The sequence below is a fragment of the Niallia sp. FSL R7-0648 genome (assembly GCF_038007005.1).
GTDB classification, from domain to species: Bacteria; Bacillota; Bacilli; order Bacillales; family Cytobacillaceae; genus Niallia; species Niallia circulans.
On sequence record NZ_JBBOWE010000001.1, the window covers coordinates 3,400,818 to 3,516,160 of the forward strand.

Genomic DNA, 115,343 nt, shown 5'->3' on the forward strand with positions numbered 1-115,343 from the left:
CTGATGATAGGCAACGAATCACTTTCGCTTCTGTTTCCTTGTTATTTGTAAAAAGGTAGAGTGCTAACGGTTTCTCCAGCTTCCGAATCGATTCCATTGCGTCCTCTAGTTTTGTATAGGTTAAAATAGGCAAAAGCGGTCCAAAGATTTCTTCTTGCATTGTTGCGGAATCCCACGTAGCATCCAGTAGCGTGGGTTCAATAAAACGTGTATCTCGATTGTTCTTCCCGCCAAAAAGGATGGTCTTCCGATCAGCTTCTAGCATTGCAATTAAGCGCTGAAAATGTCGATCACTCACAATTCGGCCAAAATCTTCTTTATCTTCAATCTCTTCTCCAAAATAGTTTCCTAGTGTCTTTTTCATTTCGACAATCAATGGTTCTTTAACTGACTCATGCACCATAATATAATCTGGTGCTACACATGTTTGTCCGGCATTTAACGTTTTTCCCCATATAATACGCTTGGCCGCTACATTTAAATTTGCAGTCTCATCGATAATTACTGGACTTTTCCCACCTAATTCGAGCGTTACTGGTGTTAAGTGCTGAGACGCTGCTTCCATCACAATCTTCCCTACCTTCGTACTGCCTGTAAAGAAAATATAGTCAAAATCAGCGTGTATCAATGCTTGATTTGTTTCTATTCCCCCTTCTATTGCACTAATATAGGCAGGATTAAAGGTATTATTTATCATGTCCGTTACAACAGCTGAAACTGTTGGCACAAGCTCCGAGGGCTTTAAGATCGCACAATTTCCTGCAGCGATGGCCCCAATTAAAGGCTCGATTAATAATTGAAAAGGATAGTTAAATGGACCGATAATAAGAACCGTTCCATATGGCTCATATACAGTTTTCCCCCTTGAAGGAAATAGACTCCATGTACTTTTTGCTTTTTGGGGCTTCATCCATCTCTTCAAGTGTTTCGTTGTATGACGAATACTCTGAAGCACAAAGCCAATTTCAGAGGCATATGATTCAAAAGGATGCTTTCCCAAGTCTTTCTGTAGTGCCTTTATAAGAAGAAGTTCTTTTTCTAAAATAACATTTTTTAATTTTTCCAGCTGCTCTATTCGAAAAGAAAGGGGCAATGTTGCTTGCGTCGAAAAGAATGAATTTGTTTGTTCTAATCTTTGATTTACTTCCATTTTTTATTTACGCTCCCTTAATGGGTATTATTTTAATGATGAGTGTATCAAGTAATTCTTCCTATAAGCAAGTTTAAAAAAACACAGTTGAAAAATAACAATAAGGATTTCGCATAAGAATGAGGTTTCTTACACGAAATCCTTGTTATAAACTTTTATGTAAAACATTTAAAATAGTTCTCAACTCTTCTAATGGAATTTGTCCTGGTGCAGATGCCTTATTTGCTGCAGCAAATGTAATTGCAGACCCAAATACTTCTCCTGCCATCCTGCTCACAGCTCCTTTTCCTCCCATTGACATCGTGACAATCGGTTGATTGGGGGCTTCTTCCTTCATCGTAACAGTCGCATCTAATAATGCTATAACATCCTTAACTGATTTTGGCATGACCGCAATTTTGGGAATATCAGCACCTAGCTGGCGCGCCATTTGTAGGCGCGAAACAATTTCCTCCTTAGATGGTGTTTTGTCAAAATCATGATTAGATACGACAACGGCAATTTGTTTAGAATGGGCCATATTTACAACTTCTTTAATGGCTTCCGTCTCCATGAATAACTCTATGTCTAGTAAATCAATCAGTCCTGTTTCTAACACACTTTTGTTTAACGAGAAATATTCTTGCTCCTCTATTTGTCTTTCGCCCCCCTCTTTTGCTGTACGAAATGTAAATAGTAAAGGCATATTGCCAATTATTTCTCTTACTTGCTGCAGCATTTCTATTACCCTTTTTTTATTATCTATTTCTGTGAAATAATCTGCACGCCATTCAAGGATATCTATCCTCAGCTCCTTTAATGCTGCTGCCTCTTCCCTTAGCTCTTCTTTTGTTCTACCAATAAGAGAAACACAAATTTTCGGGATTCCTTCTCCAATAATGACCTCTCTTACCTTTATGCTTTTACTCACCATTTTCCCCTCCAAGAGCTTACTTTTAAGCCAGATCCAATGAATCTATAATAGCATCAACTGTTTCCTCTACCTTGTTTCCATCGGTTGTGACTTTCAGATGGTGATTCCTATAAATTTCTTTTCTCGTATTAAATAACGCCTTTACTTCATCATCAGTCTTACCTTGCAGTACAGGTCTACTATCAATAATAAACGGGATTCTTTCCTTCCACGCCTTAAAGGACATATCGATATATATAACTATCCCATTTTCTAGACAAGCATTGCGAATATCTTCTTGCAGAAAAGCTCCTCCTCCAAGCGAAATCACTTTTTCCTTCTGTTCCGATAACGCCTTAATCAGCTCTTTTTCCTTTTTCCGAAAAAAGGCTTCTCCATAATGGCTAAAAATTTCTGGAATGGTCATGTTATACTCTTCTTCTATCTGATGATCAACGTCTACAAATTCACGTTGAAGTTTTTTCGCTAATTCTTTTCCAATCGTCGTTTTTCCGACTCCCATAAACCCTATTAAAAAAATACTTTTCTCTTTCACTGATCCATTCTGCAGCATGAAATGAAGCCCCCTATAACTATATCCGGCAAAATCTTTCTTTTCATTATAAGGGAAATTGAGTCTTTATCCTAGCAGATTATTGGAATAAATCTGTTTCTTCTCACATATAATGCAGTGGATAAAAGCTATCTTCTTTTGAAAAAACACGTTTTTCTCCCATCCTATATTCTCATTCATGCGCATACGTTCTCTATTAGTTATTTTTTCAATTTTCTAATCCTATCAAGTATTACGTAGTTTTAATGGTTAAATACATTTATAAATTACTATTTTAGAACTTATTTATAATTATTATAAAATTATATTGATTTTTTAATTATAGATGATATTATAATATACATATGCTAAAGAACTAAATTATGAGGTGATTTTTTATATGTCAAATAATCGATTAACGACTAGCTGGGGAGCACCAGTTGGGGACAACCAAAATTCTATTACTGCTGGCCATCGTGGACCAACATTAATCCAAGATGTACATTTACTTGAAAAATTAGCTCATTTTAATAGAGAACGTGTGCCTGAGCGAGTTGTTCATGCTAAAGGGGCTGGAGCTCATGGATATTTCGAAGTGACAAATGACTTAACGAAATATACAAAAGCTAACTTCTTATCTGAAGTAGGAAAAAGAACTCCAATGTTTATCCGTTTTTCAACCGTTGCAGGGGAGCTAGGTTCTGCAGATACTGTTCGTGATCCACGTGGATTTGCGGTGAAGTTTTATACAGAAGATGGAAATTATGATATCGTTGGTAATAATACACCTGTATTCTTTATTCGTGATGCCATTAAATTTCCTGATTTCATCCATACACAAAAAAGAGATCCAAAAACACATTTAAAAAACCCAACAGCTGTATGGGATTTCTGGTCTCATTCCCCTGAATCTTTACATCAAGTAACTATCCTGATGTCAGATCGTGGTATTCCAGCAACATTACGTCATATGCATGGTTTCGGAAGCCATACTTTTAAATGGGTAAATGAAGAGGGAGAAGGCGTTTGGGTTAAATATCATTTTAAAACAGAACAAGGGATTAAAAACCTGGATGTTAATTTAGCTGCTAAACTTGCTGGAGAGAATCCTGATTATCATACAGAAGATTTATTTAATGCAATAGAAAAAGGAGATTTTCCTGCTTGGACACTATACGTACAAATTATGCCATTAGAGGATGCCGATACGTATCGTTTTGATCCATTCGATGTAACAAAAGTATGGTCACAAAAAGATTATCCGTTAATCGAAGTTGGTCGTATGGTACTTGATCGCAACCCAGAAAACTACTTTGCAGAAGTGGAGCAAGCTACATTCTCTCCTGGAACATTAGTACCTGGTGTAGAAGTTTCACCAGATAAAATGCTACAAGGCCGTCTATTTGCTTACAGTGACGCACATCGCTACCGTGTAGGTGCAAACCATAATGCCCTTCCAATTAACCGTCCACGCAATGAAGTAAATAACTATCAACGTGATGGGCAAATGCGCTTTGATGGTAATGGCGGCGGTTCTGTTTATTATGAGCCAAATAGCTTTAGTGGTCCAAAAGAAACACCTGAAAACAAAACAACGCCATTTGCAGTATCTGGAGTAGCCGAAAGTGTAGCATATGATCATAATGATCACTACACACAAGCAGGAGATTTATACCGTCTAATGACCACAGAAGAACGCGAAAGATTAGTCGCAAACATTGTTGGCGCAATGAAACCTGTAGCATTAGAAGAAATCAAGCTTCGTCAAATCGGTCACTTCTACAAAGCAGATCCTGAATACGGCACAAAAGTTGCTGAAGGCTTAGGTCTAAGTGTTCCCGAAACAGTAAAATAATAATAATTGGCGAAAAACCCTCTTTTCTGAGGGTTTTTCTTTTCTATTTGGAGGAGGTTGTAATACTATAATATAAGGATTACAGCCTGTTGTTTGTTGGTACAGTACCCCTTTTAAGTGAAACTCAAACTAATTTTATGATAATTTGTAGTCACTTATTTTTAAGGGATTATTTTCATTGCGTCATTTGCCTAGATGCTTGCTGTTTTTAGCAAATTACTTGCGGGTTTCGGCATTTTTTTGCGGTTATTTATCTTTTCCTTGCGACTTTTCGCTTTTTACTTGCGACTCCGAACCTATTACATACGGCTCCCCCCCTTCGTACAATCCATGCATTTCATCTCAATTATTTGATAATCCCTCAAGAAAGCGCTACTCTTAGAATAGGAAAACTATATTCTAACGAGGTGAAAAGATGGAATTATCAATCAATTCAACAAAAAAACTAAGCAATGGCGTAGAAATTCCTTATTTAGGTTTTGGTGTTTTCTTAGTAAATGATCCAAAAGAATGTGAAGAAAGTGTCCTTGCAGCCATAAAAAATGGTTATCGCTCCATTGATACCGCTACAAGATATGAAAACGAAGAATTTGTAGGCACTGCGATAAAAGCTGCTGGTGTCCCTCGTGAAGAATTGTTTATCACTACAAAAGTGTGGGTAACAGATTTTGGTTATGAAGAAACAAAGAAGGCATTTCATGAATCTTTAAAGAAGCTTCAGTTAGATTATTTAGATCTTTATCTTATTCACTGGGCTGCACCTAGATTTGAAGAAACATGGAGAGCAATGGAAGATCTTTATGAAGAGGGGTTAATCCGCGCAATTGGTGTATGCAACTTCCAAATCCACCATTTAGAAAAATTAGCGGAAACAGCGAGAATCACTCCTATGCTAAATCAAGTTGAAACACATCCTCTTTTCCAACAGGTGGAACTAAGAAATTACTTAGCACAACATAATATTGCCCATGAAGCGTGGGCACCGCTTGGACAAGGTAAGAATGGATTATTCGATTTACCAGCTTTAACGGAGATTGCTAAAAAACACAATAAAACAGTTGCCCAAGTAATTCTAAGATGGCATTTAGAACGTGATACCATCATTATTCCTAAATCAGTTCATGAACATCGCATTATGGAAAATGCTGATTTATTTGGTTTTGCACTTGATTCAGAGGATATAAAAACCATTACTTCCCTCGATACAAACGAACGAAGCTTTGGGAATCCTGATGATATCGAACGGTTTAAAGCGATGCAGGAAGCTGCTTCAAAATAATGTTCCTATATTTAGTCTATTATTGAGTGGCAGGAGGCGTATAACCTCCTACCACTCCACCAAACACAATATAGTTCTGTGCATTTATCAGGAAAAGATTTTGCAGGAGCTTAAGATATATTAAAACAAACAATCAAATTATTAACCTCATATACTTATCCCTTCATGCCTGTTATGGATATTCCTTCAATTATATGACGCTGTGCAATAATATACACAATTAATACTGGAATAATAGATATAACTGTACCTGCCATCATTAACGACCAGTCAGCTGTATATAGCCCTTTAAAAGAATTTAATAATAAAGGTACAGTAAAGTTCTCAGGAGAATTCAGATATATCAAAGGATCAAGAAAGTTATTCCAAGATTGCATAAAAGTAAAGATACCAATGGCAGCTAAAGCAGGTCGAATTAATGGTAATATGATATTCCAATATATTCGAACATATCCTGCCCCGTCCATTATAGCTGCTTCTTCTAACTCTTTTGGAATCCCCATAACAAATTGTCTTAATAAAAATACTGCAAAAGCATTAAATAGTGCTCCTGGTACAATTAATGTTAAATGAGTATCTAACCAACCTAATTTATCCATTACCAAATATAAAGGAATCATTGTAACCTGCTTTGGTATCATCATCGTAGCCAGAAATAAAATAAAAAGAAGATTGGCACCTTTAAAATTAATTTTTGCAAAGGCATAAGCTGCCATTGAAGCAGTGAATAATGTAAAGCCCACGATAATAACAGTAATATAAAAGCTATTAAAGTACGCTAAATTAAAGGGCATTGCCTGTAAAGAATCAAGAAAATTACTCCAAACAAAAGGATCAGGAATCCATTTTGGCGGAATAACAAATATTTGGGACATATCCTTTAAGGAGCTAAGGATCGTCCAAACAAACGGGAAGATCATTACTAGTGCCCCAATTCCCAATATAAAATGCAGAACTAATTTTGGGATAAATGTTCGTCTCTTACGTGCTTTTTGGATGTCAAATTTAGTATCAGTATTTAATACATATTTATTCTCCATAAAACACCCACCTTTTTTGAAATTTAAATTGGATAAGTGTAAAGATTAAAATAATAACGAATAATATCATGGAAGCAGCGGCACTCTTTCCCATCGTAAAATCAACAAATGCCTGATCATAAATGTGGAAGACAATGGTATAACTTGCTTTTGCAGGTCCACCATTTGTCATAACAAATGCTTGGTCAAATACTTGGAAGGAAGAAATGATGGTCATGATTGTTACAAAAAAGGTAGTTGGTGTTAGTAATGGTAACGTTATGTGCCTAAATTTCTGAATAGCATTTGCCCCATCCATTTCTGCAGCTTCATAATAGCTCCTTGATATGCCTTGTAGTCCTGCCAAGAAAATTACCATGTTATATCCAAGCCCCCACCATATACTTAATAATGCAATGGAAGGTATTACCCACTTAGTATCAGTTAACCAATGAGGTCCAGTTATCCCAATATAGGATAACAATTCATTTAAAATACCGAAATCTCCATTTAGAATCCACATAAATATTACCCCTACAGAAACTGAACTTGTTACTACAGGCATAAAGAAAAAGACACGGTAGATTGCTTTACCTTTTACTTTATTAAGGGCAACAGCTAAAATTAGCGCTAACGCAATTCCAATAGGTACAACTAAAAACATATAATAGATTGTATTAACCATTGCCTTCCAAAAATCAGGGTTATTTATTTGATTAATATAATTAGATATTCCAATAAAGCTGCTACTCCCAAATCCACTCCAGTCTGTAAAGCTTAAATAAAAGGCATAGATTAATGGAACTAACGAAAAAAACAGCAACCCTAATAGCTGAGGACTAATAAAAAGAAAACCCCATAAATTCGCATTTTTTCTAGCCAACTGCCCCACACCCCTTTAGGAAAATATACCAAGAAGGTTTATCTTCTTGGTATATTCTCTCTTTTTAGAAAGATAGAATTATTTATCCACATACTGATTAATTATCTTAATTACCTTATCAATAGTAGTATCAGCGTCTTCTTTACCAAGGAACATTAAGTCAATTGTCTCCGATATTTCAGTCGTTAATCCTGCAAATTGGGCATCACGCGCAAAGTTAGAACCATGTGTAAAACCATTATTCCGCCCATCAAATAAATACTCCATATGTTTTTCACTACTACCTTCTAGTGCATTTTCATCTGCGGAAGGGAGAGATGGGAGTGCATTTCCGTCTTTTCCAGTTCTTGCTTCTTGCCCTTCTTTCCCAACATAATAAGACACAAATTTCATCGCTTCTTCCAAATGCTCACTTTTCTTATTTACTGACATATAGGCTACTGGTACACTTACCATTTCTTGTTTTTCTTTAGTGTTACTCGGAAAATAGATATAATCATAATCTAAACTAGGATTTTGATCGAATTGGGGAGTAAACCAGCGACCGCCTGCTACCATACCTACTTGATTAGACATAAACATGGCGTCAACCCCTTGACCTTGTGGTAGCGAACCTGCATATACTGCATTTCCATTGGAAACTAAATCATGTAAAAAATGAAAGGTTTCCTTCGCTTTCTCATTTTCTGGTAATACAAAATTACCTTCTTCATCAAAGATTCTTCCTCCATTTGACCAAATCCAGCTATACCAATGCCCCTGCCAGTTTTCCATAATTAATCCTTCTTTTCCTGATTCCTTAATCTTACTAGTAACCTCAATAAATGTATCCCAGTTCCAATTGCCCTCTTCATAATATTCTTGTGGCGTTTTTAGACCAGCCTCTTTAAAAATGGTCTTATTATAATAGATAACCATCGGGTTTGCATCTGGAGCAACTCCATAGGTAATTCCTTCTTGTCTTGCTGGACCAAATAATCCTTCAGGAAACTCCTTTAAGTTCACATAACTTGCTTCACTATTAAAAAAATCATCCAATGGTTGTACCACATCTGCCTCTATCATTTGCGGCATAGTTGGCTCATGTGCATAAAACACATCTGGTCCCTTACTTCCTTGTAAAGAAGTCATTAGCTTTTGATCATACTGATCACTTGAAACCGGAACTAGTTTCACCCTAATATTAGGGTTTTCATCCATAAACCCATCAATTGCTTTCTGATAAACTTTTAATTCTGCAGGGTTTCCCCATGCTTGCATCGTTAATTGAATTGTTTTTCCATTTCCTGAACTGGTTTTACCACTGGAAGTACTATTACTGCTGCAACCGATTACAATAAACATAACTAAAAGTATCCATATCCCACTTTTAATTGGATTACTAATTTTCATCTAGTTACCTCCCAACTTATAGTTATCTTTAACTAAACTATAACTCCTTTATCTGCTTACTAACTGGGCGTTCTTTTGCTTTATCTGCTTCCCCTGCATTTTTATTTGCAGCTTCCCTGTCTTTCTCCATTTCTTCAATTGTTTTTACTTTTAATCTTGCTGCTCCACGATATTCTTTTGTCGGTAGAAGGTTCCCAGATTTCAGTCTAATTTTCGCTTCTGCTATTGCTTCTGCATATTGAGGGAGCCATTCTGCTTGAGCAACTAATAATTCATCAACCATCTGCCATATTTCTTTCGGATTACAAACCGCACCAACAAGTGGATCCATCATCATCGCTTGACGTAATAATTGATCATCACCTCTCACTGCAGCTTCCACTGCCAATCGTTGTACAGAAATACTCACATTACATACTGCTGCACATCCGAGTGGTAATTCTCCAACTAGAGGCATATTAATACCATTTCTATCTACATAGCCTGGTGCTTCAATAATAGCGTCATCTGGAAGGTTTGAAATTACTCCATTGTTAACCATATTAAAGTGACCTCGATATACTCTCCCTGTTTCAAGCCCTTCTAAAATATAGGAACCATGCTCTTCACTCCTATTCTCTTGCTTATATTCAAGAGCAGGATCCTTTAACCAATTAGGAAAATCAGTTTTAAACCAAGTACGCCCTTCTGTACAAACCCTTAAATACCCTCCAGTTTCTCCGTTAATCCATGACCCTAAATCAATCCATTCCCTTATTTCTTCTGGTCTTTTTCGATACCATGGAACATACTCACTGAGATGCCCATTGGACTCTGTACTGTAATAACCGAATCTGCGTAGCATGTCAATCCTTACTTTTTCTGTTTGGCTGTATTCTGGATGATTTTCAAAAGCAGTCAATAATTTACTAGTTTGATCCTGTCCCTTATAGCCAACCTTGATATACCAAGTTTGATGATTAATACCAGCACAAATAATATCAAGGTCATTTTTGTCTTTTCCTAATACATTAGCGATTTGTCTATGCCCGCCTTGTACGCCATGACATAAGCCAATAGTTCGGATACCGCCATATTTGTTACAAGCCCATGTTATCATTGCCATCGGATTTGCATAGTTTAATAGAAGACAATCCTCTTCTGCCACCTCTTTAATATCTTTGCAAATTTCTAACATTTCAGCTATTCCTCGTTGACCATACATAATTCCACCAGCACTTAACGTATCACCAACGCATTGATCTATTCCGTATTTCAAAGGTATCTCAATATCTTTTTGAAATGCAGACAGTCCTCCAATACGAACCACATTAAAAATATACTTTGCACCCAACAACGCTTCTCTGCGATTAGTAGTAGAATGAATAGTGATTTTCAAACCATTTTCATTAATGTCACGTTGGCATAGTTGCGTTACCATAGCCAAATTATCTTGATTTATGTCAGTAAAAGATACTTCCATGTTTCTAAACTCTGGTACAGAGAGTAAATCTCTTAATAGACCTCTCGTAAACCCAATGCTTCCAGCGCCTATAAATGTAACTTTAAATGCCATTTTAACCCTCCTTTTCGTTATATTTATGTTACCATCGGAAAAATGTAAACGCTTTAAATAATCTCATCTCTTCTTTAGATTTTTGTGTACTATTCTAACCTGTTAAAATTTAGTCTATGATCCCCTTCTTTCTTAGGGCTGAAGGAGTTATACCAATGTGCTTTTTAAATACCTTGCTAAAATATTGACTACTATTCATCCCAATAAAACTAGCAACTTTCGTAATCGGTATATCTGTTTGTGTAATAAGCATTTTCGCTTTCTCTATTCTAATCTTGGTTAAGTATTCAATGATGGTACATCCCATTGACTCCTTAAAAATTCGATGGATATAATTAGGGTGAAGATGAGTAATCGCAGATAGATGCTCTATTCTTATATCATAATCATAATTCTCATGAAGATATTCAATTACCTTTTTTAAATATAGATTCGATAGCTGTGTGGATTCATTTTTAGCTTGAACTACATTTCTTGCAATAAGTAATAATAACTGGGTAAAAAGTATATGAACCATTAAATAATTGTCGCTTGTATCATTCATCTGACTGTCTAACTCCAACACTAGATTTCTTAATGAGTGAAAAACACCGTTTCTATCTTTCAAAAAATGATAGGCCTCTTTCATTACTAGTAATTCTTGTAATTCTTTGCTTTCTTCTGCAAGCTCATTAATAGGAGGAAATGTACGATTCATTTCAGTTAATGCAAATTCCAAATTCAACATTCTACAAGGCTTATTTTTTTCAACAATCAAACGGTGGGGTACTTCACTATCAATAAAAATAAATTGATGCTTTTTCATTTGAAAATCTTGCCTTTCTACCTCCACCCGGCATTCACCAGATATAACATACATAATTTCCATAGAAGAATGCGTATGATTGGCCATATAAAATCCATCCCACTCTTTGAAGTAATAAGCAGTAACCTTAGGATGGTAACCTTTACTGCTACTAATTTGATATAAACTACCTGAGTTTATCATTATGTATTCCTCCCTCATTATTTTTTAAATAAAGAAGACAGACAGTTACCTTTTGAAGCTGTTTTTCTATGCTTATTAATTCTTTTAAATTTAAATCGCTAATTATTTCTGGAAAATTTTAAATTTTCCCTTTATCCTTATTTTTATCCTAACTTAAAAAAGGGTTAGAAAATAGAAAAGGCGGATATTTTTCTGTAGCGAAAAAAGAAAAGGCGAATCGCAAGCTAATTGTGAATAAAAATGGGAAGAACCAAAAAAGGTATACTGAAACGAAGCTTTCAGAAGAGGAAACAGCTAAGATTTACCATCAATCTAAGATTGATGAGAAGCCAGTTTTTAGATTCACAAACGCTATAGGCTTTTGAGAAATCCAGAGTTAAAAATAAAACTGGTTTAAGCATTAATAATCGCTGTGGGAAAATATTCCATTAATTAGGTGAAATTTTGCTAAAATTCCTTAAAGCAAGTAAAAAAAGTGAAATCACACCCGGCGACTTCACTTTTTTTTACTTAAAGAGACTTGTGTTCCAACCTCTTTATTTTAATCAAATTTTATTGCTTCTTATTTGTTGAAGTCCACTGGTTATCTGTTGCTGTTTTATGCTGCTTTTTACTTGTAACTTCTGTATTAGCAGTTGCCCATTGGTTATTTACTTCAGACTTTTTCTGCTTCGCCATTATTCATTACCTCCCGCTAGAAATAATTACGTACTATTCTAGTATGAGATAAAGTGGCAAAGATTATGAAGCAAACAGAAAATTGTTTTGCTCTTATAGTTTTAAACGCTGCAAGCGAAGAGCATTTAGTACAACAGATACGGAACTAAAAGCCATTGCAGCACCAGCCAGCCATGGTGCAAGCAAACCAATTGCCGCAATTGGTATACCAAGCGTATTGTAGCCAAAAGCCCAGAATAAGTTTTGTTTAATATTTGTTATCGTTTTTCTACTGATTAAGATACTGTCTGCAATTGCTTGTAAATCTCCACGGATAAGTGTAATATCAGCTGCCTCCATGGCAATATCTGTTCCTGTTCCAATCGCCATCCCGATATCCGCTAATGCTAGTGCAGGAGCATCATTGATTCCATCTCCAACCATTGCCACTTTTTTTCCTTGTTGCTGTAGTTTTTTCACTGCTTCTGCTTTTCCATCTGGCAATACCTCTGCAATGATATGGTCAATTCCTGCTTGTCGTCCGATGGCTTCCGCTGTTTGCTGGTTATCTCCTGTAATCATCATGACATCAATGTTCATCTGTTTTAATCGTTTAATGGCATTTTTAGAAGTTTGTTTAATTGTATCGGCTACAGCCAGCAGTCCAGCATATTTGCCATTAACACTTACAAGCATCGCTGTTTTCCCTTGGGATTCCAGGTCTTTCATAATCGGAAGAATTTTCCCGACATTTATCCGGTAACGATCCATTAATCGTCGTGTTCCGACTAAGAGTTCACGGCCATCCACATTTGCACGAATTCCTAAACCTGGGATTGCTTCAAAGTCAGCAGTTTCTCGCAGAACAATCCCTCGCTCTGTAATTCCTTTGACTATCGCCTCTGCAAGAGGATGTTCGGATTTGCTTTCCGCCGCTCCCACTAAAGAAAGTAATTCTTCTTCTTGCCATTCCGTTACTATATCTGTTAAGATTGGCTTTCCATTTGTTACAGTTCCTGTCTTATCTAATAAAATCGTATCAATTTTATGGGTCATTTCTAGGTGTTCTCCACCTTTAAATAATATTCCATATTCTGCAGCTCTTCCTGATCCAGCCATAATAGATGTCGGTGTCGCAAGCCCTAATGCACAAGGACAAGCAATAACTAAAACAGCGATCAGCTTTTCGAGACTTTCCGCAAAATCACCAGGTGTAATGATAAAATACCAGAAAAGAAAAGTAATCAGCGCAAGACTCACAACAATGGGCACAAAAATACCAGAAATATGATCGGCCAAACGCTGAATGGGCGCTTTCGAACCTTGTGCTTCTTCGACCACTTTAATGATTTGTGCCAGTGCGGTTTCTTTGCCAACCTTTGTTGCTTTTATTTTTAAAAAGCCATTTTTATTTATGGTGGCCCCTATAACAGTGTCCCCAGCCTGTTTATCAACTGGAATGCTCTCCCCCGTTAACATGGATTCATCAATGGCAGACTGTCCTTCGATAATTTCTCCATCAACAGGAATTTTTTCACCTGGTTTTACAAGCAGTATCTCACCAGCCACAACTTCTTCAAGCGGTATTTCCATTTGTTCTCCGTGGCGAATAACAACCGCTGTTTTTGCTTGAAGCCCCATTAATTTTTTTATCGCCTCAGAGGATCTTCCTTTTGCTTTGGTTTCAAATAATTTACCTAATAGAATTAAGGTAATCAAGATTGCACTTGTTTCAAAATAAAGCCCTGCAGGGTGGCCAGAATGTCCCAATGCTTCAAAGGATAAATAAACGCTATAAAAATAGGCAGCGGAAGTTCCTAACGCAACTAGAACATCCATATTAGCGCTCTTATTTTTCAATGCTTTATATGCCCCTACATAAAACTGCTTCCCGACAAAAAATTGAATAGGAGTTGCCAATGCCATCTGAACCCATGGATTCATCAATAAATCTGGGACATATAGAAAAGAAGTAAAGGAAAAGTGGCCCACCATTGTCCATAAAAGAGGCAGTGATAAAATCATCGAGAAGATAAATTTGCGTTTTTGTCTCTTAAATTCTGCTTCTTTTTGATTGATGGATGCTTGTTTGGATTCTTTCTTCGTTGCCCCATAACCAAGCTTTGTTACTTTACTAATTAGTTCCTCAGGTACCACAGTTGCTGGATTATATTCTATCGTCGCATTTTCTAAAGCCAGATTAACGGTTGCTTTATTCACCCCAGCCATTTTATTAAGTCCTTTTTCAATTCTTGTTGCACATGCTGCGCAGGTCATTCCTGAGATGTCTAATTCAATTTTTTCCGTAACAATTCCATAACCTAACCCTTCCACTTTTTCTTTAATCTTGCTTGGAGAGAGTTCATCCACCCTATATTTAACTGTCGCTTGTTCCAGCGCCAAATTTACAGTAGCATTCTCTACACCTTGCATTTTATTTAATCCTTTTTCAATACGAGTTGCACAAGCAGCACAAGTCATTCCCGTAATTTCAAAGGTTTGTTCTTTTACTTGCTCTTTCCTTTTCATAACACTTTGTTCCGCCATATCACAAAACTCCTTATACCTATATAGGGTATATTTTATTGAAAATAAAAATGTGCAAAAAAACAGCACATTTCCTCTTTAAATTACTTCACATCATAACCTTGCTCATCAATTGTTTCCTTAATCATGTCTAGAGTTACTTCATTTGCATTGTATGAAACATCAACTAATCCTTCTTTTAAATGAACTTTGACAGCAGAAACTCCATTAAGCTCTCCTACGCTTCCTTCTACCGCTTTCACACAATGATTACAAGACATGCCCTCTACTGTTAATGTTACATTTTCCATTTAAAACACTCCTTATTTTTTCATTAATTTCTGAATAGTTGTTAAAACCTCGTCGACTACTTCCATGTCGCCTTCTTGGATACGTTCAACAACACAGTTTTTTAAATGTCCTTCTAATAAAATCTTTGCTACACTATTTAAAGCAGATTGAGTCGCAGAAATTTGTGTAATAACATCATCACAATACGTATCTTTTTCGATTAACCCTTTTATGCCTCTGATCTGGCCTTCAATCCGATTTAGCCTAGTAACTAAGTTTTGCTTTACTTTATCTGAATGATGACTTTTTCGGTCACTCGTTAAATGGCAATTATCTATTCCTTGTTCCTTCTTCTCCAATAAGTCTCCCCCCTTCTTCCATATTCCACCTTATATTTATATCATACCCCCGTATCGTATAAATGTAAACAATAAAGTATGACAAAATAGTGAAAAATACTCTTTTTCCCTAATATAACCAAATTATGATATATTATTGCTATGAAAAATATTAGGCATATTCCTCGTCAATCATTAAGAGATCAAGTATACGAACAGTTAAAATCAGCAATCATTCATCTTGAATTAACACCAGGGGAAAGAATTAACGATAAGGCACTGGCTGAACAATTTGGTGTAAGCAGAACCCCTGTACGAGAAGCAATCAAAAAATTGGAGGATGAAGGATTAATTGTAACTTCTCCAGGTTCAGAAACCATTGTCAGTCTAATAGAAGTAGACCAAGCAATGCATGCCTTAACAGTCGTTGCCGCGCTCCATGCATTAGCAGCTAAATTAGCTTCTATTACTTTGTCTTCTACCGATGTCGAAAAAATGAAGGCCATTAATAACGAATTTGGTGAAGCACTCAAATCTGAGGATAAGTATAAAGCAATTCAAAAAGATGACCAATTTCATGCCGTTATTTTAGAAGCATCTCAAAACCCAGAAATAGTTATCGCTCTAGAACGACTTCTCCCTAAAATTCGGCGTTTAGAATTATTAAAATTTAATACTATTGATGGGAAAAAGTCGATCAAACAGCATCACGAGATTATTACATGTATTGAAAAGGGAAACAAATCCCTGCTTCCAACCTTAATCGAGAATAATTGGCTAAGCTTGGTCGAATATTTAGCAGAAAAATGAAAGTAGGAGGGGAATTTTTTATTCCCCTCCTACTTTCATTTTTCCTTCTCTACCGTCACCATATTACTCATTAATTCTGGATAAATCTTAAATAGTAAGGAAAGTAATTGCTGCTCCTCTTCTTCCGTTAGATTTTTCGTCATCTCTTTATTTAATCTTTCTAGCACTTTTTGTATTTCTGGAAAAATGTTCAATGCTTTTGTAGTTGGATATAAATTATAGGCACGCCGATCGTTATCATCTGTATGCCTAACAATATATCCCACGCTTTCTAGATGTTTTACCGCTCTAGCTGTTGTTGCTTTATCAAATTTTAAAACAAAGGAAAGTTCGTCTTGATTAATTCCTGGTTTCGCAATAATTGTTTTCAAAAAAGCTTGCTGCCCACCATTTCCTAATTTATAAGGTTTTAATTCCTTGGAAAGGAATTTCTGATTCTGCCTGTGAATCATCGATACAATCCTTCCAATTGGTATATCGCTCATTATGTTCCTCCCCCCCTCGGATAGTTTCGCTTCGGAAAGCGAACACTAAAATCACTGATTGTAGCATACAAAATAATAGTTGCCTGCGCAACTAACTTATTTTAAAATAAAGCAATAATAGTTGCTCATGCAACTAAATAAATGAGGTGATTATTTGCATACTTCTGTAACTGAAAATAAAAACGAAGGTCATCAGCGCCGATGGCTCATTTTTATTGTTTTAAATATATTCACATTTATGGGGACGCTCGATGCGAGTATTGTCAATATTGCGCTTCCGACTATATCTAAACAATTAAGTCTTGCTTTTGCTAACTCTCAATGGATTGTGATTAGTTATTTACTAACCATTTGTACCGTTATCCTTTTTTTCGGAAAACTGGGAGACATATTTGGGAAAATCAAAGTTTTTAAATGGGGATCTGTTCTGTTTATTATTGGTTCTTTTCTTTGTGGCTTGAGTGGTTCGCTTGCTTTTTTAGTCTTTTCTCGAATTATCCAAGCAATTGGTTCAGCTATGACGATGGCAAATAGCCAAGGGATTGTGACAGAAATTTTTCCAGTTAAAGAAAGAGGAAAAGCCCTAGGACTTATTGGTACCTTTGTCTCTCTAGGAAGTATTACTGGACCAAGCTTAGGAGGAATTATTATTTCAAGTTTAGGATGGGAATACATATTCTGGATTAACCTCCCCATTGGCGTTATTGCTATATCACTAGCATGGAAGACCCTGCCTAAGGATATAACACTAACTAAGACAAAAATCGATGTAGCAGGAAGTTTATTATTCAGCATTGCGATTATTCTCCTTATCGGCGGCTTACTGCTTGGTCAGCAATATGGCTACAACAACTGGATGATTATTGCTTCTATCCTAATCGGTTTGATTACATTCATCAGTTTTGTCATGGTGGAATATCGAAGAGAAAGCCCAATGTTAGAGCTCTCGATTTTTAAAAATCCACTTTTTTCTATTAGTATTTTTTGTGCATTTATCGTTTTTATTGCGAACTTCTGCTTTAATATCCTATCACCATTTTACACACAGGACATTCTTGGGATGTCTGCATTACATTCAGGATATATTCTGATGCTCTTTCCGATTACGATGGCCATTGTGGCTCCAATAAGCGGCTCGTTATCGGACAAAATTAGCGGTCAGGCCATTACTTTTGCTGGATTATTAGTAATGATTGCTGCTCAAATTGGACTAACATTCCTTCATGAAGGAAGTTCTATAACTCACCTTGCCTTGTGGATTATTATGCTTGGTGCGAGTTCGGGTCTCTTCCAATCCCCTAACAATTCGCTAATTATGTCAACCGTAGAGCGAAAGCAGTTAGGAATAGCTGGAAGCATTAATTCACTTGTTCGAAACTTAGGAATGGTTGTTGGTATTTCTCTTGCTACAAGCATCTTATTCTCTGTGATGAGCATGAAAGCAGGATACCGAGTAACTGCCCTGATTCCTGGTAGACCTGATATTTTTCTAAGCGGTATGCATGTCGTATTTCTTGTATCCAGCAGCCTTTGTTTCATTGGTTTGCTTCTCACCGGCTGGAGATATGCTGCATCGCACAAAGCGGATGAAAAAAAAGTTCGAAACGCTTCTTAATCGATAACTTGTTAAGAAAGCTCCTTGATTTTCATCAAGGAGCTTTTTCATTAACTAGCTATTAATCAGAATCCATACCGGTATAAATTAAAATAGCTTCGCGTAAAAACGCTGTCGTCCCTACTTGCACCTTATCATAATATGCCGTAAATCGTTCATCAGCAATATACATATCAGCAAGTCCTGCATGTGCCTCTTTCTTGTATTCTGGCCAATTGAAGGTTAGCCATTGGCGATGTAAATCAGCAGCATTCTGAGCAGCTTTCCCAGCAGGATTACCTTCTTTTAGCGCTTCTTTAAGAGTGGAAAAAAGCTTATTTTCTATCTCTATCATATTGCGGTAATCCTCTTCAGACATATTCATTAGTTTCGCATTAGATTGGTCGATAATTTTTTCGCCATACTTTTCTCGCAGTTCTTTCCCATACTTTGCTTCATTATCAGAAATCAGCTTATTCTTAAAGCCCTCGAACTTTTCTTTATCAGACATTGTCATACTCCCTTCTAATGTTTTCATCGTTTTCTCAACATTTTCAATCAATTGTATTAACTGTTTATGCTTTGCCAGAAGTTTTTCGTGATGCTCCTTTAACGCTTCTTTGACGTCAAAAGAAGGAGAAGCCATCATTTTTTTTATTGTTTCTAATGGAACATCTAATTCGCGGTAAAAAAGAATTTGCTGTAACCTATCTACTTCATTTGGTCCATAAATCCGATATCCTGATGAATTGATTCTCGCCGGCTTGAGAAGATCAATTTCATCATAATAGCGTAATGTTCGTGTGCTTACTCCAGCTAACTTTCCTAATGACTGTACGGTATATTCCATCTTTTCATCTCCTGACTATTCCATCATAAAAGATTAACGTAACGTTAATGCAAATTGTTTTTTTCATACTTGAACAAAAAAGCAGTTATCACATCGAAGGATAACTACTTTTTTGATTAAAGACAATCAATCTCTCATTTAATTAGTTAAGGAAAAAGATTTCGTCATTCCACCTTGTTTGTATCCAATGATATAAAAACAGACTAAATGAATTTTCCCTATAGTGTTGAGCCACCAATTTATCTTTTTAAATTTACAGTTGTTACTTCAAATTTGTCATAGCGGTGACGGGAAAAGGAATACTCAAATGGAACGCCATTGTTTAAATATCCTACATGCTCTACTTCTAGAATTGGATCATTTAATTCACATTCCAGATGTTCATGGTCCAATTCTGTTGATTTACATGCTCTTATTTTTCGATGGGAACCAGCTATGGTTAACCCTAATGTTTTGGTAATATGCTCATAAACCGATCCATATAACACTGCATCATTTAATCCCGAAATAACTGTCGTTGGCATATAAGTAATTTCTAAAACATATGGTTCACTTTTTACAGATCTTAATCGGATTAAATAATATACAGGTGTTTTAATATCTATCGCTAAGTGGGCTGCAACCTCCTCGGAAGGAAAATGGACTTCAAATTTAATAATTTTGCTTTCAATCTTTTCGCCATCCAATAGCTTGGAAAGTCCAGTTATTTCATTTGTTAACACATTTACTCTGCTAGCATGCAAAGCGGATTGAACTATAAAGGTTCCATGCCCTCTTTTTCGATAGAGCAGCCCTTCCATCACTAGTTTGTCCAATGCTCTTTTCATTGTCATTCTACTGCAAGAAAACTCTTTAGATAATGATATTTCATCCGGTATTGGATGATCCAATGGGTAATAATTTTCTTTAATTCGACGTTTTACTTCGACTGCAATTGCTTCATACTTGTTCATACACGAGCCACCTTAATTAAGAAGAAATAATTCTAAATATGTTATTTGTTATTTTAATTATAAACATTTATCTTTAAAAGTCTATACTTTAAAAACCAACCCTTAGTATATCTATTTATAGTATAGTACATTTTCTTATAAATCGTATACTTTTTTAAAAACGCTTTCAAAAAAAATAACAAAGAGAGATAGCCATCTCTCATGCGACTATCCCTTGCTCTTTTTTATTTATTCTTATCGAATATTGGTTATTTCTTCGGAATTTCGCAGCCTTCATCTGTACAAATAGCACCTTCTGCATCAGTTCCTGAAAGATCTTGAAATTTAGGGGCTGGATGGTCTTCCTGCCACACTTGTTCAAGCACACGTTTGAAAGTCTCTGTAGGCTGCGCACCAGAAACAGAGTATTTTTGATTGATTACAAAGAATGGGACACCAGTTACGCCGATTTGGCTAGCAAGCGCTTCGTCTATTCGGACATCATTAGCAAAGCTTGTGGAATCAGCCAATACTTGTCTTAGTGCTTCCTCTTCCAACCCTACTGATTTCCCTATTTCCACCAAAGTATCTGGATCACTTATTAGTTTTCCTTCTGTAAAGTAGGCATGCAATAACTGCTCGGTTAGCTCTTTATCTTTTCCAACCGTTTTCGCATACTTTGTTAGTCGATGGGCATCAAATGTATTGGTAGGTTTCATATTATCAAAATCATATTTCAAGCCTGTGCTTGCAGCTTGACTTCCTACATTGTTATTAGCATTTTTTGCTTCTTCAATACTCATTCTGTATTTACCAGCAAGTACTTCATGAATACTTTTACCACTGTAAACTTCAGCATTTGGATCTAATTCAAAGCTCTTAAATTCTACTTCCACTTGATCTTTATAAGGAAATTGCTCTAAGGCAATCTCTAAACGGCGTTTTCCTATATAACAAAATGGACACACAAAGTCTGACCATACTTCAATTTTCATCATTTCACCTTCTTCATAATGATCCTATAATCCTATCACACCAACAGAAATATTACTTCTATTTTGCTTTAGGTAATGCTGCCCATCTCTTACTAATAGAAAAACCCCTGTTACAGGAGTCCTTCTGGTTATCTTGTTTATTTATATATTTTCACGCGATCCTCTAATGGTTTGAATTCTTTTTCTCCTGGTTCTGCTATTGGCTTGCCGAATGGCATTTGGGCAACAAGCTTCCAAGAAGAGGGTATCGACCATTCTCCTTGTACTGCCTCATCAATAAGTGGATTGTAGTGTTGTAAAGAAGCTCCGAATCCCACTTCCTCCAGAGCAGTCCAAATGACTAATTGATGCATGGCATTTGTTTGATTAGCCCAAACAGGAAAATTCTCAGCATATAGGGCAAATTGTTTTTGTAGTCCTTCTATCACTTCCTGATCTTCGAAGAACAAAATCGTTCCATATCCTGCTTTAAAAGAATTTATTTTTTCTTTTGTAGAAGAGAAATTCTCAGCAGGAACAATTTTTTCTAACTCACTTGCTGTCATATCCCATAGTTTATCATGCTGTTCCTGTAATAAAACCACTACTCTTGAACTTTGAGAATTAAAAGAAGAAGGCGTATGTAGCACAGCTTCATTTACTATTTCTTGGATTTTTTCATCCGACACAACAGCTTCTTTGCTTATACCATAATAGGAACGACGATTTTTTATTGCTTCTAAAAATGCACTCATTTTTTCCTCCAGTAAAAAATTTTTTCTTCTATAATATTACCCATTTGTCTTATTCTTAAAATGACTTCTAAAAAATTTTACAAGGCTTTATCTCTTCGATATTTCTCAAAAAAGAGAGTAATCTTTAAAAGGCTTACTCTCTGTACTGCATTATCCACGAATGGTTTTTAATGCAGTGCTCCAAGCGACTACTTGGTCAAGCATCGCATTCATATTTTCTAAATGTAGAGGTGCTGGTTTAAAGGTTGTAAAGTTCTCAAAATCTGTAAATAGTGAAAGGGTAGGATGAACGCGAACATCTGCAATATGTAATTCGCCCAGAATTCCTCTTAAGTGTTCTGCTGCACGTGCACCACCTGTGGATCCATAACTTACGATTCCTGCTGCTTTATTATTCCATGCTTCTCTTGCAGAATCTAATGCATTTTTTAATGCGCCAGAAATACTGTGATTATATTCCGCTACAACAAATACGAAGCCATCCAGGCTTGCTAACTTTTCATTCCATGCTGCAACATTCACTTGTCCTTCAGCTGCACCTAAAAATGGTAAGTTAAATTCGGCAATATCAACGATTTCATATTCGGCATCGCCACGCTTGTCAGCAATTTCCTTTACCCATGCCCCAACTTGTGGACTTACTCTTCCTTGACGAGTGCTGCCTAAGATAATTCCAATTTTCATCATCCAACCTCCAAATTTTTAAAATATTATTACATTTTTTATCCTAATACTGAGATTATTTAATTGCAAGCAAAAACACTTACTATTATTCAAAACGTTATTAAAAGTAACTAACTTGTACTTATGTTATTTAAGAGTTCTAACAAACGTCCTTGACTATTTCCCCCAAATTTGTAATTCCCTTTATAATCTTTTCTTCTGACATATAAGAATAATTTATTCGGCAATGATTTTTCTCTTGCTTATTAGGGAAAAAACTCTCTCCAGGAACATAGGCAACCTTAGCGATTGGTAAACTGTGTTCCTGCATGAGTATTTTTGTATCGATATGCTGTGGAAAAGTAAGCCATGTAAACAATCCTCCCTGTGGATTTGTATAGGTAATACTATTAGGAAAAGTATCGCGTAAGGTTTGGAACATTACTTCTTTTTTCTGTTTATACGTTTCACGAATATGGGCAATATGTTCATCTAAATCATACATGTCCATAAATCGGTTCACTGCATACATATTTAAGGTAGAATTTTGTGTATCGGAAGCCATTTTTAATAGGCTTAGTTTTTCTGCTAAATCACGATTAGCAATTAACCAACCTAGGCGGAGACCTGGACTAAGAATTTTTGAGAAGCTGCCAATATGAATCACTCTTCCCTCTGTATCAAAACTTTTAATCGCAGGCAAATCCTTCCCTTCATAACGTATTTCCCGATATGGACTATCCTCTACGATAACCACATTATATTTATTGGCTAAGCTTACTAGGGCCTTTCTTCTCTCTAAGCTCATTGTCACACCTGTAGGATTCTGAAATTCAGGAACCGTATAGATAAGCTTGGCATTGGGATGCTTCTGTAATGCCGCTTCAAGCTCGTCCATACGCATCCCATTTTCATCCATCGAAACACCTACATATTCCGGTTCATATGGGTTAAACGCAGCAAGTGCTCCTAGAAAAGTCGGATTCTCTGTAATTATGATATCTCCTCTATCGATAAATGCTTTAGCTGTAAGGTCTAAACCTTGCTGACCTCCTTGAATAATAAAAAGATTATCAACACTACAGCTTATCCCAATCGTTTTTACTCGACTTACAAGCTTTTCTCTTAATGACATTAGCCCCTCTGTCCCTGTGTATTGAAGCGCTAACTTTCCTTCTTCCTGCAAAACCTGATCATACACCTTCCTTAATTTTTCAATAGGAAAAATTTCCGGGTCTGGATATCCGCCCCCAAATGAAATAATAGCTGGATCTCCCCCTAATCTTAATAATTCGCGGATAGCTGATGGCTTTACTCTTTCTATTCGATTAGCAAATTTATATTTCATTTTGTCCTCCTTATGTCTATTCCCCTCTTTTTATTGTAGGCGGAATTTTCAGTATATTTATTCATTATATGGTAATGTATCAATCTTGGAAATATTATTTTTTAAGATATGAGTGGATAATGGCAAAATAAAAGCTATTCTCTTCCATAGAGAATAGCCCAGCTTGTCGACAAAAAGATATTGGAGAAGTAAAAATGCATTTTCATGCGTTGCTTGGAGTGGAGGGGGTGAGACTCCCTCGAGGAAAGTTGATATACCAACGTTTACAGCGTTATTTTTTTAGTCCAATATTTTTTTAGGAAAACTCTTTGAATCATATTTTAACTAACTATTCCATTAATTATAATATTTGGTAAGTAAGTGGACGCGACGCTAGAGCCAATAGGGATTTATTGACAAATATACACTATTAGATGCATCCGGTATCTCTACTCTTCTTATGAGGACGTACCCTCCCATGTCTCTTAGCGTCGCGCGCTTACATTCCTTCGTTTGGTCTCATCATAAGGCAGAGGCTGGCATCATGCTCCTGTATGGACTCTAAGTCGTAAGTCTCTCTAAAAGCCAGCTTTCCTGTCATCTTTTTGAATATAACCGTCTTATAGATTTTTATTTGGGTTGGAGGATAGAGAGATCTTGTCTCATTCGCTCCTTATCAAACAGTACTTCTTGCTGACAAAGTCCATGAAAAATCTTTAACATTTTATTACATAGAACGACTAATGCTTCTTTCTTCTTCAAAGGGTTTTCTTTTCTAGAGATATAATACTGATATAAATCATAAAAGGTTTCATTATTTCTAATCAAAGGCAAGACAGCACGATAGAGAAGGGCTCGCAGCTTTCTTCTCCCTCTTTTGGAGATTCGCTTTTGTCCAATCATCTTTCCAGAAGAGTTCTCTCGTAAGGTTAATCCCGCTAATTTAATAAGTTGGCGTGGATGTTTATAATGCTTGAGAGAACCCACTTCTGCTAGTAAATCTATAACGGTAGTTTCCCCAATGCCAGGGATTGATAATAAATAATGATATTCCGCTTGTTGCTCTGCTAGTGTCTTTAAACTTTCATTTACCTGTTCTAATTGCTTTGTCAGAAGTTCGTATTGAGTAATTAAAGAGTAAATTTCTATACGAGCCATATTGGAGCCTTCTGTTAATCCAATAGATTGTACCGCCACTCTCTTTAGTTGTGCTATTTTAGGTCTTGCTGGATACTTTAGTTTTTCCTTTTCCAAGTATAAAAGGACTAACTCCTCGATTTCTTTTTCCATTAAGTCTACTGGTAAAGGGGTATGTTTTAATATGGCACATGCATTCAGCCCTAAATCTTTAAATGCTACTTTAAATTCAGGAAAGTAACGATCCGTCCAGCGAATGATACGATTCTTCACTTTCGAAATGTCCTTTTTCAGATTCCACCGAATAGAGGAACCTTCTCTAAGCTCTGCTTCTATTCCTTCTATTTGACGAGGATCACTAAAGTATCCATTGGTTATTAGTTTAGCAATGACTCTCGCATCCTTCTTATCATTCTTCGTTTGTAAGTTATCATCCAACTCCTTGGAACGATTCACATGTAGAGGATTGACCATGACAAAACGAATATCATTTTGGGTAAGAAAAGCAGCTAAATTCATCCAATAGTGCCCAGTAGGCTCGAATCCAATCAATAAATCATCCTTTTGATGAATTGCCTTTAGATTTTGAAGCTTGAGATAAAATTGATGAAAACCATGATGAGACTGGTGGATAGAAAAAGAGGTACTTAACTCAACCCCTCGATCGTCCACCGCACATGCATAGTGTGTATTTTTAGCAATGTCAATTCCAATGATTAAAGTGGAAGTAGACACTTGATTTAAACGGTGATTACGGGTATTATTCATAATAGATTCTCCTTCTGACGCTGTGTTGATTGGTCTCAATATAAGCATCATAAAGGAGGATCTTTTTTTGTGCAATACCACAGAAACTAATCCCACAGGAATGCTCCTGTGGGATTAGCGAGACAGTCTGAGACCCTGCAGGCTGTAAGCCGAAGCGGCTCAGCGCGAGCCCCACGGAAAGCGAACCCCCGGAGCGGAAAGTAACGTCTAAATTCAAAGAGATTAATAAATATACTTTACTCAAACTTCTATTTCCAACATACAGGAGTTTGTCTACAGTCTGAGCTATTCTCTTCCATAGAGAATAGCCTTTTAAAGAAAAATTATATTTTGGTTGGAGTGATTTTTTTTATCCTTTTTTCCATCGTTACCGCTTTGACGGACAGCCCATTAGGATTAGGAGCTGTCTCTTCTTTTGTGATGACAAATCCTATTTTTTCGTATAATTGGATATTTTTTAGGACATTCGCTCTTACTTTACACACTACTTTCTGCTTGCCATTTTGGATGGCATATTCTTCTATCCAAGCTAGCAGTTTTTTAGCTATTCCTTTCCCTCTTGCTGACGGAATGACAGAAAGTCTGGAAAAATAGAGAGAATCATCTTGAAGCTGCAGACGAGAAGAACCAAGGGGAACATCATCTATCCAACATATGATTGCTTGCTCTGTTCCATTTTTAAGAGCATAAAGGAATTTGTCAGCTGGTTCCGTTAGTGCACTAGAAGGTACCTCGCTATAACGGTAATCTTCAAATGCTTCTAGCATTAGTCTATGAACAATCGGAGCATCTTCTTCTGTCACAAGCCTTATCCGCTCTTTTCGCTTCCTATCTATTAAGATACCCTTTAAGGAAGAAATACTGCCTGCAATAAATGTTGCCTTTACTTTGTTCAGCTCGTCATAGGACCCATAGCCGTAAGTAACACCGATTGAATCTATTCCTGCATTGTTCGCTCCAATAATATCATGTTCCCGATCTCCTATCATCACAAACTCTTCAGGCTTATACGCAGGATACAATTCTAATATGTATTGAATTATTTCTGTTTTCGATGATCTAGTGCCATCCAGATTACTTCCAATTATGTGGGTAAAGTACGTTTCTATTTGAAAATACTTCAAAATCTTTTCTGCGAATATAGTTGGTTTTGAAGTTGCCACAATCATAATACAGCCTTTTGCTCTTAAGCTTTCAAGTAATGGAATAATTTCAGGATATAGTTCATTTTCATACATTCCTAACTGCGTAAACCTCTCTCTATAATAGGAAATCGCTTGATCCGTTATTTCTTGATTATAACCATAATATTCCATAAATGATTCTTGTAGAGGTGGTCCAATAAATCTTTCTAGTTTACGTAAATCAGATTCTTTCTTTCCAAGCTTTTGTAGTGCATATTGAATAGATTTTGTTATTCCTTCTTTAGGATCTGAAATCGTACCATCTAAGTCAAATAATATTATTTGATAATTCCCCATTAAGACACCTCTTTTTCTATACTAAAAAACTCAAAATTCTCAATCTTCTCATCCTTTTTCCCTATTATAACGAATGGTTCCACTCGCCTCAATAGAAATTTTGCCATACAAAAAAATATGATTGTTTATTTTAATTCCTTCTTAACCACTATGAATAGTCAATTATTTGTTGTATAATAAAAGAAAGCTTCGGCAAACTTAATAATTATTATTCTAGTGCACTCAAATTCACTTATTAATAGGAGGAAGTAAAATGGTTTACTATGATAAATCGAAAACCGTTAAAAATATATTGATCCAAAAGATTGTTTGCAATAGCGGTCTCTCCTCTGAAATGCTACAAACTCTCTCTATTCCTGAATTAAAAGAAACATTAAACAAAGTTTACCCCAGCACACATCCACATAATGGCTGCGGTTCTCTTAAGTGGAAAAAAGTACGATAATTTCACATACAACAAAAAGGAGAGTGGGACATAACAAAATAATTATTGGAGAAAGACGAACAATCTCTAAATTAGTAGGGAAACCAATTCGTTCCATTACGCTACAGACACTCTATGCGCCAGTGAGCAAACTAAGCCTGTGGGGTCTTAGGGTTTGCTCTACTTCCCGCAGGAGTTGAGTGTCCTCCGCTCCATTTCACTCCGTTTTTAAAGATTATTTAGTTCTAGCATTTTTTTCAAAAGAAAATAAAACGGAGCAGACTGAATACACTGCGCTCGGAAAGCGCAGTGTATTCAGTCTGCGGCGATTACCACAAACCTTCTTTCTTAAAATAAATAAAAAACCCAAACAATTATACAATTTTTTTTAGTGTACACATATAATTGTTCGGGATTAAATTTAATTGAAATACTTATGTCTTAGTATGTTTTTATATGGAGAAATCTTCTGGAATAAATACTTTTAATTGATTGGGCTTTACGTAAACCTGGTCTTTTAAATGAATAGAAAGTGACCGATACATTTCTTTTGTAATTTCTGCTTCTAAAAATTCATCTGAATCCTCTCTCTTTAATTCTAAATGGACAATCGGACCGACTATATGAATATGATGAATCGAGGCTAAAATTGAATCATCTCCTTGTTCTTCTTTACTTATATGAATATCATGGGGACGAACATATCCTATTGCTTGCTTGTTATGTTCATGCTTCCATTCTGGAACAGAAAAACTACTCTTTCCTTGAATAAGCTTTCCAGCTTCAAGTCTGCCATAGAATAAGTTTACATTGCCGAGAAAGTCATATACAAACGGACTATTTGGGTGTTCATACACTTCTTCCGGTGAACCAATTTGCTCTATTTTCCCTTCATTCATAACAACTATTCGATCAGCGACGTCCAGTGCCTCTTCTTGGTCATGGGTAACAAACACACTTGTAATATGAAACTCATCATGTAGCCGCCTTAACCACCGTCTTAAGTCCTTTCTAACCTTTGCATCTAACGCACCGAACGGCTCATCCAGCAATAGCACCTTAGGCTCCACTGCCAATGCCCGTGCTAAGGCGACTCGTTGCTTTTGGCCTCCAGATAATTGGGAAGGATAGCGGTTTTTTAATTCTTCCAGTTTCACTAATTGTAATAATTCATTTACCTTTGATTCGATATCATGCTTTGCAGGTCGGTCTTTTTTTGGTCTTACCTTTAGTCCATAAGCAATATTGTCAAAAACAGTCATATGGCGAAAAAGAGCATAATGCTGAAAGACAAACCCAACATTTCTCTCCTTTGTGCTTATTTCCGTCATATTATTTTCTCCAAAGTAAATGACTCCTTGATCCGCGGTCTCCAATCCAGCAATAATTCTTAATAGAGAGGTTTTTCCGGATCCTGAAGGACCTAGTAAGGCAACTAATTCCCCAGAATTAATTTCTAAATGTATATCCTTTAATGCTTGGAAAGAACCAAATGCTTTGGAAACATCTTTTATTAAAATACTCATCCCTATTTCCTCCTCTCATATGACTAATTATTCATAAGCTGTTTTTTTGGTCTTCCACTCTAGTAAGCTTTTAATAATTAAAGTGATAATGGCTAATATAGACATAAGGGTTGCGACTGCGAATGCAGCGGCAAAACGATACTCCCCATACAAGATTTCTATATGCAGAGGCATGGTATTTGTCAATCCACGAATATGGCCTGAGACAACAGACACAGCTCCAAATTCTCCGATTGCTCTTGCATTACATAGAATAACTCCATATAATAATCCCCACTTTATATTCGGCAATGTTACATACCAAAACGTTTTCCAGCCTCCTGCCCCGAGTGTCAGTGATGCCTCTTCTTCTGAAGTTCCTTGTGCTTGCATTAAGGGAATTAATTCTCTTGCAACAAAAGGTAAGGTAACAAAAACAGTTGCAAGGACAATACCTGGAACAGCAAAGATAATTTTTATATTATGGGATAAAAGCCATTCCCCAAACAAACCATGGGTACTAAAAAGCAGCACGAATACCAATCCAGCTATTACTGGCGATACGGCGAAAGGTAGATCAATTAATGTAATGAATAGATTCTTTCCTTTAAAATGGAACTTTGATACAGCCCACGCTGCAGCAACTCCGAAAATCGCATTTAACGGTACTGCAATCACTGCTACCAATAAAGTAAGCTTTATTGCAGCTAAAGCATCAGATTCAGTAATTGCTGCAAGATATAGCTTAGCCCCTTGATCAAATGCTTGAATAAAAATAGTCGCTAAAGGTAGTAACAAAAACAAGGCCAAGAATAAAAGTGCAGCACTAATGAGTACCCAACGCAGCCATTTTGGCTCTGAAGTATTTGATGTAGTTTGAATTGGTGTGGATACTTGCTGTAATCGCACATTTCCTGCCATATTTCACTCCTCCTTTCTTAATTTGGCGTCATATTTCGATTTGTCCACCACTGTAATAGATTTATGCAGAAAAGCAAAATAAAGGAGATAAATAACATGACAGATGCAATCGCAGTGGCACCCGCATAGTCATACTGCTCCAGTTTCGTAATTATTAATAATGGCGTAATTTCTGTTTTCATCGGCATATTTCCCGCGATAAAAACAACAGAGCCATATTCTCCTAACGATCGTGCAAATGCCAGCGTAAATCCTGCAAGAATTGCCGGCAGCAGCTCTGGAATTATTACTTTAATAAATGTCTGGAGCCGTGATGCGCCAAGGCTTGCTGATGCCTCTTCTATCTCCTTATCTAAATTTTGCAAAACTGGCTGAACCATCCGAACGACAAAAGGCAATCCAATAAAGGTTAAGGCAATAGTTATCCCAATAGGCGTAAAGGCAACCTTAAACCCAAGGAGACTGCCTATCCATCCATTTGGAGCATAAAGTGTTGTCAGTGCAATCCCTGCCACAGCAGTTGGAAGTGCAAAAGGCAAATCAACTAATCCATCCACCATTCTCTTGCCTGGAAAGGGATAGCGAACTAATACCCATGCAAGCAGCACACCAAATACTACATTTATTAAAGCAGCCGTAAAAGAAGCTCCAAAGCTTAATTTATAGGAGGCAACTACCCTTGGATCTAGGACCGTATCCCAAAACCTCTCCCAGCCCATTTTGGTTGTATTAAAGAAAATCATCGTTAATGGCAAAATGACCAATATACTTAGATAGAGCATAGTATATCCCAAGGACAAACCAAAGCCAGGAAGAGCATTATTCATTTTAATCCTTCTTTTTTGTTTTTTTCCGTTCCTCATTTCTTCACCTCTTTAGCTTGTAAATTAAATTGTTTTACACAAATTCATCATCATTCCCATATAACTGTATTAAAGGGAATGATGATGTAAAAATATGTTTCTCATAAAAATGCCCTTTTTCTCGTTCACTTAATTAGAAGGTATATAGATTTGATCAAATGTCCCACCATCACTAAAATGTTTTTCTTGTGCCTTTGTCCAGCCGCCGAAATCATCATCAATCGTAACTAATTCTATCTCTTCGAATTGATCTGCATATTTTTTTAACACTTCTGGATTCCTTGGACGATAATAATTTTTTGCAGCAATTTCCTGTCCTTCCTCACTATACAGAAACTGAAGGTACTCTTTGGCAACTTCTGTTGTTCCCTTTTTCTCTGTAATTCCTTCGACAACCGCTACTGGCGGCTCCGCTAAAATACTAAGAGATGGACTAACAATTTCGAACTTTTCTTTTCCTAACTCATCAATTGCTAAATACGCTTCATTTTCCCATGCTATTAAAACATCACCTATTCCTCTTTGAACAAATGTGTTCGTAGAATCTCGCGCTCCTGAATCAAGAACTTCTACATTTTGAAATAGTGCTTTAATAAATGCTTTGATTTTCTCTTCATCGCCATTAAACTGTTTGGCAGCATAAGCCCATGCAGCTAGATAATTCCACCTTGCTCCACCGGAGGTTTTAGGATTAGGTGTAACAACAGAGACATCAGCTTTAATTAAATCATCCCAATCCATAATATTCTTGGGATTTCCCTTTCTGACAAGAAACACAATAGTTGACGTATAAGGTGTAGAATTACTTTCAAACTTTGTTTGCCAATCTTCTGGAATAGCTCCTCTTTCCTTTACAATCGCATCAATATCACCTGCTAATGCTAGTGTAACTACATCAGCTTCGATACCATCAATTACTGCTCGAGCTTGCTTTCCAGATCCGCCATGAGATTGTTGTATCGCTACATCCTGGCCGGTTTTTTCTTTCCAATGTCTTGTGAATGCTTTGTTATATTCTTGGTAAAGTTCTCTCGTGGGATCATAGGAAACATTCAATAGTTCTATCTTAGAAGCATTAGTATTTTCTCCACTACTTTTTTCGCCACTGCATCCAGAGAGTACTAGTGATGCAGCTAAGAGAATGGTAAACATCTTAACAAATGATTTGACCTGTTTTTTCATAAAATAACTCCCCCTCTTTTGCAATAAAAAAGGCTGTTACCCTCTTTATTTAAGGTAACAGCCTTCAGTTTATCTGATCAGCATTCTTCCAATTGGAATATTAAATATTTTCAATAAATTTATTATTATTAATTTATACTCATTTCTCTTATAAGTCAACTAGGAATTATATTTTTCTTAGTGTATTATTTATCTAACTATCTTCCTTATTTAACTAGTTATCTTTCCATGGAAAAACTCTATAATAGAATTATTATTTAATAAAGAGGTGCATAATTGGAAAATAAAAAAAGCTGTTTCTTGAAGGGAAAGAAAAATTACATGTTTTCTTCTTTTATACAGGCATGCGAAACTATATGGAAGAAGTCCTGCGCTTTATTTATGCTGGTATCGAAGCAAGAGAATATGTAATCCTTATCGACAATGATCGAAATTGCAAAAGGATATTCGAATAATTAAAATACAAACTTACATCTTCGCAATTGAAACAGATCCATTATGTAAATAGCTTAGATTTTTATTTTTCAAGTGGAAGTTATCATCCACCAGCTATTACAGATTATTTTAATAAAATGGTTCAGCCTTATCTAGATCAAAGTATTCCCTTTCGATGTAGAATGGGCAACGATGGAAGAGCCTTTTCATTTAATCGGAAATTTTGAGAAAATAGTTAATAACGCTGCCAACCACGTTTCCTTTCCATTAATTTGTGCTTATGGAGAATGGAAAGTGCCAAGTGTCTTAGAAACTACCTTGCACGAGACTCATCCTTATATTTTAAAAGATGATAAGCTTATTTCATCAAAAAAATACATAACAGATACACCCTTTTATGAAAAAGACGACAATTGAACTTGATTGATACGTAATTAATCGTTTAAAGGAGTAGGAGCAATCACAGTCTTTAATAATTGCTCCTACTCCTTCCCATATATCTCCATTCCTCACTGCCTCCTTTTGCTTCTATTAAACCTCAAATCTGATCTCTATAATTTCCATTAGATTAAAAAAAGCTCGCATAATTTTTTTTACATATTTCACCACGAAATCCTTTACTCTACTAATATGTTAAATTATTTTATTGACAACTTCTTTTTTGGTATGGTAAATTTTATACATTAGTTTATCACTCTAATATATTATCGAACTAAAGGATTTTAGTTTTATAGATTTTTTGTACTGAAAACATAATTTATAAAGGTGGCTTTCACAACATGAAACGTTTAGCAATTAATTTAGTTATTTTGGCATCTGTATTTTTCATTTTTACGGCATGTTCCAACAATTCTAAAGATAATAAGGAAGATACATTAGTCATTGGTATTGATGATAAATTCGCTCCAATGGGGTTTAGGGATGACAATAATGAAATTGTCGGCTTCGATATTGATTATGCAAAAGCTGCAGCTAAAAAAATGAATATGTCAGTTGAATTTCAACCAATTGATTGGAAAACAAAGGAATCAGAATTAAGCAGCGGCCGGATTGACTTAATTTGGAATGGCTATACTATTACAGATGAACGAAAAGAAAAAGTTCTTTTCACAAAGCCTTATCTAAAAAATGCACAAGTTGTCGTAACATTAGCGGACTCAAAAATAACCAAATTAGATGATTTAGAAGGAAAAGTTGTTGGTCTCCAATCTCTTTCTTCTGCATCCGATGCATTAAATGGTAGTCCTATTAAATCAAAAATTAAGGAAGTTACCGAGTTTTCCGATAACGTATTAGCATTAAATGATCTGAAATCTGGTCGTTTAGATGCAGTTGTCATAGATGAAATTGTTATTGATTACTATATGACAAAAGAACAAGATTCCTTTAAAATCCTTGATGAATCACTTGCCCCAGAAGAATACGGAATTGGGGTTAAAAAAGGGAACGAAGCATTATTAGAGAAGCTTCAAAAAGCACTTGATGAGATGAATGAAGATGGCACAGCCGCTGAAGTTTCCGAAAAATGGTTTGGTGAAAATAAAGTATTAAAGTAACATCGCAAATGAATCATAAACAAAACAGGATTTCTTTCCGAAACCCTGTTTTGTTTTGTTGGAGGAATAGAAATGGAAATTGATTATATTATATCGATACTAAAACCAATGTTGGAAGGGGCCAAAGCAACCGTTCTTTTATTTCTTATTGCTATTGTAGTGTCCATTCCATTAGGTTTCCTATTAACACTCGCAATCCGATCTACCATCAAGCCAATTGCATGGCTGGCAAGCTGTTATGTTTACATCATGCGCGGTACCCCGCTCTTACTGCAATTATTGTTTATATGCTTTGGGTTACCAATGATTCCAGGAATAGGAGAATATTTAGTCCTAGATCGTTTTGTCGCTGCCTCTTTAGGATTTATTTTGAATTATGCAGCCTATTTTGCCGAAATTTTCCGCGGAGGTCTGCTTGCAATTGATAAAGGTCAGTATGAAGCTTCTCAAGTGCTTGGTTTAAGTAAATGGCAAACAACCACACGGGTTGTTTTACCACAAATGTTTCGAATTGCCCTTCCTGCTGTGGCAAATGAATCTGTCACATTAGTGAAGGATACAGCCTTGCTGTATGCTGTTGCTGTACCCGAGTTACTGCACTTTGCCCAAACGGCGGTAAACCGAGATTTTACGATTATGCCCTTTTTTATTGCTGGGATTATTTATCTTATCATGACCCTGCTATTAACAGCATTATTTAAATGGCTGGAGCGCAGATTTAAATTTGAATAAGAAGGACGGATACTTATGGCAATCATTGAAATAGAGAATATAAAAAAATCATACGATAAGGTCGAAGTATTGAAGGGGATAACCTTTGATGTCGATAACAATGATGTTGTGGCTGTTATTGGTCCCTCTGGTTCTGGTAAAAGCACAATGCTCCGTTGTCTTGTCGATTTAGAAAAAATCGATGGAGGAACGATTCGTGTTTCTGGAGACGAGTTAGTGAAAGATGGAATATATGCTCCGCAGCAAAAAGTCAAACAAATTACTGCAAGAATGGGAATGGTTTTTCAGCATTTTAATCTATTTCCACATCTTACTGTAATAGACAATATTCAGCTTGCACCAAAATTAGTGAAGAAAGAATCTGCTTCTTCCCTTCAAGAAAGAAGTATGACAATCCTCGAAAAAATTGGTCTATCTAATTTTGCTAATGTCTATCCTGCCAAACTATCTGGAGGACAAAAGCAACGTGTGGCAATTGCTCGAGCATTAATGATGGAACCAGAAATTCTACTGTTTGATGAACCTACCTCCGCTTTAGATCCCGAACTAACAGGGGAAGTCTTAGCAGTGATGAAAGGTTTAGCAAAAGAAAAAATGACCATGATTGTCGTCACACACGAAATGGGATTTGCCAAGGAAGTGGCAAACAAAGTGGTTTTCATGGACAATGGAGTAATCGAAGAATCAGGTCCACCAGAAAGTCTATTCTCAATCCCCAAATCTGCCCGTACAAAAGCATTTCTTAGTGGGAAATTGAAATAATAATAAATCGAAAGAGCTTGAGATTTCAAGTTCTTTTTTTGTAGGAGAGATTGTTGTAAGAAATGATTGTTATTATAACAGACCTATAATTCCTATTAAAAATGAAATAATCGGATGCCCTTAAAATGACTTTGTGTAGAGAATCATGTTGTTATAATTAATATAATATATTTCATTCCTTTTTTTAGTTATATGGTAAAACTTGACTGCAGACTCTGTCTGATCCAGGGTATATGCAGTCTTCTTTTATAGTAAAGAATTGTATCATTGGCCTCTATGAAATACGTGCAACTATCTTAATAAGTTATATATCTTGCAGAGATACTAGCTGATTTTATCATAAATAGATTATTGTTTATAGCAGTCTGATGTAGTTAACGTATATATATAGTACAGGCATCGATAAAAGATAAATGAAGGAGCGTGAAATTATGATTCATAGTTCAGTATCTTGGAGGTGCGATAAGTGACTGATTTTGCATCAATATTTACCATTGCTTCATTCCTAACTACGATGATTTTGATCTTTTGGCGTCCTAAGGGAATGAACGAAGCAACTGCAGCAACCATTGGTGCCGTGTTAATCTTAATTAGTGGAAGTGTAACATTTTCTGATCTAGCAGATATTGGCTCAAAGGTTACTGAGGCAGCTATAACTATCATTGCTACAATGGTTATGGCATTAACAATGGAAAGCATTGGTTTTTTCCATTGGGCTGCTACCAGATTATTAAAAGCCGCAAAGGGATCTGGAAAAAAACTCTTTTGGCTGACTAACCTTCTTTGCTTTCTTATGACACTATTTCTCAATAACGATGGAAGTATCATAATAACTACACCTGTTCTACTGATGCTGTTTAGAAAAATTGGTATGAAGCAAAAGGAAAAATTTCCTTATTTAATTAGTGGAGCACTTATTGCAACTGCTTCTAGTGTTCCTATAGGTGTAAGTAATATTGTTAATTTAATCTCTTTAAAAATAATTGGTTTGGATCTTTATATGCAAACTGCTATGATGTTTGTCCCAGGAATAATTGGTTTAGCATTCCTCTATTTTATGTTGCTGGGAGTATTTTATCGACAACTGCCTAAAAAAATACCACTTGTTACCAAGAATATAGATTATAGACATATCTCTTCCTTGCATCCATTACTTTCAGATCCAAATACAGAAGAAACAAAGCGACAAACAAAACTAATGGTTGGTGTATTTGTGTTCATTTTTATGGTAAGAATTCTTCTATTTGTAGCCTCTTATTATCATATCCCCATCTCCATTGTTGCCGTAACTAGTTCTCTTCTTCTGTTAAGCTGGCGATGGATTTACTTGAAAGTAACTCCAAATGATATGTTGAAAAAAACACCTTGGGATATTTTTCTCTTTGCTTATTCTATGTATATTGTTGTCTATGGACTCCATAACATTGGACTAACAGGTTTCTTAGTTCAATTGGTTGAACCAACCATGGGGGAGCATTTGTTTAAAGGAAGTATAACAATGGGATTACTCTTGTCTGTAATGTCGAATATATTTAATAATCATCCCGCCTTAATGATTGGAACATTTACATTAACTGAAATGAATTTAGAGCCTGTCGTTCTAAAGACTTTATATTTAGCAAATATCATTGGAAGCGATATAGGATCATTGTTGATTCCCTCTGGAACATTAGCTACTTTGATTTGGATGCACATCTTAAAGCGGAATAAAGTAAATATATCTTGGGGGCAATATCTTAAAGTTACCATTCTTGTAATTCCAGCAACTGTATTGTTTACACTAGCCCTTCTTTATATGTGGATAGAACTATTTTTTTACTAATAGAATGCTTCTTTGAGATTGTACTTGAAAACATAGCGCTCTATCCAAAAGCACTTAAAAAAGAATATAACTAAAGGCATTAACTTTTTGATAAAGATTTAATGCCTTTTAACCAGATATAATATCTTACTTTAATGATATGTTATGGCAAATGAACAGATTTTATATGGGAAAGTTTCCAGAAAACTATATTTGCCTCTGCATTAACTAGTTCCACAATATTGTTTGAAATGTTTTGTATTAAACCAACCTTATTTGGATTCTCACCTAAATCAAAAACAAGCAAATGGCCGATATATTTTTTCAATTGCTCTTCAAAAGTACGAGCTAGTGGAATAGTAGAAGGAACAACAGGTAAATCGGTATTGCTTAGTGTGTAAGGGGTTAGATTTGTACTATATGGTATAAGCCACTTTATGTGCTGCATAGATAGAAAAACGGTTTTAAACACAGGAGAGTAAAATACGATATAGTCATTTAAAACACTAGTGATATAACCGTGTATAGACCTATTTCCTGTAACACATAGTTCAATAAATTGACCTTTTGCATTCATTAATATTTTTCGAAAAGATATTGGTTCTGACTCCTCCAGAAATGGCATTTCAGAATAAGGCTTCTCAAGTGAATCCTCTGAATTATTTCTTTTTTTTATATTATGAAGGTGTAGTAATGGGATATACATGTATTTCCGCCCATTGTACAGCACTAGAATGTCTAAACCATTATCTATTAAAATACCAGAGAAATAAGCTTTTCCGGAAATCTCGATATCAACTTCTTCGTCAATTAAATCCTTGAAATTATTCATTGATTTAGCTCCTTTACATTGTGCTCATATCAGAGAGTACCTATTATCTTAATCACTATTAGTACTCTTTTTTTTAAAGATAACCAAATGCATTCTGGAATTGTCTTGGATAGCGATGATTGGAATCCTTCAAACGGTTTGAGGATTTTCTAATTTTCAGCCGGATTGATAAGAGCGAAAAACTAAGATAATATAAAGGTGACTCTTGAGAATTACTTCTTTAATCGTTCATTTCTTAATTTTTTATACATATACTCAGCATGTTTCATTAGAGAATAATATTGTTTTTCTAATAGAAAATTCTGCTCTATAGGGTCTAAATTTTTTTCATTAGTTTCGACTGGTTTGACGTTTTTTTTTGTTCCAGAGGTAAGTTTTGTTTTTTTATTTTTTTTCTTATTTTTACAATTATAAAGTCTACCCAATTCATTTAATGGGTGGCTGATATAGCCAGGAGCCATTTCCATTTTTGGAATACTGCTATAGTTTTTTCTCTTAGCATTTTCTAATGGGGCTTTTTCTATAGCTGGCTTGCTAAAATCTTTTATGGTTGAAGAATCATCATACCCACCATTTTCCGATTGGTAATGAGTATCAGGATCTATAGCTGCTTCCTGATTAATAGTTAAAATGGGATTTTCTAATTTGCTATCTGAAATCAAATTTATAAAGGGATTCGCATTATAATTGGTAACAGTTTCCTTATCTCTTGAAGCAGCGTACAATTCATTAATAGTATCATTGCTAGTAGATGATGAAGATGTGTCTGTAATATTGGGGAAACTTAAACTTTCAGGAAAAGAAACAGCTTCCTGGGTTGCAATATTTTTCTCATTATCATTATCTTCTTTGCGAATCAGGTTATGTGCTGGTGTATTATCCATCAAATACTGTGATTGATTGTCTTCCACAACATCGTTATCTTTCACATGTATAATCTCTTCTTCGAGAATTTGGAATTGGGGAGATTGATTGTTTGTCAAAGGGAGATCTTTATCGTCTTTATGTTCAATATAGTCTTTTGCCTGAATATCTTCCTTTTGCTCAATGGCTGGTATATGGTTTATTACATGGAGAGATTCCTTTTCTTCCTTTTTAGCGTTGTCTTTCTCATCATGAACTTCTTCGTTGGAAATTGGGCTTTCTGCTGATAGATTACTACTGTCTGAAAGGGTAGATTCATTCTCATTATAGATTCCATTATAGATACCGACAATAAAGGATCTTTGTATATAGATTTGGTCATCCTCATTTAAGAGCATGACATAGTCTTCAGTTATTTGGCTTAATAGCCCAACAAAAAGCTGGTTGTTAATGCTTTGAATTGTTATCCAGCTATATTTAAAATCGTACAGCAAATCAAGCAAACTTTTCTTATTTTCGTGAGATAATAAAGAGGTTTGTGGAGAAATATTTTTTGCATTTTTTGTAATGGCGTGAATTTGATCATAGGCAAAATAAAATATCTTATCGTCTAATTGTAATACAATATGGTCCTCTTTCACATCAAGCAAAATTCCAACTATAGTTCGTGTGCTATTCAAAAAAATCCTAATCTTATAACCCTTTAATTGTTCTAGAGCCTGGGAAAAACTAAGCTCCTTCATTGCATAACCTCCTCACCCTATTAGGAAATCTCAAAAGGGTCTTCTCTAAAAGATGAAAAATGAAAAGTTAAAAAAGTTCCGTTATAACTTTCTAACAATTAATAATCCTTTTGAGATCAACCCTTATGAGATGATTATCCATTTTAGTCTATCTTTTCTTCTTTTTGTTCTTCTTGCTTCTCTTCCTTCTCTTCCTTTTCTTTCTCAGGCTTTTCAACTACTGCCCCATAGCTAATATTGTGGATATGGAACAAAGACAGTCTAATAATTTCTTCATTTGAAACAACTGTAACATAATCACTGTTGATGGCTTCTAAAACTCCTTCAATACTATCTTTGCCGCCGCGATTAATTTTGACCCAGTAGTATTCAAGTGAATCAAGTATTTCTGCAAAAGTTGAAGCTTCCTTATATTCAAAACTTTCAGGGATTACAAGTTCAAAAGGAAGTCCTTTCTTTGCATTTTCGGTAATACTCTTTATATGATGTAATTTATAATATACGATCCCATCATTTTCAATTAAGATTGTTAGAAAATCATCTCCTACTGCAAGCAGCAATCCAACTTTAGAATTGGGGCCACCTCTATCAATCTTTACAACTTTTCCTACTAATGTTTGTAATAATTCAACATTCATTCTCCCATTTCCCTCCTAATGATGTTTTCCCTGTATGTATATGTGTGCAGGAAAGATATTGTACTATTGCAATTGCCTATTTTATGGATAAAAACAGCATTTAGCTAAAAATAATAAGTGAAAATGGAAATGAAATTCCCGAAAAAAAACCGCTAAAATTCCACGGCATTAAGTCAGATTTTTTAACTGATTAGATAAGTACCTGTTTCTGTTTTGGATATAGGAGAGAATAAATTGTTTTTCCTTATCAAAAAAAGATGCAAGACGCGATGAAAAGGGGTCTTTTTCTATTTGAGGTTTTATTTTGGTAAATAGTTCTTCGATAATAGGAGATTGTGTTTTAGCAGTGAAGGAATCATTTAATATTTCCTCTAATATATTCTTATAGATTTTTCTAAATGCTGGGATATGAATGAGCCTCGCAGAAAGTGTGTTATATCCTTCTATAGGTACAACATCGTAATTTAACACTTTTCCATGTCTATTTCTACCCCATGTTCCATCGCAATCCCACGGAGATATCTCAAATAAATTGGTTGAACTATTGAAGTATATTGCATAGTTATGATCAAATCCATCAAAATGTTGTATACAGACAACTCCTGCAAGCCATTTTAGATATTTTTCGATATCCAGCATTTTAGGAATTATTTGTTCAAACTCAAGATTTAGTAATGTGTTGATTTTAAATAAAAGATCTGAGAATAATTGATTGCTATTACCTATTTGATATTTGGGAGTGTATCCCTGAAGTATCTCTTTTTTTGGTTTTCCCTCAACTGTTAATAATGAAAAATTGGCATCGTCATCTGTGGCATACAAGATGTCTCCATCTGCTAGATTTCTCTTTCTCAACAAGTATTCATCAAGGGACTCTATCTGTAGGTATATTCCTCTGTATTGACCGTTAATAGTCAAGAGAACATGCTGAGTCTGTGGGGAAAGAACACCAATGCTGTTGAAGAAATCCAAAGAAAGTTTACTGCGTATTAAAGAAGGATCCTTAGACTCCGCATTTAAATGAATTTCGTGTGTACCATTTACAGTAGAGGGATTTTGAAAAACAATGCTGTAAGATTTTTTTGTATGATTTCTAGTGGAATGACCACGATAAGATATTCCAATTAAATATTTATTCTTTCCTTCTTTGAGATAACCGGACACATAGTCATCACTCCAGATATCTTTTCTCAGATTTTTATAATCATTAGGATGAATGTAAATGTTGTATGTTTTCATCATTCTAACCTTCTCTCAATTTATTTATTAAATAAAATATGTACTATCTTTATTAAAGTTGCAGAAAAGGCTAGTATAAATCTTTGCAATGCAGTCAAAAGTCTAAACAGTACTTTCATTTAAAGCATAAGATGTATTAAACTTTTTGAAAGTGGTGGGGATTCTTGAGTGAAGATCTATTGGTAAAAGAAGCCATAAAACAAGCCATTGTGAATGGCTTAGATATTTTTCTAAATAACAATCCTATTGAACAGGATGAAGCTACAACAAATAATAAAAAATCCCATGGCGAGAAGGATAAATCTAAAGGCTGCAAATCTCATGGCAAGAAGGATAAATCTAAAGGCTGCAAATCCCATGGCAAGAAGGATAAATCTAAAGGCTGCAAATCTCATGGCAAGAAGGATAAATCTAAAGGCTGCAAATCTCATGGTGAGAAGGATAAATCTAAAGGCTGCAAATCTCATGGTGAGAAGGATAAATCTAAAGGCTGCAAATCTCATGGTGAGAAGGATAAATCTAAAGGCTGCAAATCTCATGGTGAGAAGGATAAATCTAAAGGCTGCAAATCTCATGGTGAGAAGGATAAATCTAAAGGCTGTAAATCTCATGGAGAGAAGGATAAATCCAGAGGCTGTAAATCTCATGGAGAGAAGGATAAATCCAGAGGCTGTAAATCTCACGGAGAAAAGGATAAGTCCAGAGGCTGTAAATCTTAGATTGGCAAAAATAAGTCTAAAAGAAAGTAAATCAATCAGTAAAAGGATAGTTAAATTCGTTTAGAAGTTTAGCAAGGATAATTAAGATGGGATGTGTTCATTAATTTTTAGACCCCCGTCTTTTTTTTGTTATTTTTAACTTTTAGTTAGGAAGCGAATAGAGATAGCTGCTGTGATACCCCCATATGAATACTGTTTTCCAATTAGTTGGTCGAATCTATGAAATTGATTTTCATGATAGCTTTCATTCACTTTTTAATTTGAGAAACATTTTTAATCCCATATTTCTGCATGATTTCCTTATTCGTAAACTGACCACTTTTAACACCCTGAATTAGTTTTTGTCTAATCGTGCCATTTTAGAAGGTATTTTATGCATCTCATTTATTTAGGTTAGTCTAGTACCTCATTTTCTTTGACATTCTCTTCACTCCAATGGTTATTGTTGATATTTTTCATTAAATAAGACTTCTTCAGCAACTGCATTTGACATTAACTCTAAGTCAACAATTGCGAATTTTTGAATGGATAAAATACTTAGGTAGAATCCAATACAGATAGTAATAATTGATATATTATATTCCATTTTTCACAAGTATAAAACTTCCATGAGTAATTTTTAGCATTAAGAAAAAAATAAACCTGTACTATTAATTTAAACAAGGAGTGATTGAAATGAAAAAACAGAATTCCGATCAAAGTACTGAACTTGCAGGACGTTACTATAACCCAAGTGATTATGAAAAAAAAGACCAACTTTCTTCTGGCTTGGCAACTACTCATGAACAAGCTACTGATACATATACAGAAGGAGAAATTGGCGCTGTAATTGATGATGTGGATGGCGAGGATATAGAGATAGGGAAGAATAGAACTAAATAACAAATAGAAAAAGGATGCATACTTTTGAGAGAAAGCATCCTTTTTCTATTTTTCATGCCTATGCTATGCTTGCTAAGAAATTGTTACTCTGGAATATATGGTAATTCAAGTGTTTTCGGGATATTAATTACATGGGTCTCTACATAAGATTTTAATCCTTCTTCTCCATACTCTCTTCCAACTCCAGATTGTTTCACCCCGCCAAATGGGAATCGCACATCCAAGCCTTGAACAGCTGCAGTATTAATCATTGTTGTGCCTGCCTCAATGCGACGGGCAACTTTAATTGCATGTTCTTCTTCGCCCCAAACAGAACTTGTTAGACCATAAATACTCTCATTGTGTAACTCAATTACTTGCTCTTCATCATCAAAAGGCAAAATTGGCACAGTCGGTCCAAATTGCTCTTCTACAACAATTGGATCATGAAAATCAGCGCCTAATACTAATGTAGGCTGCAGAAAATATCCATTATCCATTAATTCGGGATTGAGAATTTCCCCTAATGGAATCACTTTAGCCCCTTTACTTTTTGCATCTTCTACAAGACTTTTAACATATTTCACCTGATTTTTATTATTTACTGGTCCTACTGTTACATCAGGATGAAAAGGATCGCCAACGCGAATCCACTTATTCGCTGCTTCGATATATTTCTCTACGAAAGCATCATAGATTGATCGATGAACATAAATGCGTTTCGCTATCATACATATTTGTCCTGCGGTAAGGAAGTTTGAAATTACCATTCTTCGCATCGCTTTTTCATCATTTACATCAAAGTCTTCTAGCACGATCGCGGCATCATTTCCTCCTAGCTCCAGCGTCATCTTTTTAATCGTTTCAGAAGCAGCCTTCATAATACTCTTAGCTGTCTTCGTTCCACCCGTGAAAGCAATCTTTGCAACTTTTGGATTCGATGTAAGCTCTACCCCTACCTCTGCATCCCCATGGACAAGATTGAGCACACCTGGAGGAAATTCTTCTGCGATAATTTCTACTACTTTACTGACAGCTAAAGGAGCAAAGGGACTTGGTTTTACAACCATTGTATTTCCAGTTAACAAGGCTGGTGCTATTTTAATAGTGGATAAAGAAATAGGATAATTCCATGGAGAAATAGCGGAAACCACACCTACTGGATCAAATGTAATGATTGTTCTCCCATTTTCATGCTTTTTTTCTTGGGGAGCAACAACTTTCTTTACATTCTTGCATGCAAATTCCATCCACATGATAGAGATTGCTATTTCACCTTTGGAATCATATAAAGCTTTCCCATGTTCCCGAGATAACAAAGTAGCTATTTCAGGTGTTGCATCCTTTAATTTTTGAATAGCTCGTTCCATTCTTTCGATCCGCTCATCTACATCCGTCCAAGCCCAGTCTTTTAACGCATCATAAGCTGCATCAATCGCTAGTACCGTTTCTTCTTTCGTATTAAGAGGTGCATATCCTACAATCTCATCCGGATGTGTTGGATTTTCACGTGGAGCTTGCTTTTCAGTTGGTACTTTCTCTCCATTGATAATGGCATGTATAGTAATTGGTTCTGTTTGCATATTCCGAATCCTCCTTGCAGGAACTATTTTACTTCATTAGTATGAATTAGGTTGTTTAGGTATATACAGTGAAAACGATAAAAACAAATAGATTTTCTTGAGAGACTAATAATCCCTATAACTGAAATACAGTAACACTATATTAACTTATACACTTTTTAGTAGGGGATTAATCTAAAAAAACTACTTTTTTGTGAAAAGTAGATGAATAAGGACTAAGCAGTTTGTCTGTAAAGGCGAACATTTCCTCCTTTAACTATTTGAAATATCTCCTGAACATCCTCTAAAATCTTATATGCCAATTCAAATTTTTCATAATCTAAAGATTGCTCTACTTCCTTTCCTTCGCGGATCTCATATCCATGTCGGATACGGTATATCGTAATAATTAAATGCACTAACAAACTACTTAATTTCCCCGTGGGAATATCATAGATATACTTATTTAGATTCTCAATCACCACTGTTGACAGTAAGTTTAATTCTTCTTTATAAATGTCAACACAAATATGTACATTTTCGCTCGTTTAAGGATGTACAAAATCACTCGTTTTCTTGCACTAAATGATCCTTTAAACGATAGGAATTTCCCACCATTGTCACAACCTTCGCATGGTGTAAGATGCGATCTAAGATGGCATTTGCCAGCTTAGGCTCCTGAAATACTTCATCCCATGCCTTAAAGTTTACGTTCGTTGTTAAGATCGTACTGCGCTTTTCATATCGCATGTCAATCAGTTGGAAAAATAATTTCGCATCTTCTTGATCAATTGGCAAATAACCAATCTCATCAATGATTAATAGTTTATATTTTGTATAATGTTTTAGACGAGTTTCTAAGCGGTTCTCCAATCGTGCTCGTCTTAAATTCTGAATTAAATCATGGCATTTAATGAAATAGGTACTTGTTCTTTTCTTTGCTGCCGCAATCCCTATGGCGGTGGCCAAGTGTGTTTTGCCAACACCACTTGGTCCTAAGAAAACAATATTCTCGTTCTCTTCAATAAAGCGAAAGGTTAGAAAATCTTGAATCTGTTGCTGATTGACTGAGGTTTGGAAAGTGAAATCAAAATCTTTTATTTCTTTCATATGTGGAAATGCAGCCACCTTTACCATCGACTGCGTCATATTTTGTTCTCGCACATCAATTTCATAGTTGGTTAACTTGATTAACGTATCAATAAATGACAGCTGGTTCTGGACTCCGAAATCAATTACTTCATTTAAATGTAGAGTCATTTGCTTCAGCTTTAGATACTCTAGGTTTCTTAATAATTGTTGATAATTAGTGGATAGATTCATTATTTATACACTTCTCCAATCGTTGCTAGATTTTTCTTTGCCAAATCATCGATTTCCGGATAGTTATAGTAAGGGGCTGAAACAGCCAAACCTGCTTTATAATGTGCTTCCTGATAATTTAGCTTCGCTTTGCTGATTGGATGCTGTGCAATAAGTTTCATGTTATAATAAATCCATAAGTTGTTATCATACACTTGTAAACCTACTTTCTTTCCTTGATATTCTGGTGGTACGGAATACTGGTTTGATTTGTAGGAGATCATGTTGGATGCATTGACTTTTACTTGTGTGTGCTTAATGCGATAGGAATCTCTTACTTTATCAGTTGGTAGCTGGAGTAAGTGGTTCCTTTCTTTTTTATATTCAATCATTGGTATTCTTCCTGTCCCTTGGTGAATCTGGTGATTCACTCTGTTGGCTAACTCTTGTATAAATTGATGCAGTTCCTCTAAAGAGAATTGTCCTTGATAGGCATGAATTTCGTCTAACAATTTCATTGTCGTTTCGACTTTTCCCTTTGTCCTTGGTCTGCCAGCGATACAGGCTTTCACTTTAAAGCCAAAGTCTTTTGCGAATTGCTCAAACTTTGCATTCACTTTACCCGGATAATGTTCCGTTCTTGCTTCATCCATCACTGTTTTCATATTATCCGTAAGGAGTTCCTCAGGAACACCGCCAAACGTTTCAAAAGCTTCTGTTAGAAAGGAAAACAGCGTACTTTGTGACTTGGAAATACTCAAGTGGAATACTCGCAATCTTGAAGTAGATAGAATAAGCGCAGCTACATTGATCTCGACCTGCTCGCCATCTTTTGTTTCATATTGAATATTTTCCTTCCAATCTAATTGAGCTTGTTTACCTGGCGGAGTTTCATAGCGAACCGTCCCCTTCGGAGAAGCAATACGTTTGTCCTCCACAAAGTAAGCATTAAATTCAGGTATTCGAGCGATATAGGCTCGAAAGGTCGAAGCACCACAGTCTAAACCGTGATTATCCTTTAAGTACTGCCAAAGCACCCGCCGATAATAAAACACCTGTTTAGAATCCTCAGATAAAAGAGCAGCGATCACTTCATAATATTCATCAATTTTTGAGGACTTTTTTCTTGTCCTCTTGGGGACAAAACCATTTAGATATTTCTCAACTGTTCGTCGATCTACTCCAAGTTCTTCAGCCAATTTACTCTTATTAATTTTCATTTTCATATGCTCCATTATTTGTTTGAATTTTGGTAAGTCTGAAAGACTATTAATCTCAAAATTAACATCGACATTTAATGATATATACATGACTAGTCACCTCAAGACTAGTATGTAAAATGAAAGCAAATTTGTACATATTTATCCAAGCATTATTGTACATATTTAAAATAGCATTTCTACTTCTTCTAAAACCCAGCCACCGAAGCGGACTAATAATTCTTTATACAGCTCTTTTATTGTCATAAAGTTTTTCTCTACTAAACTCTCAAGTAGTAATCTTTTGTCAAATTCATCCCCCTCTAAATCGAATCCCTTGAAAAACTAATGCTTCCACGGATAAAATTCTTTTTTGGGAGGTAATCATTTGAGAAATTCGTTGAATATCTGACCGAATCGTTTGTGGAGAGAAATAAATCATTTGGGATAATTGTTCGTATGTTGTCCATTCCTTTGTATCTAGATGTGCCTTTACAATATAAAATGCACGCTCCTCAAATTCAATATGATGTCTCTGTTTAAAACCAACTAACTCACCTTCAAGTTGATAACCTTGGCGTTTATTTGAAATAATGCGTGCACCAATGAGATAGTTATCATTCAAATCTTTAATGTCGTTTCTCACCGTTCTGGAACTAATATTTAGCTGTTCACTAATATCATTTCCTGTTACAAACCCATCTGAATTTTGAAGTATGTGAAGAAGCTTGGTATATCTGTCTCTCATAGTGAATACCTCCTGTATCTACATCATAAAAAAGAAAGCATTTTCACGCTATTTTGTTCTTTTTCCTATTGATAATGGTAAACTTTAATGATAGTTACAATGAAACTTTGTGTGCAAATGTTTTAGCTGCTGGTTCATTTGTCATTAGTGAATTGAATCGAAAAGCATTGATGGAAAAGATTAAAAAGAGGAGTCTGAGAAAAGAATGATAACGCACAGGAGTGTTATAATTAATAACTAGAGGAAACTTGTTTTAGAATCTATACTTCCACTCAATATAAACTAATTAAAAGCCCTTTCCTATTTAACAAAAACAAAAAGACAGGATTCCTATAGTACAGAAATCACTGTCTTTTTGGACCAAAAATAAATGGGAAATGAAAAGTCTATTCATTTCCATTAGATCTAGTATTTAATAAAAAATAAAAACCACCAAATATGTATTTGGTGGAGACGGAGGGAGTCGAACCCTCGTCCAGAAATATCGGCACTTAAGCTTCTACGAGTGTAGTCAACATATTCGCATTTCGCTTATTCTTCTGCCTGTTGACAGGCGTCCGATAAGCTAGTCTGGTTGTTCTCTTCCTTCTTCCTCAGACGGTGGAATCCGGCGTAGCCCACTTAAAGTGAGTCCCTGACCCTACCACATGGGCGATGGAGGGAGGAACCGCTAAGCGCTATTAAGCAGCTAAAGCGAAGTTGTTTTGTTGTTTGCCAGTTATAGGCTTTGACGTTTTAACGAGGCCGATCCCCTCGACTCGCAACCTAAGCTCGAACTATCCCTGTCGAATCCGTAGCGTCCCCATTATAGGATAAAATCAAGTAATTGTTACATTACAAGATTCTTAGCATTTAAGCTTAACGTTTCGGAAGCTCTGAAATAGGAGCTTAAAGTTATGTTGTCTTATCGACATAAATTATTATAACATAACTGGAGCGTATTTCAATTGTAAAGTTTTGGATTACATTTTTTGCCTTTCACGTAAAGCACGTTCAATACTGCGATTTGCTTCTTTACGTTTTAAAGTTTCACGCTTGTCATAGTTCTTTTTACCCTTACCTAGACCAATCAAAACCTTTGCATAGCCATTTTTAAAATACAGTTTCAGTGGAACTAAAGCATAGCCCGCTTCTTTTGTATCCCCGATTAACTTATTAATTTGTTTGCGATGTAATAAAAGCTTTCTTGTTCTTAATGGATCATGATTATAGCGATTTCCTTGTTCATATGGACTGATATGCATCCCTAATAGAAATACCTCGCCATTAATAATCCGCGCATATGATTCCTTCAGATTTACTCTTCCTGCACGAATCGCTTTAATTTCTGTTCCTTGGAGAACAATTCCTGCCTCATAAGTCTCTTCAATAAAATAGTCATGGTTTGCTTTTTTATTCTGTGCTACTAATTTCCCTTCACCTTTTGGCATGTCTCTTCCCCCTACTCTGCCAATAATTTTATCAAAAGAATGCTTAATATACAAACATCCTCTGCATGTGGCTTCTTCATCCAAAAGAAACCACATGCATAAATGCATCTATTTATCTCTTAGCGTTTCTTTTTCTTTCTCTTTGCTTTTGGAGCATTCTCGAAGTGTTTTCTATCATTCTTTCCTTTACGTCTTGATTCACCTGTTTTTCCTTTACGATCCGTATCTCTATCTGATTTGCCTTTACGCGGGGCACGAGAGACACTGCCAGTAGAAAATACCTTCCCTTCTTTCTTCGGATCTCTGCGGCGTGTTCCCTTCATTCCAACTATTTCAAAGTCAATGGCACGTTCCTCTTTGTTAACATTCACAACGCGAACAGTAATTTCGTCTCCAATACGGAAAACCTTCCCTGTTCGCTCGCCAATCATAGCAAAATGACGCTCATCATAACGATAGTAATCATCCGTCATATAGCTTACATGGACAAGTCCTTCAATCGTATTCGTAAGTTCCACAAACATACCAAAATTCGTAACAGAACTAATAATACCATCATATTCTTCGCCAATTTTATCAAGCATGTACTCTGATTTTTTCAGTTCATCCGTTTCACGTTCTGCTTCTACTGATCTTCTTTCCATACTAGAGGAGTGCTCAGCAATTTCTGTTAGGCGGCTGTTCCACTTTTCTTGTGTAGCAGAACTAATATCCCCTTCAATTAAATACGTACGAATTAAACGATGTACGATTAAATCCGGATACCGTCTAATCGGCGATGTAAAATGCGTATAAAATTCTGTTGATAAACCAAAATGCCCTAAGCTTTCTGGATAGTATTTAGCCTGCTGCATGGAACGCAGCATGACAGTCGAAATGACCATCTCTTCAGGAGTTCCCTGTACTGACTCAATAATTTCTTGTAACGCTCTTGGATGAACAGAGTTCGCTGTACCTTTCACGATATAACCAAAGTTTGTAATAAACTCGAAAAATCTTCTCAGCTTTTCCTCTTTTGGATCTTCATGAATACGGTAAATAAATGGAACCTGCATCCAATGAAAATGTTCCGCAACTGTTTCGTTGGCAACAAGCATAAACTCTTCAATTAGTTTTTCTGCGACAGAACGTTCTCTTAAAATAACATCCTGTGGCTTTCCATCTTCATCTACAATTACTTTAGATTCTTTAAAGTCAAAATCAATGGCACCACGAGTCATCCGTTTTTTGCGCAGGATGGCTGCTAGCTCCTCCATTCGTTCAAACATCGGGACAAGACCTTCATACTTGGCTCTCAACTCTTCATCTTTATCATGTAGAATCGAGTTCACATCAGCATATGTCATACGTTCCGTTGTTTTAATGACACTTTGAAAAATTTCATGTGAAACTACTTCTCCCTCAGGCGAAATTTCCATCTCACAGGAAAGAGTTAAGCGATCAACCTTGGGATTTAAGGAACAAATTCCATTAGATAAACGGTGCGGAATCATTGGAATAACACGGTCAACTAAATAGACGCTAGTACCTCTCTCCTCGGCTTCTACATCTATTGGTGAGTTTTCCGTTACATAGTAAGAAACATCTGCAATATGAACTCCTAATTTATAATTACCGTTCCCTAACATCGTGACTGTAACGGCATCATCCAAATCTTTCGCATCTGCCCCATCAATCGTGACAATAGTTTCATTGCGCAAATCACGTCTATTGGCAATTTCCTTTTCATCAATCGTATCTGGTGCACTATTCGCTTGTTCTAACACGTTATCTGGAAAGGCAAGTGGTAATCCATGCTTATGAATTACCGATAAAATATCGACACCAGGGTCATTTTTATGTCCTAGTATTTTAACAACTTCTCCCTCAGCATTCTTTCTGCCTTCAGGGTAAGAAGTTAATTTTACGACAACCTTATGACCTTCTATTGCCCCTTTTGTGCTGCCTTTTGGAATAAAAATATCTGTCGCGATTTTTTTGTCATCAGGGATCACAAAGCCAAAATGCTTGCTCTCTGAATATGTACCAACAATTTGCTGTACGCCTCTTTCAATAATTCGTACAATCGTTCCTTCTCTTCTTTGTCCAGAGCTTTCAGAAGTGACACGTGCTAATACAATATCACCATTTAACGCAGTTTTAACTTCATTTGGCGGGATAAAAATGTCATCCATACCTTGTTCTTCAGGAATAACAAAAGCAAATCCTTTTGCATGACCAGCTAATTTCCCCCGAATAAGGTTCATCTTCTCTGGAAGTCCATAGCGATTGCTTCTTGTCCGAACAACTAGCCCCTTCTCTTCCATCTGTACAAGTGCCTTGACAAAATCTTTAAAGTGAGAAGAATCCTCTATTCCGAAAGCTTCTTCTAGCTCTTGCACGGTTAGTGGTTTATATGCTTCATCTTTCATATAAGTTAATAGCTTCTCGACATTTTCCTTAATTATATCTTCCAAACAAAAAACCTCCTTTACATCTTATTCATTCCAATCTAGTTTTTCTAAAAACTGATAGAAATCTTCAAAAACTTTTTCTTTTTCTTTATCATGTGTAATAACATGTCCAGAGTTTTCATACCATTTAATATCTTTTTGAATCGATTCCACTTCTTCATATATGATATTCGCACTATTTGTATCAATCATTTGATCATGTCGTGCCTGAATAACAAAAACTGGTGAATAAATAAGATCAACCGATTCTCTTACTTCTTTGATTAAATTTTGTAATTCCTTTAATGTATTCATTGGCTTAAATTGAGCCATTTCCTGCTCAATAACTTCTTCTGATTTCTTCTCTCGCTGCTTATAATTACGAGCATATTCAAGTACGCCTTCATACATAACATCTTCACTTTTAATGTACATTGGAGCACACATAGTTACGATACCCTTTACAGGTACAGTGTAACCTAATTTAAGGGAAAATACCCCTCCTAAAGAAAGACCTCCGACGGCAATTTCTTCAAACCCCATCTCCTTTAAATGCTGGTATCCTTCCGTGACATCCTTCCACCAATCCTTTGGACCGTATTCCACTAATTCCTCTGGCGGTACCCCATGACCTTTATATAAAGGTACATAGCAAGTATAGCCCTTTGTATTTAAATATCTGCCAAGTAAGCGTACATCTGATGTATTTCCCGTAAAGCCATGCAATAAAAGCACTGCACGTTTATTATCTCCTTTAAAGGTTAATGGTTTCTGTTCTACTATTTTCATTAGATAAACGCTCCTTTGTCTTATTATTTTCTCCTTCGCCCTATTCTATAATATAAAGTGACCAATTTATTAGAAAAAGAACTATCCTTTTATTTTAGTAAAAAAGAAAAGAAAGAATCCAGTGATATGATTACACCTTCCTATAGCTCCTTTATAAATCTTATTTATGTACAACTCCACTTGTTTTCCGAAAAAAAACCTGACCTTTCTTAGACTGACCTAGCAATATGGGACAGTAATAAAACACCTTCTTAGGCTGCCATATTACCAAACTCTATTGGTGTGTAGTAGCCTAATTTTTCTTGAATACGTTCTTCGTTATAATATCTCATAAATTGATCTACACGCTCTTTTACTTCTTTTAAAGATAAAGAATGGAATTTAACATACTGAAATTCCTCTGATTTTAGATTAGAATGAAAGGACTCAATGACGGCATTGTCCCAACAGTTTCCTCTGCGTGACATACTACTGACTAAATTTTGCTCTCTGACCCGACTTTGATACGCATAAGAAGCATAGACACTGCCTTGATCGGAGTGGATGATTATTCCTTCAGGATTCCCTCGTTTTTCTAGTGCTTCATCCAAGGTATCCATTACTAAAGAAGTTTGTTGATGGGGATAAAGCTTATAGGCAACGATTTGATTGTTATACAAATCCATGATGGTAGATAAATATAAAGTATCTGGACCATATTGAATATAGGTAATATCCGTTACCCATTTTTCGTTAGGATTGCTTGCATAAAATTCTCGCTGTAATAAATTGGGCGCAACAATGACCGATTCCCCCTGTGATTTCCACCTTCTCTTTTGCTTTATTCTACACTGAAGATGATATTTTTGCATAATCCGTTGAACAGTATTACGGTTTAATTTAATTTGATAATTACGCTTTAACAGCTCTTTGATCTTCCGGTGTCCATATCGGTACTTTGTTTCTTTGCAGAGGGAAATAATTGTTTCCTCCTCCTTAGATAACTCCATTGGTTGCGAAGATGCCCAGCGATAATACGTAGATCTTGGAACATGTAAAGCAGATAAAATAGCTGATACAGTATATTTTTTTCGTAATGTCTGTACTAATTGGAGGACAATTTCCTTTTCAACTCCTTTTCGATTTCCAAATACTTTTTTAAGATTTCATTTTCCTGCTTTAAGTGATTCATTTGACGTTCTTTTTTATCTTCATCACTTGAATTATCTGGACCATGCCCGTATGAATACTGTTTTCCTATAGGTTGATCGAATCGATGAACTTGATTTTCCCGATACCATTTCATCCACGTTTTGATTTGAGAAACATTTTTAATTCCATATTTCTGCATGATTTCTTGATTCGTAAACTGACCACTCATCTTATCTTTAACAACTGCCCATTTAACCTCACTTGAATATATGTTTTTGCCCACGCAAAACACCTCCGAGTTAGTACTTTGTTTAAGTGTACCATTCGAAGGTGTTTTATAGTGTCTCATTTATTTAGGTTAGTCTATTCTTGGCCAGGTTTTTTTCATCTATACCGAATTTCGTTATTATAGATCAAAATAACTAACTGCAATCGTTAAGACAAAGAATAAAATTGCTAAAACGATTGTTGCATTGTGAAGGATTAATTCTAAACCACGTGCTTTTTGTTTACCAAATAACTGCTCTGCACCACCAGAAATTGCTCCAGATAGTCCAGCACCCTTACCATTTTGAAGAAGTACTACTACGATTAATGCAATCGCAACGATAATCAATAAAGTAATCAAAACTGTGTGTATCATATCAAACACCTCCATTAAAACCAACCTACATTAATTTAAATGTATCATATTTTATGTTTTGTCACAATAGTATGTCGCCTCTTTGTCATAATAATTAGTAGAATACACTTTGGGATAGTAGATAATGATTGAGAAGTCTCTTAAAAAGGATATATGTATTTCGTTTTTATGTCTGTTATGTTTACGAGTAGAGAGAATGACTCTCTGTTCCCTTCTTCAGGTATCCAGCTAGCTAATGGATACTCTATCTCTCCTAACAAAAGCACATTCTCAACTATAACAAAAACACTCTAGCTTAAAGGAAAACTCCTAAAGCTAGAGTGTTTATCAAGTTAAGACAGGCTTAACTTCCTTATTTTTTAAGGTTGTAGAAAGATTTAAGACCATCGTATACTGCTAACTCGCCAAGCTCGTCTTCGATGCGAAGAAGTTGGTTGTATTTAGCGATACGGTCTGTACGAGATAATGAACCAGTTTTGATTTGACCAGCGTTTGTAGCAACCGCGATGTCAGCGATTGTAGCATCTTCTGTTTCACCAGAACGGTGAGAAACTACTGCTGTGTAACCAGCACGTTTAGCCATTTCGATAGCTTCAAAAGTTTCAGTTAAAGTACCAATTTGGTTAACTTTGATAAGGATTGAGTTTGCAATTCCTTTTTCGATACCTTCAGCTAATTTTTTCGTGTTTGTAACGAATAAATCGTCACCTACTAGTTGTACTTTAGAACCGATACGGTCAGTTAATAATTTGTGACCTTCCCAGTCGTTTTCATCTAAACCATCTTCAATAGAGATGATTGGGAATTCGTTAACTAATTCTTCGTAGAAGCTTACTAATTCTTCAGAAGTTAAACCAGTACGGCCTTCTCCTGCAAGATCGTATTTACCAGTTTCTTTGTTGTAGAACTCAGAAGAAGCAACGTCCATACCTAAGAATACATCTTTACCAGGCTCGTATCCAGCTTTTTTGATTGCTTCGATGATTACTTCTAATGCTTCACGGTTAGAACCAAGGTTTGGAGCGAATCCACCTTCGTCACCTACAGCAGTGTTTAAACCTTTTGCATGTAAAACTGCTTTTAATGCATGGAATACTTCAGCACCAGTACGTAGAGCTTCTTTGAAAGTTGGAGCTCCTACTGGTAAGATCATGAATTCTTGGAAATCAACGTTGTTATCAGCATGAGAACCACCGTTGATGATGTTCATCATTGGAGTTGGTAATTGCTTCGCGTTGAATCCACCAAGGTAACGGTATAATGGAAGACCTACTACTTCAGCAGCAGCATGTGCAACAGCCATAGATACACCTAGGATTGCGTTAGCACCTAATTTACCTTTGTTTTCTGTACCATCAAGTTCGATCATTGTTCTGTCGATTCCAACTTGATCTGTAACGTCCATACCGATAATTGCTTCAGCAATTACTTCGTTTACGTTTTCTACTGCTTTAAGAACACCTTTACCAAGGTAACGAGATTTGTCACCATCGCGTAATTCAACTGCTTCGTATTCACCAGTTGAAGCACCAGATGGAACTAGTGCACGACCAAAGAATCCTGATTCAGTTAATACTTCTACTTCTACTGTTGGGTTACCACGTGAATCTAATACTTCACGAGCATATACTTGTTGAATATAAGGCATAATTTTTCTCTCCTTTTAAAATATCTTATTTTTTAATAATAGATGTTCCAGTCATTTCTGCTGGCTTTTCTACACCTAATAAATCTAACATTGTAGGAGCTAAATCTCCTAAAATACCATCTGTACGTAATTCAGCATTTTTATCTGTTACGATAACAGGTACTGGATTTGTTGTATGTGCTGTCATTGGTTTTCCTTCAAGTGTTACCACTTCATCAGAGTTACCATGGTCAGCAGTGATAATAGCTTTACCACCTTTTTGTTCAATTAAAGTGATAATTTTTCCTAAACATTCATCCACTGTTTCAATCGCTTTGATTGTTGGTTCAAGCATTCCGGAGTGCCCAACCATATCAGGGTTTGCGAAGTTTAGAATAATTGCATCAAAATTATCTGCTTCAATTTCCTTCAATAGCGCATCTGTTACTTCATATGCGCTCATTTCAGGTTTTAAATCATAAGTTGCTACTTTTGGTGAATTGATCAAAATACGTTTTTCACCAGGGAACTCTGCTTCACGTCCACCGCTCATAAAGAATGTAACATGTGGATATTTTTCCGTTTCCGCAATACGAAGCTGAGTCAAGCCATTTTGTGCAAGAACTTCCCCTAAAGTGTTATCAAGGTTTGTTGGCTTGAATGCAACATACCCGTTTACTGTTTCACTAAAATGAGTTAAACATACAAAGTAAAGATTTTTTGGATGTTTTTCTCCACGATCAAATGAACGGAAGTCCTCATTTGTGAATGTATTTGAGATTTGAATAGCACGGTCAGGACGAAAGTTATAAAAAATTACAGCATCTTCATCTTCAATCGTTGCAACTGGTTCGCCGTTCTCTTTTGTGATAACAGATGGAAGCACGAACTCATCAAAGATTCCGTTATTGTAATTATCCTCCACTACCTGTAATGGATCGGAATATGCTGGTCCTTCTCCATATACCATTGCGCGGTATGATTTTTCTACTCGGTCCCAACGCTTATCTCTATCCATAGAATAGTAGCGTCCAGAAATAGTAGCAAATTCGCCTACACCGTATTCAGCGATTTTTTCTTGTGTAGCTTTAATGTATTTTTCAGCAGTCTTTTGACCGACGTCTCGACCATCTAAGATACCGTGAATGTATACATTTTCTACTCCCTCTTCTTTAGCTAATCGAAGAAGTGCAAACATGTGCTCAATGTGGCTATGAACTCCACCATCGGATAATAATCCGAATAAATGAAGATTTTTGCCTTTTTCTTTTACATGCTTAATTGCATTAACAAAAGTTTCGTTTTTATAAAATTCGCCTTCTCTTATAGACAGATTCACTCTTGTTAAACTTTGATATACGATCCGGCCGGCACCGATATTCAAATGTCCAACTTCAGAGTTACCCATTTGTCCTTCTGGAAGACCAACAGCTTCCCCGCTGGCTACTAAAGTAGCATGAGGATAAGAATTCCAATATTTATCGAAATTAGGCTTATTTGCTTGTGCTACTGCATTACCCATGCGTTCGCTTCTTAAAGCAAAACCATCTAAAATGATTAAAGCTACTGGAGATTTACTCATTCTTACCTGCCTCCAATAAAGCTAAAAAGCTTTGAGCTTCTAGGCTAGCTCCGCCTACTAATGCTCCGTCAATATCTGGCTGCGCCATATATTCTTTAATGTTTTCAGGCTTAACACTTCCACCGTATTGGATACGGATTTCTTCTGCAACTTCTGGTGAAAATTGTTCACTTACTACTTTACGAATATGTGCACATACTTCGTTTGCATCTGCAGAAGTAGAAGATTTACCTGTTCCAATTGCCCAGATTGGCTCATATGCAACAACTGTTGCTTTTGCTTGTTCTGGAGTTAAACCATTAAGTGCTTTTGTTACTTGAGTTGCAACAAAGTCATTTGTTTCGCCATTTTCTCTTTGCTCTAGTGTTTCCCCACAGCAAACAATTGGAGTTAAACCATTTTCAAATGCAGCGATTGTCTTTTTATTAACAGACTCATCTGTTTCATTAAAGAACTCACGACGCTCTGAATGTCCAAGTACTACATATTTTGCACCGATATTTTCTAATGCAACTGGGCTGATTTCGCCAGTGAATGCACCATTTTTTTCGAAATGCATATTTTGTGCACCGATTTTTACATCTGTGCCATCAGTTAATTCTACTAATTGTCCTAAAAATAACGCAGGCGCACAAACAACTGTATCCACTTTTTCACTTGATGGAACAGATGCTTTTACTTCTTGGATAAACTCAACAGCTTCAGGAAGTGTTTTGTTCATTTTCCAGTTACCTGCAATAATTGGTTTGCGCATGTTAAACATCCTTTCATGCATATCTATAAAGATATTATTTGTCGTTTAAAGCCACTACACCTGGAAGTTCTTTACCTTCCATAAATTCTAATGAAGCACCGCCGCCAGTAGAAATATGACTCATCTTATCTGCTAAATCAAATTTCTCAACTGCTGCTGCAGAATCTCCACCACCAATTACTGAATATGTATCTTGAGATTCAGCAAGTGCTTCAGCTACTGCTTTTGTACCATTTGCGAATGCATCTAATTCGAACACACCCATTGGTCCATTCCAAATTACTAATTTAGAATTTTTAATAACATCTGCATAGATTTCACGTGTTTTAGGTCCGATATCTAATGCTTCCCAATCAGCTGGGATTTCTTCGATAGAAACAGCTTTGATGTTTGCATCATTTGAAAAATCATCTGCAACGATAACATCAACAGGCATATAGAATTTAACACCTTTTTCTTTTGCCTTTTCCATATAAGATTTAGCAAGATCGATTTTATCTTCTTCTAATAAAGATTTACCAATTTCATGGCCAAGAGATTTAACAAAAGTATAAGCTAAGCCTCCGCCGATAATTAAGTTATCTACTTTATCAAGAAGGTTATCAATTACACCAATTTTATCCTTAACTTTCGCTCCCCCAATGATTGCTGTGAACGGACGGTCAGGATTGGATAAAGCTTTGCCAAGAACATCTAGTTCTTTTTGCATTAATAATCCAGATACTGCTGGAATATAATGAGCAATTCCTTCTGTTGAAGCATGGGCACGGTGTGCAGCACCAAATGCATCATTTACAAATACATCTGCAAGCTCTGCATATTGTTTTGCTAATTCTGCATCATTTTTTTCTTCACCAGCATTGAAACGTACGTTTTCAAGAAGGATTACATCCCCTTCTGATAACTTGCTGATCTGTGCTTTAACAGCTTCACCATATGACTCATCTGCTTTCGCAACTTCTTTCCCTAGTAATTCAGAAAGGCGTTTTGCAACAGGAGTTAAACGCAGCTCTTCTACAACTTCACCTTTTGGACGTCCTAAGTGACTTGCTAGAATAACAATTGCACCACTCTCAACTAATTCCTTAATTGTTGGAAGTGCTGCTTGAATTCTTGTTTCGTCCGTAATTTGTTGATCTTTCATCGGTACATTGAAGTCAACACGAACAAATACTTTTTTCCCTTTTAAATCAATATCACGAATTGTTTTCTTGTTCATTATAGGTACCCTCCACTGCATATTTTTAAAATAGCGGAAACAAAGTTGTTTCCGCTGTTAGATTAAAGGGGGTGCTTATTAACTCGCACATAATTCCATTTATAAAGGGAAATTATTTTGTTGCAAGTTGTGCAAAGTGCTTAACAGTTCTTACTAATTGGTTAGTGTAAGACATTTCGTTGTCATACCAAGCAACTGTTTTAACAAGTTGTTGATCACCAACAGTGATAACTTTTGTTTGAGTTGCATCGAATAATGAACCGTAGCTAATTCCGATAATATCAGAAGAAACAAGCTCTTCTTCAGTGTAACCAAAAGATTCGTTAGCAGCTTCTTTCATTGCAGCGTTGATTTCTTCAACTGTAACTTTTTTATCAAGAACAGTTACAAGCTCAGTTAATGACCCAGTTTTAACTGGAACACGTTGAGCAGCTCCGTCTAATTTACCTTGTAGTTCAGGTAATACTAAACCGATTGCTTTTGCAGCACCAGTTGAGTTAGGAATAATGTTTTCAGCAGCTGCACGAGCACGACGGAAGTCACCTTTTGGATGTGGAGCATCTAAAGTGTTTTGGTCGCCAGTGTAAGCATGGATTGTAGTCATTAAACCAGATACGATACCGTATTTATTTTGAAGAACTTGTGCCATTGGAGCAAGACAGTTAGTAGTACAAGAAGCACCAGAGATAACTGTTTCAGTTCCATCAAGAACATCATGGTTAACATTGTAAACAACTGTTTTCATTTCGCCAGTTGCTGGAGCAGAGATAACTACATTTTTAGCACCTGCTTGAATGTGAGCTTCTGCTTTTTCTTTTGTTGTGAAGAAACCAGTAGATTCGATAACTGTATCTACACCAAGTTCTCCCCATTTAAGATCAGCTGGGTTTCTTTCAGCAGTTGTAACAACTTTTTGACCATTTACTAAGAAGTAACCTTCGTGTACTTCGATTTCACCTTGGAAAGTTCCTTGAGATGAATCATATTTTAAAAGATGTGCTAGCATTTTAGTATCAGTTAAATCATTGATTGCAACCACTTCTAATTCTGGGTTTTCCATGATTTTTCTGAATGCTAAACGTCCGATACGTCCAAAACCGTTAATACCTACTTTTACTGTCATTGTAAATTTCCTCCTCTAATTTTAAGAGTATTAAATATATAAAGGGATTTCCCATTATATCAACTTTTTGGCGGCTCCTTCATCTGTTATTAAAATAGTTGAAGTTGGTGCTTCTTTAAGATAAGCACGAATAGCCTTTGACTTCGATGCTCCACCTGCTACAGCGATGATATTAGGTACAGTAGATAAGTCTTCCAGTCTAAGGCCAATTGTTTGAACCTTGTGGACAACTTCTCCATCTTCATTAAAATAGTACCCAAATGCTTCGCCAACAGCTTCTGCATTTTTAATCTTTTCTAGATCACTTTTGCTGGTATTTCTGCGATTCGCCATTGTAAGCGCCTCGCCAATGCCGTGAACTAAAAGATTTGCGGAACGAATGAGTTTTAATACTTCGCTTATACGAGGATCTGTGGAAATGCTTTTGTACATTTCTTCGCTGACCTCATCAGGAGCGTATAAAACTCGATGTTTAGATGCAGTATGATCTGCCATCATGGAACAAATTGTATTTGCCTGATTTTTAACATCTTCTCCTATTCCACCACGTGCAGGGACAAATAATAATTCTCCATCTGCAATACTAGGTGTCAGTGCCTCTGCAACAGAGGACATAGTAGTCCCACCATTAACTGCGATGATATTATTTCCCTTTAGAAGAGATTTCATACAATTTGCTGTGGCAAGTCCTAATTCTTTTTTTACCCATGGAGAGTGATCACTGTCCCCAGCTACAATGATAACTCGGTTAATACCTAATTTTCTTTGCAGCAGCTGCTCCATTTCGTTAATACCCGTTACTTCTCTCATTACACTGGAAAGACTTTCCAACACCTCTTCCCCTATCGAAGTGACTGTCATGCCGATGTTTGAAATATGTATAAGCTGCTGATCCTTTAAAAACTCGACTTCACTTCTCAAGACTCTTTCGGTCAGTCCTAGGCTCACTGCCAGACTTCTTCTTCCGACAGGCTGCATATTCTTGATATACTGCAGAATATAGTACCTTTTTTGCATAACTGTAAGTAAATCTGGTAATAATCTTTTTTGAATCTCAATAAATGAAACCATGCTTTTGATGCGCTCCTTCACTTACAGTGGTCGTCAGAAGTCCCACATAGACATTTTCCGTCCCGGGTACTACAAAAAAATAATTCCTTGCTACAAGAACAATTCTAACACCAGTATAGTATGAATTCAACTGATAAGTGTCTATTTTTTGTTAAATTTGGCGAAAAAGTGTCGTTCTATCTTTTCATATTATTTGGAAAAAACTAATTATTATTCATGTTATTGATTTGTTAAGAAAATATACCTTTAAATATGCTTTCTTTATAAGAAAAGCCTTCATTTACTATACTAATCATTTTATGAGAATATCTTTCATCATGATACGAAATCGGATAAAGTTTGGTTATTTTAGCAGTAACGCTGAGGATTAGCCACAAATTAGAGTTTTCAGCCTTAATTATGGGAATATCATCCATACTTCTGATTTATCTGCAAAACCAAAAAGGGTAGAATATTAATAAGGAAAGGATAAATCTGAAAAGAGCGTTAACTGATTGAAAAAAGAGTCTATCTAAATAATTGGATGAATGCCCCCAAAAATTTAGATAAACCCTTTTACAGGAATGCTTAGCACCCTCGGAGGGAATCGAACCCCCATTTTAAGAACCGGAATCTTACGTGCTATCCGTTGCACCACGAGGGCATTATGTTAAAGTTACGCTTTCATATTATAAGCGAACTTTCCGTTTATTGCAATAGAAGATGTTTAAAAAAAGGTGCAGTGGGTATCATGGAGAAAGGATTGTAACCGGAATAAAGGGATGGTATTTGATAATAGCTTTCTATATCTCCAATAATGAAAAAGATGTCGAATGATATTTTCAGGGAATCAAGCTTTAACGTTTGACCTTAATTGACCATCCGTGTATCATTAGGAATACATACAGTTTAGATGTTATGCATCTTTCTGAAGAAACAAATACTTATGCTTTACGAACAGATATTAAAAAGGAGGATTTTAAATGAATTTAATTCCTACAGTTATTGAGCAAACAAATAGAGGAGAACGTGCTTACGATATCTACTCTCGTTTATTAAAAGACCGTATTATTATGCTTGGCAGTGCTATCGATGATAATGTTGCTAACTCTATCGTATCACAGCTTTTATTCTTAGAAACAGAAAATCCAGAAAAAGATGTATCTATTTATATCAACAGCCCTGGTGGAAGCATCACTGCAGGTATGGCAATTTATGATACAATGCAGTATATTAAGCCGGATGTCCAAACAATTTGTATTGGTATGGCTGCTTCTATGGGTGCATTCTTACTTGCTGCTGGTGCAAAAGGTAAACGTTATGCATTGCCTAATAGTGAAGTGATGATTCACCAACCACTTGGCGGAGCACAAGGTCAAGCAACTGAAATTGAGATTGCTGCTAAACGTATCTTATTCCTACGCGATAAATTAAACGGTATTTTATCTGAGCGAACTGGTCAACCAATGGAGGTAATCGCAAGAGATACAGAACGCGATAACTTTATGACTGCTGAAAGAGCAAAAGAATATGGTTTAGTTGACCATGTTATCAGTCGTAATTCTCTTGAAGACAAGAAAAATTAATAAAAGAACTCTTAATAATTAAAAAAGGTCGTTCCAAATTAGATTTCTATAGATGATATCCTCTATAAAATCTTCCTATTTGGAACAGCCTTTTTTATTAGGAGAGTATTCTACATATTAAACAGCTTTACTTTAATAATCCTTTTAAATTCTGAAGCGCTTCCACTTCATCGCTGCCATCAACTATTAATTTTATTGTTGCTCCTGAATGAATGGCTAAACCCATTATCCCCATGATACTCTTTGCATTCACTCTTCTTCCATCCTTTTCAATAAACACTTCAGATAAATAGTTACTTGCCTCTTGAACAAATAAAGCTGCGGGTCGTGCTTGAAGTCCAGATTTTAAGTCCACTGTAATCTCTTGCTCTACCATCGAACATCCTCCCCTTCATCAATGTAGTAATAATATCTATTATACAAGGAAAAGGAAATTTTTGCTCGATTCACCTCCAATAATATTCAGTTTAGAATAATTTTTCTGATAATAATTCTAAAAAATAAAAATGGATAATATATATCGTTTACTTGATATATTATCCATTTTTATTAATTGACTTTTTCTCCACGACGAAGTGCATCGGCAATTTCATCTATTTTTCTTAGACGGTGATTGATGCCAGATTTACTGATATTACCAGATGACACCATTTCTCCTAATTCTTTTAAAGTTACATCTTGATAGGCAACTCGAAGTTCTGCAATTTCTCTAAGTTTATCAGGTAGAATTTGTAAGCCAACTGTTTTATCAATATAACGAATATTCTCAACCTGTCGTAATGCAGCCCCGATTGTCTTATTTAAATTAGCCGTCTCGCAATTGACTAAGCGGTTAACTGAATTTCTCATATCTCTCACAATTCGAATGTCTTCAAAACGAAGAAGTGCTCCATGGGCTCCGATAATATTAAGAAATTCGGTGATTTTTTCTGCTTCCTTTAAATAAGCAATAAAACCTTTTTTTCTTTCTAGCGTCTTGCTTTTTAATCCAAATGTATTCATTAAATCACTGAGCGCGATAATATGTTCTTTATATAAAGAAGCAATTTCCAAATGGTATGAAGAAGTTTCTGGGTTATTAACCGAACCTCCTGCTAGAAAGGCTCCGCGTAAATAAGATCGTTTACAGCATTTTTTCTTAATTAGGTCTGGTGAGATTTCATGAGTAAACACAAAACCTTCTTTAAGTATACTCAGTTCCTCAAGCACTTCTTTGCCCTGATTAGAAATGCGCACAATATAGACATTGTTCTTTTTCAAACGCATTTTTTTGCGGACTAATAGTTCAACCGGGATATCAAAATACCTTTTTATTAGAGTATAAATTCTTCTTGCGATAGCTGCATTCTCTGTCTGGATATTTACAACTAGCCTCTGGTTAGAAAAGGAAAGTGTCCCATTCATTTGAATTAGTGCTGATAATTCTGCTTTTCCACAACAATTTTTGGCTTCAATTGTTGTTAATTCTTTTTTAGTTTCTGAAGCAAAAGACATGTCCTTCCCCCCTTATAGACTCGGAGCATATTTTTCCAATACCTTGTCTAAAAAGTTACTCTTCCTTCAATCAATAATTGAATAGAGAATTTTCGCCACTTCTAGTGTGTTATGACGAATAACACCTTGATCAAGCTTAATGATATCACCAGCTATTACATCCAAATCCATCCGTTCCAGCCGATTAATATCAAAAACTACAGGCTTTGCTTTTTCTTCATCATATCTTTGTTGTATATTTGCAGGAATATTCGTTTTGTTCACGATTATTGTATCAATAAATGGCTTTTCTACATGTTCATATAATGCTTTCACATGATCACTCGCCGTATAATCGGATGTTTCTCCTGCTTGTGTCATTATATTGCACACATAAACTTTTTTTGCTTTCGCTTCTCGGACTGCCTCTTTGATTTCTGGAACTACTAAGTTTGGCAAGATACTAGTGTATAAGCTTCCAGGCCCCATCACAATTAAGTCGGCTTGCTCGATAGCATGTATCGTTTCAGGAAGCGGCTCAGAATCTTCGGGAGTAAGGAAAACTTTCTTTATCTTTTTCCCAGCCTCCGGAATATTAGATTCTCCCACTACTACCGTTCCATCTTCCATTACCGCATTTAAGATAACACTATGACTAGTCGCAGGTAATACTTTACCACGAACATTAAGTACTTTGCTCATTTCTTGAATCGCATAGGTAAAATTACCAGTAATGGAAGTCATGGCAGCTAAGATTAAATTACCTAATGAATGTCCATCTAAATCCTTGCTATTCGTGAAGCGATGTTGAAACATCTCCTCCACTAAGGGCTCGACATCCGATAACGCGGCTAACACATTACGAACGTCTCCAGGAGCAGGGATATCGAGGTCCTCTCTTAACCTTCCAGAGCTTCCTCCGTCATCGGCTACTGTTACGATTGCCGTTATATCTACTGGATACTTTTTCAATCCACGCAGAAGCACAGAAAGGCCAGTTCCTCCTCCGATGATTACAATTCTTGGCTGTTCCTTTTCACTCATGCCTGTTGGTCCTTTCTCCTCTCCATATCACGGTGAGCAATAGCAATATTATATTCTTTTTCAAAATGATGGCCGATATACTCAGCTAATGCAACAGATCGATGCTGCCCCCCGGTACAGCCAATCGCAATAACAAGCTGCGATTTTCCTTCTCTCTTATATTGGGGCAGCATAAATGTTAATAAATCAATGACTTTTTCTAAAAATTGGCCTGTTTCCGTCCATTTCAATACATAACTAGATACCTCTACATCTAATCCAGTTTTTGGTCTCATATGCTCAACGTAATGAGGGTTTGGTAAAAAACGCACATCAAATACTAAATCCGCATCAATAGGAAGTCCATGTTTAAATCCAAAACTCATCACATTTACAGTAAAGATAGATTGTTTATTAACAGAGAATTCTTTTAAAATCTTTTCGCGTAGTTCTCTCGGAGAGCTTTGTGATGTATTATAAATAATTTGTGCTCTCCCTTTGAGTTCTTCTAACAATTCTCGTTCCAATTTAATTCCTTCTAAAGGAAGCCCAGCCGGTGCAAGGGGATGAACTCTTCTAGTCTCCTTATATCTTCTAACAAGGGCGCTGTCATCAGCGTCAAGAAAAAGAATCTTGGGAACAACCCAGGAAGTTGCCAAATCATCTAATGCAGTAAACAAATCATCAAAAAATTCTCTCCCCCGCAAATCCATCCCAAGAGCAACCTTATTCATCTTATTCTCCGACTCTTTCATAAGTTCGAGAAACTTAGGTAAAAGTGTAGGTGGTAAGTTGTCCACACAAAAAAAACCTAAGTCTTCAAAGCTTTGAATAACAACAGTCTTTCCTGCTCCTGACATTCCTGTGATGATTACGACTTGTGGTTCCATTTTAATTCCCCCTATAAATCTTTAGCTTGGATCTAATCGGTAACTAATTAATTCGAAATCTGGTGTATAAGTAAATGTTCCATAGATTATTCCATTTCCATGGATCATGTAATCTAAAATATGATAATCGCCCTCAGCCATTGGCAAATTTTTCACATCATCTAAATCGTGCCAGACAATTTTCCCTTCAGCTGATTCGTCTACATTGACACCATCTGCATTCGTAGAGAAAAAGGTGAACATCATCCACTCCGATATAATTTTATCTCCCTCTTTAATAATAAAGGTAAAAATTCCTTTGATGTTAGGATTTCGTAAATAAATACCTGTTTCTTCTCTATACTCACGAATACAGGAATCTCTCACAGACTCTCCCGGCTCCATTTTTCCGCCAGGCGCTACCCACCAGCCACGTCTTGGTTTTTGTAGCAATAAGACTTTATTATCTTTAAGTAACAAACAATTCGTCACACGTTGCAAAATTATTCACCCCAATTTTCTCTATATGTAGGCACTGCTTTTTATCCATTCCTTTTATTATACTATTATTGTCATGCCCCCACAATCAATTGCCTTTTCCAATTATGAAGGATTCTTTATTCCTGACAGAGAAATGATTATATATCTTTAGAAAAGGATGTGGGTACTTTTGTATGTTAACCTTGTTAAAAAGGATTTAAAGTTAAGAAAATTAGAAGCACTCTTAAAACGCGGAGATAAACATTCGGCCATCAAAAAAGATGTTTCGATTTATTTACGCGGCTATAAAGGAGAAAAGCATCTAACCTATTATCTCGATTTTATCCCTGAGAAAGATTGCTTTATTATTCATAACCTTCGTTTATACGATGGAAAATCTTATTTTCAAATCGACTATCTCTTGTTGACACATTGCTTTTTTATAATTATTGATTGTAAAAACTATTTAGGCACATTACTATTTGATACAAACTTAAACCAATTTACCCGAACACGAAATAATCAAGAAGAGGGTTACCTGGATCCCATCTCTCAAGTAAAAAGATTAAAGCACCAACTAGAATCATTCTTACAAAAACGCCACTTTCCTATTCCTCCTATCGAGCCAATCGTTATTATATCCAAACCTTCTACTATCATAAAAGGAAATCCCTCGATAAAAAGTCATGTTCTCCATAGTCATAGTTTTCTTGAAAAATGGGATCAATTACAAAGAAAATACAAAGGAAATATTCTCGATGACAAAAACCTTCGCAAAATCTCCAAATTCCTGCGCAAGCATCATACTCCAGATCATACTAATATATTGGAAAAATACAATTTAAGCAAAGAGGATATTATAACAGGCGTTCAGTGTCCACATTGCATGGCATTTGCAATGGTTAGAAAAAAGCGCAGCTGGTTTTGTCGATCCTGTTCCACATTTGATAGAAAAGCCCATATTAAAGCAGTGGAAGATTATTTCCTTTTAATCAAACCTTCTATAACCAGTAAGGAATTTCGTGAATTTGTCCATATTTCTTCCAAAGATACCGCTAATCGACTTCTTGTCTCGATGAAATTACCTTATACAGGTGAAAATCGAGGAAGAATTTATTACCCGACAAAAGATTTTTTGGAATAAGTAGCAGTTATTACACTATATTCGCGTAATTACCTCTTAAATTCGCGAAATACACAAAGTATTCGCGAAAACATTCCAGTTATTCGCGAAAAATAACATTTATCAGCCAAAGCCTAAATCGAGCAAAATCCATAAAAAAAGGCATAGGCTCCATTTTTGAGCCTATGCTAAAAAATATATCTTAAAAGGGGGTCAATTTCTATTTCTATGATACCCTAACTATGTTTCACTACTGTTACATTCCAATTAAAACGTAATGACACTTTCTTATGCTTGTTGTTTTAGCTCTTCAGCCAGCTCTTCTACATAGTGCTGTGCACTTTGCGCTGCGATACTTCCGTCTCCTGTTGCTGTAACAATTTGACGAAGTGTTTTTTCACGAATATCACCAGCTGCAAAAATTCCAGGCACCTTCGTTTCCATTTGGTCATTCGTTTCAATATAACCATTTTCATTGGTAATTCCTAAGCTTTCGAAAGGTTTAGATAATGGTACCATGCCAATGTATATAAAGACACCATCTGCCTCTAATTCTTGCTCGGTCTGATCTACTGTTGAAACAAGTGTCACACTGCCGACTTTGCCCTCTTTTTCATTAATGGACTTAATGGTATGGTTCCAGATAAAGTCCACTTTTTCATTATCAAACGCTCTTTTTTGCAGGATTTTCTGTGCTCTTAATTCGTCACGTCTGTGCACAATGGTAACTTGGGAAGCAAAACGAGTTAAGTATACCCCTTCTTCAACAGCTGAATCTCCGCCTCCAATGACGAATAATCGCTTATTCTTAAAGAATGCTCCGTCACAAACAGCACAATAAGATACGCCGCGTCCACCTAATTCTTTTTCTCCAGGAACTCCAACTTTTTTATATTCTGCTCCTGTTGAGATAATAATAGATCTTGCTTTAAATTCTTTTGATCCAGCCTTAACTGTTTTATATTCTTTTCCGTCCACTATTTCCTTAATGTCACCATATGCGTATTCTGCACCGAATTTTTTCGCATGATTAAACATTTTATTGGATAAATCTGGTCCTAAGATACTTTCAAATCCAGGGAAATTTTCTACATCTTCTGTATTTGCCATTTGCCCGCCTGGTATTCCTCTTTCAATCATTAATGTAGAAAGATTAGCACGAGATGTATATACGGCAGCTGTCATTCCAGCTGGTCCTGCTCCAATTATAATAACATCATAAATTTTTTCTTCCGTCATTTCAAAAACTCCTTTTCCATTAACTACCCAATGCATCTATTAGAATCCACATTGTCCATTTATTATTATAAGTATGATTATCTATTACTATCCTATAAAACAATCTCTTATCCGTCCAAATATCTGCTCATAAATAGTTATAATAAGTTCTTTAATTTCTTTGCCTCATTTTCTTCTTGATTTCTTTATCACTATATGCCTTTTTATTATTTTCCCAATTTGGTTTTAATAAATCTAGTTCTTCATCATGCCGAATTTAAAAATTCCCCAATTTTTATTTTTAATTCTCCTTTTTACTTAAAAATTACTCTTAAAACGAGGAGATAAAATGTCACTAATTGGTTTGGTTTCACTCTTTGTATTACATCCATATTCCAGATGAAATGTATGGCACTCTACATCTTGGATTTTACTTATATGGAAAACTTCATATCAAACATCACATAGATTAATTATAACTGTTTTTATTATATATTTAATTAGGCTTTTTAAAAGCTTATAAAAAAGAAGCAGTCCAATTCCTAACTGCTTCTTACTACTATTTATTCAATAAATGCATAAAACATCAAAATAATGGAATCTTAGCTATAGATGGGCTGCATAAAATTCTTCATTGATTTTATATATTTTTGTAAAGTAGAGGTAGAAAGTCCATAATGATTAGCAATTTCTTGCTGAGTTTTTTTCTTCTCGCGAGATTGACTCCACAGATAGTCAATAGCAGCTGCACTCGCAATACAATTTTTAAATAAAGCTCCAGCTGTTTGCATTTCCATGACAGCTGAAAACCATAATAAATATAAACTAGTTTCTTCCGTACCAATTGGATGATAGTTGGTATAAATTTGTTCGGCTGTATGATGTGCAACATATAAGAATGGATCCTCTATCTCAGTGCCATTCTTCACAAAATCACGATAATCTTTTTCTATTTGTGTAAAAACATTCTGTTGCTGAAAAACAGAAGAAGACAGAATCTTATCTTTTTGAGAAGATATTGAAGTTAAAAAAGTAGCAAACATTCGCTCCTCAGCATGGCTGCTTTCAAATCTTTTGAGAATGGAGCTTACATGCTCCTCAAATCCATTGATTGTATATTCCAAATTATTCCAAGGCTCTTGTCCTTCTTTTTCAGGATGAATATCCATTACCTTTTTCCATGCTTTCTTTGCCGTTTGCTTATTTCCTGTGTAATAAGCTGCGTAAGATAACCAATAGTAAAAAGAACCGTCTCCCTGAAATCCTTGTTTATAAATCTTCTTCAACCAGAAATAGGCTGTATCATATTCACCAATAAGTGCGAAAGTGGTCCCTAGTTTGAACTGATGATCAATAGAAATAGGGTTGATTTTTCTTAATATAGCAGCCATTTCTTTCACATGCCTATCGTTATTTTGATAATAAGCAAATACAAGTTTATTACATAAAGCATGTAAGTTTCCGATATTATTCGTTAAAACATGCTCCAAAATCTCACTGGCCTTTTCCGATTGTCCTAGGTAGAAGTGTGCTAACGCTAAATTGTTATATGCTGACCAATATTCTGGATAATCTTGAATAACCTTTGTTAAAGCTTCCACAGCCTGCGCAAAGTTACCAGATTCAAGCAGAGCCCTTGCCTGTTCCTGTCTTGTAATAAGATCTTCTTCCTCGTTAGCTTCCTCTTCCTCGAGCTCCTCTGATTCAAGAGATAACACTTCCATAAGATCTTCCGTATCCTCTACAAATTCCCCATCTTTATCTAAACTTAAATATAGTTTTGCATGATAATATGCATCTTTAAAAAATCCCAAATGGGCGTAATTATTCGCTAGGAAATAATAACACTCAACCATGTCCTCATCTAATTCTTCAATAATAACATGGAGAAGTTCATTAGATTTTTGATATTCTCCAATATCTGCATAAACGACTGCAAGCTGACATGCAATCATTGGTTCTCCCGGTTCTAACGCCAGTGCTCTTTGCAAATATTTAAGGGATTTATAATAATCTCTTTGATGATATGCCTTAATTCCTTTGTTAAAATAAAATTCGCCTGTAGGATTAAATGTAATAAGTTTACCCACTGGTTGTACTCTATCTGAGTTTTTATTCATAAATCCTCCAATATATATGTTCCCTTATCAAGCTGCATTATAAAGTTCCTATTAACTCAACAAGTATACCATACTAAATACAAATCCGAGAAGAGTCAATGCCTTTTTGGAAAAACTTTTAGAGGAGAGAATTTAAATAAAAGAGACATGTGTGGAAAAGAGAGCGGCCCTCTAGATGAACCATTCTCTAGTTTGCTTACTTCCCTGTCTTTTCTTCATGGCGCGCTTCTAGCACCTGCAAAATCTCAGAAAATGGAAGTTTTTGTTCTCGTAATAAGACAAATAAATGGTAAAGAAGGTCAGATGCTTCCCACTTCAATTCTTCTGAGTCGCGATTTTTTGCAGCAATAATAACTTCGGCGGCTTCTTCGCCAACTTTCTTGAGAATTTTATCTACTCCCTTTTCAAATAGATACGTTGTATAGGTACCTTCTGGGCGCTTAATATCTCTTTCTTCAATAACTTTTTCTAAGTTAGCAAGAATTTGATAGTCCGCTGAAGTTACATCCCTTTCTTTGTTTTGATACATACTGTCTACAAAACAGCTTGTTGTTCCATTATGGCAAGCGGGTCCATTCGGTTGAATCAGTACTACTAATGCATCTTGATCACAGTCGTATTTTATTTCTACAATAGATTGTGTATTTCCACTTGTTCCTCCTTTATGCCATAATTCCTGTCTAGACCTGCTATAAAACCATGTCTCTCCGGTGCTCATGGATTTTTCTAATGATTCTTTATTCATATAAGCCAGGGTTAACACCTCTTTTGTCACAACATCCTGTACGACAGCAGGTATTAATCCTTTTTCATCAAATTTCAATTCATCTAATATCATCTTACAAGCACTCCTTTTTCCTTTAAATAGCTCTTCACTTCCAAAACAGATGTTTCTTTATAATGGAAAATGGAAGCCGCAAGTGCAGCATCAGCTTTGCCATCTTTAAATGCCTCTTCAAAATGTGCGGCGTTGCCGGCTCCTCCAGAAGCGATTACTGGAACAGAAACAGCCTCACTTACCGCTTTGGTCAATGCTAAGTTAAATCCCTTCTTCTCCCCATCCGTATCCATGCTTGTTAATAATATTTCTCCTGCTCCTAAAGCAACAGCCTCTTTTGCCCATGTGATTACATCCTTATCTACTGGTTTCCTTCCACCATGGGTATAGACACGCCATGTACCAAGGTCAGTATCATATTTAGCATCAATGGCAACAACGATACATTGAGATCCAAAAAAATTAGCTCCCTCTTCAATCAAAGCAGGATTTAACACTGCTGCTGTATTTAAAGATACTTTATCGGCACCAGCCCGCAGAATCTTCTTCATATCTTCTAGGGAGTTTATTCCTCCTCCAACAGTAAAAGGAATGGCAAGCTCGGATGCAACTTCTTTTACTACCTCCACCATTGTTTTTCTACCTTCATGTGATGCAGAAATGTCGAGAAATACAAGCTCATCTGCTCCTTGTTCATCATAGAAACGCGCTAATTCAACGGGATCCCCCGCATCTCTTAATTGAACAAATTGAATTCCTTTGACCACACGTCCCTCTTTTACGTCTAAACATGGAATAATTCGCTTCGTTAACATTAATAAACTCCTCTCACCATATCCAGTTACTTCCCATTCAATCGTTTTAAAGCTTCTCGGAGCGTGAATCTTTTTTCATATAATGCTTTACCAATAATGGCACCTTTAGAGTCGCTTTCCTTTAGTTGGTTCAAATCTTGTATACTGCTGATTCCGCCAGATGCGATCACTTCTTTTTTCGTCATCAGAGCCATTTCTTCAATCGCTTTAACATTGGGTCCACTTAGCATTCCATCTGTTGCAATATCCGTAAAAATAAAAGTTTCCGCCCCAGCATCTGCAAAGCGTTTTCCAAGTTCTACTGCTTTTACTTCTGAAGTGGACAGCCAACCATGTGTCGCAACAAATCCATTTTTTGCATCGATACCTATCACTATTCCCTTTCCATATTTGCGGATCATCTTGATCGCAAAGTCTGGCTGTGAAACAGCGATACTGCCAATTATTACTCTTGTTATCCCATTCTCAAGGTAATGGACAATATCTTCTTCTTTCCTAATACCGCCACCAATTTGCACTTTTACCCCTAATTTTGTTGCTGTATCAATGACAAATTGATCATTTACTTTCTTGCCGTCCTTCGCACCATCTAGATCAACCATATGAATCCACTTCGCACCTTGGTCTACAAAGCTTTTTGCCATATCAAATGGTGAATCTCCATAAATAGTTTCTTTTTCATAATCCCCTTGCAGTAAACGAACACACTTTCCGCCTCGCATATCAATGGCTGGATATAAAGTAAAGGTCATCTTGTTTATCCTTTCTGTATTAAATTTGCGAAGTTGCTTAATAATTGCATTCCCAATTTGCTACTTTTCTCTGGATGAAATTGCATGCCAAACACATTGTTTCTTCCTACTACTGCTGGAACCTCTTTATCATAGGAACAGCTTGCTATAATAACGTCTTCTTTTGTTTCTGCATAATAAGAATGCACAAAATAAACGAAATCATCGTTCAAATCAGGTGTGACTAAAGACTCTCTTTTAAAATGCAGCTTATTCCAGCCCATATGAGGAACTTTATAGGCAGTACCATCACCTGTAATGCCAGGAAAGCGAACCACTTTTCCAGGTAATAAATTTAACCCTTCACTATATCCATACTCCTCACTTGATTCGAACAATAACTGCATCCCCAAGCAAATGCCTAACAAAGGCCTCCCACTATCAACAAATACAGAAATCATTTCAGATAGGCCCGTCTTCTTTAATTTTTCCATTGCATCTTTAAACGCTCCTACGCCTGGAAGAATCAATGCATCTGCCTGAAGTAATCTATCTTTATCCTCTGAAATAAAATAGGGAGCATCTAATCTTTCTAACGCTTTACTTACGCTGAACAAATTCCCCATTCCATAGTCAATAATTCCGATCATTTACAGCATCCCTTTCGTGGAAGGAATCCCCTTTATTCTAGGGTCAATTGTTGTTGCTTCATCTAATGCTCGTGCCATTGCTTTAAAGATTGCTTCGATCATATGATGAGTATTTTTCCCATAATGCAAAATAACGTGAAGATTCATTCTAGCTTCTAACGCTAGTTTCCAGAGAAACTCATGAACCAGTTCTGTATCAAAGGTTCCTACTTTATCATTTGGAAACTCTGCTCGGAATTCTAAATGAGGTCTATTGCTTAAATCGATAACCACTTGTGCTAATGTTTCATCCATCGGCACAAAGCTATTCCCATAGCGTTTAATCCCTCTTTTATCTCCAAGCGCATCTTTAATAGCCAATCCTAAACATATCCCAATATCCTCTGTCGTATGGTGATCATCTACTTCAATATCTCCATTCGCTTGGACTGTTAAATTAAATTGGCCATGTTTGGTAAATAAGTCGAGCATATGATTCATAAATGGTACACCTGTATCTAGTTCAGAAACTCCTTCTCCGTCTACATTAAACGATAACTGAATGTTCGTCTCACCTGTTTTTCTACTAATTGCAGCCGTCCTTGCCATTTTCCTTCCTCCTTTTATTATGTAGGTCTTTCAACTAGCGTCTAATCATCATATCGCGCTTCTATTGCTCTTGCGTGAGCTTCTAACCCTTCTAAGCGGGCAAATTTGGCTATTTTATGGGCGTTTTCTTTAAATGCTGCTTCACTATAATGAGTGATACTTGATTTCTTTTGGAAATCATCTACGTTTAGTGGATTGGAGAATCTTGCTGTTCCATTTGTCGGTAAAACGTGGTTTGTTCCAGCAAAATAATCTCCGACTGGCTCTGAGCTATATCTTCCTATAAAAATGGATCCTGCGTGACGGATATGTTCGAGGATATCGTATGGATTCTTTGTTAGGATTTCTAAATGTTCTGGCGCAATGGTATTGATGACTGCGACAGCCTTATCCAATGTTTCTACAACCACTATTAATCCATATTGGTCAATTGATTTTTCCGCTATTTCCTTACGTGGTAAATCATTTAACTGCTGCTTCACTTCTTGAGAGACCTCTTCAGCTAATAAAATAGAAGTAGTAACAAGAACAGAGGAAGCTCTTTCGTCATGCTCTGCCTGTGATAATAAGTCTGCAGCAATTTCTTTGGCACTTGCTGTTTCATCAGCTATAATGGCAATTTCACTTGGTCCTGCAATCATATCAATAGCAACATCGCCAAAAACTTCTCTTTTTGCAAGGGCAACAAAGATATTTCCAGGGCCGACAATCTTATCAACTTTCTCAATTGATTCCGTGCCGTACGCTAATGCTGCAATAGCTTGAGCGCCTCCCACTTTGTAAATTTCCTTTACCCCAGCAATATCAGCTGCTACTAAGACAGCACTAGGAAGAATTCCATTTTCATTCGGTGGAGATACCATAACTATCCGCTGAACTCCTGCAACTAATGCTGGAATGACGTTCATTAATACAGACGAAGGATAAGCTGCTGTTCCCCCTGGAACATAAACACCAACGGAATCTAATGGGAGAATCCGTTGACCAAGAACGGAGCCATTGTCTTGGGTAAAATCCCATGAGGTTTTCAGCTGCTTTTGATGGTATTCTTTAATATTTGCGGCTGCCTCTTTTATAATTGAAACCATTTCCTCTTCTACATGATTGTAAGCAGCTGCTACCTCTTCTTCCTTCACCCGAAGACATGTCAATTCGGCTCTATCCCATTTTTTTGTATATTCAATTAAAGCTTGATCACCACTTCTTTTTACCTCTCCCATAATCTCCCGGACCGCTTTTCGCTGTTCTTCCGTACCTGCATCAACAGAGCGCTTTAAACTAATATTCTCAATATCTGTCACAATTCTCATCTAGAATACTCCTTATTCGTTATTTCACACTTTGTTTCGACTTTACTACTGGCTGAAGCCGCTCTACTAATTCACTAATTCGTCTGTCCTTCAATCGATAGCTTGCCGGATTGACAATTAATCTTGAAGTAATATCTACGATTCTTTCGTATTCAATCAGGCCATTCTCAGCGAGTGTCTTTCCTGTCGAAACAATATCGACAATTCGATCTGTTAAGCCGATAATTGGTGCAAGCTCAATGGAACCATTCAGCTTAATAATTTCTACTTGAGAGCCTTGTTCACGAAAATAGGCTGCTGCCACATTAGGATATTTTGTCGCAATTCTAGGAGCAATTTCATTCAGTTCTGTATGAGGAAGCCCTGCTACTGCTAAATAACAGGCACTAATATGTAAATCTAGCAATTCATATACGTCTCTTTCTTCCTCAAGCATGACATCCTTTCCTGCAATCCCCAAATCTGCTACTCCATGCTCCACATAGGTAGGAACATCCATGGGCTTAGCCAAGATAAAGCGAAAGTTTTCTTCTTCAACCTCTATAATTAATTTCCGGGAGTCGTCAAACTCTGCTGGTAAACGAAAGCCTGCATCTCTTAATAAATCAGCTGCCTCTTCGAAAATTCTTCCCTTTGGCATTGCGATAGTTAGCATGTCATTCATTTGATCACCTCCACCCCTTTTTTCCCGACCAATAGTGTGATTTCACTATACTGTTTTGTACAGGCATCTACATCTTTCACTCCATTAATATCTTGCGTAATGACATGGATGCCAGCACGCCTTTTTTCTTGTGCTAATAGAAACGCTTCTTTTCTGCGTTCATTACTAAATAAAATACATTCGATTATGGTCGTTTTTGCCACCTTACCTAATGCTTCTAATAGTCGATCCACTCGAATAGCAAAACCAGTTGCCCCAGTGTCTTTGCCGAATTTTTCTAATAGCAAATCATACCGGCCCCCACTTCCAATGGGAAAGCCCACGCCTTCTGCATATACCTCATATACAATGCCAGTATAGTAGCTCATATGACTGACAAGTGATAAATCAAATGTCACTCTATCTGCTACTTCGTAATCTATGAGAATGTCCCTTAGCTGTTTTAAGTCATCTATTGCTTTTATGCCTTGATCTCCTTCCATTAATTGATAGGCAAGGTTAATCACTTCTTCTTTTCCTCTAAGCGTTAGGAAGTCATTTAAGCGCTGTTTATCAATACTTGATAAAGCAAGCTGTTCTACATGCTGACGATAGCCGACATAATTTTTCTCATATAGGTATTTGGTTAAACTGTCCACTCTATCTTTTGTTCCAAGAATTTGTTGGAAAAATGATTGGACAAAGCCAATATGTCCTACCGAAACTTGATAGTTTTTCACTCCTGCTTGTTGAAGAGAGGAAATAAGTAGAGAAATTCCTTCTCCATCCGCACTAATGGTTTTATCGCCAATATATTCAACACCTATTTGTTCAAACTCCGCCGGTCTGCCGCCTTCCCGCTGCTGTGCTCGAAACACGGACGCATTATAGGCAAGGCGTAATGGCAAATCTTCTGATAGAAGCTTAGATGCCGCTACTCTTGCTATTGGCGCGGTCATATCTGGGCGAAGAACTAGTGTGTGTCCTTGCTGATCCAATAATTTAAAAAGCTGCTGGTCTAAAATAGCGGATGCTGTGCCGACTGTTTCATAGTACTCTAATGTCGGAGTTTCAATAAATTGATAACCCCATTTTTTAATTTCTGTATCTATTTTTTGTTTTACTTTATATTTTCTTTCGTAAATCGCTGGTAATGTATCTCTCATGCCTAATGGCTTTTCAAACATAAATAAGCTACTCATCATTACACCTCGTGTTTTAAAATTCCGAATGCTTTAGTTCGCTAATATACTACCAAATTAAAGAGTTGTTTTTAGTGTACTCTTCGTCTGATTCGAGGTCAAGAGAAAAGTTTCATTTATTAGATCTTTCTAAAAAATCCAAGACTAATAAATTCCATTTATTGTTATATCCCTCTTTATTTTTTATTAATTCTGACATTTTAAAAAAGACCTATCTTTTCATTACTCCTAGAAACTTATTCTTGAAATAATGGACAGATAGGTATTTCTATTTATTCATCTAAAACATAGGAAGGCTCATTTCGTTTGCGTTCTTCCATTTGTTCTGCGGTATAAATGATTTGCATCGGATTTCCCCCAACAAAGCTTCCTGCCGGGACGTCCTTATGTACTAATGTACCTGCAGATACAATCGCACGGTCACCAATTGTCACACCCGGGAGAATAGTGGAATTGGCGCCAATCATGACTTCATCGCCAATTTCAACCTCTCCTAGCCTATATTCCTCTATTAAATATTCATGGGCAAGAATAGTGGTATTGTAGCCTATGACACTATTCTTGCCGACCTTAATTTTTTCTGGAAACATAATATCAAGCATTACCATTAAAGCAAAGGAGGTTTGTTCTCCCACCCGCATTTTTAATAGCTTTCGGTACATCCAATTTTTCACTTTCAAAAAAGGCATATATCTTGCTGTCTGAATAACAATAAAATTTTTAATTACTTTCAAAAACGGAACTGTTTTATAAACATGCCATAAGGAATTTGATCCACTAACCGGATATCTCGTCGTTTTTCTCATGTTTGTTGTACTTCAGGAATAGAAAGGATGTCTTTCATATTCTCAAAAATATAATCAGGATTATATGCCTGCAAAAATTCTTTCCCCTTTAGCGTCCAAGCAACACCCGCTGTTAAAGTACCTGCATTTTTCCCAGACAAAATATCGTGTTTATTATCTCCAACCATAATCGCTTCGCTAGGGGAAGCCTTTAATTTTTCAAGAGCAAGAAGAACCGGCTCGGGATCTGGTTTAGCTTTTGTTACATGATCTAAAGCAACCACTACATCAAAAAATTCATCTAGCTTCGTCAATTTCAAGCCCATTTCCACTACATCGGAAAGTTTCGTTGATACAATTGCCAGCTTAAAGCCTCTTTGCTTTAATTCTTTCATAGCATCGTACACACCATCAAATATCGTAACAATCTTATCGTGATTCGCAATATTATAAGAGCGGTACATTGCCATCATTTCTGGAGCACGCATTTTATCAATCGACTCAAATGTTTCCAATAATGGTGGTCCCATAAAAGGAATGACATCAACTCGTTTATATTTTCCTGGGTAATAATGATTTAATGTATGTAAGTAGGAGGAAATAATTAATTCATTTGTATTTATTAGCGTTCCATCCAAATCAAATAATGCTGTATTAATCTTTCCAGTCAACCTAAACATTCCTTTCCATGATTAACCATTTGTATCTAAATAACGTTCACTCGCAATACCCGTTTTCCGTCTATAAGCGATACAGATAATAGAAATGACAATTAACGCTAAAGAAATTAATTGAGCCATCCGTAAGTCACCTATCATAAGGCTGTCTGTTCTCATTCCTTCGATAAAGAATCTTCCAATCGAATACCAAATAACATAAGATAAAAAGATTTCTCCTCTACGTAAGTTCACTTTCCGTAAAACTAGTAAAATCACGAATCCAACAATATTCCATAATGATTCATATAAAAAAGTAGGATGATAGTAAGTGCCGTTAATATACATTTGATCGATAATAAAATTCGGCAAATGTAAGCCTTCTAAAAAGGAACGTGTAACTTCTTCGCCATGTGCCTCTTGATTCATAAAGTTGCCCCAACGGCCAATAGCTTGTCCCAGAATTAGACTAGGTGCAGCGATGTCTGCCATTTTCCAGAAGGAAATATCCTTTTTCTTTGTAAAAATATAAGTAGTTACGATTGCACCAATTAAAGCTCCATGAATGGCAATTCCACCATTCCAAATTTTCGGTATATCCCCTAGATGATCTTTATAGTAGCTCCATTCAAAAATGACATAGTAAATTCGCGCACATATAATGGAAATCGGGATTGCCCATAACATTAAATCAGGGAAGTCATCCTTTCCAAGTCCTCTTCTATTTCCTTCTCGCATTGCAATAATAAGAGCAAGAATCAATCCAGAGCCAATGATAAGTCCGTACCATCTAACATCAATCGGCCCTAACGAAAAAGCAATTGGATCAATTGGTTGTATATCTTCCATTCGATTTCCTCCTATTTCCCATGTTTTTACTATTTACTTCTAGCTATTTATTTTCGTTCGTCAGATATAACATTGTTTAATTTATTCGTGAATTGTTCGGCTGCATTAACACCCATTCTTTTTAAACGGAAATTCATTGCTGCGACCTCAATAATTACCGCTAAATTTCGCCCAGGGCGAACTGGAATTGTCAGCTTTGTTACTTCTGTATCAATTATTTTCATTTTTTCTTCATCTAAACCTAAACGGTCATATTGCTTGTTCTGCTCCCATAATTCCAGAGACATAACTAAAGATATCTTTTTGTGGGTACGTACAGCCCCAGCTCCAAAAAGCGTCATGACATTAATGATACCTAATCCACGGATTTCCAATAGATGTTCAATTAACTCTGGTGAACTACCAACAATTAAATTCTCATCTTCTTGGCGTATCTCCACACAATCATCAGCAACTAATCGATGCCCGCGCTTTACAAGCTCAAGGGCTGTTTCACTTTTACCAACACCACTTTTACCAGTAATTAAAACGCCCACACCATAAATATCAACAAGTACCCCGTGAACTGCTGTCGTTGGTGCTAATTTTCTTTCTAAGAAGTTTGTAAGACGACTGGAAAAAAGCGATGTTTTATGCTTGGATCGTAGTACAGGTACAGCTAATTCTTCTGATGCCTCTATTAATTGAGGAGGCACCTCCATATTTCGTGTAATGATAATTCCAGGCGTTGTATCACTACATAATTTAGTTAAGCGATTTGCTCTATCTTCCTCACTTAACCGTTCGGCAAAGGTCAGTTCTGTCTTCCCTAACAACTGAACACGTTCTGCTGGATAATAATTAAAATAGCCGGCCATCTCGAGACCTGGTCTTGATATATCACTAACTGTAATTGGTCGATTAATTCCCTCTTCTCCACTTACAATTTCTAAATCAAACTCTTCGATAACATCTTTTATTAGTACTTTCGCTGCCATGAAGCTCCTCCTTTAAAGGTCATTGCTGTTAAGTTTTTATAAACAGTATAGGGTGTTTAAGGTAGTTTTTTTTAGAATTCCATATTCACCTTATTTTAGCATTAAACTCTAAATATATGCTAGAATTCAGTCAAAATAATAAGAAAAGCTGCTAAGTAAAGCAATGGTCTTTTCTCCACTCCTTTACTCGGCAGCTTTTATCCTTTTCCTCGCAGAACTGTGTTTTGAACAATTATATTGCAAAGTGACAGCAGAATGCTAAAAAGTAAACACATACCAAAACTCGAAATTTCAAAACTATCTCCCATTAGCCTGTCTGTTAATGACAGCGTAATAGCGTTGATGACAAATAAAAATAGCCCAAGCGATAACACTGTTACAGGTAACGTCAATAAAATTAAAATTGGTTTGACAATAATATTTAGCAAGGATAAAATCACACTTGCCCCAATTGCCGCACCTATTCCCGATAAATAAAATTGTTCCTGAAATAAACCAGCTAATGCTACAAAGAAAATAGCATTAATCAGTATTCCGATTATCCATCTCATTCCAATTACTCCTTATTAAACACAGAAGAAGCTGATTAATTTAAGATACAGAAGAAGACAACTTTTTATTTCTTGTCTTCTCCAACGTGCAGTCCATGTATCTTATCCAATTCTTCTATTAAAATTAATTGCTTTTATCAATTTTCTTCACTTTAATCGATCCTGTTTTAGTATTAGCTTCAATTTTTGTATGATGCTCACTTGATTGGATTGATTTAAATTGTAACGTTTTTTGCAGAACTTCATTTTTTTCTTCTATTATTTGTATTCCCTCTAATTCTACATTGAATCCACCAAAATTCGTTTTTAATTCACCACTAACCGCTAAAGATTCTGGTAAACTTACTTCAATGCTTCCTGTTGTTCCTTGAAGTTCAAGGATGTCACAGGCTTCTGAATGATTCACACAAGAAATACTGCCGTTGAAGGCTTGTAAATCAACTTTATTAAAATAACCATCAACCGTAATAGAGCCATTTATTGTTTCTGCATCCAGCTTTTCCATCTTTCCTTTTTCAACTTTAATACTGCCGTTTGCAGCGTCTGCCTCCACTTTTTTATTTTCACCAGCTTTTAGCGTTATTTTACCATTTGCTGTTTTAGCATACAATTTTTCCGCTTTAACATCAAAAGTAGTAATTGGTCCATTAAATAAACGGATAATGGCCGATTCATATGAAATTTGTGGAATATAAACCTGTGTTTTCACTTTCATCCACTTATGGTTCGTTTTCAATACTAAGCGCTCCTCATCTACGATTACATCTACTTCCTTGAGAAATACCTTTTTTGCTTCCTCTAAAGAATTCACTCGATAGACCTTAGCTTTACACTCAATACTTACTTCCTCTTGATCCCATGGAATCAGCTCCACTTCCCCATTGGGAATATCGATATCCACCTTTTTTGGGGCAATATTATGGTATTGAAAAATGTGAGAAACTTCTTCAAAATGACCAAAGTTTAAATCAAGGTCTACTTCCTTCACCTTTTTTATGGTTGTATCAACTATGTCAAAAAGCTTATCTTTCGCTGCTTGAAAATTAAATCCATAATTTGAAGATGTTTCTTTCTTCTTTTCATGAAACTTTGTTTCCTTTTGAAAATCTTCTAAAATTATCTTTTCTTCTTCATTTAAAGACTTCTTCTCATTCACTTCATCAACCTTTTCCATTAGCTTTAACGCTTCATCTACAGTTAATTTTCCACTTTCCACTAATTCTAAAATTCGCTTTTTCTCGTCTGCCACTGTAAATCCTCCTCAAAATAACGATTTTATTCTTTTTAGTACTTTTCACATAAATAAGACGTTAAAACACTGCTTATTTTCATTTGCTAATGTAAAGACTATTTTGTTAAAGGAAAAAACACTTCCAAAGCCGCTCAGTGGTTGAAATTACTAATCAACAGTACGGACTCCTATATGTTAATACGGAATCACCCCTGCAAAAGTTTCAATCTGAATACTTTCTGACCTTTTTATTTTATGTAGCGATTTTCTAATTCAGAAGAACTTCTGCGTAAGTAAGAAAAAAAGAGACGAGGCTTAGCAGATAGCCGAATTGAATAATTAATTCAGCTTTTCTACTTTCCTCGTCTCTTGATTTAAGTTGTAGCGATCTTTTCAGCTTCTATGATACTATCCTTCATTCTTTGCCGTTCTCTCTCTAGGATTGGCTTTAAATATTTCCCTGTATAAGACCCTTTTAGATTGGCAATATCCTCAGGAGTCCCTGTTCCTAATATTGTGCCACCTTTATCTCCGCCTTCTGGTCCTAAGTCGATAATATAATCTGCTGTCTTAATGACATCGAGATTATGTTCAATAACTAGTACTGTATCTCCATTTTCGACTAGTCGCTGAAGAACAATCAATAGTCTTGAAATATCATCAACATGTAAGCCTGTTGTCGGCTCATCCAAAATATAAAAGGACTTACCCGTAGATCGGCGGTGTAGTTCTGATGCTAGTTTTACCCTTTGTGCCTCTCCGCCTGATAAAGTAGTCGCTGGTTGTCCGAGTTTAATATATCCTAAACCAACGTCCACAATTGTTTGCAATTTACGATGAATTTTCGGTATATTTTCAAAAAAGGATACGCCATCTTCTACTGTCATTTCCAATACATCGGAAATATTTTTCCCTTTATATTTCACTTCTAATGTTTCCCTATTGTATCGTTTGCCATGACAAACTTCACAAGGAACATAAACGTCTGGAAGGAAATGCATTTCAATTTTTATGATTCCGTCTCCACGGCAGGCTTCGCATCTTCCACCTTTGACATTAAAACTAAAGCGTCCTTTTTTATAACCGCGTACCTTTGCTTCATTGGTTGTCGCAAAAACATCACGTATATCATCAAACACTCCAGTATAGGTTGCCGGATTCGATCTTGGTGTTCGGCCAATTGGAGATTGGTCAATATCAATGACTTTTTCCAATTGTTCAATTCCCTTAATTTCCTTATGGGCACCTGGCTTTGCCTTCGCGCGATTTAGCTTTTGAGCCAAGCCTTTATGAAGAATTTCATTAATTAAAGTACTTTTTCCTGAACCAGAAACCCCTGTCACAGCAATAAACATTCCGAGCGGTATTTTTACATTTACATTCTTTAAATTATTTTCTTTTGCCCCGGTAATTTCAATAAATCTGCCATCACTTTGTTTTCTCTCTAATGGAAGTGGAATGAATTTCTTTCCAGATAAGTACTGACCAGTTATCGATTGCGGATCATTCATTACTTCTTTTGGTGTTCCAACAGAAATAATTTCGCCACCATGGACACCCGCACCTGGTCCTACATCTATTAAATAGTCAGCAGCCATCATAGTGTCTTCATCATGTTCTACAACAATCAATGTATTCCCTATGTCACGCATCTGTCTTAGTGTATCGATTAATTTATCATTATCTCTTTGGTGAAGCCCAATAGAAGGCTCATCCAAAATATAAAGTACACCCGTAAGCCTTGAACCAATTTGTGTTGCTAAACGTATTCTTTGTGCTTCTCCACCAGATAAAGTTCCTGCAGCTCTACTTAGTGTTAGATAATCTAATCCAACATTGATCAAAAATCCAACTCTTTCTTTTATTTCTCGAAGAATTAAGTTAGCAATTTGTTTTTCTTTATCTGTTAAATCAACCTTCTCCATAAATTCATAGCATTCCACCACTGATTTTTCAGTTATTTTACCGATATGCTGTCCGTTAATTAAAACAGCCAAAGCCTCTTTCTTTAGGCGATATCCTTTACATGTGCGACAAGGCTGTTCCGCCATGTATTTTTGCATTTGCTCACGGATGTAGTCAGAACTAGTTTCTTTATATCTTCTTTCCACGTTTTTAATAACGCCTTCAAATTGGATATCATTTTCTCTCACTTGGCCAAAGTCATTTTCATAACGGAAATGGATATATTCCTTTCCAGATCCATAAAGGATTTTATCCATTAGATTCTTCGGAATGTTCTTTACAGGTATATTCATGTCAATCCCATAATGATTACATACACTTTCAAGAAGCTGCGGATAGTATTGAGAACTAATAGATTCCCATGGAGCTATCGCATTTTCCTTTAAAGTTAAATTCCAATCAGGAATAACTAAATCTACGTCTACAACTAGTTTATTTCCGAGGCCATCACAATCTGGACAAGCTCCAAATGGACTATTAAAAGAAAATAACCTTGGTTCTAATTCACTAATAGAGAAACCGCAAATTGGACAAGCGTGATGTTCACTAAACAGTAATTCCTCTTGTCCCATCACATCAATAATGACTTTTCCATTCCCAAATTGTAAGGCTGATTCCAATGAATCTGCCAGACGAGCAGTTATTCCCTCTTTGACAACAAGTCGATCGATAACTACTTCAATATTATGTTTCTTATTTTTCTCTAGAGAAATATCATCACCAATTTCAAACATTTCTCCATCGATGCGCAAACGAACGTACCCTTGTTTTTTTACATCTTCAAGTACTTTCACATGTGTACCCTTGCGCCCTGATACAACTGGCGCAAGTACTTGCAGTCTAGTTCTCTCAGGATATTCGAGAATACGGTCTACCATCTGTTCTATTGTCTGAGAAGAAATTTCAATACCATGCTCTGGACAAGTTGGTCTTCCTACCCTCGCAAATAATAATCTCAAATAATCATAAATTTCGGTTACAGTCCCCACAGTGGAGCGGGGATTTCGACTTGTCGTTTTCTGATCAATGGAAATAGCGGGAGATAAGCCTTCTATTGAATCAACATCAGGCTTATCCATTTGTCCTAAAAACTGCCGCGCATAGGCGGATAAAGATTCTACATATCTTCTTTGTCCTTCTGCATAAATCGTATCAAAAGCAAGAGAAGACTTTCCTGAACCAGATAAACCAGTTATCACTACTAATTGATCTCTCGGTATTGTTATATCAATATTTTTTAAATTATTTGCACGTGCACCTTTTACAATAAGTTTATCTTTTGCCATTGTTCTCTCACCCCTCAGCCTTTAATTCAAGCAATAAATCGCGAAGTTCTGCAGCTCTTTCGAAGTTTAATGCTTTTGCTGCTTCTTTCATTTCATTCTCCATTTGTGCAATCATTGCTTCTTTTTCTTTTTTCGTTAATTTATCAAGTTTTGTAGTTGTTCCATACTCTTCAGGCTCCTCTGCTGCTTGCGTAGCACGGATTGTGTCTCTAATTCCTTTTTGAATAGTTTGCGGGGTAATTCCATGTTCTTCATTATATTTTTCTTGAATTTCTCTACGTCTTTTCGTTTCACTGATGGCGACTTCCATTGAATGGGTTATCTTATCAGCGTACATGATGACTTGACCATTAGAATTTCTCGCTGCACGTCCGATTGTTTGAATAAGGGACCGCTCTGAACGAAGGAATCCTTCTTTATCTGCATCCAAAATCGTAACGAGTGAGACTTCAGGAATATCCAAACCTTCTCGCAATAGGTTAATTCCTACCAATACATCGTATTTCCCAAGACGTAACTCTCGAATAATTTCAATCCGTTCTAATGTTTTTACTTCGGAATGTAGATACTGTACTTTTATCCCTATTTCTTTCAGATAATCTGTTAAATCCTCTGACATTTTTTTCGTTAGTGTTGTTACCAATACCCGTTCATTTCGTTTAATTCTCTCATGGATTTCCGCTATTAAATCATCAATCTGTCCTTCAATTGGACGAACATCAATGGTTGGATCAAGCAATCCAGTTGGACGGATTATTTGTTCAATCATAACAGGAGTATGTTCGATTTCATATGGTCCTGGTGTTGCAGAAACACAAATCATTTGATTAATATGCTTCTCAAATTCTCCAAACGTTAACGGGCGGTTATCAAGTGCTGACGGCAGGCGAAAACCATGCTCTACTAATACGTTTTTCCGCGCTTGGTCACCATTATACATTCCTCTAATTTGCGGCAATGTAACATGAGACTCGTCAATCACAAGTAAGAAATCTTTTGGAAAATAATCCAGCAATGTATAAGGAGTAGATCCAGGAGGTCTTAATGTTAAATGTCTTGAGTAATTTTCTATTCCTGAACAGAATCCCATTTCTCGCATCATTTCTAAATCATAGCGGGAGCGTTGTTCTAGACGCTGAGCCTCTAATAATTTATTATCTGCTCTTAATTGCTCTAATCGTTCTTCTAATTCTTTTTCAATGTTTTCAATTGCTATTTTCATTTTCTCTTCTCTTGTTACGAAGTGAGACGCCGGAAAAATAGCAATATGATTTCGTTCTCCTAATATTTCACCAGTTAATGCATCCACTTCCCGAATCCGATCAATTTCATCTCCAAAAAATTCGACTCTAATACAATGTTCATCTCGGGACGCTGGGAAAATTTCGACTACATCACCACGGACACGAAAAGTTCCCCGTTTAAAATCAATATCATTTCGATCGTATTGAATATCCACTAATTTACGAAGCAATTGATTTCTTTCCAATTCCATACCGGTTCTTAATGATACAACCATTTCTCGATATTCTTCTGGAGAACCTAATCCATATATACAAGATACACTGGCAATAATTATTACGTCATCTCTTTCAAATAAAGAAGATGTTGCTGAGTGACGGAGCTTATCAATTTCATCATTGATGCTTGCATCCTTTTCAATAAACGTATCCGTTTGCGGGACATAAGCCTCTGGTTGGTAATAATCATAGTAGCTAACAAAATATTCTACTGCATTATTAGGAAAAAATTCTTTAAACTCACTATATAATTGACCTGCTAAGGTTTTATTGTGAGCAATAATTAAAGTTGGCTTTTTAACTTCTTTAATCACATTGCTTATGGTGAACGTTTTACCCGTCCCAGTTGCCCCCAGCAAGGTTTGAATCTTCTCTCCTGCTTGTATACCTGAGACTAATTTTTTGATTGCTTCTGGCTGATCTCCTTGAGGAGTATACTTTGAAACTAATTCAAAATCATGACTCACTAAACCATCCTCCGATCTATATAAGCACGCCTGCTTATTCATCCATTCCTTTGCTGCTTTATGTTAATACTCCATTATATTTAGAAGTTATTTTCGTAACTCTGTTGTTTTAAGGATTTAAATTCTTCACAAAAAGCGTCATATTAAGGAAAACAACAAAAATGGAAAAGGCGATTTTTACCATTTCTTTTTTATAATTCCTACCTATGTAATCAATATAACATCATTCTACCACAAACCTTCCATTTCAAACCACAAAAAAGAGAACAAACATTCGATTTATTTTTGAATATAATTTAGAATTAAGACAAAAAACATTTCCCTATAAAAAAATGACTACACGAATACCTATCCTCTTTATCGACGGAAAATCGTTTAGTCATTCTTCTTCTCTATTCTTTTTTATATTTCTTCTATTAAGTATCCTTACTTGCTAATCTCTCTTTCCAATTTCTACTGATCATATAACCAATAGTCATAGAAAAAGCATCAACAACAATTAATAAAAATGTATCAGTATATCCTCTATAAACCGAAGCAGCTATTAAAGCTACGGTTAAGACTAAACCAATAATTGGATAATAGGTTGCTTTTGAAAAAAGGATTACCAATAGGCACGGGAAAAATAGTGCAGCTAGATATTTCCCCATCTATATACACCTCTATTTAACAAATTTCACTTCATTGACCGTTAATCCAAATTTTCCTAGCGCACTTGCTAAATTATTAAATATTGGTATCTGGCTAAAATCTACACCTAGTTGAATAGCTGTTTGTGCCACCTCTGGTCTTAATCCTGAAAGATAACCTTTGACACCAATTAATCGCAAAGCATGAATCACTTGGAAAATTTGATGCGCAACCATTGTATCAATTAGGGGCACACCCGATAAATCAATAAATAAGTGATTAAATCGTTTCTCGTTACATTCCTTTAGTGTATTCTCCATAATTAATTGCGCTCTCTTTGTATCAATATCTCCGATTAATGGAAGAACACCAATTCCCTCCGTAATCGGGATAACTGGGCTGCTTAATTCATATATAGTTTCTTGCTGTGCCATCAATTGCTGAAATTTATATTTATCATAAGAATCAATAAAAATATTTACAAATAAATCAAATGCATAATGAATTAATCGTATCCATTCAAAGAGTGTAGGAATTGTTAAATGAGCAGTAGTCTCCGCAGAAAACTTCTCTACATATGATAAAAGAATCCCTTTAACCGTGTTAAGCTGTTCAATAGATTCTAAAATCGGAACTAAGTCTTTCGCCCGCTTTTCTGCAACTTTAATAGCCCATTCAGAAATATTTGCTGAATACACTTCTTCTTCCTCAATAAAAACCTTTATTACATTTTCTAAAAGAGTTTGATGTGCGGTAATTAGTTCTTCCATATTCTCTGCTGATTTATGGACTGAATAAAAGGATGAAATACTATTTTCTATCTTGCTTAGCCACTCTTTACGCATATCAACAAGATGGTCATTTAAATAAGTATATAAACTTTGCATACAAGGTTCCAACTAATTCTCCTCCTAATTCAAGAAACAAGGCTTCATTAGGTTTCTATATGGCTATTTCTCACAATACAATAACAGTAGCATCCACAACTGTCTATTGTTGATATTCTACTTGTTTTCTTAAAAATCGTTCTAGTGTTTATCGATAAATATATACTATTATATAGTTCTCCTCATAGTGAAACAAGCAAGAAGTCTTTTTTCTAGAAGTAGAATCCTTATGTATTTTTTAACAAGCTTGTTGCAATCACTTGAAAGATTGGTTTCACAGAAGATGCTCTTTTCTTAGCATGCTCTAGCAATACAATAATATCATCTACTTCTTCATGACTTAACTCTTCCACAATCCAATCTTCCAAATCCTGATTCTTAATGACTATCGTACGATTTGGTATATCAATCGTACGATACTTCCTCAATTCATTATGAATGAAATTAATATGATGTTGATATTTCTTTTGCTTATGTAAAGAAAATGTATTTTTATTCAATCGATTCTTCTTCATCCTTATGCTCCTCTCTATATGTATCTATGCATCTTCTTCTATTCTATTTTTGTTAAATATATAGCTATTATAATAGGAAAAATATTCAGAAGGCCTTAATCCCTAGTAAATTCTACTAAAATAGGCAATAAGAAGTGTGATAACTAGTCAGAAAGTCTGTTTTATCTACGATAGAGCTAAGGTAATATTTACTAATAAGGGGATGCGAAGCAGCAATATATAGCCATTACGTAAAGGAGACAAATAATATGGGAAAAGGAACTATGAATATTGTTGGGTATCGTATAAAAAGGGATGTTTATTCAAACTCTATTGAAGGCTTATTTCTACTAAAAAAGAACTCCATCTTAACGAAGAAGCATATTGACTTACTTACAAAGCATCAGGTTAATCCATTTGATGTAATTGAACCTACAGATGAAACCTCTGCCTCCTCCGATAATAAGGAATTTACTAATTTGCTAGATGAGGTAAAAGAAACTTTCCATCGCATCATCAAACAAGATAACAGCACGGTGGAGAAACTTCTGCATGATTTTAAAAACACTATTAATTCTTCTCTTCAAGAATTAGCGATTTTAGAAATGCTTCATAAAGAAGTCTCACCAGATGATTATATTTACCAGCATAGTATTAATGTTGGAATCCTTTCTGCCATTATTGGGAAAATTTTAGGATTACCTAAAAAGCAATGCCATCTGCTTAGTCAAATGGGATTATTTCATGATATCGGCATGTTAAAATTGGATCCATCCATTTTAAAAGTATCTGCTCGTTTAACACAAACAGAATATAAAGAAATGCAAAAACACACGATCTATGGAAAAGGCATCTTATTTCAAGTTCCGCAATTGGATATATTAATATCGCGAACTGCTCTGTTACATCATGAAAAAATAAATGGCAAAGGCTATCCCTCTCAGCGTACAGAAAAGGATATTCCCTTCTTGATCCAAATCGTTTCCGTTGCAGACATATTTAATAGCATGTGTACTTCTAATACGTATAAAGACAAGAAAACCTACATTGAAGCTATCGATGAATTAATAAATGAATCCTATGGAAATGCTTTAAATCCTGCTATTGTTATTCCATTTACCAATTTCATTATGAGAAAGCAGCTCTTTAAAAAAGTCATACTATCTAATAATGAAACGGCAGAAATTATCTTTATTCATCAAAATGAACCTCATTTACCATTGATTCGGCTAAAGGATTCCTATATTGATTTACGCAGGACTTCCTCTTTGAAGATTACTGGATTAGCAAATTGAATAAAAAAAATGGTCAAATCACAAAGATTTGACCATTTTTTTTATTATTCAGGGATTTTTCAAACCCCTTTATAGGCTTTACGATAAATATCTGCCAACTCTGTAACTAATGGTAATTTAGGGTTAGCTGTTGTACATTGATCCTCAAAAGCCCGGTCCGCTAAATAATCCACTTTTGCTTCAAATTCTTTTGCATCTACGCCTTGGGCAGCAATACTCATAGGAATATTCAGTTCTTTCCCTAGTCTAATTACTGCCTTCACAAAGTTGTCTACACCTTGTTCAACTGTATTTGCTGGCAATCCAAGAATTCTGGCAAGCTCTGCATAACGTTCATCTGCTTTAAAGTATTCATATTTAGGGAATGACATGAATTTTTTTGGTTTCTCTGCATTATATCTGATAACATGTGGCAATAAAATTGCATTGGAACGACCATGTGCGATATGGAATTCGGCTCCTAATTTATGTGCCAAGCTATGGTTAATTCCTAAGAACGCATTTGCAAACGCCATACCAGCAATCGTAGAAGCATTATGCACTTTTTCACGTGCTTCTTCATCATTTCCATTGCGATATGCTCTTGGTAAATATTCAAAGATCAATTGAACAGCTTTAACTGCTAATGCATCTGTATAGTCATTTGCCATATTTGATACATATGCCTCCACAGCATGTGTTAGTACGTCCATACCTGTATCTGCTGTAACGGATGGTGGAACTGTCATCACAAATTGTGGATCAATGATTGCTACATCTGGTGTTAGCTCATAATCTGCTAAAGGATATTTAATATTTTGCTCTTTATCTGTAATAACCGCAAAGGATGTTACTTCAGAACCAGTACCAGAAGTAGTTGGAATTGCCACAAATTTAGCTTTTCCTCCCAACGCTGGATATTTATATACTCTTTTACGAATATCTAAGAACTTTTGCTTTAAGCCGAAGAACTCTTCATCTGGATGTTCGTAGAATAACCACATTCCTTTTGCTGCATCCATTGGAGATCCCCCACCAAGAGCGATAATACAATCTGGCTGGAATTTAGCCATCATTTCTGTTCCTCTAACAACTGTTTCAATAGATGGATCTGGCTCTACATCGGAAAATACTTCTACTTGCACTAGATTTGAACGTTTTCTTAAGTTATAAAGTAATTTATCTACATATCCAAATTTGACCATATATGGATCAGTTACGATAAACACCCTAGAAATGTCCTTCATTTTTTGTAAATACTGTACAGAGTTTTTCTCAAAATAGATTTTTGATGGAACTTTAAACCATTGCATATTTACATTCCTTTTTGCTAGTTTTTTTACATTCAATAAATGAATGTCTGTTACGTTAGTAGATACAGAGTTTTTACCATAAGATCCACAACCAAGTGTTAAAGATGGCATGAAGGCATTGTAGATATCACCGATCGCACCCTGAGAAGATGGTGCGTTGTTAATAATGCGGCATGCTTTCATTCTTAGCGCAAAGCTTTCGATTACTTTTGGATCTTCAGAGTGAATAACTGCTGAGTGTCCTAAACCGCCAAATTCTAGCATTTCTTCTGCACGTTTGATTCCTTCTTCTGTTGATTCTACTTTATAGCATGCAAGGACTGGACTTAATTTTTCTCTTGATAGCGGGTAATTCGGTCCCACACCCTCTAATTCTGCAAGAAGTATTTTAGTATCTTCCGGAACTTTTACTCCTGCCAATCCTGCGATATAATGAGCAGATTTACCAACGATATCAGGATTTACAGCACATGTGTTTTCATTAATTACTAGTTTTTCTACTTTAGCTAATTCCTCTTTATTTAAGAAGTAACAGCTATTACGAACTAATAGATTTTTCACTTCTTCATAGATTTCTTTATCAATGATTACTGCTTGTTCAGAGGCACAAATCATTCCATTATCGAATGTTTTAGAAAGAATTAAATCAGTGACTGCTCTTTTAACTTTTGCTGTTTTTTCAATATAACAAGGTACATTACCAGCTCCAACTCCCAGTGCTGGTTTGCCACAGCTGTATGCAGATTTAACCATACCTGGTCCACCAGTTGCAAGAATCAGCGCAATATCGTTATGGTTCATTAGTGCTTTTGTTGTTTCAATCGAAGGCTTTTCAACCCATTGAATACAGTTCTCTGGTGCTCCTGCTTTTACAGCTGCATCCCTTAAGATTCGAGCCGCTTCACTGCTGCATTTTTGTGCAGAAGGATGGAAAGCAAAAATAATTGGATTGCGTGTTTTAATAGCAATAATAGCTTTAAACATTGTAGTAGATGTAGGATTTGTAACAGGTGTTACTCCTGCAATCACTCCAACTGGATCAGCGATTTCGACAATTCCTGTTTGTTGGTCTTCATTTATTACCCCAACTGTACGATCATATTTAATATTGTGGTATATATATTCAGTAGAGAATATATTCTTTGTTATTTTATCTTCATAAATACCTCTTCCGGTTTCTTCTACTGCTAGTTTAGCTAAATACATATGCTTATCTAAGCCAGCAAGAGCCATTGCTTTTACAATTTCATCTACTTGCTCTTGATTTAAGGACATAAACTCCTTTAGTGCTTTTTTTCCTTTCGCTGCCATTTCATCAATAACTGCTTGCACATCAACTTGTTCGTTTTTCCCTTTTACTTCTTTTTCAACAACTGACATTGTAGATCCCTCCAATTATAGAGAATGATAATTATGTGAATGTTTTCACATATAACTTTAAAGAAAAAACCACTTTTCAAAAGCAGTCTATTTGTGATTATTTTCACAAATTCTTCTTTAAAGAAAAACTACTAATATAGTAGTTTAATTTTCCTACCAACTTACAGTTCTTGTTGCTTTTTTGCAAATTCTCGTTAGTTTTTCTTTACATGCTTATCATATAACGACTCGCAAAAACCTTCAAGCCTATTTAAATAAAATTGTTCATGTTTTCACAAACTTGTTCACATTTTATTCAAATTTGAAATATCCCTTTATTTTTTCTATAATATTAAATGTGATAAATTCAACAATGAAAGGGTTTACAATGTGAATAAAAAAATAGTTAAGTCAAATACCAATCATGATACCTATCATTTCATTATCCATGTTTCCTATCAGTTATTTATGGAATTAGGATATCGGAAGGTTAGTACAAGGATGATTGCAGAACATTGTGGAATTACACAGCCAGCTTTATATCATCATTTTAAAAATAAACAAGATATTTATAAAGAAGTAATTAATACATCTATAAAGCAAACAGAACATGCTCTCTTAAACATTACGAAAGAATTTGAGAATCTTGAAGAATGTCTCTATCAAATTGCTATTTACTTTTTAGAAAATTATCAAGAGGATTTAATGCAAATGTTTCATGACTTACAGCATGAAATGCCGTCTGATGTCCAAACACATTTAAGAATTCGCTGGCAGGAAGGATTTTTGAATCCCATTATACATGTATTTGATCAAGAGGAAAAAAACAATGCAAATATTTCCTACAATAAAATAGACACTAATAGCAAAGAAATTGCCTTGATGTTTCTTCAATATATTCAAACAGCAATGCAGCCTTCTTATATGAAAGAACTATCTTCTAATCAACAAAAAAAAGAAATCCAGCGAAAGGCAAAGTTAATTGTTCATTTATTTTTGTTCGGCCTAGTAGATAGGTAATGATTTTGTAAAAAACACTTCATTTCTTTCTGTATTAATTATATACTCAACTTATCAATCGATAAGTTTTTTTACATCTTACTTATCGATTGATAAGTTACGTCTTTAAGGAGTGGAAAAATGAAACATTATATTCAGCGATATTTTACTGCAGTAACCAGTAAAAAGGGAAAGTGGATTACTTTAATTGCCTGGCTTCTCCTTGTCGGAATAGTAAGCATGTTTTTACCTCAGGCTAGCTCACAGAAAAATGATTTAGCTAGAAATATTCCCACTACTGCTTTATCACAGCAGGCAGAGGAAAAAATGAAAGAAGAATTTCCCAATGAACAAGGAACGCCGGCATTAATTGCTTGGTATCGATCAACAGGATTATCTAATCAAGATTTACAACAAATCCAAGAGCTTACCAAACAACTAACAGAGAAGCCGCTAATCCATCAAGAAATGATTATTCCCTATCATCAACTACCGATAGAGGCAGTAAAGCGACAAATTTCTGAAGATGGAACAACATTCGTTCTCCCGCTTTTATTTGAAAATAATTTAGCAACAAGTGAACTCAAGACAGGTGTTCAGGAATTAGAAAAAGCTGCTAGTAACTTATGGGGAGAAAATCCTTTTAACACCTCTATAAAAGATGAAACAAAATTACATGCAAGAACAACCGGTCCAGTAGGTATCTCTATTGATGCGACAGAGCTGTTTAGCCAAGGTGACTTATCATTACTCATTGGCACAGTTATGATAGTTTTAATTTGTTTGCTTGTCATTTATCGTTCTCCAGTATTAGCGTTAATCCCGCTAATCGGAGTTGGAATCGCTTATGGAGTTATCAGTCCTTTACTTGGCTTCTTAGGTGAGTTAGGGTGGATTGAATTTGATTCTCAAAGCATTGCTATTATGACCGTATTGCTTTTTGGAGCCGGTACAGACTATTGTTTATTCATTATCAGTAGATATCGTACGTTACTAACCCAAGAATCAGTAAAGGAAATTGCGATGCAAAAAGCCTTAAAACGTTCTGGCGGAGCCGTGGCGATGAGTGGTTTAACAGTATTTTTCTCCCTCATTGCATTATTATTAGCTCAATATGGGGCAGTTCACCGATTTGCCATTCCATTTAGCTTATCTATACTCATAATGATGATTGCTAGTTTAAGTATTGTCCCTGCCATTTTAGCTATTATCGGGAGACTATCTTTTTATCCATTCGTTCCTAGAACAGAAGAATTATTAGCAAAAAAGGGCATGAAAAAAACAGCGAAAAAAAGAAAATCACTTGGAAACGCGATTGGTACAGTAGTAACAAAACATCCATGGAAAGTGACGATTCTCACGACAATATTACTTGGAATTTTTGCTCTTTTTTCTCTTAAAACAGAGTATACGTATGACTTATTATCCTCATTTCCGGATGATATGCCCTCAAGAGAAGGCTTTACTTTAATTGAAGATCATTTTAATGCAGGGGAACTTGCTCCCTTATCGGTTATTATTAACACCGAAGGAGAAGCTGTAAAAGTCGAGGAGTCATTGAAGCAATTAGATTTTATCGCAAAGGTTTCAGAGGGTGAAGCAGGGAAAAAGAATCCTGATTTAATCAAATATTCAGTGGAGCTTCAAACTAATCCTTATTCAAATGAAGCGATGGATAAACTACCAGCAATTCGGGAAACATTGGAAGAAGTGCTTCAGGAGAATGGTATCAAAAATGCGAACGATAATGTTTGGATTGCTGGAATTACTGCAGAGCAATACGATACAAGAGAATTAACAAATGATGATGCGCAAATGGTCATTCCTGTTATTTTAACCATGATTGCCATCCTTTTACTTATTTATTTACGCTCTATAACAGCAACCATCTATTTGATTGCAACCGTTCTGCTTTCCTATTTTAGCGCATTAGGATTGGGCTGGATTATCCTTCATTACGGATTCGGAGTGGAGGCAATTCAAGGATTAATTCCGCTATACTCTTTTGTATTCATTGTGGCATTAGGAGAAGATTATAATATCTTCATGATTTCAAGCATATGGAAGAAACGCAAAGAAAAGCCCCTCTTACAAGCGGTGAAAGAAGGTGTAGCAGAATCTGGCGGTGTTATTACTTCTGCTGGAGTCATTTTAGCTGCTACCTTTATGGTACTTACGACTTTACCAATGCAAGTACTTGTCCATTTTGGAACCATAACTGCAATCGGAATTGTGCTGGATACCTTTATTGTAAGACCATTTTTAGTGCCTGGAATAACTTCCCTATTAGGAAATGCTGCCTTTTGGCCAAGCAAGAAACTACATGTAAAAGAAAAAGAATAGATTATTTATTCCTCCAAGTCCTGTCTCACCAGAAAGCTTGGAGGATTTTCTTCTCTCCCTTCCATTTAGTCCTTCTTTTTTTAATTTATTTGATTTTCTTAAAACAAAATCCCCTTTCCATACGTCTATTCCTTGTAAAACTTAAGTTATTACGTATTTCTTCCATAAAGGAGCTCTTCTATGTTAAACAAAAATAAAAAAGAAACGGAGTTAATTACATTTATTATGGATCATAAGGAAAGCTTCTACCGATTTGCATACTCTTATGTACGGAATCAAGAAGATGCCTTGGATATTGTACAAGACTCTATTCATAAAGCGTTAAGAAAACAACATCAATTAAAAGATACTGCTATGATGAAAAGTTGGTTTTATCGTATTGTCGCTACAACGTCTCTTGATTTTTTGCGAAAAAAGAAACGGTGGTATGTGGCAGACGATGACAGTTTAGAAGTGCTTGCTTCAAGTTCTGTCGATACTTACAAAAATTTAGATTTAGAACAAGCAATGAATCAACTTCCACCATCTTATAAAACCATTGTGATTCTTCGTTTTTTTGAAGATTTAAAGCTCGAAGAAATCGCTTCTGTATTAGATGAAAATATAAATACAGTAAAAACAAAGCTTTATAAGGCACTAAAAATACTTCGTATAGAAATGAAATAGTGGAGGAATATAATGGATAGAAAATTAGAAAAGATGAAAAAGGATTATTTAAATATACCCATACCAAATGAATTGGAGAAACAGACACATAAATCGATTAAACGATATCGTACTTTGAGAAGTGTTTCAAAAAACGCTATCTTCTTAGCTGCTTCCATCCTTTTATTCATTACAACGGTTAATATAAGTCCGGCAGCAGCAAGCACCTTATCAGATATCCCTTTTTTAAACAAAGTCATTAAGGTCGTTACAATAACAGAGTGGAAAGAAACGAAAGAGAACAATCAGCTTGATATCAAAACACCTGAAGTAACTGGCTTAAAGAATAAAACTCTTTCACAGACATTAAACCAACAATACGTTCAAGAATCAAAAGAGCTTTATTCTAAATTTCAACAAGAAACAGCAAATGAGAATGGAAACTACTCGCTCGAAAGTGGCTATATCGTTAAAACAGATGATGATTTGTTATTATCGCTGGGTCGATATACGGTCGAAACAAAAGCATCTGCTGCAGAATCTATTCACTATGATACAATCGATAAACAAAACGAACTGTTAATTACATTACCAAGTTTATTTAAAGATGATTCTTACATTGATGCTATTAGTTCGTACATTTTACATGAAATGAACAAGCAAATGAAAGCAGACACCGGAAGCTATTTCATAAAAAATGATACCGATCCAGAAGGATTTGATAAAATCGATCCACACCAAAATTTCTATATAAACAAACAGCATAAATTGGTCATTTGCTTTAATGAATACGAAGTAGCACCTGGATATATGGGAACAGTTGAATTTCTCGTTCCATCCGAGGTAATAAAGGATTATTTAGTAAGTGATTTATATATAAGATAATTGGTTATCAATGATAAGTCAGAGGATAGGATTTATTCCTTCCCTCTGACTTTTCTTCTTTTATAATTGAAAAGTTTTCCTCTGGCAAACTGTTTTCTCTTCCTCATACTTTTGTTGATAGGTATAAAAACGTTGCTCTAGACCCACCCTATAGTGACTTGATATGATTAGTGAGGTAGTTAAGGAGGCATTTGCAATGGATAAAAAATATGCAGACTTAAAGCTCGGAGAACGAGCCGCGATATTAAGCATTATTAGCACAGATTCGCAAGCTTTAAAAGCAGATGGATGGAATAATTTCACCGATATTATTGCTTCTGTTGCCGTTTTAATTGGCTTGCGACTATCTCAAAAACCAGCTGATAAAGACCATCCTTATGGTCATTGGAAAGCGGAAACTGTTGCTTCGTTAATTGCTTCCTTTATTATGATGAGTGTTGGATTACAAGTATTATACCAAGCAATCTCTTCCTTCTTTACTCATTCTAGACAAGCACCTGATTTAGTGGCAGCATATACAGCTATCGCCTGTGGTGCTGTTATGTTCTTTGTCTATCGGATCAATTTACGATTAGGAAAAAAAATAAATAGCCAAGCTGTAAAAGCAGCAGCGAAAGATAATTTTTCTGATTCGATAGTTAGTTTTGGTACTGCTGTCGGCATTTTTGGAGCACAATTAAACTTGGAATTTTTAGATCCACTAGCGGCTTGTATCGTTGGCCTCTTAATTTGTAAAACAGCTTGGGGAATTTTCCGAGAAACCACTCATTATCTGACAGATGGTTTTGATGTTTTATTGATTGATAAATATAAAAAGACCATTTTGCATACAGATGGCGTTAAAGCTGTAAAAGAAATTAAAGCGAGAAACTATGGGAACAGCCCAGTTGTGGATGTTGTTATTACTGTTAATCAGAAACTAGATATTACCGATGCCCATGATATCTCTTCTGCTGTAGAGAATGCTTTAATAAATGAATTTAATGTATTAGAGGTCCATGTCCATATTGAGCCAGACGAAGAAAAACAATAAAAAAACAAATGAGATAGTATTTAGAAGTATAACGGAGAAATCTGGAGATCGACTTTTTTAAGTAATCCCCAAATACAAAAAGGCGGAATTTTCCTCACTATAGGCTAATGCTGCCTTTTGCTTTTTTGAGTATCATGAGTATATATGAGCACACACACTATTATGTTGTATAGAGTAAGAAAATAGCCAACTCATTGAGTTGGCTTACATCATTACTCTTTAACTCGTTCCAATAAAATATAAAATAATAATATGTATTGGATAAAAGAAATAGAAAAAATATTTTAAGCCAACTCCTTTTTCCCCATTATAAAAATAGAGCAATGGCAAAGCTAAAATCATCATCCATTGGAAGTCTGCAAACGGAAGTAAAAGTCGGGAAAACCAATTTAAACTACCTCCCCATTTTTCATATACTAAAAAGATAAAAAGGCAATAAATCGAATAGCTTATTACTAGTTGTTTTTTATTTCTAAATAAATAAAAAACAATACCTAATAAAACGAACAAGATTCCCCCTTCTACATGCAGTACATTTCCAAATATAGCTCCATAAAAAGGATATGTCAGAGCTGCATTTAATATAAATATTTCTTTAAAGAGGGTAGAAAGCACCGTACTTATCATCTGCCATATTAAGTAGATACTGAAATATCTCCAACTTCGCTTATCGATTACATAAATTAATAATGCAATTGCAAATAATGTCGCAAAAAAATTATTAGTAATTCCTACTCCCGTATTATAATTTTGATTAATAAACACATTAATGCAATCCATGATAACACTAGCAATATACAAACGGAAGAGATATCGATGTTTATTAGATGTGTGAGTCATACCTATTATCACAAAATAAATAAAAATCGGTGCTGCTATTCTCCCTACCCATCTTAAATATACTGGAGTACCAGGAATAAATTCCCCTATATGATCTATTAGCATAAAAATTAAAGCTATTATTTTTATTATAGTAGTAGTCATTATCGTCTCCTTAATAATGAAGAGAAGCACCTATAAAACTAGGTGCTTCTTTATATTTGTCATTGTACACTGCCACTGAAATTACTAGGCGCTGAGAAAGTTAGATAGTATAATCCAGAAGCTTTCAAACCTGTTGGGAAAGCACTTAACGAATAGCCTGGTTTCAAAGTCCAAGTTTTTATTGCTGTCCATTTAGAATCATCATATAGTTTAATCTTTAAATCTTTTGTAGCATGATTGTTTTTTACATTAATTCTATATGATGCTTTTCCTGTAAAAAATTTATTAGAATATAGTTTCGATGTTACTGCATTCCCTGCGAAATACATCGCCCCACTCTTTGAAACATTATGAGAAGTTGTTGGCTTTCCTACTCCGAATATACCTACCTCTCCATCGTTAGGAATTTCTGTTACACCAAAATTCTCATTAACAATACTTTCATTTCCTTCGATTTTCTCAATAACTGTGTTTTCATCTGCAAAGGCTACTGAACTTACAGATAGAATAGATAGAACCAATATTGCTACAAATCCTAATTTTGTTTTTTCATTTTTTTCCTACTATTGATGATTATTCCAACAAATCTATCATACTTCCAAATAGTCCCAAATGTCAACGTGTTTTTACGAATATTCAGTATTTTCAAAAATGAACACACATATTATCTAAGAATAAAATGCTTCTTTTATTGATAAGGAAATCAGATAACTTTCTGACTTCCCTATAAAATATAACTCTTTCCTTCTTCGTCTGTTTCTTTTGTTATAAACATAGATAATATATCAAAGTCCACTTCAAAAAAGTTTTAAATTTCTTGATCGTCTATAGAATTGATTTAGGCAAAAATATTAATATGCTTTTGCCCAATATACTAATTTATTAGCTTTTTTGCCACAGCATACACAAGTGTCAGCGATGGTTTCTTGCTCAAAAGGCATACATCTAGATGTTGCACTTGTTTCTTCCTTTATTTTATCTTCACACGCTTGATCTTCACACCACATTGCTTTAATAAATCCTGGCTTTTCTTTTGCCGTCAACTGTTTAAATTCATCAAAATTTACAGCAGTATGAGTGTTTTCTTCTCTATGATCTGTGGCTTTCTTTAACAAGTTGTCTTGGATATCTGTTAATAATTGCGTAATTGTTTCTTCTAATCCATCCATAGAGACAAATTGTTTCTCTCCAGTATCTCTTCTCACAAGAACCACTTGATTTTTCTCGATATCTTTTGGTCCCACTTCTAGACGGAGAGGAATTCCTTTCATTTCATACTCATTAAATTTCCAGCCTGGCTTTTTATCACTTGCATCGATACCAACGCGGAGCGAATTACTTAGTTTCTTCTGTAAATCGTAGGCAAAATCCAATACCCCTTCCTTATGCTGGGCAATTGGAACAATCATTACTTGTGTTGGTGCAATCATTGGCGGTACTACTAAGCCGCGGTCATCCCCATGAACCATAATCATGGCACCAATGATTCTTGTCGTAAAGCCCCATGATGTCTGCTGAACATGCTGCAAGTTGCCATCTCTGTCCGAGAACTGAATTCCAAAGGATTTCGCAAAGCCATCGCCGAGATTATGCGAAGTACCTGATTGTAATGCTTTGCCGTCATGCATCAGGCTTTCAATTGTATAGGTGTATTTCGCGCCTGCAAACTTTTCTTTTTCCGTTTTACGCCCTTTGATCACTGGAAGCGCCAAGTACTTTTCGCATATTTCGGCATAGACCTGAAGCATTTGAATTGTTTCTCTATCTGCATCCTCTTCCGTTTCATGACATGTATGCCCTTCTTGCCATAAAAATTCTAAAGTACGTAAGAATGGACGTGTCGTCTTTTCCCAGCGCACAACATTGGCCCACTGATTATATAGCTTAGGAAGATCGCGATAGGAATGAATAATATTTTTATAATGCTCTGCAAAAAGCACTTCTGATGTTGGGCGCACACAAAGTCTTTCTGCTAATTTCTCGTCTCCTCCATGTGTAACCCATGCTACTTCTGGAGCGAATCCCTCAATATGATCTTTTTCTCTTTGTAAAAGGCTTTCTGGAATAAATAATGGCATATAAACATTCTCATGCCCTGTTTCTTTAATACGTTTATCTAAAGCTTCTTTAATATTCTCCCAAATCGCTGTTCCATATGGTCGAATAATCATAGAACCTCTTACACTTGAATAATCGATTAGTTCCGCTTTTGTCACTACATCTGTATACCACTGGGCAAAATCATCTTCCATGCTAGTAATGCTTTTTACAAAATCCTTCGCCATTTTAAAGGGCCTCCTATTTTATCTGTGTTTTATTTCAAGTGGTCTTTTCTTAGTAAAAGACCATAAAAAAAAGCTTTGCTATTCATTAGGGACCAATTAATGGCGGTACCACCCTAATTCAAAGCAAAGCTTTACACTCTTCCATGTTAACGGTATTGAACCGCTGAATCTTCTTAAACAAAGTCTATTCGATACAGAACGAAAAAGGCAGGTTCAACAGGTAAGCCTATAGGTCCTTTCAGCATTTAGACCCTCTCTTTTTATAGACATTGCTGCATACTAATCCTTTTTATAGTTTCATTATTCATTTCTTTGTGAAAAATCATATCGGATAGAAACATTATTGTCAATATAGATTTTTTTATTCTTTTTTAACCGATAGGGTATTATTGAAAAATGGCAAAGGAGTAAGTGGCTTCTCTGTGTGCTTTTAGGCATAGAAAGTGATTATCTGTATCTTCTTCTTCTTTGAGTTCTTGCCTTTGGGCAAAGAGAGTGTTTCTCTGGCCCCTTAAATATTATCCTCTTGAATAAAAATTTAGCGCTGCTTGCAGTGCTTGGCCTGCAGGGAGTTTTACCCCATGTCTAATGAGGCATGCCTCTAAACTCGCAAGCACAAATAAGACATTCTCTTTGCGACAGCTATAGCCCATTGTTCCAATTCTCCATATTTTTCCGTGTAATGGACCGAAAGAGCTGGCTATTTCTACTCCAAATTGCTCAAGCATCATGCTACGAACAGATTCTGCATCAATCCCTTCTGGAACGTTGATGCATGTTACCGTTGGCAGCTTCCACCTTTTATCACCGAACAATTCAAGACCCATTCCTTTTATTCCTTCTATTAGCGCTTGTTCATGATACTGATGACGAGCAAATCTATTTTCTAATCCCTCTTCTAAAACAATTCTTAATCCTTCATAAAGAGCATATAACATGGTAGTTGCTTCTGTATGATGATTCAGCCTTCGCGGGCTCCAATAATCCTGCAATTGTGCCAAATCTAAATAATTCGAGCGAATTGGGGCATGAGCATTTATCTCTGCTAGTTCAATATCAGTAGCTATTCCTCTTTCTACTTTCTTCCGTGCAATTAACACTTTTTCCACTCGATCATTATACGTAATAGGGGCATTTCCAGATGGAACAGATAAACATTTTTGATTGCCCCCAATTACTGCATCTATATACCAATTATCTGTTTGAACATCTACTCCTCCAATTGTTGCAACAGCATCAACGATAAAGAGAATATCTTGTTCTCGACATGCTTTGCCGACCTCTTCTAATGGCTGCATACACCCTGTTGATGTTTCTCCATGAACAAGAGCAACTACTTTCGGTCTCACCTTTTTCATTTCTGCAATAATTACTTCTGGATCAAAAACCTCGCCCCATTCACACTGGAGCAAATGAATCTCTGCCCCATATCTTTCAGAAATTTCCGTTAACAAATGTCCAAATCTTCCGTAAATTGGAATTAACACTTTATCTCCTGGCTCGATGACACTGGCCAATACAGCTTCCAGCCCAGACCTTGATGTTCCATCAACTGGATAAGCCCATTGATTTTTAGTTTGGAAAACTTGTTGAATCATTCTCATAACATCATTCATGATGGAAGTAAATGCAGGATCAAATTGTCCCAAAATAGGTGTGCTTAGTGCCCTTAACACTCTCGGATCAACCTCCACTGGTCCTGGTGTCATAATCGTTCTTAAGGGTGTGTTTAGTTCTAAAAAAGTCACTATGCTACTTCCTTTCCTTATCTATATTATTGGTAAATCCCTCTACTTGGGGAATAAGTGATTAATTCTTCGTTTTTCATACTGTTATTTAATTGATGAAAACCACTCTTTCCTTTCTTCTCTCACTTTTCGGTTTTCATCGACCTCCTGAACACCACTTTTTCCTTTCCTCTCTCACTTTTCGGCTTTCATCAACCTCCTGAACACCACTTTTTCCTTTCCTCTCTCACTTTTCGGTTTTCATCAACCTCCTGTACACCACTTTTTCCTTTCCTCTCTCACTTTTCGGCTTTCATCAACCTCCTGTACACCACTTTTTCCTTTCCTCTCTCACTTTTCGGCTTTCATCAATCTCCTGTACACCACTTTCCGCCTTTCCTGCGCCTTAAGTATGTTCGATCTAAAAAATCAATAAGCCAGACGGTGTAGTAATTCTATAAGGACAACAACCCCATTTTTTAAATCTTCTAGTTTCGTATGTTCCTTTGGTGAATGACTGATTCCATTTACACTAGGAACAAATAGTAACGCTGTCGGGCAATAGGTTCCGAAAATTTGTGCATCGTGACCGGCACCACTAATCATTTTTTGATAAGGAATATCTATTTCCTCCACAATTCTCTCCGATAGCTGCGTTAATTTAGCGTCCATTGCAACGGCCTTAACATCCAGCCATTGATTCCATCCTACTTCCATATCAGCAGTCTTACCTCTCTGTTTAAAATAAGCAAAAATTTTCTCACAATAGTAATCTAGTACTTCTTCTTGGTGGTGCCGGACATCCAGTGTAAACGTAACCTCTTTGGCAATCACATTAGGAATATTAGGAACTGCCTGTATTTTCCCAACTGTCGCCACTAAGTGAGCGTCTATTTCCGTAACTTGTTTAATAGCATATGTAATTAATTCTGCTGCAAGATGTACACTGTCCTTCCGATAGAGCATTGGGGTTGTACCTGCGTGGTTACTCTCCCCCATTACTTTGATCGTAAATCTTCTTTGTCCTACTATATGAGAGACAATCCCTATAGACTTCTGCTCTTTTTCTAAGACAGCCCCTTGTTCTATATGTATTTCTATAAAGCATTCAATATCCTCTCGCTTTACTTGTTTTTCATCTGGCTGCAAACCCGCCGATGTCATAGCTTGAGCAAAGGAAATATTTCTTACGTCAGCTAATCCTTCACAATCCCTTTTAGTAAATTTTCCTGTTACCGATCCAGATCCCCAGAAAGCTAAAGGAAATCTACTCCCCTCTTCCTCACATAACGAGACTACTTCTACTGTCTTTTTTGGTTTGCCATAATGCTTCTTCAAATAATTGACAGCGATAAAACTCGCCATAATCCCGAAGGCTCCATCGTATTTTCCGCCATCTACAACAGTATCAATATGAGAACCTGTTAATATAGCTTTCTCCTCTTGATCTGTTCCTTCTAACCTGCCAAATAAGTTGCCAACGCCATCAAAATAAGGATTCAAACCACTTTCTTTCATTTTTTGAAAAAGAGAATGTTGTGCTAAGCGCCAGTTTTCATCATAGAGAAGTCGTGTAACTCCACCACTTTTCGTCTTTCCAAATCGAGCAAGCCATTCTAGCCAATCCCCTACCTCTTTTGTTTCAATATCAATAGTTGTCTTCATTGATTCCGCTCCCCTCCCTGATACTCTCCCCACATTCAAAATAAAAAGAAAGGACTCTCCTCTCTCCTTTTGTTATTTTCTAATAATATTTAAAACTACTTAAAACGCACTCATATTATGTAACCATTATTTTAATAATCACCTGCTAGCAATTCATTAGACAAAATGTTAGAATTATCTAAATAGTTTGTATAAAATAACTAAAGAAGCTTCTTGATTAATTGGATTACTTTAGGAGGGATACATTTGAAATTAGCAGAGATATTACAAAAACCTGCCTTTAAAGAGGTGCAAGTAATTGCAGGTCACAAGGGATTAAATAAAGACATAAAGCATATTACCATGATGGATGCACCTGATATCGTCGACTTCTTAAACCCGAACGATTTATTAGTCACTACTGCCTATCATCTTAAAGATAATCCTGGTGTTCTGCTCTCCTTAATAAAAAGTATGCATAAAAGAGATTGTACAGCCTTAGGAATTAAGTCCAAGAGATTTTTAGGACATATACCACAAGAGGCGATTCAATTCGCTGATGAAATAGGATTTCCCCTATTAGAAATACCTTTAGAAACTTCACTAGGGGAAATCGTTAATGCTTCTTTAAACTATATGTTGAGTCAAAGAACAGCAGAGTTAACCACTGCCTTTGAAACTCATCGAAAATTTACGCAGCATATTCTGAAAGGGAAAGGGATAAAAAGGCTTATTGATGACTTATCTCAAATGATTAACAAGCCGATTGTTTTACTGGATGCCCATTTCCAATTACACACTTCTTCTCATAATCGAACATCCATCGATAACTTTTTTAGCTCTCTCCATGCAAAAGGATTTGAATTTTTATTAGCTAACGCACCTTATTCATGTTTTTCGAGTAGAAATACAGAAGAAGTGTTTACCATTTTCCCCATTTATACTCATATGAGAAAACCAGCTTTTTTAGTTGTTCTGGGAGAAATCCCCATGAAAGATCACAGCTTACTTCTTACGATTGAACAGGCAACTAATGTGCTTTCTTTTGAGCTAATGAGGGAAAATACAGTGAAGCAATATACTAGAAGAGCAAGAAATGACTTCTTCGCTCACTTTATGGAAGGAAAGTTTAGCTTTGCTGAGGAAATCGAAAGCAGAGCTAAAGAATTTTTCTTAAAAAAAGAACAGGCTTCCATCGCAATAATTGGCAAATTGGATAGCGGCGATCAATATAAATCTTTCACACAGCATTCTGTTGAGGTAGATTATGTATATGAATTTATCGAAACAGAAATAAAAAAGGCACCTTTCGCTTCTCAGCTTTTTCTTATACAAGACCATTGTATTATTATCATGGAAGTTACCCATTCCTCTTATGAGCTAGACAAAACTATTCTTCCTTATTTACAAAATATCCAAACCTATCTTGCGAACACATTTAAAACAAGTATCTCATTCGGTATCAGCAATGTTTATCAGCGTCTGTTAAATTTACCCAATGCTTATCAGGAGGCGCTTAGTGCTTTACATACTGGACAGCTTTCTGGAAACACGCCTTTTATCCAGATACATCGACCAAAGGATGCCTTTGAAATGTTAAGAATCATTCCAACAAAGGATCTGCAGGAATTTTATGACCATATCTTCCATTCTTTTTCTAACAGTCACCAGCAAGAAGAAGAACAAATATTACTCCATACATTATCTGTTTACTTAGAGACCCATTGCCAAATCTCTGAGACGGCGAAACGCCTTTATGTACATCGTAATACAGTAATTTATCGCTTAGAAAAATGTGAGGATCTCTTAGGAAAAAGTCTTAAGGATCCAGAGACTACCTTCCACCTTCGTTTTGCTTTTCGGATTAAATCGATTTTAAAAATGAATGAAAGAAAAAAACAAATACAAATCTAAAAAGTTTCTTTAACGTCTTAGATATATAATCTATACTTTCTAAATATTTTGTATAATGTAACCAATGACTTCTTTCTTCTCACTGCTTATGATGTTAATTAACATAACAATATGTGTTAATTAAATGGCACAAGGAGAAGGAGTGTTCATATTGCCTCAAAATAACGAAAAGGGATTACAAATTTTTTCTTTAGGTCTTCAACATGTTCTTGCTATGTATGCTGGTGCTATCCTTGTTCCACTATTAGTTGGAAGAGCATTGAATTTAACAACCGAACAACTAGCTTATCTTGTTGCAATCGATCTTTTAACATGTGGAATTGCGACATTGCTCCAAGCCTGGAAAAACCAATATTTAGGCATTGGCTTACCAGTTGTACTAGGTAGTTCATTCGTTGCGGTTACTCCGATGATTTCGATCGGAACAAATTATGGAGTCACTGCTATTTATGGAGCCATTATTATTACAGGAATTTTTATGATTATTTGTGCTCCCTTTTTCAGCAAAATTACCAAGCTTTTTCCTCCAGTTGTAATTGGAACAGTTGTAACTATTATCGGTTTATCTCTTATCCCATCCGGTATTAAAAATATGGGTGGAGGAGCAACAAGCAAAGACTTTGGCTCCATTGAAAATTTGATTTTGGCATTCGGAGTCCTATTATTCATTCTTTTGTTAAACCGGTTTACAAAAGGATTTATACAATCATTGTCCGTCCTAATTGGAATTATTGCTGGTACTATCATTGCTGCTGTTCTTGGTAAGGTGAACCTTACCCCAGTAAGAGAAGCTAGTTGGTTCCATTTTCCTGAACTATTTTATTTTGGGACACCCAGCTTTGAAGTTGGGCCAATTCTTACTATGTTAATTGTCGGTTTAGTTATTGTGATTGAATCAACTGGTGTCTTTTTCGCACTAAGTAAAATAACGGAGACTCCACTAAGTGAAAAGGATTTAACGCGTGGGTATCGTGCCGAGGGTTTAGCCATTACTATAGGTGGACTATTTAATGCTTTTCCCTATAATACCTTTGCTCAAAACGTCGGTCTTGTTCAGCTATCAAAAGTCAAAACAGTAAATGTCGTGATTGCAGCAGGAGGAATTCTTGTTTTTTTAGGCTTCATTCCTAAGGTTGCGGCTTTTGCCACTATTATTCCGACACCAGTATTAGGCGGAGCAACCGTTGTTATGTTTGGAATGGTTGTTGCTTCTGGCATCAGAATGCTGAGCAAAGTTGATTTTACCAATCAGGCTAACTTGTTAATCATGGCTTGCTCTATTTCTGTCGGTTTAGGAGCAACAGCAGTTCCTAATTTATTTGACCAGCTTCCTTCCGCCTTAAGAATCATTGTAAGTGATGGGATTATCACAGGAAGTCTGGCTGCCATTTTATTAAATCTTCTTTTTAATGTTAAAACAAGTAAGAAAAGCTCTAATGCCTCTCTCTTGAGCAAACAAATAGGCGAAACACATACATTGTAAACAAAAAGAGGCTGCCATTTGGCTCGAGCCTCTTTCTCTCTCTCTTTATTGTTTATCAATAATCGTCGCTTTCATGGTTTTCAGCCTTACATCTTCTGGATTAACTTGAATTCTTGCTACATTTGTTTCCATTGCTGCTTTTGCCACAGCTGAAGCAACAGCGGGAGCAACTCTAGGATCAAAGGGACTTGGAATTACATAATCTTCATTCAACTCGGCATCCGCAACTAATCCTGCAATCGCTTCTGCTGCTGCTTTTTTCATTTCTTCATTAATAGTGGTCGCACGAACATCTAAAGCACCACGAAAAATACCTGGAAAGGCCAATACATTATTAACTTGGTTCGGAAAATCTGATCTTCCTGTTCCAACTATGATGGCGCCCGATTCTTTCGCATGTGCAGGACTTATTTCTGGTACTGGATTTGCCAGTGCAAAGATGATCGCATCCTTATTCATTGTCTGTACCATTTCTTTCGTTAAAGTGTCTGCTACAGAAACGCCAATAAATACATCTGCTCCTACCAAAACATCTCTCAGTGTACCTGTCGCCAACTTAGCATTCGTATATGCTGCTACAGATTCTTTCGCTGGATTCATCCCAACTTTCCTGCCAGCAAAGATCGCCCCTTTTGTGTCACATATAATCATATTAGTTACACCATAAGAGTTGAAAAGCTTAGTAATAGCAATGCCTGAAGCGCCAGCACCATTTATTACTATTTTCAAATCCTTCATTTCTTTCTTTACAATCTTAAGGGCGTTCAGAAGTCCCGCCAAAGCTACGATTGCTGTACCATGCTGGTCATCATGATAAACAGGAATGGCTAATTCTTGATTTAATCTTTCTTCAATCTCAAAACACTGCGGAGCAGCAATGTCTTCAAGGTGGATGGCACCAAAAGTAGGAGCCATTAGTTTAACTGCTTCTACTATCTTGTCTACATCTGTTGAATTTAAAGCAATTGGGAAGGCATCTACTCCTGCAAAACTTTTAAGCAATATTGCTTTCCCTTCCATTACTGGCAATGATGCCTCAGCACCAATATTCCCCAAACCAAGTACGGATGTACCATTAGTGATAAGTCCCACCATATTGCCCTTCATGGTAAAGTCATAGACAGTTTCCGGGTTTTCAAAAATTTCTTTACATGGTTCTGCTACTCCTGGAGAATAAGCTAAACTTAAATCTTGGGCATTTTTCACTTCCACTTTTGCATGGATTTCCAATTTCCCTTGTTTGACTTGATGCATATGTAGTGCATCTTCTCGTAAAGACATTCTATCTCTCCCTTATTTCTGTAACATGATTGCATCCTTCCATTGGATGCATTTCTTAGATAAGGATTCCCTTACCTATCTACGATAATATAACGTAGAAACAAAAAAAGAAACGCTTTCAAGCAAAAATAAAGATATCTTTAAAACAGCTCCAAAGCATGTCCATAAACCGCCATTATCCTTCCGTTACAAGGGAACTTATTCTACATAAATCCCCTATATCTAAAGCATTATCTGTTCTTGTGCTCCACGCTAATTTGATCTTGCTCATTTATTGAAATTAATACGTCTACCATATTAATAAAAAGGCCATTCTCTACTACCCCTACTATATTATTCAAGTCTTGATGTAATTGAGTGGGGTTTTGGATAGTAGGAAAGGAACAATCTATAATATAATTTCCGTTATCTGTTACGAAGAGCTCGCCATCTTTCTGCCGTATTGCTGTTTTGCAGCCGAATTTTTGAATAGCTTTCTCTGTATGTTCACAGCCAAAAGGTACGACTTCAATAGGCAGAGGGAATTTCCCCAATGATTGCACTTTCTTACTTCCATCAGCAACTACAATAAAGGTTTTAGCAGCATTAGCAATTATTTTCTCACGCAATAATGCTCCGCCTCCCCCTTTTATTGCAAAGAAGTTATCATCAATTTCATCCGCTCCATCAATAGCAATGTCTAATTGCTCCACTTCATTTATATCAACCAGCTGAATTCCACATTCACTGGCTAACTTTTCTGTAGCCTTTGACGTTGCTACACCTTTTAATTCCATCCCTTCCTTAATCATTTCTCCCATTTTTTTTATCACATAATAGGCAGTAGTTCCCGTGCCTAGTCCCACTGTCATCCCATCTTTCACAAATTGAACGACCGCTGCTTCTCCGACTATTACTTTTTCATCCTGTCTTTCCATTCTGTTCACCTACACACTTTTATTGTATTCATCCAAATAGTTATCCTCCTTCTATAATAGATGATAACGCCTTCTCTTTCATCTATTTTCCTTAGAAATTTTCTCCTAAATATACTTTTACTTTATTTTTCATTTGTACCATTTTATCTGCATTCTTCCTATAGATTGCTTTTGCAGCTGTGTTATCCGTTTACAAGGAGTACAATTCTACGGTCTTTCTTGCGGCTCTGCCAGTTCCATCCTATCATCATATATATCAATCGTAAGTTCCCCATAGGAATTGACCCGTCCTAGAAAAACGTTCTCAAGTGTTACATCTAGCTTATCTAATTCCGTCTGCAGCCATGAAGCGGTCTTTTCTATTTTCGTTAAAGACTCATAAACAATCTTGCCATCCATTATGACTATTTGCGGTGCTTTTTCCCTTGCACTTTTATATTTAATACACTTGCAACTGAATTTCATGTTTCATTTCACTAACTAACACCATCGCTTCATGAAAAGCTTTCTGGGCCTCTTCCTCCCTGGAATGAAGTGCAAAGACAGATAGCTGGGATTCAATTCCTTTTAAACTTGCTAAAGTTTGCTTCCCTTCTGATGCAATAATCATATTTTCCTCCATAAAAGAAGCCATTATATATTTTTTGAAGGGAAGTTATTCCGCTAGAAAGCTTTTTGATTTCTGTAGAATATATTTCTACATCGATTTTCAAACTTGCATGAATGGATGACAGTTATGCTGTCCGAATTCTTTCTTGTTCCTTTTTATATGATTTCATTTCCTTTCTTTGTTATTCCTCAAAAAAATGCCAATTTGCAGAGTCATATTTCTTATGGCTTTCATTTGAAACTTTTTTGCGCGTTTATCGTATTAATTACTAAACGATACAAGGGAGTTATATGATGATTGTTATTGTGATTGTATTAGCTATATTCTTGATTTCCTTAGCTGGAATTATCACGGATCATTTAGAAAAAAGGACTAAGCTCAACAGAGCAATCCTAAAAGATCAATTAGAGCTTGAACGATTAAAACATGAGAATTTTTTATTGGAAACAGAAAAATTGAAAGTAGAAGTGGAAAAAATGGAGAAGGAAAACAACTTATTAGAGAGGAAGTAATGATGAATCCTATTAAGACGAAAACCGGAGTACACTTCCTTTTCGGGTGCGTGTACTCCGGCTGAATCAATCCTGTTCTATTAAAGACATTGACTATATGATTTTTCATTATATAAACAATAACAAACTTACTGCCATCACAGCCATTCCTGCTATCAGGCCGTATATGGATAAGTGGCCTTCGTCGTATTTTTTAGCTGCTGGCAGTAATTCATCTAAAGAAATGAATACCATGATTCCTGCTACTGCTGCAAATATGAGACCGAACATAACATCATTTAAAAATGGCATTAAGATGAGAAAAGCAACTAATGCACCAACAGGCTCCGCTAATCCTGATAAAAACGAAAGTTTAAACGCCTTTTTTCGATCACCTGTTGCAAAGTAAATGGGTACTGCCACCGCAATCCCCTCTGGAATATTATGTATGGCGATGGCAACAGTGATTGCTACCCCAAGTCCTGGATCTTGTAAAGCTGCGGTAAAGGTTGCAATTCCTTCTGGAAAGTTATGAATAGCGATTGCCAATGCGGTAAAACTTCCCATCTTTAATAAAGAATGATCCGTCCTTTTTAGATTGGATTTATTAATTTCCTCTACTTTCTTTAATTCATGTGGGTTTCCTTGCTCTGGAACAAATTTATCAATCAATGCAATAAGTAAAATTCCGCCAAAAAATCCCGCCACCGTAAGCCAATTCCCTGTTTGTACTCCCAATGATCCGACTAATGCATCCTTCGCCTTCACAAAAATTTCAATCATCGATACATAAATCATTACTCCTGCTGAAAAGCCAAGCATCCAAGAGAGAAACTTTGTGTTTGTAGTGGATGTAAAAAAGGCAAGTATACTTCCTATCCCAGTAGCAAGGCCAGCTAATAATGTTAAACCAAAGGCAATTAATAAATTTTCGGGCATTTAAATCCCCCTTTATCTTCCAAAATATTTCTGCATTTTTTCATTTATATAAAATTTATATCTTAATTAAAAAAAGTTTCACTCAGGAAAAATTTTAACTAAATTCCAAATATTCGTCAATCTATAACATTATGTATTATAGGTAAATTATTTTTATCTCCAAGCTATTCTTCCTACCTTTTTATCCTTCTTCCCCTAACCATTAACATCACTTAATACATTTATACGCAAAAAATTCACTTTCTTTCCTTCCTTTTTGTTTTTTCGAAACTTGCTTCAATCTTTCTAAGTAATAGTCTTATTTTTTATTGTTCATCCCTTTATACACTCTTTTTACTCCTTCCGTAATTATAGTACTTCCTATTAAATCAATAAGGAGATTGCCATTAATCATTTTAACTAAATAATAGGACAAAGTACCGATTCCCATATCCAGCATTAAAAATTTTTTCAATTGCGAAAATTCTACAACCACAATCATTAACTCT

General features: G+C 35.9%; 106 protein-coding genes, 1 tRNA gene, 1 other RNA gene and 1 other annotated feature (2 of these 109 cut by a window edge). Of the genes, 23 read left to right on the forward strand and 85 right to left on the reverse strand.

Translation table 11 applies throughout. The features are described from left to right. From NSQ89_RS16790 to NSQ89_RS16800, 3 genes are all read right to left on the reverse strand, one after another. Window positions 1–1,150, reverse strand: partial view of an aldehyde dehydrogenase gene (locus tag NSQ89_RS16790; RefSeq protein WP_047942321.1) — the 5' portion only. 224 nt of this gene lie to the left of the window's left edge; 1,150 of the gene's 1,374 nt are visible here — the first part of the coding sequence; it begins with the start codon at window positions 1,148–1,150; its stop codon lies beyond the left edge, outside the window. Window positions 1,151–1,295: 145 nt separating this feature from the next. Beyond that, a complete protein-coding gene (gene aroD, locus NSQ89_RS16795) occupies window positions 1,296–2,060 on the reverse strand; it encodes a type I 3-dehydroquinate dehydratase (RefSeq protein WP_047942362.1) in 765 nt (254 codons plus the stop codon). Between the two features lie 25 nt (window positions 2,061–2,085). Beyond that, a complete protein-coding gene (locus tag NSQ89_RS16800; protein ID WP_047942325.1) occupies window positions 2,086–2,616 on the reverse strand; it encodes a shikimate kinase in 531 nt (176 codons plus the stop codon). A 379-nt stretch (window positions 2,617–2,995) separates the two neighbouring features. Here NSQ89_RS16800 and katA point away from each other — a divergent pair, with 379 nt between their 5' ends. After that, window positions 2,996–4,450 carry a catalase KatA gene (katA, locus tag NSQ89_RS16805; protein WP_047942326.1) on the forward strand — a complete coding sequence of 485 codons (1,455 nt, stop codon included), beginning with the start codon at window positions 2,996–2,998 and terminating at the stop codon, window positions 4,448–4,450. 415 nt (window positions 4,451–4,865) lie between these two features. Then, on the forward strand, window positions 4,866–5,729 hold the full coding sequence (locus NSQ89_RS16810) for an aldo/keto reductase (protein WP_047942327.1): 864 nt from the start codon (window positions 4,866–4,868) through the stop codon (window positions 5,727–5,729). 155 nt (window positions 5,730–5,884) lie between these two features. Here the strand turns inward: NSQ89_RS16810 and NSQ89_RS16815 are convergent, their stop codons facing one another. The 9 genes from NSQ89_RS16815 to NSQ89_RS16855 all read right to left on the reverse strand — a co-directional run bounded on the left by NSQ89_RS16815 (window position 5,885) and on the right by NSQ89_RS16855 (window position 15,399). Beyond that, window positions 5,885–6,769, reverse strand: a complete 885-nt coding sequence (locus NSQ89_RS16815) for a carbohydrate ABC transporter permease (protein WP_095258638.1) — start codon at window positions 6,767–6,769, stop codon at window positions 5,885–5,887. Beyond that, entirely contained in the window at window positions 6,759–7,631 is an 873-nt protein-coding gene (locus tag NSQ89_RS16820; protein ID WP_047942328.1) for a carbohydrate ABC transporter permease, read from the reverse strand. The genes NSQ89_RS16815 and NSQ89_RS16820 overlap by 11 nt, the downstream gene beginning before the upstream one ends. A gap of 78 nt (window positions 7,632–7,709) precedes the next feature. Beyond that, complete coding sequence (locus tag NSQ89_RS16825; RefSeq protein WP_053215675.1) at window positions 7,710–9,023, reverse strand: ABC transporter substrate-binding protein; 1,314 nt, start codon at window positions 9,021–9,023, stop codon at window positions 7,710–7,712. Between the two features lie 37 nt (window positions 9,024–9,060). Beyond that, window positions 9,061–10,578, reverse strand: a complete 1,518-nt coding sequence (locus tag NSQ89_RS16830; RefSeq protein ID WP_047942329.1) for an alpha-glucosidase/alpha-galactosidase — start codon at window positions 10,576–10,578, stop codon at window positions 9,061–9,063. 109 nt (window positions 10,579–10,687) lie between these two features. After that, complete coding sequence (locus NSQ89_RS16835; RefSeq protein WP_047942330.1) at window positions 10,688–11,566, reverse strand: helix-turn-helix transcriptional regulator; 879 nt, start codon at window positions 11,564–11,566, stop codon at window positions 10,688–10,690. 552 nt (window positions 11,567–12,118) lie between these two features. Beyond that, entirely contained in the window at window positions 12,119–12,244 is a 126-nt protein-coding gene (locus NSQ89_RS16840; RefSeq protein ID WP_095258636.1) for a hypothetical protein, read from the reverse strand. 93 nt (window positions 12,245–12,337) lie between these two features. Then, window positions 12,338–14,770, reverse strand: a complete 2,433-nt coding sequence (locus NSQ89_RS16845) for a heavy metal translocating P-type ATPase (RefSeq protein WP_341132935.1) — start codon at window positions 14,768–14,770, stop codon at window positions 12,338–12,340. An 83-nt stretch (window positions 14,771–14,853) separates the two neighbouring features. After that, window positions 14,854–15,060 carry a copper chaperone CopZ gene (gene copZ, locus NSQ89_RS16850; protein ID WP_047942331.1) on the reverse strand — a complete coding sequence of 69 codons (207 nt, stop codon included), beginning with the start codon at window positions 15,058–15,060 and terminating at the stop codon, window positions 14,854–14,856. Between the two features lie 12 nt (window positions 15,061–15,072). Then, complete coding sequence (locus NSQ89_RS16855) at window positions 15,073–15,399, reverse strand: metal-sensitive transcriptional regulator (protein WP_047942332.1); 327 nt, start codon at window positions 15,397–15,399, stop codon at window positions 15,073–15,075. A gap of 141 nt (window positions 15,400–15,540) precedes the next feature. Between NSQ89_RS16855 and NSQ89_RS16860 the strand changes: the two genes are divergently transcribed. After that, entirely contained in the window at window positions 15,541–16,188 is a 648-nt protein-coding gene (locus NSQ89_RS16860) for a GntR family transcriptional regulator (protein WP_047942333.1), read from the forward strand. 35 nt (window positions 16,189–16,223) lie between these two features. Here NSQ89_RS16860 and NSQ89_RS16865 read toward each other — a convergent pair whose 3' ends face one another. After that, window positions 16,224–16,673 (reverse strand): MarR family winged helix-turn-helix transcriptional regulator, encoded by a 450-nt coding sequence (locus NSQ89_RS16865; protein WP_047942334.1) that lies wholly within the window; start codon window positions 16,671–16,673, stop codon window positions 16,224–16,226. A 154-nt stretch (window positions 16,674–16,827) separates the two neighbouring features. Between NSQ89_RS16865 and NSQ89_RS16870 the strand changes: the two genes are divergently transcribed. After that, the gene (locus NSQ89_RS16870; RefSeq protein WP_047942335.1) at window positions 16,828–18,288 is read left to right on the forward strand and encodes an MFS transporter; all 1,461 of its coding nucleotides are present in this window, start codon (window positions 16,828–16,830) and stop codon (window positions 18,286–18,288) included. Window positions 18,289–18,349: 61 nt separating this feature from the next. On the opposite strand, the gene NSQ89_RS16875 is transcribed toward NSQ89_RS16870, so the two are convergent. The 8 genes from NSQ89_RS16875 to NSQ89_RS16910 all read right to left on the reverse strand — a co-directional run bounded on the left by NSQ89_RS16875 (window position 18,350) and on the right by NSQ89_RS16910 (window position 27,154). Continuing rightward, window positions 18,350–19,117, reverse strand: coding sequence for a MerR family transcriptional regulator (locus NSQ89_RS16875; RefSeq protein WP_061799149.1), 768 nt, complete (start codon window positions 19,115–19,117; stop codon window positions 18,350–18,352). Between the two features lie 239 nt (window positions 19,118–19,356). Beyond that, the gene (locus NSQ89_RS16880; protein ID WP_047942337.1) at window positions 19,357–20,070 is read right to left on the reverse strand and encodes a GntR family transcriptional regulator; all 714 of its coding nucleotides are present in this window, start codon (window positions 20,068–20,070) and stop codon (window positions 19,357–19,359) included. Window positions 20,071–20,318: 248 nt separating this feature from the next. After that, on the reverse strand, window positions 20,319–21,044 hold the full coding sequence (locus NSQ89_RS16885; RefSeq protein WP_047942338.1) for a DsbA family oxidoreductase: 726 nt from the start codon (window positions 21,042–21,044) through the stop codon (window positions 20,319–20,321). A gap of 137 nt (window positions 21,045–21,181) precedes the next feature. Then, a complete protein-coding gene (locus NSQ89_RS16890; RefSeq protein ID WP_047942339.1) occupies window positions 21,182–21,778 on the reverse strand; it encodes a nitroreductase family protein in 597 nt (198 codons plus the stop codon). Window positions 21,779–21,928: 150 nt separating this feature from the next. After that, entirely contained in the window at window positions 21,929–22,462 is a 534-nt protein-coding gene (locus tag NSQ89_RS16895; RefSeq protein WP_095320528.1) for an NADPH-dependent FMN reductase, read from the reverse strand. Window positions 22,463–22,601: 139 nt separating this feature from the next. Then, complete coding sequence (locus tag NSQ89_RS16900; RefSeq protein ID WP_047942341.1) at window positions 22,602–23,789, reverse strand: aminotransferase-like domain-containing protein; 1,188 nt, start codon at window positions 23,787–23,789, stop codon at window positions 22,602–22,604. 609 nt (window positions 23,790–24,398) lie between these two features. Continuing rightward, entirely contained in the window at window positions 24,399–25,673 is a 1,275-nt protein-coding gene (locus NSQ89_RS16905; protein ID WP_047945042.1) for an IS110 family transposase, read from the reverse strand. Window positions 25,674–25,996: 323 nt separating this feature from the next. Further along, the gene (locus NSQ89_RS16910) at window positions 25,997–27,154 is read right to left on the reverse strand and encodes a GNAT family N-acetyltransferase (protein ID WP_144546328.1); all 1,158 of its coding nucleotides are present in this window, start codon (window positions 27,152–27,154) and stop codon (window positions 25,997–25,999) included. Window positions 27,155–27,407: 253 nt separating this feature from the next. Here NSQ89_RS16910 and NSQ89_RS16915 point away from each other — a divergent pair, with 253 nt between their 5' ends. After that, a complete protein-coding gene (locus NSQ89_RS16915) occupies window positions 27,408–27,599 on the forward strand; it encodes a hypothetical protein (RefSeq protein WP_144546326.1) in 192 nt (63 codons plus the stop codon). A 431-nt stretch (window positions 27,600–28,030) separates the two neighbouring features. On the opposite strand, the gene NSQ89_RS16920 is transcribed toward NSQ89_RS16915, so the two are convergent. The 4 genes from NSQ89_RS16920 to NSQ89_RS16935 all read right to left on the reverse strand — a co-directional run bounded on the left by NSQ89_RS16920 (window position 28,031) and on the right by NSQ89_RS16935 (window position 32,049). After that, a complete protein-coding gene (locus NSQ89_RS16920; RefSeq protein ID WP_047943809.1) occupies window positions 28,031–29,104 on the reverse strand; it encodes a sulfate/molybdate ABC transporter ATP-binding protein in 1,074 nt (357 codons plus the stop codon). Window positions 29,105–29,131: 27 nt separating this feature from the next. Beyond that, the gene (cysW, locus tag NSQ89_RS16925) at window positions 29,132–30,004 is read right to left on the reverse strand and encodes a sulfate ABC transporter permease subunit CysW (RefSeq protein WP_341132936.1); all 873 of its coding nucleotides are present in this window, start codon (window positions 30,002–30,004) and stop codon (window positions 29,132–29,134) included. A 17-nt stretch (window positions 30,005–30,021) separates the two neighbouring features. Beyond that, the gene (gene cysT / locus NSQ89_RS16930; protein WP_095322135.1) at window positions 30,022–30,867 is read right to left on the reverse strand and encodes a sulfate ABC transporter permease subunit CysT; all 846 of its coding nucleotides are present in this window, start codon (window positions 30,865–30,867) and stop codon (window positions 30,022–30,024) included. Between the two features lie 129 nt (window positions 30,868–30,996). Further along, complete coding sequence (locus tag NSQ89_RS16935; RefSeq protein WP_144546320.1) at window positions 30,997–32,049, reverse strand: sulfate ABC transporter substrate-binding protein; 1,053 nt, start codon at window positions 32,047–32,049, stop codon at window positions 30,997–30,999. 627 nt (window positions 32,050–32,676) lie between these two features. Here NSQ89_RS16935 and NSQ89_RS16940 point away from each other — a divergent pair. From NSQ89_RS16940 to NSQ89_RS16960, 5 genes are all read left to right on the forward strand, one after another. Next, entirely contained in the window at window positions 32,677–32,901 is a 225-nt protein-coding gene (locus tag NSQ89_RS16940) for a hypothetical protein (RefSeq protein WP_251688454.1), read from the forward strand. A 362-nt stretch (window positions 32,902–33,263) separates the two neighbouring features. Then, the gene (locus NSQ89_RS16945) at window positions 33,264–34,040 is read left to right on the forward strand and encodes an amino acid ABC transporter substrate-binding protein (protein WP_061799168.1); all 777 of its coding nucleotides are present in this window, start codon (window positions 33,264–33,266) and stop codon (window positions 34,038–34,040) included. A 72-nt stretch (window positions 34,041–34,112) separates the two neighbouring features. After that, complete coding sequence (locus NSQ89_RS16950) at window positions 34,113–34,772, forward strand: amino acid ABC transporter permease (protein WP_047943804.1); 660 nt, start codon at window positions 34,113–34,115, stop codon at window positions 34,770–34,772. A gap of 15 nt (window positions 34,773–34,787) precedes the next feature. Continuing rightward, window positions 34,788–35,534 (forward strand): amino acid ABC transporter ATP-binding protein, encoded by a 747-nt coding sequence (locus tag NSQ89_RS16955; RefSeq protein ID WP_047943803.1) that lies wholly within the window; start codon window positions 34,788–34,790, stop codon window positions 35,532–35,534. 493 nt (window positions 35,535–36,027) lie between these two features. Next, window positions 36,028–37,356 carry an arsenic transporter gene (locus NSQ89_RS16960; protein ID WP_144546336.1) on the forward strand — a complete coding sequence of 443 codons (1,329 nt, stop codon included), beginning with the start codon at window positions 36,028–36,030 and terminating at the stop codon, window positions 37,354–37,356. A 142-nt stretch (window positions 37,357–37,498) separates the two neighbouring features. Here NSQ89_RS16960 and NSQ89_RS16965 read toward each other — a convergent pair whose 3' ends face one another. From NSQ89_RS16965 to NSQ89_RS16980, 4 genes are all read right to left on the reverse strand, one after another. Then, the gene (locus NSQ89_RS16965) at window positions 37,499–38,167 is read right to left on the reverse strand and encodes a hypothetical protein (protein ID WP_047943802.1); all 669 of its coding nucleotides are present in this window, start codon (window positions 38,165–38,167) and stop codon (window positions 37,499–37,501) included. Window positions 38,168–38,379: 212 nt separating this feature from the next. Then, window positions 38,380–39,774: a DUF2642 domain-containing protein gene (locus NSQ89_RS16970; RefSeq protein ID WP_047943801.1), complete on the reverse strand. Its 1,395-nt coding sequence runs from the start codon at window positions 39,772–39,774 to the stop codon at window positions 38,380–38,382. 143 nt (window positions 39,775–39,917) lie between these two features. After that, complete coding sequence (locus NSQ89_RS16975) at window positions 39,918–40,412, reverse strand: hypothetical protein (RefSeq protein WP_047943800.1); 495 nt, start codon at window positions 40,410–40,412, stop codon at window positions 39,918–39,920. A gap of 168 nt (window positions 40,413–40,580) precedes the next feature. Then, window positions 40,581–41,654 (reverse strand): CotH kinase family protein, encoded by a 1,074-nt coding sequence (locus tag NSQ89_RS16980; protein ID WP_047943799.1) that lies wholly within the window; start codon window positions 41,652–41,654, stop codon window positions 40,581–40,583. Between the two features lie 252 nt (window positions 41,655–41,906). Between NSQ89_RS16980 and NSQ89_RS16985 the strand changes: the two genes are divergently transcribed. Together NSQ89_RS16985 and NSQ89_RS16990 are read left to right on the forward strand one after the other, a co-directional pair. Further along, a complete protein-coding gene (locus tag NSQ89_RS16985; protein ID WP_341132937.1) occupies window positions 41,907–42,434 on the forward strand; it encodes a hypothetical protein in 528 nt (175 codons plus the stop codon). A 611-nt stretch (window positions 42,435–43,045) separates the two neighbouring features. Then, entirely contained in the window at window positions 43,046–43,252 is a 207-nt protein-coding gene (locus tag NSQ89_RS16990; RefSeq protein ID WP_047943797.1) for a YozQ family protein, read from the forward strand. A gap of 83 nt (window positions 43,253–43,335) precedes the next feature. On the opposite strand, the gene NSQ89_RS16995 is transcribed toward NSQ89_RS16990, so the two are convergent. From NSQ89_RS16995 to NSQ89_RS17080, 18 genes are all read right to left on the reverse strand, one after another. Beyond that, the gene (locus tag NSQ89_RS16995; protein WP_341132938.1) at window positions 43,336–44,814 is read right to left on the reverse strand and encodes an aldehyde dehydrogenase family protein; all 1,479 of its coding nucleotides are present in this window, start codon (window positions 44,812–44,814) and stop codon (window positions 43,336–43,338) included. 215 nt (window positions 44,815–45,029) lie between these two features. After that, the gene (locus NSQ89_RS17000) at window positions 45,030–45,218 is read right to left on the reverse strand and encodes a hypothetical protein (RefSeq protein WP_341132939.1); all 189 of its coding nucleotides are present in this window, start codon (window positions 45,216–45,218) and stop codon (window positions 45,030–45,032) included. Window positions 45,219–45,357: 139 nt separating this feature from the next. Further along, window positions 45,358–46,116 (reverse strand): IS21-like element helper ATPase IstB, encoded by a 759-nt coding sequence (gene istB, locus NSQ89_RS17005; RefSeq protein WP_061801337.1) that lies wholly within the window; start codon window positions 46,114–46,116, stop codon window positions 45,358–45,360. Further along, on the reverse strand, window positions 46,116–47,405 hold the full coding sequence (gene istA / locus NSQ89_RS17010) for an IS21 family transposase (RefSeq protein WP_061801336.1): 1,290 nt from the start codon (window positions 47,403–47,405) through the stop codon (window positions 46,116–46,118). Before istA ends, istB begins: the two co-directional genes overlap by 1 nt. A gap of 202 nt (window positions 47,406–47,607) precedes the next feature. Then, on the reverse strand, window positions 47,608–48,042 hold the full coding sequence (locus NSQ89_RS17015; RefSeq protein ID WP_341132940.1) for an HTH domain-containing protein: 435 nt from the start codon (window positions 48,040–48,042) through the stop codon (window positions 47,608–47,610). 445 nt (window positions 48,043–48,487) lie between these two features. Further along, window positions 48,488–48,846, reverse strand: a transfer-messenger RNA (tmRNA) gene (ssrA, locus tag NSQ89_RS17020). Between the two features lie 158 nt (window positions 48,847–49,004). Continuing rightward, window positions 49,005–49,472 (reverse strand): SsrA-binding protein SmpB, encoded by a 468-nt coding sequence (gene smpB / locus NSQ89_RS17025; protein WP_016203855.1) that lies wholly within the window; start codon window positions 49,470–49,472, stop codon window positions 49,005–49,007. 119 nt (window positions 49,473–49,591) lie between these two features. Next, complete coding sequence (gene rnr, locus NSQ89_RS17030; protein WP_373694335.1) at window positions 49,592–51,883, reverse strand: ribonuclease R; 2,292 nt, start codon at window positions 51,881–51,883, stop codon at window positions 49,592–49,594. A gap of 66 nt (window positions 51,884–51,949) precedes the next feature. Then, a complete protein-coding gene (locus NSQ89_RS17035) occupies window positions 51,950–52,693 on the reverse strand; it encodes an alpha/beta hydrolase (RefSeq protein ID WP_047943789.1) in 744 nt (247 codons plus the stop codon). 251 nt (window positions 52,694–52,944) lie between these two features. Further along, a protein-coding gene (locus NSQ89_RS17040) for an IS3 family transposase (protein WP_341132941.1) occupies window positions 52,945–54,107 on the reverse strand; the annotation gives its coding sequence in 2 pieces (ribosomal slippage) (window positions 52,945–53,831 and window positions 53,831–54,107; 1,164 coding nt in all). A gap of 123 nt (window positions 54,108–54,230) precedes the next feature. Next, window positions 54,231–54,464: a preprotein translocase subunit SecG gene (gene secG / locus NSQ89_RS17045; protein ID WP_341133169.1), complete on the reverse strand. Its 234-nt coding sequence runs from the start codon at window positions 54,462–54,464 to the stop codon at window positions 54,231–54,233. 355 nt (window positions 54,465–54,819) lie between these two features. Further along, window positions 54,820–56,115 (reverse strand): phosphopyruvate hydratase, encoded by a 1,296-nt coding sequence (gene eno, locus NSQ89_RS17050; RefSeq protein WP_047943788.1) that lies wholly within the window; start codon window positions 56,113–56,115, stop codon window positions 54,820–54,822. A 25-nt stretch (window positions 56,116–56,140) separates the two neighbouring features. Then, a complete protein-coding gene (gpmI, locus tag NSQ89_RS17055; protein ID WP_047943787.1) occupies window positions 56,141–57,676 on the reverse strand; it encodes a 2,3-bisphosphoglycerate-independent phosphoglycerate mutase in 1,536 nt (511 codons plus the stop codon). After that, window positions 57,669–58,430: a triose-phosphate isomerase gene (gene tpiA, locus NSQ89_RS17060; protein ID WP_047943786.1), complete on the reverse strand. Its 762-nt coding sequence runs from the start codon at window positions 58,428–58,430 to the stop codon at window positions 57,669–57,671. The genes gpmI and tpiA overlap by 8 nt, the downstream gene beginning before the upstream one ends. Before the next feature lie 34 nt (window positions 58,431–58,464). Then, window positions 58,465–59,649, reverse strand: coding sequence for a phosphoglycerate kinase (locus NSQ89_RS17065; protein WP_047943785.1), 1,185 nt, complete (start codon window positions 59,647–59,649; stop codon window positions 58,465–58,467). A 112-nt stretch (window positions 59,650–59,761) separates the two neighbouring features. Next, a complete protein-coding gene (gap, locus tag NSQ89_RS17070) occupies window positions 59,762–60,772 on the reverse strand; it encodes a type I glyceraldehyde-3-phosphate dehydrogenase (protein WP_047943784.1) in 1,011 nt (336 codons plus the stop codon). A gap of 54 nt (window positions 60,773–60,826) precedes the next feature. Continuing rightward, window positions 60,827–61,843: a sugar-binding transcriptional regulator gene (locus tag NSQ89_RS17075; RefSeq protein ID WP_047943783.1), complete on the reverse strand. Its 1,017-nt coding sequence runs from the start codon at window positions 61,841–61,843 to the stop codon at window positions 60,827–60,829. A gap of 571 nt (window positions 61,844–62,414) precedes the next feature. Beyond that, window positions 62,415–62,486: transfer RNA gene (locus NSQ89_RS17080), tRNA-Arg, on the reverse strand. A gap of 319 nt (window positions 62,487–62,805) precedes the next feature. On the opposite strand from NSQ89_RS17080, the gene clpP reads away from it, so the two are divergent. Further along, window positions 62,806–63,408 (forward strand): ATP-dependent Clp endopeptidase proteolytic subunit ClpP, encoded by a 603-nt coding sequence (gene clpP / locus NSQ89_RS17085; protein ID WP_047943782.1) that lies wholly within the window; start codon window positions 62,806–62,808, stop codon window positions 63,406–63,408. Window positions 63,409–63,535: 127 nt separating this feature from the next. Here the strand turns inward: clpP and NSQ89_RS17090 are convergent, their stop codons facing one another. From NSQ89_RS17090 to NSQ89_RS17110, 5 genes are all read right to left on the reverse strand, one after another. After that, window positions 63,536–63,784 carry an HPr family phosphocarrier protein gene (locus tag NSQ89_RS17090; RefSeq protein WP_047943781.1) on the reverse strand — a complete coding sequence of 83 codons (249 nt, stop codon included), beginning with the start codon at window positions 63,782–63,784 and terminating at the stop codon, window positions 63,536–63,538. Between the two features lie 173 nt (window positions 63,785–63,957). Then, window positions 63,958–64,902 (reverse strand): DNA-binding protein WhiA, encoded by a 945-nt coding sequence (gene whiA / locus NSQ89_RS17095; RefSeq protein ID WP_047943780.1) that lies wholly within the window; start codon window positions 64,900–64,902, stop codon window positions 63,958–63,960. 66 nt (window positions 64,903–64,968) lie between these two features. Continuing rightward, window positions 64,969–65,925, reverse strand: a complete 957-nt coding sequence (locus NSQ89_RS17100) for a gluconeogenesis factor YvcK family protein (RefSeq protein ID WP_047943779.1) — start codon at window positions 65,923–65,925, stop codon at window positions 64,969–64,971. Then, window positions 65,922–66,794, reverse strand: a complete 873-nt coding sequence (gene rapZ / locus NSQ89_RS17105; protein ID WP_047943778.1) for an RNase adapter RapZ — start codon at window positions 66,792–66,794, stop codon at window positions 65,922–65,924. The genes NSQ89_RS17100 and rapZ overlap by 4 nt, the downstream gene beginning before the upstream one ends. Window positions 66,795–66,815: 21 nt before the next feature. After that, window positions 66,816–67,274, reverse strand: a complete 459-nt coding sequence (locus NSQ89_RS17110) for an NUDIX hydrolase (RefSeq protein WP_047943777.1) — start codon at window positions 67,272–67,274, stop codon at window positions 66,816–66,818. Between the two features lie 169 nt (window positions 67,275–67,443). Here NSQ89_RS17110 and NSQ89_RS17115 point away from each other — a divergent pair, with 169 nt between their 5' ends. Next, the gene (locus NSQ89_RS17115; protein ID WP_341132942.1) at window positions 67,444–68,397 is read left to right on the forward strand and encodes a nuclease-related domain-containing protein; all 954 of its coding nucleotides are present in this window, start codon (window positions 67,444–67,446) and stop codon (window positions 68,395–68,397) included. A gap of 267 nt (window positions 68,398–68,664) precedes the next feature. On the opposite strand, the gene trxB is transcribed toward NSQ89_RS17115, so the two are convergent. The 21 genes from trxB to NSQ89_RS17220 form a co-directional block, all read right to left on the reverse strand. Continuing rightward, window positions 68,665–69,615: a thioredoxin-disulfide reductase gene (gene trxB / locus NSQ89_RS17120; protein WP_047943775.1), complete on the reverse strand. Its 951-nt coding sequence runs from the start codon at window positions 69,613–69,615 to the stop codon at window positions 68,665–68,667. Between the two features lie 581 nt (window positions 69,616–70,196). Next, window positions 70,197–71,714, reverse strand: a complete 1,518-nt coding sequence (locus NSQ89_RS17125) for a tetratricopeptide repeat protein (protein ID WP_095258585.1) — start codon at window positions 71,712–71,714, stop codon at window positions 70,197–70,199. A gap of 196 nt (window positions 71,715–71,910) precedes the next feature. After that, the gene (hisIE, locus tag NSQ89_RS17130) at window positions 71,911–72,552 is read right to left on the reverse strand and encodes a bifunctional phosphoribosyl-AMP cyclohydrolase/phosphoribosyl-ATP diphosphatase HisIE (protein ID WP_047943773.1); all 642 of its coding nucleotides are present in this window, start codon (window positions 72,550–72,552) and stop codon (window positions 71,911–71,913) included. Continuing rightward, complete coding sequence (gene hisF / locus NSQ89_RS17135) at window positions 72,549–73,307, reverse strand: imidazole glycerol phosphate synthase subunit HisF (RefSeq protein ID WP_336044849.1); 759 nt, start codon at window positions 73,305–73,307, stop codon at window positions 72,549–72,551. The genes hisIE and hisF overlap by 4 nt, the downstream gene beginning before the upstream one ends. 26 nt (window positions 73,308–73,333) lie before the next feature. Next, window positions 73,334–74,059: a 1-(5-phosphoribosyl)-5-[(5-phosphoribosylamino)methylideneamino]imidazole-4-carboxamide isomerase gene (gene hisA / locus NSQ89_RS17140; RefSeq protein WP_341132943.1), complete on the reverse strand. Its 726-nt coding sequence runs from the start codon at window positions 74,057–74,059 to the stop codon at window positions 73,334–73,336. Window positions 74,060–74,064: 5 nt separating this feature from the next. Continuing rightward, a complete protein-coding gene (hisH, locus tag NSQ89_RS17145; protein ID WP_061800345.1) occupies window positions 74,065–74,688 on the reverse strand; it encodes an imidazole glycerol phosphate synthase subunit HisH in 624 nt (207 codons plus the stop codon). Further along, a complete protein-coding gene (hisB, locus tag NSQ89_RS17150; RefSeq protein ID WP_095258582.1) occupies window positions 74,689–75,276 on the reverse strand; it encodes an imidazoleglycerol-phosphate dehydratase HisB in 588 nt (195 codons plus the stop codon). A 41-nt stretch (window positions 75,277–75,317) separates the two neighbouring features. After that, window positions 75,318–76,586 carry a histidinol dehydrogenase gene (hisD, locus tag NSQ89_RS17155; protein WP_095258581.1) on the reverse strand — a complete coding sequence of 423 codons (1,269 nt, stop codon included), beginning with the start codon at window positions 76,584–76,586 and terminating at the stop codon, window positions 75,318–75,320. A 19-nt stretch (window positions 76,587–76,605) separates the two neighbouring features. Beyond that, window positions 76,606–77,250 carry an ATP phosphoribosyltransferase gene (gene hisG / locus NSQ89_RS17160; RefSeq protein ID WP_047943767.1) on the reverse strand — a complete coding sequence of 215 codons (645 nt, stop codon included), beginning with the start codon at window positions 77,248–77,250 and terminating at the stop codon, window positions 76,606–76,608. Then, window positions 77,247–78,431 (reverse strand): ATP phosphoribosyltransferase regulatory subunit, encoded by a 1,185-nt coding sequence (locus NSQ89_RS17165; protein ID WP_047943766.1) that lies wholly within the window; start codon window positions 78,429–78,431, stop codon window positions 77,247–77,249. The genes hisG and NSQ89_RS17165 overlap by 4 nt, the downstream gene beginning before the upstream one ends. Before the next feature lie 272 nt (window positions 78,432–78,703). Next, a complete protein-coding gene (locus NSQ89_RS17170) occupies window positions 78,704–79,237 on the reverse strand; it encodes an acyltransferase (protein WP_095322103.1) in 534 nt (177 codons plus the stop codon). Beyond that, on the reverse strand, window positions 79,234–79,887 hold the full coding sequence (ppaX, locus tag NSQ89_RS17175) for a pyrophosphatase PpaX (RefSeq protein ID WP_095258577.1): 654 nt from the start codon (window positions 79,885–79,887) through the stop codon (window positions 79,234–79,236). Before ppaX ends, NSQ89_RS17170 begins: the two co-directional genes overlap by 4 nt. A 21-nt stretch (window positions 79,888–79,908) precedes the next feature. Continuing rightward, window positions 79,909–80,721 carry a prolipoprotein diacylglyceryl transferase gene (lgt, locus tag NSQ89_RS17180; protein ID WP_047943763.1) on the reverse strand — a complete coding sequence of 271 codons (813 nt, stop codon included), beginning with the start codon at window positions 80,719–80,721 and terminating at the stop codon, window positions 79,909–79,911. Between the two features lie 47 nt (window positions 80,722–80,768). Then, window positions 80,769–81,698, reverse strand: a complete 930-nt coding sequence (gene hprK, locus NSQ89_RS17185) for an HPr(Ser) kinase/phosphatase (RefSeq protein ID WP_047943762.1) — start codon at window positions 81,696–81,698, stop codon at window positions 80,769–80,771. 197 nt (window positions 81,699–81,895) lie between these two features. Further along, the gene (locus tag NSQ89_RS17190) at window positions 81,896–82,249 is read right to left on the reverse strand and encodes a phage holin family protein (protein ID WP_047943761.1); all 354 of its coding nucleotides are present in this window, start codon (window positions 82,247–82,249) and stop codon (window positions 81,896–81,898) included. Window positions 82,250–82,373: 124 nt separating this feature from the next. Further along, window positions 82,374–83,498: a DUF4097 family beta strand repeat-containing protein gene (locus tag NSQ89_RS17195; RefSeq protein WP_047943760.1), complete on the reverse strand. Its 1,125-nt coding sequence runs from the start codon at window positions 83,496–83,498 to the stop codon at window positions 82,374–82,376. A 356-nt stretch (window positions 83,499–83,854) separates the two neighbouring features. Beyond that, complete coding sequence (gene uvrA / locus NSQ89_RS17200; protein WP_047943759.1) at window positions 83,855–86,731, reverse strand: excinuclease ABC subunit UvrA; 2,877 nt, start codon at window positions 86,729–86,731, stop codon at window positions 83,855–83,857. Window positions 86,732–86,738: 7 nt separating this feature from the next. Further along, window positions 86,739–88,718 carry an excinuclease ABC subunit UvrB gene (gene uvrB, locus NSQ89_RS17205; protein ID WP_095258576.1) on the reverse strand — a complete coding sequence of 660 codons (1,980 nt, stop codon included), beginning with the start codon at window positions 88,716–88,718 and terminating at the stop codon, window positions 86,739–86,741. 416 nt (window positions 88,719–89,134) lie between these two features. Further along, window positions 89,135–89,368: a CsbA family protein gene (locus tag NSQ89_RS17210; protein ID WP_047943757.1), complete on the reverse strand. Its 234-nt coding sequence runs from the start codon at window positions 89,366–89,368 to the stop codon at window positions 89,135–89,137. Between the two features lie 12 nt (window positions 89,369–89,380). Beyond that, a complete protein-coding gene (locus tag NSQ89_RS17215) occupies window positions 89,381–90,247 on the reverse strand; it encodes an STAS domain-containing protein (RefSeq protein WP_053215762.1) in 867 nt (288 codons plus the stop codon). 215 nt (window positions 90,248–90,462) lie between these two features. Beyond that, complete coding sequence (locus NSQ89_RS17220) at window positions 90,463–90,750, reverse strand: hypothetical protein (RefSeq protein ID WP_235844534.1); 288 nt, start codon at window positions 90,748–90,750, stop codon at window positions 90,463–90,465. A 248-nt stretch (window positions 90,751–90,998) separates the two neighbouring features. Here NSQ89_RS17220 and NSQ89_RS17225 point away from each other — a divergent pair, with 248 nt between their 5' ends. Then, a complete protein-coding gene (locus NSQ89_RS17225) occupies window positions 90,999–92,024 on the forward strand; it encodes an HD-GYP domain-containing protein (RefSeq protein WP_053215761.1) in 1,026 nt (341 codons plus the stop codon). Between the two features lie 59 nt (window positions 92,025–92,083). On the opposite strand, the gene adhE is transcribed toward NSQ89_RS17225, so the two are convergent. Continuing rightward, complete coding sequence (adhE, locus tag NSQ89_RS17230; RefSeq protein ID WP_047943756.1) at window positions 92,084–94,696, reverse strand: bifunctional acetaldehyde-CoA/alcohol dehydrogenase; 2,613 nt, start codon at window positions 94,694–94,696, stop codon at window positions 92,084–92,086. Window positions 94,697–95,065: 369 nt separating this feature from the next. On the opposite strand from adhE, the gene NSQ89_RS17235 reads away from it, so the two are divergent. The 5 genes from NSQ89_RS17235 to NSQ89_RS17255 all read left to right on the forward strand — a co-directional run bounded on the left by NSQ89_RS17235 (window position 95,066) and on the right by NSQ89_RS17255 (window position 100,580). Beyond that, window positions 95,066–95,695 (forward strand): TetR/AcrR family transcriptional regulator, encoded by a 630-nt coding sequence (locus NSQ89_RS17235; protein WP_047943755.1) that lies wholly within the window; start codon window positions 95,066–95,068, stop codon window positions 95,693–95,695. 120 nt (window positions 95,696–95,815) lie between these two features. Then, entirely contained in the window at window positions 95,816–98,017 is a 2,202-nt protein-coding gene (locus NSQ89_RS17240) for an MMPL family transporter (protein WP_144546302.1), read from the forward strand. Window positions 98,018–98,197: 180 nt separating this feature from the next. Further along, on the forward strand, window positions 98,198–98,683 hold the full coding sequence (locus tag NSQ89_RS17245; RefSeq protein ID WP_047943753.1) for an RNA polymerase sigma factor: 486 nt from the start codon (window positions 98,198–98,200) through the stop codon (window positions 98,681–98,683). A gap of 12 nt (window positions 98,684–98,695) precedes the next feature. Next, window positions 98,696–99,547: a DUF3298 and DUF4163 domain-containing protein gene (locus NSQ89_RS17250; RefSeq protein ID WP_047943752.1), complete on the forward strand. Its 852-nt coding sequence runs from the start codon at window positions 98,696–98,698 to the stop codon at window positions 99,545–99,547. A gap of 196 nt (window positions 99,548–99,743) precedes the next feature. After that, window positions 99,744–100,580 carry a cation diffusion facilitator family transporter gene (locus tag NSQ89_RS17255; RefSeq protein ID WP_341132944.1) on the forward strand — a complete coding sequence of 279 codons (837 nt, stop codon included), beginning with the start codon at window positions 99,744–99,746 and terminating at the stop codon, window positions 100,578–100,580. Window positions 100,581–100,799: 219 nt separating this feature from the next. Here NSQ89_RS17255 and NSQ89_RS17260 read toward each other — a convergent pair whose 3' ends face one another. From NSQ89_RS17260 to allC, 5 genes are all read right to left on the reverse strand, one after another. Next, the gene (locus NSQ89_RS17260; protein WP_047944901.1) at window positions 100,800–101,564 is read right to left on the reverse strand and encodes a TraX family protein; all 765 of its coding nucleotides are present in this window, start codon (window positions 101,562–101,564) and stop codon (window positions 100,800–100,802) included. Window positions 101,565–101,623: 59 nt separating this feature from the next. Then, on the reverse strand, window positions 101,624–102,085 hold the full coding sequence (locus NSQ89_RS17265) for a hypothetical protein (protein ID WP_095258567.1): 462 nt from the start codon (window positions 102,083–102,085) through the stop codon (window positions 101,624–101,626). A gap of 330 nt (window positions 102,086–102,415) precedes the next feature. Further along, a complete protein-coding gene (proS, locus tag NSQ89_RS17270) occupies window positions 102,416–103,849 on the reverse strand; it encodes a proline--tRNA ligase (RefSeq protein ID WP_061800372.1) in 1,434 nt (477 codons plus the stop codon). 84 nt (window positions 103,850–103,933) lie between these two features. Further along, window positions 103,934–104,151, reverse strand: a binding site (T-box leader). Window positions 104,152–104,367: 216 nt separating this feature from the next. Beyond that, window positions 104,368–105,558, reverse strand: a complete 1,191-nt coding sequence (locus NSQ89_RS17275) for a pyridoxal-phosphate-dependent aminotransferase family protein (protein ID WP_095258591.1) — start codon at window positions 105,556–105,558, stop codon at window positions 104,368–104,370. A gap of 447 nt (window positions 105,559–106,005) precedes the next feature. After that, the gene (allC, locus tag NSQ89_RS17280; protein WP_095258560.1) at window positions 106,006–107,241 is read right to left on the reverse strand and encodes an allantoate deiminase; all 1,236 of its coding nucleotides are present in this window, start codon (window positions 107,239–107,241) and stop codon (window positions 106,006–106,008) included. A 246-nt stretch (window positions 107,242–107,487) separates the two neighbouring features. Between allC and NSQ89_RS17285 the strand changes: the two genes are divergently transcribed. Together NSQ89_RS17285 and NSQ89_RS17290 are read left to right on the forward strand one after the other, a co-directional pair. Then, window positions 107,488–109,134, forward strand: coding sequence for a PucR family transcriptional regulator (locus NSQ89_RS17285; protein ID WP_047944896.1), 1,647 nt, complete (start codon window positions 107,488–107,490; stop codon window positions 109,132–109,134). A gap of 151 nt (window positions 109,135–109,285) precedes the next feature. After that, window positions 109,286–110,617 (forward strand): nucleobase:cation symporter-2 family protein, encoded by a 1,332-nt coding sequence (locus NSQ89_RS17290; protein ID WP_445668963.1) that lies wholly within the window; start codon window positions 109,286–109,288, stop codon window positions 110,615–110,617. 45 nt (window positions 110,618–110,662) lie between these two features. Here the strand turns inward: NSQ89_RS17290 and NSQ89_RS17295 are convergent, their stop codons facing one another. The 4 genes from NSQ89_RS17295 to NSQ89_RS17310 form a co-directional block, all read right to left on the reverse strand. Continuing rightward, complete coding sequence (locus NSQ89_RS17295) at window positions 110,663–111,898, reverse strand: NAD(P)-dependent malic enzyme (protein ID WP_047944892.1); 1,236 nt, start codon at window positions 111,896–111,898, stop codon at window positions 110,663–110,665. A gap of 230 nt (window positions 111,899–112,128) precedes the next feature. Further along, window positions 112,129–112,815: a ribose-5-phosphate isomerase RpiA gene (gene rpiA / locus NSQ89_RS17300; protein WP_047944890.1), complete on the reverse strand. Its 687-nt coding sequence runs from the start codon at window positions 112,813–112,815 to the stop codon at window positions 112,129–112,131. Window positions 112,816–113,022: 207 nt separating this feature from the next. Further along, window positions 113,023–113,280 (reverse strand): YetF domain-containing protein, encoded by a 258-nt coding sequence (locus NSQ89_RS17305; protein WP_341132945.1) that lies wholly within the window; start codon window positions 113,278–113,280, stop codon window positions 113,023–113,025. Next, on the reverse strand, window positions 113,255–113,425 hold the full coding sequence (locus NSQ89_RS17310; protein WP_251688317.1) for a DUF1657 domain-containing protein: 171 nt from the start codon (window positions 113,423–113,425) through the stop codon (window positions 113,255–113,257). Before NSQ89_RS17310 ends, NSQ89_RS17305 begins: the two co-directional genes overlap by 26 nt. A gap of 290 nt (window positions 113,426–113,715) precedes the next feature. Here NSQ89_RS17310 and NSQ89_RS17315 point away from each other — a divergent pair, with 290 nt between their 5' ends. Continuing rightward, window positions 113,716–113,937, forward strand: coding sequence for a hypothetical protein (locus NSQ89_RS17315; RefSeq protein WP_321198338.1), 222 nt, complete (start codon window positions 113,716–113,718; stop codon window positions 113,935–113,937). 108 nt (window positions 113,938–114,045) lie between these two features. Here NSQ89_RS17315 and zupT read toward each other — a convergent pair whose 3' ends face one another. Both zupT and NSQ89_RS17325 read right to left on the reverse strand, forming a co-directional pair. Continuing rightward, entirely contained in the window at window positions 114,046–114,855 is an 810-nt protein-coding gene (gene zupT / locus NSQ89_RS17320; protein WP_047944888.1) for a zinc transporter ZupT, read from the reverse strand. A gap of 298 nt (window positions 114,856–115,153) precedes the next feature. Further along, a protein-coding gene (locus NSQ89_RS17325) for a hypothetical protein (protein ID WP_095322087.1) crosses the window boundary here: on the reverse strand, window positions 115,154–115,343 show its 3' portion. Its footprint extends 20 nt past the window's final position; the window shows 190 of its 210 coding nt (coding positions 21–210); the start codon falls outside the window, past its right edge; it ends in the stop codon at window positions 115,154–115,156.

Excerpts from the sequence above, each read along its gene's own strand:
- NSQ89_RS16800 (WP_047942325.1), bottom strand. The coding sequence starts at position 2,616 with ATGCTGCAGAATGGATCAGTGAAAGAGAAAAGTATTTTTTTAATAGGG.
- katA (WP_047942326.1), top strand. The coding sequence starts at position 2,996 with ATGTCAAATAATCGATTAACGACTAGCTGGGGAGCACCAGTTGGGGAC.
- NSQ89_RS16810 (WP_047942327.1), top strand. The coding sequence starts at position 4,866 with ATGGAATTATCAATCAATTCAACAAAAAAACTAAGCAATGGCGTAGAA.
- NSQ89_RS16815 (WP_095258638.1), bottom strand. The coding sequence starts at position 6,769 with ATGGAGAATAAATATGTATTAAATACTGATACTAAATTTGACATCCAA.
- NSQ89_RS16825 (WP_053215675.1), bottom strand. The coding sequence starts at position 9,023 with ATGAAAATTAGTAATCCAATTAAAAGTGGGATATGGATACTTTTAGTT.
- NSQ89_RS16830 (WP_047942329.1), bottom strand. The coding sequence starts at position 10,578 with ATGGCATTTAAAGTTACATTTATAGGCGCTGGAAGCATTGGGTTTACG.
- NSQ89_RS16835 (WP_047942330.1), bottom strand. The coding sequence starts at position 11,566 with ATGATAAACTCAGGTAGTTTATATCAAATTAGTAGCAGTAAAGGTTAC.
- NSQ89_RS16840 (WP_095258636.1), bottom strand. The coding sequence starts at position 12,244 with ATGGCGAAGCAGAAAAAGTCTGAAGTAAATAACCAATGGGCAACTGCT.
- NSQ89_RS16845 (WP_341132935.1), bottom strand. The coding sequence starts at position 14,770 with ATGGCGGAACAAAGTGTTATGAAAAGGAAAGAGCAAGTAAAAGAACAA.
- copZ (WP_047942331.1), bottom strand. The coding sequence starts at position 15,060 with ATGGAAAATGTAACATTAACAGTAGAGGGCATGTCTTGTAATCATTGT.
- NSQ89_RS16860 (WP_047942333.1), top strand. The coding sequence starts at position 15,541 with ATGAAAAATATTAGGCATATTCCTCGTCAATCATTAAGAGATCAAGTA.
- NSQ89_RS16865 (WP_047942334.1), bottom strand. The coding sequence starts at position 16,673 with ATGAGCGATATACCAATTGGAAGGATTGTATCGATGATTCACAGGCAG.
- NSQ89_RS16875 (WP_061799149.1), bottom strand. The coding sequence starts at position 19,117 with ATGGAATATACCGTACAGTCATTAGGAAAGTTAGCTGGAGTAAGCACA.
- NSQ89_RS16880 (WP_047942337.1), bottom strand. The coding sequence starts at position 20,070 with ATGAACAAGTATGAAGCAATTGCAGTCGAAGTAAAACGTCGAATTAAA.
- NSQ89_RS16885 (WP_047942338.1), bottom strand. The coding sequence starts at position 21,044 with ATGAAAATTGAAGTATGGTCAGACTTTGTGTGTCCATTTTGTTATATA.
- NSQ89_RS16890 (WP_047942339.1), bottom strand. The coding sequence starts at position 21,778 with ATGAGTGCATTTTTAGAAGCAATAAAAAATCGTCGTTCCTATTATGGT.
- NSQ89_RS16895 (WP_095320528.1), bottom strand. The coding sequence starts at position 22,462 with ATGAAAATTGGAATTATCTTAGGCAGCACTCGTCAAGGAAGAGTAAGT.
- NSQ89_RS16900 (WP_047942341.1), bottom strand. The coding sequence starts at position 23,789 with ATGAAATATAAATTTGCTAATCGAATAGAAAGAGTAAAGCCATCAGCT.
- NSQ89_RS16905 (WP_047945042.1), bottom strand. The coding sequence starts at position 25,673 with ATGAATAATACCCGTAATCACCGTTTAAATCAAGTGTCTACTTCCACT.
- NSQ89_RS16910 (WP_144546328.1), bottom strand. The coding sequence starts at position 27,154 with ATGGGGAATTATCAAATAATATTATTTGACTTAGATGGTACGATTTCA.
- NSQ89_RS16915 (WP_144546326.1), top strand. The coding sequence starts at position 27,408 with ATGGTTTACTATGATAAATCGAAAACCGTTAAAAATATATTGATCCAA.
- NSQ89_RS16920 (WP_047943809.1), bottom strand. The coding sequence starts at position 29,104 with ATGAGTATTTTAATAAAAGATGTTTCCAAAGCATTTGGTTCTTTCCAA.
- cysW (WP_341132936.1), bottom strand. The coding sequence starts at position 30,004 with ATGGCAGGAAATGTGCGATTACAGCAAGTATCCACACCAATTCAAACT.
- cysT (WP_095322135.1), bottom strand. The coding sequence starts at position 30,867 with ATGAGGAACGGAAAAAAACAAAAAAGAAGGATTAAAATGAATAATGCT.
- NSQ89_RS16935 (WP_144546320.1), bottom strand. The coding sequence starts at position 32,049 with ATGAAAAAACAGGTCAAATCATTTGTTAAGATGTTTACCATTCTCTTA.
- NSQ89_RS16940 (WP_251688454.1), top strand. The coding sequence starts at position 32,677 with ATGGAAGAGCCTTTTCATTTAATCGGAAATTTTGAGAAAATAGTTAAT.
- NSQ89_RS16945 (WP_061799168.1), top strand. The coding sequence starts at position 33,264 with ATGAAACGTTTAGCAATTAATTTAGTTATTTTGGCATCTGTATTTTTC.
- NSQ89_RS16950 (WP_047943804.1), top strand. The coding sequence starts at position 34,113 with ATGGAAATTGATTATATTATATCGATACTAAAACCAATGTTGGAAGGG.
- NSQ89_RS16955 (WP_047943803.1), top strand. The coding sequence starts at position 34,788 with ATGGCAATCATTGAAATAGAGAATATAAAAAAATCATACGATAAGGTC.
- NSQ89_RS16965 (WP_047943802.1), bottom strand. The coding sequence starts at position 38,167 with ATGAATAATTTCAAGGATTTAATTGACGAAGAAGTTGATATCGAGATT.
- NSQ89_RS16970 (WP_047943801.1), bottom strand. The coding sequence starts at position 39,774 with ATGAAGGAGCTTAGTTTTTCCCAGGCTCTAGAACAATTAAAGGGTTAT.
- NSQ89_RS16975 (WP_047943800.1), bottom strand. The coding sequence starts at position 40,412 with ATGAATGTTGAATTATTACAAACATTAGTAGGAAAAGTTGTAAAGATT.
- NSQ89_RS16980 (WP_047943799.1), bottom strand. The coding sequence starts at position 41,654 with ATGATGAAAACATACAACATTTACATTCATCCTAATGATTATAAAAAT.
- NSQ89_RS16985 (WP_341132937.1), top strand. The coding sequence starts at position 41,907 with ATGAAGCTACAACAAATAATAAAAAATCCCATGGCGAGAAGGATAAAT.
- NSQ89_RS16990 (WP_047943797.1), top strand. The coding sequence starts at position 43,046 with ATGAAAAAACAGAATTCCGATCAAAGTACTGAACTTGCAGGACGTTAC.
- NSQ89_RS16995 (WP_341132938.1), bottom strand. The coding sequence starts at position 44,814 with ATGCAAACAGAACCAATTACTATACATGCCATTATCAATGGAGAGAAA.
- istB (WP_061801337.1), bottom strand. The coding sequence starts at position 46,116 with ATGAATCTATCCACTAATTATCAACAATTATTAAGAAACCTAGAGTAT.
- istA (WP_061801336.1), bottom strand. The coding sequence starts at position 47,405 with ATGTATATATCATTAAATGTCGATGTTAATTTTGAGATTAATAGTCTT.
- NSQ89_RS17015 (WP_341132940.1), bottom strand. The coding sequence starts at position 48,042 with ATGAGAGACAGATATACCAAGCTTCTTCACATACTTCAAAATTCAGAT.
- smpB (WP_016203855.1), bottom strand. The coding sequence starts at position 49,472 with ATGCCAAAAGGTGAAGGGAAATTAGTAGCACAGAATAAAAAAGCAAAC.
- rnr (WP_373694335.1), bottom strand. The coding sequence starts at position 51,883 with ATGAAAGATGAAGCATATAAACCACTAACCGTGCAAGAGCTAGAAGAA.
- NSQ89_RS17035 (WP_047943789.1), bottom strand. The coding sequence starts at position 52,693 with ATGAAAATAGTAGAACAGAAACCATTAACCTTTAAAGGAGATAATAAA.
- eno (WP_047943788.1), bottom strand. The coding sequence starts at position 56,115 with ATGCCTTATATTCAACAAGTATATGCTCGTGAAGTATTAGATTCACGT.
- gpmI (WP_047943787.1), bottom strand. The coding sequence starts at position 57,676 with ATGAGTAAATCTCCAGTAGCTTTAATCATTTTAGATGGTTTTGCTTTA.
- tpiA (WP_047943786.1), bottom strand. The coding sequence starts at position 58,430 with ATGCGCAAACCAATTATTGCAGGTAACTGGAAAATGAACAAAACACTT.
- NSQ89_RS17065 (WP_047943785.1), bottom strand. The coding sequence starts at position 59,649 with ATGAACAAGAAAACAATTCGTGATATTGATTTAAAAGGGAAAAAAGTA.
- gap (WP_047943784.1), bottom strand. The coding sequence starts at position 60,772 with ATGACAGTAAAAGTAGGTATTAACGGTTTTGGACGTATCGGACGTTTA.
- NSQ89_RS17075 (WP_047943783.1), bottom strand. The coding sequence starts at position 61,843 with ATGGTTTCATTTATTGAGATTCAAAAAAGATTATTACCAGATTTACTT.
- clpP (WP_047943782.1), top strand. The coding sequence starts at position 62,806 with ATGAATTTAATTCCTACAGTTATTGAGCAAACAAATAGAGGAGAACGT.
- NSQ89_RS17090 (WP_047943781.1), bottom strand. The coding sequence starts at position 63,784 with ATGGTAGAGCAAGAGATTACAGTGGACTTAAAATCTGGACTTCAAGCA.
- whiA (WP_047943780.1), bottom strand. The coding sequence starts at position 64,902 with ATGTCTTTTGCTTCAGAAACTAAAAAAGAATTAACAACAATTGAAGCC.
- NSQ89_RS17100 (WP_047943779.1), bottom strand. The coding sequence starts at position 65,925 with ATGAGTGAAAAGGAACAGCCAAGAATTGTAATCATCGGAGGAGGAACT.
- rapZ (WP_047943778.1), bottom strand. The coding sequence starts at position 66,794 with ATGGAACCACAAGTCGTAATCATCACAGGAATGTCAGGAGCAGGAAAG.
- trxB (WP_047943775.1), bottom strand. The coding sequence starts at position 69,615 with ATGACGGAAGAAAAAATTTATGATGTTATTATAATTGGAGCAGGACCA.
- NSQ89_RS17125 (WP_095258585.1), bottom strand. The coding sequence starts at position 71,714 with ATGAATAAAAACTCAGATAGAGTACAACCAGTGGGTAAACTTATTACA.
- hisIE (WP_047943773.1), bottom strand. The coding sequence starts at position 72,552 with ATGATATTAGATGAATTGAAATTTGATGAAAAAGGATTAATACCTGCT.
- hisF (WP_336044849.1), bottom strand. The coding sequence starts at position 73,307 with ATGTTAACGAAGCGAATTATTCCATGTTTAGACGTAAAAGAGGGACGT.
- hisA (WP_341132943.1), bottom strand. The coding sequence starts at position 74,059 with ATGACCTTTACTTTATATCCAGCCATTGATATGCGAGGCGGAAAGTGT.
- hisH (WP_061800345.1), bottom strand. The coding sequence starts at position 74,688 with ATGATCGGAATTATTGACTATGGAATGGGGAATTTGTTCAGCGTAAGT.
- hisB (WP_095258582.1), bottom strand. The coding sequence starts at position 75,276 with ATGGCAAGGACGGCTGCAATTAGTAGAAAAACAGGTGAGACGAACATT.
- hisD (WP_095258581.1), bottom strand. The coding sequence starts at position 76,586 with ATGAGAATTGTGACAGATATTGAGAATATTAGTTTAAAGCGCTCTGTT.
- hisG (WP_047943767.1), bottom strand. The coding sequence starts at position 77,250 with ATGAATGACATGCTAACTATCGCAATGCCAAAGGGAAGAATTTTCGAA.
- NSQ89_RS17165 (WP_047943766.1), bottom strand. The coding sequence starts at position 78,431 with ATGAGTAGCTTATTTATGTTTGAAAAGCCATTAGGCATGAGAGATACA.
- NSQ89_RS17170 (WP_095322103.1), bottom strand. The coding sequence starts at position 79,237 with ATGAGAAAAACGACGAGATATCCGGTTAGTGGATCAAATTCCTTATGG.
- lgt (WP_047943763.1), bottom strand. The coding sequence starts at position 80,721 with ATGGAAGATATACAACCAATTGATCCAATTGCTTTTTCGTTAGGGCCG.
- hprK (WP_047943762.1), bottom strand. The coding sequence starts at position 81,698 with ATGGCAGCGAAAGTACTAATAAAAGATGTTATCGAAGAGTTTGATTTA.
- NSQ89_RS17190 (WP_047943761.1), bottom strand. The coding sequence starts at position 82,249 with ATGAGATGGATAATCGGAATACTGATTAATGCTATTTTCTTTGTAGCA.
- uvrA (WP_047943759.1), bottom strand. The coding sequence starts at position 86,731 with ATGGCAAAAGATAAACTTATTGTAAAAGGTGCACGTGCAAATAATTTA.
- NSQ89_RS17210 (WP_047943757.1), bottom strand. The coding sequence starts at position 89,368 with ATGGGGAAATATCTAGCTGCACTATTTTTCCCGTGCCTATTGGTAATC.
- NSQ89_RS17220 (WP_235844534.1), bottom strand. The coding sequence starts at position 90,750 with ATGAAGAAGAATCGATTGAATAAAAATACATTTTCTTTACATAAGCAA.
- NSQ89_RS17225 (WP_053215761.1), top strand. The coding sequence starts at position 90,999 with ATGGGAAAAGGAACTATGAATATTGTTGGGTATCGTATAAAAAGGGAT.
- adhE (WP_047943756.1), bottom strand. The coding sequence starts at position 94,696 with ATGTCAGTTGTTGAAAAAGAAGTAAAAGGGAAAAACGAACAAGTTGAT.
- NSQ89_RS17240 (WP_144546302.1), top strand. The coding sequence starts at position 95,816 with ATGAAACATTATATTCAGCGATATTTTACTGCAGTAACCAGTAAAAAG.
- NSQ89_RS17245 (WP_047943753.1), top strand. The coding sequence starts at position 98,198 with ATGTTAAACAAAAATAAAAAAGAAACGGAGTTAATTACATTTATTATG.
- NSQ89_RS17250 (WP_047943752.1), top strand. The coding sequence starts at position 98,696 with ATGGATAGAAAATTAGAAAAGATGAAAAAGGATTATTTAAATATACCC.
- NSQ89_RS17255 (WP_341132944.1), top strand. The coding sequence starts at position 99,744 with ATGGATAAAAAATATGCAGACTTAAAGCTCGGAGAACGAGCCGCGATA.
- NSQ89_RS17260 (WP_047944901.1), bottom strand. The coding sequence starts at position 101,564 with ATGACTACTACTATAATAAAAATAATAGCTTTAATTTTTATGCTAATA.
- proS (WP_061800372.1), bottom strand. The coding sequence starts at position 103,849 with ATGGCGAAGGATTTTGTAAAAAGCATTACTAGCATGGAAGATGATTTT.
- NSQ89_RS17275 (WP_095258591.1), bottom strand. The coding sequence starts at position 105,558 with ATGACACCAGGACCAGTGGAGGTTGATCCGAGAGTGTTAAGGGCACTA.
- allC (WP_095258560.1), bottom strand. The coding sequence starts at position 107,241 with ATGAAGACAACTATTGATATTGAAACAAAAGAGGTAGGGGATTGGCTA.
- NSQ89_RS17295 (WP_047944892.1), bottom strand. The coding sequence starts at position 111,898 with ATGTCTTTACGAGAAGATGCACTACATATGCATCAAGTCAAACAAGGG.
- rpiA (WP_047944890.1), bottom strand. The coding sequence starts at position 112,815 with ATGGAAAGACAGGATGAAAAAGTAATAGTCGGAGAAGCAGCGGTCGTT.
- NSQ89_RS17305 (WP_341132945.1), bottom strand. The coding sequence starts at position 113,280 with ATGAAATTCAGTTGCAAGTGTATTAAATATAAAAGTGCAAGGGAAAAA.
- NSQ89_RS17310 (WP_251688317.1), bottom strand. The coding sequence starts at position 113,425 with ATGATTATTGCATCAGAAGGGAAGCAAACTTTAGCAAGTTTAAAAGGA.
- NSQ89_RS17315 (WP_321198338.1), top strand. The coding sequence starts at position 113,716 with ATGATGATTGTTATTGTGATTGTATTAGCTATATTCTTGATTTCCTTA.
- zupT (WP_047944888.1), bottom strand. The coding sequence starts at position 114,855 with ATGCCCGAAAATTTATTAATTGCCTTTGGTTTAACATTATTAGCTGGC.